The 82,495-nt window shown below is 67.7% G+C and carries 77 protein-coding genes, 2 tRNA genes and 2 pseudogenes; 48 read left to right on the top strand and 33 right to left on the bottom strand.

Annotation, left to right across the window (positions count from 1 at the left end; all coding sequences use genetic code 11):
* On the top strand, positions 1-483 hold a 483-nt coding region (locus ACTJK8_RS12860), incomplete at its 5' end, for a methyl-accepting chemotaxis protein (protein WP_440762010.1).
* A 5-nt stretch (positions 484-488) separates the two neighbouring features.
* On the opposite strand, the gene ACTJK8_RS12865 is transcribed toward ACTJK8_RS12860, so the two are convergent.
* Positions 489-1,178 carry a DUF2239 family protein gene (locus ACTJK8_RS12865; protein ID WP_029360003.1) on the bottom strand — a complete coding sequence of 230 codons (690 nt, stop codon included), beginning with the start codon at positions 1,176-1,178 and terminating at the stop codon, positions 489-491.
* Positions 1,179-1,250: 72 nt separating this feature from the next.
* Here ACTJK8_RS12865 and ACTJK8_RS12870 point away from each other — a divergent pair, with 72 nt between their 5' ends.
* Together ACTJK8_RS12870 and ACTJK8_RS12875 are read left to right on the top strand one after the other, a co-directional pair.
* Positions 1,251-1,586 (top strand): GIY-YIG nuclease family protein, encoded by a 336-nt coding sequence (locus ACTJK8_RS12870; RefSeq protein WP_440762011.1) that lies wholly within the window; start codon positions 1,251-1,253, stop codon positions 1,584-1,586.
* Positions 1,583-2,542, top strand: coding sequence for an alpha/beta fold hydrolase (locus ACTJK8_RS12875; protein WP_012320984.1), 960 nt, complete (start codon positions 1,583-1,585; stop codon positions 2,540-2,542). The genes ACTJK8_RS12870 and ACTJK8_RS12875 overlap by 4 nt, the downstream gene beginning before the upstream one ends.
* Before the next feature lie 28 nt (positions 2,543-2,570).
* Here the strand turns inward: ACTJK8_RS12875 and ACTJK8_RS12880 are convergent, their stop codons facing one another.
* Entirely contained in the window at positions 2,571-3,506 is a 936-nt protein-coding gene (locus ACTJK8_RS12880) for a helix-turn-helix domain-containing protein (RefSeq protein ID WP_029360002.1), read from the bottom strand.
* Positions 3,507-3,731: 225 nt separating this feature from the next.
* On the opposite strand from ACTJK8_RS12880, the gene ACTJK8_RS12885 reads away from it, so the two are divergent.
* Entirely contained in the window at positions 3,732-4,703 is a 972-nt protein-coding gene (locus ACTJK8_RS12885) for a bifunctional helix-turn-helix transcriptional regulator/GNAT family N-acetyltransferase (RefSeq protein WP_053621243.1), read from the top strand.
* Positions 4,704-4,827: 124 nt separating this feature from the next.
* On the opposite strand, the gene ACTJK8_RS12890 is transcribed toward ACTJK8_RS12885, so the two are convergent.
* On the bottom strand, positions 4,828-6,501 hold the full coding sequence (locus ACTJK8_RS12890; protein ID WP_440762012.1) for an ABC transporter ATP-binding protein: 1,674 nt from the start codon (positions 6,499-6,501) through the stop codon (positions 4,828-4,830).
* Positions 6,502-6,865: 364 nt separating this feature from the next.
* Positions 6,866-7,138: a hypothetical protein gene (locus tag ACTJK8_RS12895; RefSeq protein ID WP_012320980.1), complete on the bottom strand. Its 273-nt coding sequence runs from the start codon at positions 7,136-7,138 to the stop codon at positions 6,866-6,868.
* A gap of 314 nt (positions 7,139-7,452) precedes the next feature.
* On the opposite strand from ACTJK8_RS12895, the gene ACTJK8_RS12900 reads away from it, so the two are divergent.
* A complete protein-coding gene (locus ACTJK8_RS12900) occupies positions 7,453-9,270 on the top strand; it encodes an amidohydrolase (protein WP_440762013.1) in 1,818 nt (605 codons plus the stop codon).
* A 15-nt stretch (positions 9,271-9,285) separates the two neighbouring features.
* Here the strand turns inward: ACTJK8_RS12900 and ACTJK8_RS12905 are convergent, their stop codons facing one another.
* A complete protein-coding gene (locus ACTJK8_RS12905; protein WP_012320978.1) occupies positions 9,286-10,212 on the bottom strand; it encodes a LysR family transcriptional regulator in 927 nt (308 codons plus the stop codon).
* A gap of 117 nt (positions 10,213-10,329) precedes the next feature.
* Between ACTJK8_RS12905 and ACTJK8_RS12910 the strand changes: the two genes are divergently transcribed.
* From ACTJK8_RS12910 to ACTJK8_RS12935, 6 genes are all read left to right on the top strand, one after another.
* On the top strand, positions 10,330-11,646 hold the full coding sequence (locus ACTJK8_RS12910; protein WP_024829002.1) for a CitMHS family transporter: 1,317 nt from the start codon (positions 10,330-10,332) through the stop codon (positions 11,644-11,646).
* Between the two features lie 25 nt (positions 11,647-11,671).
* Positions 11,672-13,009, top strand: coding sequence for an acyclic terpene utilization AtuA family protein (locus ACTJK8_RS12915; protein ID WP_440762014.1), 1,338 nt, complete (start codon positions 11,672-11,674; stop codon positions 13,007-13,009).
* Positions 13,010-13,027: 18 nt separating this feature from the next.
* Positions 13,028-13,363 carry an AtuA-related protein gene (locus ACTJK8_RS12920; RefSeq protein ID WP_440762015.1) on the top strand — a complete coding sequence of 112 codons (336 nt, stop codon included), beginning with the start codon at positions 13,028-13,030 and terminating at the stop codon, positions 13,361-13,363.
* A 255-nt stretch (positions 13,364-13,618) separates the two neighbouring features.
* A complete protein-coding gene (locus tag ACTJK8_RS12925; protein ID WP_012320974.1) occupies positions 13,619-13,906 on the top strand; it encodes a hypothetical protein in 288 nt (95 codons plus the stop codon).
* A 915-nt stretch (positions 13,907-14,821) separates the two neighbouring features.
* Positions 14,822-16,258 carry a tyrosine-type recombinase/integrase gene (locus ACTJK8_RS12930; protein WP_440762016.1) on the top strand — a complete coding sequence of 479 codons (1,437 nt, stop codon included), beginning with the start codon at positions 14,822-14,824 and terminating at the stop codon, positions 16,256-16,258.
* A 140-nt stretch (positions 16,259-16,398) separates the two neighbouring features.
* Positions 16,399-17,754 (top strand): restriction endonuclease PLD domain-containing protein, encoded by a 1,356-nt coding sequence (locus tag ACTJK8_RS12935; protein ID WP_440762017.1) that lies wholly within the window; start codon positions 16,399-16,401, stop codon positions 17,752-17,754.
* A 4-nt stretch (positions 17,755-17,758) separates the two neighbouring features.
* Here the strand turns inward: ACTJK8_RS12935 and ACTJK8_RS12940 are convergent, their stop codons facing one another.
* Positions 17,759-18,241, bottom strand: coding sequence for a hypothetical protein (locus ACTJK8_RS12940; RefSeq protein ID WP_440762018.1), 483 nt, complete (start codon positions 18,239-18,241; stop codon positions 17,759-17,761).
* Between the two features lie 357 nt (positions 18,242-18,598).
* Here ACTJK8_RS12940 and ACTJK8_RS12945 point away from each other — a divergent pair, with 357 nt between their 5' ends.
* Together ACTJK8_RS12945 and ACTJK8_RS12950 are read left to right on the top strand one after the other, a co-directional pair.
* Positions 18,599-19,471: a metallophosphoesterase gene (locus tag ACTJK8_RS12945; RefSeq protein ID WP_440762019.1), complete on the top strand. Its 873-nt coding sequence runs from the start codon at positions 18,599-18,601 to the stop codon at positions 19,469-19,471.
* A 215-nt stretch (positions 19,472-19,686) separates the two neighbouring features.
* On the top strand, positions 19,687-19,917 hold the full coding sequence (locus ACTJK8_RS12950) for a DCL family protein (RefSeq protein WP_440762055.1): 231 nt from the start codon (positions 19,687-19,689) through the stop codon (positions 19,915-19,917).
* A 23-nt stretch (positions 19,918-19,940) separates the two neighbouring features.
* Here ACTJK8_RS12950 and ACTJK8_RS12955 read toward each other — a convergent pair whose 3' ends face one another.
* Both ACTJK8_RS12955 and ACTJK8_RS12960 read right to left on the bottom strand, forming a co-directional pair.
* A complete protein-coding gene (locus ACTJK8_RS12955; RefSeq protein WP_440762020.1) occupies positions 19,941-22,364 on the bottom strand; it encodes a DEAD/DEAH box helicase in 2,424 nt (807 codons plus the stop codon).
* 107 nt (positions 22,365-22,471) lie between these two features.
* On the bottom strand, positions 22,472-23,446 hold the full coding sequence (locus tag ACTJK8_RS12960) for a HamA C-terminal domain-containing protein (RefSeq protein ID WP_440762021.1): 975 nt from the start codon (positions 23,444-23,446) through the stop codon (positions 22,472-22,474).
* Between the two features lie 450 nt (positions 23,447-23,896).
* On the opposite strand from ACTJK8_RS12960, the gene ACTJK8_RS12965 reads away from it, so the two are divergent.
* The 11 genes from ACTJK8_RS12965 (at position 23,897) to ACTJK8_RS13015 (ending at position 35,101) form a co-directional block, all read left to right on the top strand.
* Complete coding sequence (locus ACTJK8_RS12965; RefSeq protein ID WP_440762022.1) at positions 23,897-25,066, top strand: SidA/IucD/PvdA family monooxygenase; 1,170 nt, start codon at positions 23,897-23,899, stop codon at positions 25,064-25,066.
* Between the two features lie 63 nt (positions 25,067-25,129).
* Complete coding sequence (locus tag ACTJK8_RS12970) at positions 25,130-25,480, top strand: hypothetical protein (RefSeq protein ID WP_440762023.1); 351 nt, start codon at positions 25,130-25,132, stop codon at positions 25,478-25,480.
* A 516-nt stretch (positions 25,481-25,996) separates the two neighbouring features.
* Positions 25,997-26,329: a hypothetical protein gene (locus tag ACTJK8_RS12975; protein ID WP_440762024.1), complete on the top strand. Its 333-nt coding sequence runs from the start codon at positions 25,997-25,999 to the stop codon at positions 26,327-26,329.
* 185 nt (positions 26,330-26,514) lie between these two features.
* Positions 26,515-28,572, top strand: coding sequence for an AAA family ATPase (locus tag ACTJK8_RS12980; RefSeq protein ID WP_440762025.1), 2,058 nt, complete (start codon positions 26,515-26,517; stop codon positions 28,570-28,572).
* Positions 28,565-28,801, top strand: a complete 237-nt coding sequence (locus tag ACTJK8_RS12985) for a hypothetical protein (RefSeq protein WP_440762026.1) — start codon at positions 28,565-28,567, stop codon at positions 28,799-28,801. The genes ACTJK8_RS12980 and ACTJK8_RS12985 overlap by 8 nt, the downstream gene beginning before the upstream one ends.
* Before the next feature lie 16 nt (positions 28,802-28,817).
* Entirely contained in the window at positions 28,818-28,949 is a 132-nt protein-coding gene (locus ACTJK8_RS12990; RefSeq protein WP_440762027.1) for a hypothetical protein, read from the top strand.
* Positions 28,950-29,297: 348 nt separating this feature from the next.
* A complete protein-coding gene (locus tag ACTJK8_RS12995) occupies positions 29,298-29,459 on the top strand; it encodes a hypothetical protein (RefSeq protein WP_440762028.1) in 162 nt (53 codons plus the stop codon).
* A 94-nt stretch (positions 29,460-29,553) separates the two neighbouring features.
* Positions 29,554-29,928: a helix-turn-helix domain-containing protein gene (locus ACTJK8_RS13000; RefSeq protein ID WP_440762029.1), complete on the top strand. Its 375-nt coding sequence runs from the start codon at positions 29,554-29,556 to the stop codon at positions 29,926-29,928.
* A gap of 149 nt (positions 29,929-30,077) precedes the next feature.
* Entirely contained in the window at positions 30,078-31,355 is a 1,278-nt protein-coding gene (locus ACTJK8_RS13005; protein WP_440762030.1) for a tyrosine-type recombinase/integrase, read from the top strand.
* 444 nt (positions 31,356-31,799) lie between these two features.
* Positions 31,800-33,818: a hypothetical protein gene (locus tag ACTJK8_RS13010; protein WP_440762031.1), complete on the top strand. Its 2,019-nt coding sequence runs from the start codon at positions 31,800-31,802 to the stop codon at positions 33,816-33,818.
* Positions 33,819-34,372: 554 nt separating this feature from the next.
* Entirely contained in the window at positions 34,373-35,101 is a 729-nt protein-coding gene (locus ACTJK8_RS13015) for a HEPN family nuclease (protein ID WP_440762032.1), read from the top strand.
* A gap of 24 nt (positions 35,102-35,125) precedes the next feature.
* Here ACTJK8_RS13015 and ACTJK8_RS13020 read toward each other — a convergent pair whose 3' ends face one another.
* The 9 genes from ACTJK8_RS13020 to ACTJK8_RS13060 all read right to left on the bottom strand — a co-directional run bounded on the left by ACTJK8_RS13020 (position 35,126) and on the right by ACTJK8_RS13060 (position 46,800).
* Positions 35,126-36,613, bottom strand: coding sequence for a hypothetical protein (locus tag ACTJK8_RS13020; protein ID WP_440762033.1), 1,488 nt, complete (start codon positions 36,611-36,613; stop codon positions 35,126-35,128).
* The gene (locus ACTJK8_RS13025; protein ID WP_440762034.1) at positions 36,610-41,367 is read right to left on the bottom strand and encodes an AAA domain-containing protein; all 4,758 of its coding nucleotides are present in this window, start codon (positions 41,365-41,367) and stop codon (positions 36,610-36,612) included. Before ACTJK8_RS13025 ends, ACTJK8_RS13020 begins: the two co-directional genes overlap by 4 nt.
* A 573-nt stretch (positions 41,368-41,940) precedes the next feature.
* Positions 41,941-42,032, bottom strand: a tRNA-Ser gene (locus tag ACTJK8_RS13030).
* A gap of 12 nt (positions 42,033-42,044) precedes the next feature.
* On the bottom strand, positions 42,045-42,902 hold the full coding sequence (locus ACTJK8_RS13035) for a glycosyltransferase family 2 protein (protein ID WP_440762035.1): 858 nt from the start codon (positions 42,900-42,902) through the stop codon (positions 42,045-42,047).
* Positions 42,899-44,167 carry a diaminopimelate decarboxylase gene (gene lysA / locus ACTJK8_RS13040; RefSeq protein ID WP_024829005.1) on the bottom strand — a complete coding sequence of 423 codons (1,269 nt, stop codon included), beginning with the start codon at positions 44,165-44,167 and terminating at the stop codon, positions 42,899-42,901. Before lysA ends, ACTJK8_RS13035 begins: the two co-directional genes overlap by 4 nt.
* A gap of 155 nt (positions 44,168-44,322) precedes the next feature.
* Entirely contained in the window at positions 44,323-44,679 is a 357-nt protein-coding gene (locus tag ACTJK8_RS13045) for a hypothetical protein (protein ID WP_012320971.1), read from the bottom strand.
* 156 nt (positions 44,680-44,835) lie between these two features.
* Positions 44,836-45,138, bottom strand: coding sequence for a hypothetical protein (locus ACTJK8_RS13050; protein ID WP_012320970.1), 303 nt, complete (start codon positions 45,136-45,138; stop codon positions 44,836-44,838).
* A 144-nt stretch (positions 45,139-45,282) separates the two neighbouring features.
* Positions 45,283-45,996, bottom strand: coding sequence for a hypothetical protein (locus ACTJK8_RS13055; RefSeq protein WP_043343910.1), 714 nt, complete (start codon positions 45,994-45,996; stop codon positions 45,283-45,285).
* Between the two features lie 147 nt (positions 45,997-46,143).
* The gene (locus ACTJK8_RS13060; protein WP_440762036.1) at positions 46,144-46,800 is read right to left on the bottom strand and encodes a DUF1134 domain-containing protein; all 657 of its coding nucleotides are present in this window, start codon (positions 46,798-46,800) and stop codon (positions 46,144-46,146) included.
* 124 nt (positions 46,801-46,924) lie between these two features.
* Between ACTJK8_RS13060 and ACTJK8_RS13065 the strand changes: the two genes are divergently transcribed.
* Complete coding sequence (locus ACTJK8_RS13065; RefSeq protein ID WP_012320967.1) at positions 46,925-47,509, top strand: YHS domain-containing (seleno)protein; 585 nt, start codon at positions 46,925-46,927, stop codon at positions 47,507-47,509.
* Here the strand turns inward: ACTJK8_RS13065 and ACTJK8_RS13070 are convergent.
* Together ACTJK8_RS13070 and ACTJK8_RS13075 are read right to left on the bottom strand one after the other, a co-directional pair.
* Positions 47,490-48,362, bottom strand: coding sequence for a 3'(2'),5'-bisphosphate nucleotidase CysQ family protein (locus ACTJK8_RS13070; protein WP_012320966.1), 873 nt, complete (start codon positions 48,360-48,362; stop codon positions 47,490-47,492). The genes ACTJK8_RS13065 and ACTJK8_RS13070 overlap by 20 nt on opposite strands.
* A 72-nt stretch (positions 48,363-48,434) precedes the next feature.
* Positions 48,435-51,440, bottom strand: coding sequence for a bifunctional [glutamine synthetase] adenylyltransferase/[glutamine synthetase]-adenylyl-L-tyrosine phosphorylase (locus ACTJK8_RS13075; protein WP_440762037.1), 3,006 nt, complete (start codon positions 51,438-51,440; stop codon positions 48,435-48,437).
* Between the two features lie 429 nt (positions 51,441-51,869).
* Here ACTJK8_RS13075 and chpT point away from each other — a divergent pair, with 429 nt between their 5' ends.
* From chpT to ACTJK8_RS13125, 10 genes and pseudogenes are all read left to right on the top strand, one after another.
* Positions 51,870-52,580: a histidine phosphotransferase ChpT gene (gene chpT, locus ACTJK8_RS13080; RefSeq protein WP_012320964.1), complete on the top strand. Its 711-nt coding sequence runs from the start codon at positions 51,870-51,872 to the stop codon at positions 52,578-52,580.
* Positions 52,581-52,684: 104 nt separating this feature from the next.
* Positions 52,685-55,450, top strand: a complete 2,766-nt coding sequence (locus ACTJK8_RS13085) for a hybrid sensor histidine kinase/response regulator (RefSeq protein ID WP_012320963.1) — start codon at positions 52,685-52,687, stop codon at positions 55,448-55,450.
* Positions 55,451-55,556: 106 nt separating this feature from the next.
* Positions 55,557-56,075: a chemotaxis protein CheW gene (locus tag ACTJK8_RS13090; RefSeq protein WP_012320962.1), complete on the top strand. Its 519-nt coding sequence runs from the start codon at positions 55,557-55,559 to the stop codon at positions 56,073-56,075.
* An 11-nt stretch (positions 56,076-56,086) separates the two neighbouring features.
* A complete protein-coding gene (locus ACTJK8_RS13095) occupies positions 56,087-56,479 on the top strand; it encodes a response regulator (protein WP_012320961.1) in 393 nt (130 codons plus the stop codon).
* Positions 56,480-56,537: 58 nt separating this feature from the next.
* Positions 56,538-57,755 carry a chemotaxis-specific protein-glutamate methyltransferase CheB gene (gene cheB / locus ACTJK8_RS13100; protein ID WP_012320960.1) on the top strand — a complete coding sequence of 406 codons (1,218 nt, stop codon included), beginning with the start codon at positions 56,538-56,540 and terminating at the stop codon, positions 57,753-57,755.
* Positions 57,752-58,615: a CheR family methyltransferase gene (locus ACTJK8_RS13105; RefSeq protein ID WP_012320959.1), complete on the top strand. Its 864-nt coding sequence runs from the start codon at positions 57,752-57,754 to the stop codon at positions 58,613-58,615. The genes cheB and ACTJK8_RS13105 overlap by 4 nt, the downstream gene beginning before the upstream one ends.
* Positions 58,616-58,786: 171 nt before the next feature.
* Positions 58,787-59,443, top strand: coding sequence for a hypothetical protein (locus ACTJK8_RS13110; protein WP_024829012.1), 657 nt, complete (start codon positions 58,787-58,789; stop codon positions 59,441-59,443).
* A gap of 154 nt (positions 59,444-59,597) precedes the next feature.
* Positions 59,598-60,606, top strand: a pseudogene (locus ACTJK8_RS13115) (asparaginase).
* A gap of 306 nt (positions 60,607-60,912) precedes the next feature.
* Entirely contained in the window at positions 60,913-61,818 is a 906-nt protein-coding gene (locus ACTJK8_RS13120; protein WP_012320956.1) for a tetratricopeptide repeat protein, read from the top strand.
* 143 nt (positions 61,819-61,961) lie between these two features.
* Complete coding sequence (locus ACTJK8_RS13125; RefSeq protein ID WP_076729757.1) at positions 61,962-62,495, top strand: isochorismatase family protein; 534 nt, start codon at positions 61,962-61,964, stop codon at positions 62,493-62,495.
* Between the two features lie 39 nt (positions 62,496-62,534).
* Here the strand turns inward: ACTJK8_RS13125 and ACTJK8_RS13130 are convergent, their stop codons facing one another.
* Both ACTJK8_RS13130 and ACTJK8_RS13135 read right to left on the bottom strand, forming a co-directional pair.
* Positions 62,535-63,131: a sigma-70 family RNA polymerase sigma factor gene (locus tag ACTJK8_RS13130; protein WP_012320954.1), complete on the bottom strand. Its 597-nt coding sequence runs from the start codon at positions 63,129-63,131 to the stop codon at positions 62,535-62,537.
* Entirely contained in the window at positions 63,128-63,424 is a 297-nt protein-coding gene (locus ACTJK8_RS13135) for a NepR family anti-sigma factor (protein WP_012320953.1), read from the bottom strand. The genes ACTJK8_RS13130 and ACTJK8_RS13135 overlap by 4 nt, the downstream gene beginning before the upstream one ends.
* Positions 63,425-63,791: 367 nt before the next feature.
* Between ACTJK8_RS13135 and ACTJK8_RS13140 the strand changes: the two genes are divergently transcribed.
* Positions 63,792-64,121 carry a hypothetical protein gene (locus tag ACTJK8_RS13140; protein ID WP_234740832.1) on the top strand — a complete coding sequence of 110 codons (330 nt, stop codon included), beginning with the start codon at positions 63,792-63,794 and terminating at the stop codon, positions 64,119-64,121.
* A 121-nt stretch (positions 64,122-64,242) separates the two neighbouring features.
* On the opposite strand, the gene ACTJK8_RS13145 is transcribed toward ACTJK8_RS13140, so the two are convergent.
* The 4 genes from ACTJK8_RS13145 to ACTJK8_RS13160 form a co-directional block, all read right to left on the bottom strand.
* The gene (locus ACTJK8_RS13145; RefSeq protein WP_012320951.1) at positions 64,243-65,001 is read right to left on the bottom strand and encodes an SDR family oxidoreductase; all 759 of its coding nucleotides are present in this window, start codon (positions 64,999-65,001) and stop codon (positions 64,243-64,245) included.
* A 17-nt stretch (positions 65,002-65,018) separates the two neighbouring features.
* A complete protein-coding gene (locus ACTJK8_RS13150; RefSeq protein ID WP_012320950.1) occupies positions 65,019-66,233 on the bottom strand; it encodes an ABC transporter substrate-binding protein in 1,215 nt (404 codons plus the stop codon).
* A 176-nt stretch (positions 66,234-66,409) separates the two neighbouring features.
* Positions 66,410-66,628 carry a hypothetical protein gene (locus ACTJK8_RS13155; RefSeq protein ID WP_012320949.1) on the bottom strand — a complete coding sequence of 73 codons (219 nt, stop codon included), beginning with the start codon at positions 66,626-66,628 and terminating at the stop codon, positions 66,410-66,412.
* Positions 66,629-67,224: 596 nt separating this feature from the next.
* Positions 67,225-67,299, bottom strand: a tRNA-Thr gene (locus tag ACTJK8_RS13160).
* A gap of 243 nt (positions 67,300-67,542) precedes the next feature.
* On the opposite strand from ACTJK8_RS13160, the gene ACTJK8_RS13165 reads away from it, so the two are divergent.
* The 3 genes from ACTJK8_RS13165 to ACTJK8_RS13175 are packed head-to-tail and all read left to right on the top strand — an operon-like array spanning position 67,543 to position 68,555.
* Positions 67,543-67,785: an acyl-homoserine-lactone synthase gene (locus ACTJK8_RS13165; RefSeq protein WP_440762038.1), complete on the top strand. Its 243-nt coding sequence runs from the start codon at positions 67,543-67,545 to the stop codon at positions 67,783-67,785.
* A gap of 24 nt (positions 67,786-67,809) precedes the next feature.
* Positions 67,810-68,124, top strand: a complete 315-nt coding sequence (locus tag ACTJK8_RS13170; protein WP_440762039.1) for a hypothetical protein — start codon at positions 67,810-67,812, stop codon at positions 68,122-68,124.
* 29 nt (positions 68,125-68,153) lie between these two features.
* The gene (locus ACTJK8_RS13175; RefSeq protein ID WP_440762040.1) at positions 68,154-68,555 is read left to right on the top strand and encodes a hypothetical protein; all 402 of its coding nucleotides are present in this window, start codon (positions 68,154-68,156) and stop codon (positions 68,553-68,555) included.
* Positions 68,556-68,757: 202 nt separating this feature from the next.
* Here ACTJK8_RS13175 and ACTJK8_RS13180 read toward each other — a convergent pair whose 3' ends face one another.
* The 4 genes from ACTJK8_RS13180 to ACTJK8_RS13195 all read right to left on the bottom strand — a co-directional run bounded on the left by ACTJK8_RS13180 (position 68,758) and on the right by ACTJK8_RS13195 (position 73,451).
* Positions 68,758-69,948, bottom strand: a complete 1,191-nt coding sequence (locus tag ACTJK8_RS13180) for an efflux RND transporter periplasmic adaptor subunit (protein ID WP_440762041.1) — start codon at positions 69,946-69,948, stop codon at positions 68,758-68,760.
* 122 nt (positions 69,949-70,070) lie between these two features.
* Positions 70,071-71,582 (bottom strand): TolC family protein, encoded by a 1,512-nt coding sequence (locus ACTJK8_RS13185; RefSeq protein WP_440762042.1) that lies wholly within the window; start codon positions 71,580-71,582, stop codon positions 70,071-70,073.
* A gap of 4 nt (positions 71,583-71,586) precedes the next feature.
* Positions 71,587-72,789: an ABC transporter permease gene (locus ACTJK8_RS13190; protein WP_440762043.1), complete on the bottom strand. Its 1,203-nt coding sequence runs from the start codon at positions 72,787-72,789 to the stop codon at positions 71,587-71,589.
* The gene (locus ACTJK8_RS13195; RefSeq protein WP_440762056.1) at positions 72,786-73,451 is read right to left on the bottom strand and encodes an ABC transporter ATP-binding protein; all 666 of its coding nucleotides are present in this window, start codon (positions 73,449-73,451) and stop codon (positions 72,786-72,788) included. The genes ACTJK8_RS13190 and ACTJK8_RS13195 overlap by 4 nt, the downstream gene beginning before the upstream one ends.
* 349 nt (positions 73,452-73,800) lie before the next feature.
* Between ACTJK8_RS13195 and ACTJK8_RS13200 the strand changes: the two genes are divergently transcribed.
* The 3 genes from ACTJK8_RS13200 (at position 73,801) to ACTJK8_RS13210 (ending at position 75,051) form a co-directional block, all read left to right on the top strand.
* The gene (locus ACTJK8_RS13200) at positions 73,801-74,082 is read left to right on the top strand and encodes a hypothetical protein (RefSeq protein WP_440762044.1); all 282 of its coding nucleotides are present in this window, start codon (positions 73,801-73,803) and stop codon (positions 74,080-74,082) included.
* Positions 74,079-74,270, top strand: a complete 192-nt coding sequence (locus tag ACTJK8_RS13205) for a flagellar protein FlhE (RefSeq protein WP_440762045.1) — start codon at positions 74,079-74,081, stop codon at positions 74,268-74,270. The genes ACTJK8_RS13200 and ACTJK8_RS13205 overlap by 4 nt, the downstream gene beginning before the upstream one ends.
* 121 nt (positions 74,271-74,391) lie before the next feature.
* Positions 74,392-75,051: a hypothetical protein gene (locus ACTJK8_RS13210; RefSeq protein ID WP_440762046.1), complete on the top strand. Its 660-nt coding sequence runs from the start codon at positions 74,392-74,394 to the stop codon at positions 75,049-75,051.
* Between the two features lie 382 nt (positions 75,052-75,433).
* Here ACTJK8_RS13210 and ACTJK8_RS13215 read toward each other — a convergent pair.
* The 3 genes and pseudogenes from ACTJK8_RS13215 to ACTJK8_RS13225 form a co-directional block, all read right to left on the bottom strand.
* Positions 75,434-76,767, bottom strand: a pseudogene (locus ACTJK8_RS13215) (Y-family DNA polymerase).
* Complete coding sequence (locus tag ACTJK8_RS13220; protein WP_440762047.1) at positions 76,764-77,216, bottom strand: LexA family protein; 453 nt, start codon at positions 77,214-77,216, stop codon at positions 76,764-76,766. The pseudogene ACTJK8_RS13215 and the gene ACTJK8_RS13220 overlap by 4 nt, the downstream one beginning before the upstream one ends.
* A 5-nt stretch (positions 77,217-77,221) precedes the next feature.
* Positions 77,222-77,416, bottom strand: coding sequence for a hypothetical protein (locus ACTJK8_RS13225; protein ID WP_440762048.1), 195 nt, complete (start codon positions 77,414-77,416; stop codon positions 77,222-77,224).
* A gap of 201 nt (positions 77,417-77,617) precedes the next feature.
* Between ACTJK8_RS13225 and ACTJK8_RS13230 the strand changes: the two genes are divergently transcribed.
* From ACTJK8_RS13230 to ACTJK8_RS13240, 3 genes are all read left to right on the top strand, one after another.
* Complete coding sequence (locus ACTJK8_RS13230; RefSeq protein ID WP_440762049.1) at positions 77,618-77,854, top strand: hypothetical protein; 237 nt, start codon at positions 77,618-77,620, stop codon at positions 77,852-77,854.
* A 171-nt stretch (positions 77,855-78,025) separates the two neighbouring features.
* A complete protein-coding gene (locus tag ACTJK8_RS13235) occupies positions 78,026-78,241 on the top strand; it encodes a hypothetical protein (protein ID WP_440762050.1) in 216 nt (71 codons plus the stop codon).
* A gap of 75 nt (positions 78,242-78,316) precedes the next feature.
* The gene (locus ACTJK8_RS13240; protein ID WP_440762051.1) at positions 78,317-79,747 is read left to right on the top strand and encodes an AIPR family protein; all 1,431 of its coding nucleotides are present in this window, start codon (positions 78,317-78,319) and stop codon (positions 79,745-79,747) included.
* Between the two features lie 228 nt (positions 79,748-79,975).
* Here ACTJK8_RS13240 and ACTJK8_RS13245 read toward each other — a convergent pair whose 3' ends face one another.
* Positions 79,976-80,218, bottom strand: coding sequence for a hypothetical protein (locus tag ACTJK8_RS13245; RefSeq protein ID WP_440762052.1), 243 nt, complete (start codon positions 80,216-80,218; stop codon positions 79,976-79,978).
* A gap of 110 nt (positions 80,219-80,328) precedes the next feature.
* Between ACTJK8_RS13245 and tnpA the strand changes: the two genes are divergently transcribed.
* From tnpA to tnpC, 3 genes are all read left to right on the top strand, one after another.
* Positions 80,329-80,736 carry an IS66-like element accessory protein TnpA gene (gene tnpA, locus ACTJK8_RS13250; RefSeq protein ID WP_209650095.1) on the top strand — a complete coding sequence of 136 codons (408 nt, stop codon included), beginning with the start codon at positions 80,329-80,331 and terminating at the stop codon, positions 80,734-80,736.
* Positions 80,733-81,089 carry an IS66 family insertion sequence element accessory protein TnpB gene (gene tnpB, locus ACTJK8_RS13255; RefSeq protein WP_043072964.1) on the top strand — a complete coding sequence of 119 codons (357 nt, stop codon included), beginning with the start codon at positions 80,733-80,735 and terminating at the stop codon, positions 81,087-81,089. Before tnpA ends, tnpB begins: the two co-directional genes overlap by 4 nt.
* Before the next feature lie 68 nt (positions 81,090-81,157).
* A partial coding sequence (tnpC, locus tag ACTJK8_RS13260; protein WP_440762053.1) for an IS66 family transposase occupies positions 81,158-82,495 on the top strand: 1,338 nt, incomplete at its 3' end.

The following is an 82,495-nucleotide window of genomic DNA, read 5'->3' on the forward strand; positions in this document are numbered from 1 at the left end:
AACATCGCCGGCCAGACCAACCTGCTGGCGCTCAACGCCACCATCGAGGCGGCCCGGGCCGGGGCCGCCGGCAAGGGCTTCGCGGTGGTGGCCTCCGAGGTCAAGGCGCTGGCCGAGCAGACCGCCAGGGCGACGCACGAGATCTCCGGCCAGATCGCGCAGATCCAGGCCTCGACCGGGCAGGCGGTCACGTCGATCGCCGGCATCACCGGCCGGATCCGCGAGATCAGCGGCGTGGCGACCTCGATCGCCGCCGCGGTCGAGCAGCAGGGTGCGGCGACCCAGGAGATCGTCCGCAACGTGGCGCAGGCCTCGACCGGCACCAGCGAGGTGACGGGCAACATGGCCGGGGTGGCGCAGGCGTCGGAGGAGACGGGGGCCGCGGCCGGCCAGGTCCTCGACGCGGCCTCGGAGCTGTCGCGGCAATCCGAGCATCTCGGCGCCGAGGTCGGCCGCTTCCTCGCGACCGTCCGCGCCGCCTGAGCGCGTCAGGGCCGGGTGCGCGACGACGCATCCGGACCCGCCGACGGGGCGGCCGGGGCCGCGAGCTTCAGCGCGTGGTCCCGGATGTCGGGGGGCCACGCCGCCATGCGGCCGGCGAAGCCCGCGCCGTCGCCGGCGAAGAGCGCCCGGATCACCTCCTCGAAACCGGGGCGATCGCCCGCCACGGCGGCGAGGAAGCGGTAGGCGGCCTCGCGGGCAGCCCGCACCCGGGCCTGTCCGTCATCCGTGCGCCGCGCCTCGTCGACGAGGCGCCGCAGCGCCTGCGAGGCGCCGCCGGGCTGCGCCGCGAGCCACTCCCACTGACGGGGGAGCAGCGTCACCTCGCGGGCGATCACGCCGAGCTTGGGGCGACCGCGGCCCCGCGCGGCGCCCTCGGAGTCGGGCCGGCTCACGCGACCGCTCGCGGCGGCGTCCGCCGTTTCGCGCCGGGCGAGCCGAGCGACGACGTCCGCCTCGGTGCCGCGCAGGTCGAGGTCGACGACGGAACCGGACCGATCGTCGAAGGTCAGGACCGGGTCGCCGCCCTCCGCCGCCAGCGCCTTCACGGCGAGCGCCACGTCGCGCAGGGCGCCGCTGGCGAGCCGCCGCGGGCCCACGAAGGCGGTGAAGGTCGGCCGTCCCTCGTCCGAAACGGCAGACCCGTCCGAGCCCTGCCCGAGCCTGTCCTGGTCCATTATTTTACCCGGGTAATATTGCCTGCGTCCGTGCTCTTCGATAGCATCGCTGCCGGAGTGAGAGGACGTCCGATGCCGAGAGAGGCCCGGAAGGCGGCCGTGAACGCCTACAAGGATCGCGCGGTCGAGGCCGGCATCTACGCGATCCGCTGCGCGGCCACCGGCGAGACCTGGGTCGGCGGAGCCCCCGACCTGCCGGCCATCAGGAATCGCCTCTGGTTCACCCTGCGCCTGGGCACGAACACGCATCGCACGCTCCAGGACGCCTGGAACCGACACGGCGCCGACGCCTTCGCGTTCGAGATCGTCGAGCGGCTGGACGAGGAGGCGAGCGGCTACGTCAGGGACCGGGCGATGAAGGAGCACCTGACCCAATGGGCGGACCGCCTGGGGGCGGTCCGGATATGAGCGCGCCGGACGCGTCGGGGCACCTGCCGGCCAACGGCGTCACCCTGGCCTATGACTGCTTCGGCGACGCGGCCGCCGAGACGATCCTCCTGATCGCCGGTCTCGGGACGCAGATGATCCGCTGGACCGAGGCCTTCTGCCGGGCGCTGGCGGAGCGCGGCTTCCGGGTCGTGCGGTTCGACAACCGCGATTCGGGGCGCTCGACCGCCTTCACCGCGCACGGCGCCACGGACTTCGCGGCCTTGTCGGCGGCGCTGGCCGAAGGTCGGCGGCCGGACCTCGCCTACACGCTGGCCGACATGGCGCAGGACGCGGTCGGGCTGCTCGATGCCCTGTCGGTCCGCCGCGCCCACGTCGTCGGCCGCTCCATGGGCGGCATGATCGCCCAGATCCTGGCGAGCGAGCATCCCGCGCGGGTTGGATCCCTCACCGCGATCATGTCGAGCACGGGCAACCCGGGCCTGCCCCCGGCCGCGCCCGACGCGATGGCCCTGATGATGCGGCCCGCCCCCGACCCGTCGCTGGACGAGGCGGGCTTCGTCGCGCAGGCCGTCGCCGTCGCCCGGCGGCTGGCCGGTCGGTCCGACCCTCTGGACGAGGCGGCGTACCGGGCACTCATCCGCGCGGAGCTGCGCCGCGGCTACGTCCCGGGCGGCTTCGGACGGCAGCTCGCCGCGCTGGTCCTCGCGGGCGACCGACGCGCCCGGTTGGCGGCGATCCGCGCGCCGACCCTCGTGGTGCACGGGACCGAGGACCCCCTGTTCCCGCTCGCCTGCGGGCAGGACATTGCCGACTCGATCCCCGGCGCGGCCTGGCTGCCCATCCAGGGGATGGGACACGACCTGCCGCCGTCGCTGCACGGTCCCATCGCCGAAGCGATCGCGCGAACCGCGCGCCGCGCGACCCCGTCGGTGCCGGGCGAACAGCCGGCCATCGATCCGGGGCGCGGCGCGTGACGGCTCGGCCGCGGCGGTCCCGGTCGCATCAGCCGCCGCTGCGCGAGGCGCGGTAGTCGCGCGGCGTCAGGCCGTAGGCCTCCCGGAAGGCACGGCTGAGCTGGGCGCTGCTCCCGAAGCCGTAGACCTCCCCGATCTCGCCGATCGACCGCGGCTCCAGCGGATTGTCGAGGGCGGCCCGCACGGCCGCGAGGCGCTGCCGCGCGCGGTAGCGTGCCACCCCGCCTTCCGGTTCGAACAGGCGGTAGAGCTGGGAGCGCGATATGCCGAGCGCCCGCGCCATCGCGTCGATCCGGGGCGGCGCGGCGAGCTGGCCGCGGATGAGCCGCTTCGCGGTCCTGAGCCGGGCGGCCTCGAGCGGTGCGGCCGCGCGGGCCGCCCCGTCCAGGCTCGGGCGCGCGCAGGCCGCGACCATGTGGAGCGTGGCCTGGGCGATATGGGCCGCGTCGGTCGCGGTGATCGCGTCGCTGTGCGCCGCCAGGCTCCGGATGTGGTCGGCGAGGAGGTGGCCCGCGCCGCCGGACAGGATCAGCCCGTGCATCGCGTCCTCGTCCGGCAGCACGGTCGCGATCGCGGCGCGCGAGACCGCCAGGATCAGCGAGTCCGTTTCCGGAACCCGGCTGCGGCGGTACGGCTGCGACAGGTCGTTGAGGCTGACCGCGCCCGCCGGAACCTCCACCACGCCCCGTTCGGTCTCGACGCTGTAGGCGTGCCGGCTCAGGTGCAGGACGAAGCCGTCCTGTCCGTCGCGCCGGATCTGGGACCGGGACCGCGCGGGCCCCTGCGGCGCGGCGTTCATGACGCGCAGGGCCATCGGGCCGATCAGCGTCGTCTCGATCCGGCCCGTGAAGCCGTGCGGATCGGCGTCGAGGTCGTGGGCCGAGAACAGCGCCCGCCACGCGGCGAACCGGTCGCGCTCCGGCAGGGCATCCGTGGTGAAGAGGGACCGGGGTACGAAGTTCACGGCGGGACCGACGACCGAGGGTTGGCGATTTTACCTTACGTTGCGCATCCGGCCAGTCCCTATCGGACACAATCTACGATCGCTTGCAGCCGGCCCCGGCGGGGCGGCCGCGGGGGCCCCTGATTTACCGCGCGACCGCGGTGGCGCGGGTGCGCGAAGGCCCCGGAGCCGCACGGGCTTGCATGAAACATAACGCGTTATATAAAACGGGCTCGGGAGGACCACATGCCCGCAGACATCCTCGACGATCTCGGACCGCTGTTCCTGGGCAGCCGTCTGAAGCGTCTCGCAGACCGCTTCCAGGCCGACGCCGCCCGGATCCTGCGGGACGAGGGGCTCGGTATCCAGCCGGCCCAGTTCCCGATGCTCGCCGCCATCGACCGTTACGGCCCGCTGACCATCGGCGACGCCGCCGCCGTCCTCGGCGTCAGCCAGCCGGCGGCCACGCGCACGGCGGCCAGCCTCGTCGAGCTCGGACTGCTCGACGAGACGCGGTCGGGTGCGGACCTTCGCCAGAAAGCCCTGTCGCTCAGCGGCGCGGGCGAGGCCCTGATGGCGCGCGCCAAGGGCGCGCTCTGGCCGCGCGTCGACAGGGCCGTCGCGGGCCTGTGCGCCGGGCTGTCGGGGCCCCTGCTGGATCAGATCGCCGCGCTGGAGCGCAGGCTCGACGCCGTCCCGTTCGCGGCCCGCATCCGTGAGGACGACGCGGCCGGCGACGCCGCGACGGGCCTGACGATCCGGGACTACACGGACGCGCTGGCGGGCCGCTTCCGCGACATCAACGCCGAGTGGATCGAGGCGATGTTCGCGCTGGAGGAGAACGACCGCCGGATCCTGTCCGATCCCCGCGGCCAGATCCTGGACCGCGGCGGGCTCATCCTCTTCGTGGAGTCGGCGGATCTCGGCATCGTCGGCACCTGCGCGCTGATGCGGACGGATGCGGGCTGCTACGAGCTGACCAAGATGGCCGTGTCCGCGCGGGCCCGGGGCCGCAAGGCCGGCGAGCACCTGCTGCGGGCGGTGCTGGCCCGCGCCGCGGCGATGGAGATCGAGACGCTCTACCTGCTCACCAACACCCGGTGCGAGGCCGCCGTGCACCTGTACGAGAAGGTCGGGTTCCGGCACGATCCGGAGATCATGGACCGGTTCGGCCGGCGCTATGCCCGCTGCAACGTGGCCATGCGCTACCCCCTGTGACACCGCCGGCCCGGGGCTACCATTCCCCGCGTCCCGGCTCGCGCCCTCGGCTCGGCGGCAGAGGATCCGCAGACGTCCTGGCCCGCGGACGGTGTCGCTCTGCCGTCGGCCGCGGGCCCCGGCGTCAGACGGCCGCCTCCGGGACCGGCGCGCGCCCCGCGCGGTCCGACGCCAGGCGGACGACCTGATCGCCGTCGCGGACCGAGGTCATCCGGTGGGTGACTGCCACGATCGTCAGCCGGTCGGCCTGCCCACGCAGGCCGTCCATGACCTGGCGCTCCGTCTCCGCGTCCAGCGCCGAGCTGGCCTCGTCCAGGACGAGGACGCTCGGATCCGCGTAGAGGGCGCGGGCGATCGCGATCCTCTGCCGCTCGCCGCCCGACAGCTTCAGGCCGCGCTCGCCCACCACCGTCTCGAAACCCTCCGGCATGGCCTCGACGCGCGCCAGGATCGACGCCCGCTCGGCGGCCGCCCGCAGGCGCGCGGCGTCGAACGGGCGCCCCAGCACGATGTTGACCGCCAGGGTGTCGTTGAGGAGCATCACGTCCTGGGGCACGACGCCGACATGGGCGAACCAGTCGCCGCTGCGCACCCGGGCGAGGTCGACGCCGTCGACCAGGATCCGCCCCTCGGTCGGGGCGAGCCCCTTGAGCAGCATCTTCAGGACGGTGGATTTGCCCGATCCGGTCTCGCCGACGAGGAAGGTGGGCCTGCCGCGGCGGGCGGTGAAGCTCAGGTCGGCGACGCCGCGCCCGTTCGGGTAGCGGAAGCCGACCGCCTCGAACGCGATCGTCCCCTCCGCCCCCCGGTAGGGGAGCGGATCGGACGGTTCGGCCTCCTCGGGCGCGGCCCACATCCGGGCCAGCGGGCGGAAACGGGCGGCGGCCTCCGCGGTCTCCTTGATCGCCATGCCGACGAGGTGGAACGGTTCGCTGAGCTGGATCAGCATCGTGTTGAACAGCACGATGTCGCCGACCGACAGCAGCCCGGCCTCGTAGCGCGGGAGGAGCATCAGGAACGTCACGGCCAGCTGCAGCGCGGCCGCGGCCCCGAGGGCGCCGCTGAACACGCCGCTCGCCAGCGCGAACCGGCGCCAGTTCGCGTACGCGTCCGCGGCCCCGGCTGCGAAGCGCGCGCTGATCCAGGCCTCGCCGCGGGTCTGGCGGAGCGTGTCGATGAGGGTGATGGCGTTGCCGACGAGCCGCGCGTTCTCCTGGCCGCGCTCCATGGCGGCGTCCAGAAAGGGCCGCACGCGCCCGATGCGGAGGTAGTCCAGGCCGATCACGACGGCCCCGTAGACGAGCACGATCGCAGCCGTCTCCCAGTTCAGGAGGCTGCCGAGGAGTGCGGCCCCGACGCCGATCTGCACGGCGCCCGGCAGGAGCCCGCCGATCGCGAGCTGCGTGACGACGTTGAGGGTCCGGGCGCCTTCCTGTCGGGCGCTGCCGACCTCCGCGGGGTTGTGGTCGAGGAAGAAGGCCGGGGTCTTGCGCAGAAGGCGGGCGAAGAAGGCAGCGTTGGCGATGACGCCGAGGCGCTCGGCGGACAGGAAGGCCATGAAGCGGGCGGCCTGACCGCACGCTCTCGCGACCCCGTAGAGGACCGCGTAGAGCAGCAGCAGATGCAGGGCCGCCGCGGTGTCCGGCCCGCGCGCGAGCGCGTCGACGGCGCGGGAGAACAGGTAGGGGGCCGACACCGCCGCCACGGCGCCCGCGAGGGTGGCGGCCAGGACCAGCAGGATCGTCCAGCGCGCCTCGTGCCAGTAGGCGCGGAGAAGGGAGCGGAGAATCGGCGCCATCGCTGCGGGGGTTCGTTTCCGGCGCCGGACAGGATCGTCGGTGCGCGCGGCCTCGTCTACCCGGGCGTCGCGCGGCTGCCCGGCCCGGCACGATCGGGAACGGCAGGATCCCGCGGCGGTGGGACCGCGGACCGCGGATCCGGTCGGACCGCAACAACGGGGACGAAGCCCGGGCGATGTGCAGCGAGCCGCTCCAGGCTGGGGAGGCTCACGGCACAGTAGACGTCAGATCCCGCACAAGAGTGGAGATGCGCGCCCAGACGAGACGCTGGACGCGATGTCCGGGACGAGGCCCGGGCCGCCGAGCGACCGGGCCGGGAGCGAGGGGCCCTGCCTCGGGCGTCGCGACCGGCCACGCCCGCGCTCAGTTGCAGCCGTCGCAGATGCTGCGCTCGATCTTGTTGAGCCGGGCGCGCTCGCGCTCCTGCACGGCGGGCGGCGGCACTTCGCCCGGGCCGAGGGACGTGCCGGGGGGCTTGGTCACACCGAGGCTGTTGGTGTTCGGCGCCGTGATCGTCGAGGCCGGGCCGCCGCCCGTGCCGGTCTGGTCGGGCGCCAGGCCCTGGGCCGCGAGCGTGGCGGGCACGGCCAGGCTCAGCAAGGCCAGGCCCGCGGAGCGGAAGAGGGTTCGGGTCATTGTACCTCCCGTCATCGAGCGCGCGTGAAGCAACCTGGCAGTATCCGTCGCCTGGCGGAACCGCCTTCGTCCGATCGTGAGCCGGACGGCTCCACTATCCCCCGTAATCCGACTGGCCGATAGAGTCCCCATGGCGATCGGCGTGATCGGATCTTTGCCCAGGCTGGCCGCCGACCCGGGCGACCTGAACTGGTCATCTCGATCATCCCGCGAGATCTGGGCGGACGGCTCTTAGCCAGTCTCTAATAAATTTTAGCGAAGTATTTACAAGAACAGGATCGGGTCTCGTCGGGACCGGGAGGCGGGAGGCGTTCATGTGCGTCGCGTGTGATTGGGCGCCCCACTTCCAGGCCTTCGGCGGACACGCCGTCAATCGGCGCGCGGTGCTGCGGTCGGGCGCTGCCATGACCGCGACGGCCCTGGCGCTGGACCGCGTCCCGACGGGCGCCCGCGCCGGACAGGGGAGCGGCCGCGCGGCCGCGGCGGAGCCGGCCGACGTCGTGTTCCACAACGGTCCCGTCTACACGGTGGCGGGACCGGCCCCCTGGGCCGAAGCGGTCGCGGTCCGCGGCAACACCATCGTCCATGTAGGGGACGCGGCCGGCGCGATGGCGCTGGCCGGCCCGGCCACGCAGGTGGTGGATCTCGAGGGCCGGCTGTTGATGCCCGGCTTCGTCGAGGGCCACACCCACCCGTTCCTCGGCGCGTTCCTGACGTCCGGGGTCGACCTGCAGCTCGACGACCTCGCCCAGGTCCTCGCGGCCATCGAGGCCCACGCGCGGGCGCATCCGACCGGACCGATCCGCGGCTTCGGGTGGCGCGTCGACATGTTCCCCCCGGAGGGCCCCAACCGGGCCGAACTCGACGCCATCCTGCCGGACCGGCCGGCCTTCTTCTTCGCCATCGACGGGCACAGCCTGTGGGCCAATTCCAGGGCGCTGGCGATGGCCGGCGTCGACCGGGACACGCCCGACCCGATCCCGCGCTTCAGCTACTACGCGCGCGACCAGAAGGGCGACCCCACCGGCTACGTGCTCGAGGTCAACGCGGTCCTCGAGCTGGTCAACGCCGTGGAGCCCATCAGCGTCGCCGCCATGGGCAGCCTGCTGGAGGGCTGGCTGCCCAAGGCCGCGGCCGCGGGCATCACCACGGTCTTCGACGCGGGCGTCCCGCCCGTCGGCAGCGATCAGGCCGCCATCATCGCGCTCTACGCGGTGGCCGAGAAGCGCGGCACGCTGCCGTTCCGCGTCTCCGCCTCCTACTCGGTGAAGTCGCTGCCGATCGACGACACGGTCGAGCAGTTCAACGCCGTGCGTCGGCAGGTCTCGAGCGAGTTCGTGCACGTCGACATCGTGAAGATCGTCGGCGACGGCTCGCAGGGCGGCTACACGGCGTGGCTGATCGAGCCCTACGCCGACCTGCCCGACTCGACCGGAGGGTCGCCCTTCACCGAGGCGCAGTGGCACGACCTCGTCGGCGCGGTCGACGCGGCGGGCTTCGACGTCCACGTCCACGCCTGCGGCGAGCGCACCGCCCGCGTCGCCCTCGACGCCATCGAGAAGGCCGTCGCGAACAACCCGGCCCGCGACCGGCGTCACGCCATCGCGCACCTGGTCTATGTCGAGGACAGCGACGCGCCCCGCTTCGCCCGGCTCGGCGTGACCGCGCAGTTCTCGGCCAACTGGTCGTCGGCCGATCCCGACACGCTGCAGAACATGATGGCGCGCTACGGCGCGCATCGGGCCAGCCGGATGTACCGGACCCGGACGATCCTGAGGCAGGGCGGGCGCGTCTCCTTCGGCACGGACTGGCCGGCGGCCGGCTACGTCTCGACCTACGAGCCCCTGAAGTCGATCCAGGTCGGCGTGACGCGCCAGCTGGTCGGCCGGCCGGACGCGCCCGTGCTGAGCCCGGCCGAGGAGCGCCTGACGGTCGCGGAGGCGATCCACGCCAACACGATGGGCGCCGCCTATCAGCTCCGCATGGACGACAGGATCGGGTCGGTCGAGGTGGGCAAGCGCGCCGACCTGATCGTCCTCGACCGCAACATCCTCGCGATCGATCCGCACGAGATCCACCGGACCGCGGTCGTCCTGACCATGATGGACGGCGTCGTGCGGCACCGGGCCTGAGGATCCGACCGCCGCTCAGGGGCTCGGCGCGGCGCCGGCGTCTGTCCCGCCCGGATCCGCGAGCCGGTCCGCCACCATCCGGCAGAACGCCTCGGCGGCCGGCGGCATCGTCCGCCCCGCCTTCTTGATCAGGCAGACCGGACGCTCGAACAGCGGGTCGTCGATCGCCCGCGAGCGGAGCAGGGGCTCGGCCCGGATCTCCCGCGCCGCGCCCGGGAGGATCGTCAGGCCGAGGCCGGCCCGGACCATGCTGACCGCGGTCATCATGTAGGTGGCCTCGCAGGCCACGCGGGGCAGCCGGCCCGAGCCGATGAAGGCGCGGTCGACGACCGCCCGCACGCTCGTGGCCGGATCCATCAGGATCAGGGGGTGCTCGGCGAGCGCCGCGATCGTGACCCGGGGCAGCGCGCCGATCGGGTGATCGGCGGGGTAGATCACGTGCAGGGCGTCGCGCGTCCTGTGCAGGACGCCGATCTCCGGATCGCGGACGTCGCCGCCGACGATGCCGAGATCCGCCTCCTCGCCGCGCACGAGGTCGAGCACCCGCTGCGCGATGACGTCCTTGATCCGGAAGGTCACGGCGGGGTGCTCGGCGCGGAAGCGGACGATCGCGTCGGACAGCACACTCGCCGCGAAGGACGGCAGCGTCGCGACGCGCACGACCCCGTGGCGCCTTGCCGCGAGGTCGCGGGTGTCGACCACCACCGCGTCGAGGTCGCGCAGCACACGCTGGAACACGGGCAGCAGGTCGCGGCCGAGCCGCGTCGGCGCGACGGTGCGGCTGGTCCGGTCGAGGAGCCGCGCGTCGAGCGTCTCCTCCAGGCGCCGGATCTGAACCGTCAGGGCGGGCTGCGACAGGTTCAGCAGGGCGGCGGCCCGGGTGAAGCTGCCGGCCTGGACGACCGACACGAAGGCCCGCACCTGCCGCAGGTTGAGATCCATAAACTCAGGCTATCGCTGCGATCCGATCTTTTCAATTGTGTCATGAAGTGTTCCGCCGTCTCCTGACCCGATACAGGCGCGGATCCGAACCGCGCCGGCGCCCAACGGGAGGAACGGATGCTGGCCCTGCTCGGCCTGTGCACGATCGCGCTGCTGCTCGCCGTCATCCTGACCAAGCGGATGTCGCCCCTCGTGGCGCTGATCGTCATCCCGGTCGCGGCCGCCCTGATCGGCGGGTTCGGGTTCGACACCGGCAAGTTCGTCCTCGCGGGCCTGCAGAGCCTCGCGGGCGTCGTCGGCATGTTCGTGTTCGCGATCCTGTTCTTCGGCATCGTCAGCGATGCCGGGATGCTCGACCCGATCATCGACCGGATCCTCGCCCGGGTCGGCACCCGCCCCACCCGGATCGTGCCCGGCACCACCCTGCTGGCGCTCCTGATCCACCTCGACGGGTCGGGTGCGGTGACGTTCCTGATCACCATCCCGGCGATGCTGCCGCTCTACGACCGCGTCGGCATCGACCGGCGCATCCTGGCCTGCGCCGCCTCGATGGCGGCCGGCGTGAACTTCCTGCCCTGGACCGGGCCGATGATCCGCGCCTCCGCCGCCCTGAAGCTGCCGATCCCCGAGATCTTCTCGCCCCTCGTGCCGGTTCAGGCGGTCGGCCTCGTCTTCATCTTCGCCGTCTCGTACTGGCTCGGCCTCCGGGAGGAGCGCCGTCTGGCCCACGTCCCCGGCGCCGCGGGGGCCGCCCCCGGCCCGGCCGCGACCGCCCGGATCCTGAGCGACGCGGAGCGGACCCTGCGCCGCCCCGACCGCTTCTGGATCAACCTCGTCCTCACGGCGGCGGTCCTGGGGACGATGGTCTTCCTGGCCGAGAAGGTGCCGCCGGCGCTGATGTTCATGCTCGGCACGGCGCTCGCGCTGGTCATCAACTACCCGCAGGTCGACGCCCAGCGGCAGCGGATCGACGCGCACGCCAGGGCCGCGATCCTGATGGCCTCGATCCTCCTCGCCGCCGGCGTGTTCACCGGGATCATGCAGGGCACCGGCATGCTCAGGGCCATGGCCCAGACGGCCGTCACCTTCGTGCCGCCGGAGATGGGGCGCCACATCCCGTTCGCGCTCGGCCTCGTGTCGATGCCCCTGTCGATGCTGTTCGACCCGGACTCGTTCTACTTCGGCGTCCTGCCGGTGGTGGCGGAGGTGGCCCACCAGCTCGGCGTCCCGCCGGTGCAGGTCGCCCAGGGGGCGCTGCTCGGCCAGATGACGACGGGCTTCCCCGTCAGCCCGCTGACGCCCGCGACCTTCCTGGTCTGCGGCCTGACCGGGATCGACCTCGCCGACCACCAGAAGTTCACCTTCCCGTTCCTGCTGGCGGCCTCGGTGGTGATGACCCTCACCTGCGTCGTCCTCGGGGTCTTCCCCCTCTGATCCCTCTGACAGCGGAGAGCGCGCCATGAGAATCGTCCGCCTCGGTGCCGGCGCGGGCTATGCCGGGGACCGCATCGAGCCCGCCGTCGAGCTCGCGGAGCGCGGCGACATCGACTACCTCGTGTTCGAGTGCCTCGCCGAGCGCACCATCGCGCTGGCGCAGCAGGCGAAGCTGCGCGACCCCGAGGGCGGCTACGACCCGCTGCTGGAGGCGCGGCTGCGGGCCGTGCTCGGGCCGTGCCGGGCTCGCGGCATCCGCGTCGTCACCAACATGGGCGCGGCCAACCCGGTCGCCGCCGCCCGGAAGGCCGGGGCGCTCGCGCGGGAGATGGGCCTCGCCGGCCTGCGGATCGCGGCGGTGACGGGCGACGACCTGCTCGACGCGGTGCGGGCCGGCGACTTCGTCCTGGAGGAGAGCGGCGAACCGGTCGCCAGCCTCGGCAACCGCATCGTCTCGGCGAACGCCTATCTCGGCGCGGCGCCGATCGTGGCCGCCCTCGCGGACGGCGCCGACGTGGTCATCACCGGCCGCGTCGGCGACCCGGCCCTGTTCCTGGCCCCCCTCGTGCACGCCTTCGGCTGGGCGATGGACGATTGGGAGCGCCTGGGCCGCGGCACCCTCGTGGGCCACCTCCTCGAATGCGCCGGCCAGATCACCGGCGGCTACTTCGCGGATCCCGGCTGCAAGGACGTCCCGGACCTCGCGCGCCTCGGCTTCCCCATCGGGATCGTGGCCGAGGACGGCACCGTCGAGATCGCGAAGGTCGCGGGCTCGGGCGGCCGGATCAGCCTCGCCACCTGCAAGGAGCAGCTGCTCTACGAGGTGCACGACCCGGCCCGCTACCTCCAGCCGGACGTGGTCGGCGACTTCTCCGGGGTCGAGATGGAGCAGGTCGGCCCCGACCGCGTCCGGGTGCGCGGCGCGACCGGCGCGCCCGCGACGGGCCTCCTGAAGGTCTCGGTCGGGTACGTCGATTCCTATATCGGCGAGGGGCAGATCTCCTACGCCGGACCCGGTGCCCTGGGCCGCGGCCGCCTCGCCCTGGCGGTGGTGCGCGAGCGCCTCGCCCTCACCGGCGTGGCGACGCGCGAGCTGCGCTGCGACCTGATCGGCGTCGACGCGCTCCACGGCGCGGCGCTGTCGGGCGGGCGCGAGCCCTACGAAGTCCGCCTGCGGGTCGCCGGGCGGACCGAGACCCACGCCGAGGCCGTGCGGATCGGCAACGAGGTCGAGACGCTCTACACCAACGGCCCGGCCGGCGGCGGCGGCGCCTGGAAATCGGCCCGCGAGGTGGTGGCGGTGCAGTCGGTCCTCGTCCCCGCCGCGCTCGCCCGGCCGCGCGTGCACGTCGTCGAAGCCTGAGAGCCGGGAGTCCCGAGGATGAAGCTGCGCGCGCTCGCCCATGCCCGCACGGGCGACAAGGGCAACACGTCGAACATCGCGCTGATCGCCTACGACGCGGCGGATTTCGAGCACCTCGCGGCGCACGTCACGGCCGAGCGGGTGCGGGAGCATTTCCGCGGGATCGTGACCGGCGGTGTGACCCGCTACGCGCTGCCGAAGATCGGGGCGCTGAACTTCGTGCTCACGGGCGCGCTCGGCGGCGGCGTCACCCGCTCCCTGGCCCTCGACGCGCACGGCAAGGGCCTCGGCTCCGCGCTCCTCGATCTGGACATCCCGGACCGGCCCGGAACCGGGGGCGCGCCGCTGCGGTGAGGCCGCCGGCCCGCCGCGCGATCCCGGGCCTCAGCGCCAGCCGAGCAGCACGAGGAAGCTCGAGAAGGTGAGGGCCGAGGCCATGAGGGTGAGAACGAGCGGATCCATCCCCATCGGCTAGCGGTCGGCCGCCGGCGCGGCCATCGGGCGTTCGGCCGCTGCGGCATGATCGCGGGCGGCCCGCGATCCGAGTTCGAACCACAGGCCGCCCACGACCGTTGACGGTCGTTCAGCGTGACCGTTCGAAGAGCCCAGATGGACCGCCCCCGCCGCGTCGGACTGCCCTGGTACGCCCCGGAGCAGTACCAAGCCCTGCGCACCAGCCTCGCGGACGGTGCCAAGCTGCCGCCCGACTACGAGACCTGGCGCATCGCCACGGAGCAGATGGAGCGGGAGGTGCAGCGCAGCGGCGTCGAGGTCGTGCGCGTGCCGATCGAGCCGGAGATCTTCGCGGCGTGGTGCGAGCGCGCCGGGCTCCCGCGGGATGCCGCGGCGCGCGCCCGGTACGCGGCCGCCGCGCTGGCGGCGGATTGGGCCGTCTGAGAGCGCCCCGAGCGGGGCGACGCGCGGAGGAGGCGGCCGCCGGGACTCCGCGCGGGCGCAGGTCCTCACCGACCGCACCGGCGCGCAACCGGATCGGACCGACGGCGCCTTGCGCGGGCGGCTCGGCCTGCTCCCTCGGCGCCCGTGGGCCGGCGTCGTGCGTGTCATCCAGCCGGGCCGTCCAGACCTTCGCGGCCGCCGACCGGAACGGCAACCCGTTCCTGCCGGCGCGGGACCACCCTGTTCGCCCGCGTCGCGCGCACCGGTTTCGGCGCCGCCGACCCGAGCCTCCAGGGGTGGCGCCCAGTTCAAGGGCCGCCCCGTCGGCGACCGTGTCTACTCTACAGTGCCTGCATCACGGTGAAGGGCTGCCGGTACGGCGAGCCGCGCACCGTGTCCGGAACGCCGACACACCGGTGGTGAGCGGTCCGCCGCACCCGCTCAGGGCGGCCGGTTGGGACAGAGCGGAAGCGCGGCCCGTCATGCCGCATGGGACGAAGGCCGCGCCGAATCCGGGGCCGGAGCCGCGTCGGGATCGGCGGAGGTACCATCCGGGAGGGCCCGCGCCCGGATCAGGCTTCGGCCATCGGGAAGGTCTCGGCGAGCGCGCATCGGAACGCGGTGCTCCAGAGGATGCTCCGTTGCGGCGCGCCTTGCATCGCGGACAATCAGCGCGCGGCACTCGGGCTTCATTCCCCCGCAGCGAAGGTGGCACCGAGTGACCAAGCCGGTCGGGCGAAGGAAGAAAATGCCGATTCATCAGCACCTTCGACGGTGCTGGCGGAGACGGAGGGATTCCATCGCCCAGCCGCCTAAGCCATTGTTAACCATCTAAGTCTTTGGATAGCTGCGGCTTCCGGGGTCAGGTCCCGGTGACATTTCGGGGTCATATGCCCCAGTCGCGGTAATCTCCACATGCCTCGCAAGCCGGATCCCAAGAACGCGTACCTGGAAGTCCATTGCGGGTACTACAGGGTGTCGATGGGCGTGCCGGCGCCGCTCCGGCGCCAGCTCGGAACCCGCCTCAAGAAGGCGCTCGGCACGAAGTCGCTGCTGTCGGCGAACGTCCTGAAGGTCCCCGTGGTCAAGGCGTTCCAAGCGAGGATCGCGAGGGCCTGGGAGATCCATGGCGGGGACAAGGGATCGGTCCTGCGGGAGGCTGCGGCCTGGGCCGAGACCCTGAGGGCCGCGGGCGGTACCGAGGCGTACGATGACTTCGCGAGGGAGATCGCCGAGCGCAAGGCCGAGATCGAGCTGACGAACGCCAGCAAGGTCCGGGTGTACGTCGAAGATGAGGGCTGGGTCGATCACGAGGTGCCGACCAGGGAAGCCAAGGAGGCAGCGAAGCTGTTCTCGGCGGTGGTGCATGGGTCCGCGACACCCATTGCGCTGCACCACGAGGACTTCATGAAGACCCTCAACATCAAGCCGAGGTCGAGGACCGACGACCCCCGGGCCCTCAAGGTTCTCCTCGACTGGTGCGTGGCGAAGAACGTGCCGCCTTACCTGGAGAACATCGACGAGCTCACGGCGCTGCGGTTCATGGACGGGTTGCCGCAATTCACGGGCGCCGCCTGGGCGACGAACAACAAGCACCTTGGACGCCTGAAGCTCTACTGGAAGTGGATGAAGCGTCGGCAGATGGTCAAGGTCAACTCGTTCTGGGACCTGAACCTTCCTAAGCCCGACACCGACCCGGAAACAGAGGAGAGGGCGTTCCTGGATGTCGAGGTCCAGAAGCTCCTGATGGGGACCAAGGACCCCGCCATGCTGGACGTCATGATGATCGCCGCGTTGACCGGGGCCCGCCTCGACGCGATCATCGACCTGAGGGTCGGGGACAGCATCGACGGCTGGTTCACCTTCAAGCCGCAGAAGAAGGAGAAGAAGGCGAGGGACGTGCCCATCCACCCGGCGCTCCGGGAAATCGTCCTTCGACGTGCGAAGGGGCGCGCTCCCGAAGACGAGTTCTTCCCGGAATGGCCGGGGCCGAAGTCGGGCACCTCGATGCGTGAGCGCTCCGCGGACTACTCCAAGCACTTCATGCGATATCGCATCAAGGTCGGGGTGCAGGACAACGTGCCGGGCAAGCGGCGCAGCTTGGTCAACTTCCATTCCTTCCGGCGCTGGTTCAGCACGAAGGCTGAGCGCAGCGGCACCTCCGGGGACATGATCGCCGCCATAGTCGGGCACAAGCGCTCCGGGCTCACGCTCGGCCGCTATAGCGAGGGACCCGAGATGGAGGCCGCGAAGGTCGCGGTGGCGAAGGTCCAGTTGCCCCCGCTCGACGGCAGCCCGGTGCGCGAGGCCCAGGCACTCACTCCCCGCCGAAGGAGGGTGGCCGGATCGTGAGGAGGTTGTGCCACATTAGCCCACGTGGCCGCTTTGCTTTGGTGCGGGCCGTGGCAGGCCCGTTGGCCTCCCCTGAGGCCGGGCCTAGTCTGGCTTTGCTGGCTTGGCGCGACGCGCCTGCGTACCGGGGTGCTTAGGCGATGAACGTCGACGAAGCCATCTATGTGCACCGTGAGGACCTGATCGGCCTAGCCGACCGGGAGATCCATTACGAGGAACTGATTGAAGCTATCCATGGCGATGCCAGGGGGGCAACGGAGATCTCCATCCTCGGAGGCTTTTACGCCGTAGATGCCTTGGTGAACGTGTGCCGGAAGGTGCCTCGCGATGCCAGGCGCGAATGCACCATCAGGATCGCCGTTGGACTGGAGGCCACTGCCCTCATCCCACGGACTTGGACGGACATGCGCGAAGTGGAGAAGAAGCTTCGGAGCACTGGGTTCAGGAACGTCACCGTCAAGGTCGTCATGAACTCGCCGGTCCACTTCCACACGAAGCTGTTTCGCATCCTGAGGACCACGCATCCGGTCTGGTACGTCGGGTCAGCCAATCCGGGCAGCAAGCGCCACGAGTTGATGCTGCGCCTGACGGGCCGGCACGATGCGTTGATGGCGTACATGGATGCCGTGTTCGAGGAGGCGCGGTCGGTCTCGGAGCCTCAGCCCGCCGTCGATATCCGCACGCTGCGGGATTTCTTTCTGGCCGGGGAGCTCTGCCACAAGCCGCCCACGCCCCGCCTCTTCACCTTCGATGCCTTCCGCTTCACGCCGGATAATCGAGAGCAGATTGGGGCGGTTCTCGCGGGCGAGGCCGGGGTCGAGCACGCCCGCCCGCGCACGGAAGGGTTCGGCTTCAGCCTTCGGAGTGCTCTGGGCCTCGACGACCTGCCGGTCATCGAAGGTGAGGAGGCGGTCGCTCAGCGTACCCAGTACCGCCGTTCGAGCGTCGACACCGTGCTCGGGCTGTGGATGCCGCGAAAGTACGCCAGGGAACTCAGGCTTCGCATCGCCGAGGATGAGGCGGACCGTTTCAGGAAGCTGACCGAGATAGCCGACGAGTTGAACGCCGGCCCGGGGCAGGAAAGGGTTCGTATCGCCTTTGGAGCGCACGTGACGTCACTGCAGGGACTGCTCGACAGGCACCGGATCGAGGTTCAGCCGGTCCCGAACCGGGAAGCCCTGTTCGAGCGCTTCCTGCGGTCGAGGACGACGACGTTGTCGGACGAGGATGCTCGCAGGCGCCTCGCTCGCACGCTCACCTTGGTCGACATGCCCGACATTTGGGAGGACGCGCATGCGGTCCGGGAGTTTGAGACCTCATTCTTCGAAGATCTGACCTACCGAGCCAGCGTCACCACCGGCGGTACCGGCCGGATCATAAGGTCGTTCGTCGAACGTTTGGGCTTCCTCGGAGCCCATGCGCCAAGCGACGTTCGTTCAGACTTGGAGGATAGCCTGGACGAGCTGGGATGGCGCGACCGCGACTGGCTCCCGTAGGCGGTCACGTCCCGTCCACGTACCAGCGCCTTTTCTCGAAGCGCAGCAGGCCCGCGGCTCGCAGCACGGTCTTTGCTGCCTCTTCAGCCCCCGATTTGATGCCGGCAGCTCGGGCAGCGGTACTCAAGCCGTCGCTTTCCACTCCAGCAGATCCTGCCGCCTTCGCACAGGCGAGCAAGACCTTCATCGCCTCGGCGGCTTTCGTCCCGCCGGGTTCCTGACCGTCCCGGCGCGGCGGGCCTGTTACGGCGGCGACGGCGGCATGAAGGTCCTCAATCCTCCTACCCTGCCTGTCGATGGCCTCGGCGAGTTCGGCCGTGGTCGCCGCCTGCACGGAATCTGCCCGCTCCCTCCCCTGGCCGACCTTCACCCCACGGCTCCCTAGATAGGCCCTCACGGCCTCGCCGTAGACGTCGCTTGCCGACCGGTCCTCATCCAGCGCGACCAGCTTCATCTCGCGATGGAGATCCGGCGCCACGTAGATCATGACCTTGCGGTTGCCGGTCTGGAGGTCCTCAACGGTACGACGGCGTGGAATAGGCATGGCTGCCGGCCCGGAAGCGGTGACAGCAAGCAGTCATGACAGAGGGCCGTTAACGGGCGCCCACCAGAAGGCGGCGCCCGAGGATTATCTGCCAGTACACTGGCAAGCTGTCATGCTGTTATCGAGTCGCCAGGGGATATCTGGCGGCCGCTACCCCGCCGTGCTTGCCTGCCCGCAGAGCCCAAGCGATCGTCCCGCCGACCAAGGATCCCGCATCATGAAAAGCGCGCCCAACCCCCATCCGTTTGCCTGAGGAGGATCTCGCCGCCTGCCGAGCCTCCGTAATCCCAGGAGGCTCAGATGACATCCCCCACGCCCATGCGCCTATGGGCCTTCAGCGACCTCCATCAGGAGCACGCCGCGAACGCCTGGGACCCGGCAGACCACGAGCCAAGCGGTGGCTTCGACGTCGTGGTGGTTGCCGGCGACATCCATATGCCTCTCACCCAAGCCCTGGACTGGCTGGGTGAGCGCCTGCGCGGATCGGAAGTCGTTATGGTGCCCGGGAACCACGAGGCGTGGTGGAACAGGGGCGAGGACCGCTACACGATCCATGACCAGTTCGAGCGCGGGAGGGATCGGGCGTCCGCACTCGGCATCCACCTGCTGCTCGACGACGCGGTCGTGATCGGTGGCACGCGCTTCCTGGGGAATGCCCTGTTCACGGACTTCGGGTGGGGAAGTTTCAGCCTGTCACACGCCTTCCGGAGCGCCCAGGGCCGCAACGGGATGATGGACTACCGCCGGATCAGGACGGGTCCCCGTTCCCGGGACAGGATCGAGCCGGGCGAGGTGCTCGCAATGCACCGGGTGACCCGAGCCTTCATCGAGGACGAACTCGCCCGCCCTCACGATGGCCCGACGGTGGTCGTGACACATCACGCCCCGCATCCGGCTAGCCTGCAAGACCCGCATGCGGACCTCGCCTGGTGCTATGCGTCGGATCTCACCGACATGATCATGGACAGGGGGCCGGACTTATGGATCCACGGGCACGTGCATCGGGCGGCCGACTATCGGATTGGTCGGACGAGGGTGGTGTGCAATCCAAGGGGGCATGCCGATGAGACGTCAGGCTTTGTGCCTTCACTAATTGTCGTCCCGAAGTGCCAGGTTCTGACTTCTGCCGGTTGTAGCTCCGGTTGGCCGGCACGAGTGAGATGCTCATCTTGAGCCCTTGCTCTCGGTCGTGTCCGACGCGAGCGCGAGCTTCAGCCCTACCAAACCTGTGGGAATGTTCCCCTTCGCTGGGTCCTTGAGCGTAACAGTGCGACGACTACATATTTCTCATTCACGTGGAGCACTCTGAGATGGCGCGCGGAAAGCCGGTTGTCCTGTCCTCGCGAACGTTCGCGAACCAGACTCTTGCAAACGAACATTTCGCATCAATGCTCAACCGCTACCAGCCTGGTGATCGGGTCTCAGATGAGGACGGCGCCGAACTTGCGGACCTCATAAAACGGCATCCGGAGTACGCCGAGAAGTCTGGGGTCGGGGTGGATCACTTCGAAGTTCAAAGCGCAGACTACGGAACGCAATGCTTCAGGGTAGTGCGATCGGATGGTACTTGGGAACGTTTCTCATATCTAACGTGCATCTCGCCTGCTCGGGCGGCTTAGTCTAAAACATCCTGCAAGCGCGATCACTCGATAGGTGCGTTCGCCAGTGCCCTATCGACGTCCGCGCGCATGAGCCTCGAACTAAGCACCGCGTCCAAGTCCTGTGCCCGAAGCCAAGCGAGCGCCCTCGTCTCGTCCATTCCTTTGTCTATCGTCAACTCGGTTAGTGCGCTGGCCACGTAACGTGACAAGCCGAGGCCCACAAAACTAATCATGGTGGGATCCGAGGCGCCCACCTCCAGATAGCTGGGTAGAGCCGTCAAGCTGCTGGCATATTCTGGATACCCATTTGATATCAGAATATGCTCAAAAACTGAGAGATAGCAGATAGATAGTCTAAAGTATTTAAACCTGATGTCTTCTTCTATGTCTTGAAGTGTTTCACGGATGACCGTGGCTATCGGTTTATCCTTTTCATACGTATGGTTTTTGTCAATTATTGCAGGTAGCTGCTCGCCTCTCATCCATTTAAGGGCAATAGCTGCCATTCTCAAATGCAGGCGAGGCACTTGGAGTGACATAAGTTGCTCATGACAAACGCGGAATACTTCACAAAGGCTTTTGTAGGCGTCTGGGTCCCGTGGATGTCGAGGCAGGAGCTCCTCTAGTCGCTTCACGCCTCCGTCTCTGACTTCGCTTTCAAGGTATGTGGCAAGTCGCTGTTGCCGGATCGGGGAGACCGTCGGCGATTTGGCGAGGACCGTAGTCGGCAGGTCGATTTGGCTCCTCGCCGTCTCCAGTGCGACGACGATGCGCGCCTGGTCTGGCTTAGGCACGTCACATCGATCTAGCGTCGTTTGGATGCGGCCCGTGCCCAAATCGGATAACAGCCGCCCGAACGCCGCTTCGATATTGATGGCCTTATTGGTTTCGCGAAGCGGGTTCGCCTCAAGCGCACAGTCTATGACTGCATCAAATTCGTTGGCGAGTGTTCTGCTGAGGGCACTTTGAACGTCGACCTCGTTCCCTTGGTTGGCCGGTTTGGTATCCCACTCGTCGTAATCGATCAGAAAGATGTTCCCCTGGAACTCCCGACCCAGGCGCCCTGCGCGTCCGGCGAGGTTCCAGAACTCGGCGGCCGTAAGCGGGTCCCGCTGCCCTTTCTTGGGCTTGCAGACGAAGAGGTTTGCCGCGGGAAAGTTCACGCCTTGAATGAGCGTGCTCGTCGTCACGAGGTACTGGATGTCGCCATCGGCGAACGCCGCCTCAACGTTCCGACGCACCAGGGCAGGGATGCGTCCGTAGTGGAAACCCACACGACGCTTGAGGCACTCGACGAGATCGTAGCGGTCGTGCACCGCTGACCTGACCAGGGAGATAAGCTCGACGATACGGGGGTCCTCGGACGCATCGGTCGTCGAGACTTCTTTGAGCCCCAGCGCCACCTTCTCCGCGTCCGCGGGGCCGTTGGCGTAGACGATCGATGGTTTCGACCGGCCGAACCGTTCGGCCACGCGGATCAGCCTCTCCTTCACGCTGGGAAGGTTCATCCCGATCTCGGTCTCACCGAGGGGGTGTCGCATGCCGTCCAACACCTTCTCGACGGCAAGCTTCCTCAGGGGTGAGCGGGTGTTCACAACGATGAGATTCTGAAGGACCGCGGGCGAACGCGTCGAAACCTGCCTCAGTTCGCCGACGTCGAAGATTTTCCCGAAGACGCCTGGATCCCGGATGTTCGGACCAGCGAATATGAACTGCGCCTTGGGGCGTTTAGCAATCAGCTGGTCGATAACGCCCTGCAGGAGGACCCCGCGCGAACCATCCTCAATGCCCTGCGCCTCGTCGGAGATGACGACGTCGGCGGCGAATCCCGGGTGGGCGCCCATGATAGCCTGGAGACGTTCCTGCGTGAGCACGTAGATCGCGCGCTCGGGAAGCGTCGTCTCCGCCGGCAGGGGGACGTTCACGATCTGGAAGCCGCGGAGCGCGTCGCTTCGACGCCACTTGGCGACGGCGTCGGTCACCTGCGCGATGAGCGCCCGGCTCGGCACGATGTAGCAGGCCACGGTGAGCCTGCCGCTCTGGGCAAGGCTCCGCAGGTGGGCCTGTAGAACGAACGACTTGCCTGCCGACGTGGGTGCCGACACGGACACGTTCTGCCCGTCGTCCAGGTCCTGCCAGAGGTGCCGCTGAAAGTCGGTGAGGTCTATGGGCTCTTTCCCGACAGTGATCCGATTGCCATCCCGCCGGATCTCCTCGGCAAGCGCAGGTAACGTCGGCAGACGACGAAATTCCTCGACGTGGGGCGCCGACGCGAGGGCCGGAAAATTCCCCATCCGGGTGAGAACGATGCGGAGGATACCAGCCAGCCCTGGTAGGTCCTGGCGATCCAGGTCCGCGGCACAGGCGGCGATGCCGTAGGCCGCGCCCTGTCGCTCCGGCACCGCCGAGCAGGCGAGAACTGTTGCCGCCTGGACGCAACGCAGAAGGTCGGCGTTGGAAAGCATGAGTGTCTCGTCGAGACCAAGCTCACGCTGAAGCCAGGCTCCTTCCAAATCCGCGCGGTGCGCGTGAAATTGGGCGTGCCCCCAGATCCGTTCCCCCAGTGCCTCGATCACGCGGCCCAACCGATCCTGTGCTGAAACCGCATGCGGAGGTCCTGCACGGAGGGGACCGGCAGAAAGAAGACGTCGATGGTGTGATGCTCGATTCCATTCTTCTTGAGTTGAGCGTCCAGACGCGTCGCGCACGAGTCGAGCTCGACGCGCAGAGCATCTTGGAAGGCGTTGTCGACGTCGGCCGGCTTGAGTCCGTTCATGTCTGCGAATCGCTCAAAATCGAACGCGACCAGGATGACCGATCCGTCGATGCGCTGGTTGTAATTTTCGGCGTAGGGATCGAGGAAGGACATGATCGCATCACGGCCAGCATCCGAAAAGGCCGAAAGGTCGCCGTGCTCCCGGACCAGGAAGATCTCCTGCTTCATCTTGTCGTCCTGCAGGTTCTCGGCAACGGACTTCACCGCCTCAGACAGGGCGTTGGCGACGGAGGCGTAGCACTTGGACTCGCCCCAGAGCAGGGTCAGTCCGCCCGTGGCGGGGTCGAAGCTGAAGTGGACGCCATCAGAGCCATGGACGGGCATCTCACGGCTCGTCTTGAGGCTCATCTTGGCGACGAGTTGAGGCGCCTTGAGCACATGCTCGATCAATAAGTATGTAATGACCTCACCGAACTCACCGTTTCGGTTCGTATTGCGCTGGGCCCGTTTGAAGAGATCGACTGCTTGATCGCGTAGCGCAGTCGCACGCTCGAACTGCTTCTGTGGTGATAGGTGTCGCAATTTCTCATGGGCGGCGTTGATTGACTTTCGCGACATACAGAACGAGATAAGCTTGGTCGATAGAAGCTCCACAAACTCGGCAACGGTTGGCTTGCCTTCTCGGAATGCAAAGTAGTGGCCATGCATCCGGATGTGGGGGTTCTGGCACTTTGCTTGATGTTCGAGCCTGCGAACTCTGACGCCTAGGTCGTCGTGATCCGTAGTTAGGGACAAGAGTATGCCCTGCAACTCCGCCGGATCGAAGGTCATCCCGTCCGACACGAGATTAGACCATGATTCGCCGCCCCGGCGTCCCGTCGAACGGGTTGCCTGGGCGCGCGCTATCTGAGTGGTGCTGCAGCGTTCCGAGGCGCATGTGCCGCCGAGTTATAATTCGACATACCTCTAACGGCTTAGCTAGGTTTCTGTTCCGACATCCAGGCGGCCAGGTGCGGGCCCACTGCCCTATGCCAACGCCCGCGTGGCAGCTCGGCGATCAGGTTGCGCAGCGACACCCGCCCGCCGGCCTGAAATTATGGTTGAAGCCATCGCGAACTGATTTCCGAATCTGGCTCGGATGCATATCCTAGGCTGAAAAGATCGGGGGCTCGCTTGGCACAGAGGAACATTGCGGTCGTGGGCTGCGGACCCAAGGCTGCCGCTATCGTAGCCCGGGCTCACTGCATTAACCGTTTCGAAGGAGCTGAGAACCAAATCAGCGTGACGGTGTTCGAAGAACGCGGGATCGCTGCCGCCTGGGATGGCTCTCATGGTTACACAGACGGTGATCAGAAGCTCTGCACGCCAGCGGAGCGGGACCTCGGGTTCCCGTACTATCCGGACAAGATTTTCCCTGAGCTTGCTTCCATCCTAAAGAAGGAGTTTTCCTGGGACGCCTTCCAGCTGAGCCCGCCCCATAACAAGGCGCGGTACGCCGAATGGGTCTCCCGTGGCAGAAGGCCAGAGACTCATCGAGAGTTCGCGGACTACATCCGGTTCGCGCTGCGCCAGGCAGACAACGAGCCTCTGATCGCAAAGGTAACCGGAATACGCAGATCCAGAGGCCGCTGGATAGTTGAATTTCACGACAAAAAGACCGACCAGCCTGACGCCCTGGAAGGGTTTGATGGGGTCGTTTTTACCGGGCCTGGGCCGTCCGTAAACAAGCTGGCAAAGACCCGCCTGAGGAATGTGTTCGGTGGTCAGAACTTCTGGAACCACCGCGTCGCTATCCTGAATACGCTGAAAAAACCTCGCGCTGAAGTGGTCATTATTGGCGGAGGGGGAACAACTGCAGCTATCGCTGCATGGCTAGTGCGAAATCTGCCAGAGGGCAGGAATATAAATCTTGTAAATACACAGGGTACGCTTTTCAATAGAACAGTAAATTTCTTCGAGAATCGGATATTCGATGATGAAGTGCCGTGGGAGGCCTTCTATAACGAGGAGCGTCGAAATTTCGTCAAACGGCTCAACAGGGGAGTAGTATGGGAGAATGTAACAGACATCCTTTCCGAGGCGGAGGGGCTGGTGTTCACGCCCGGACGGGCCATTGAGATAAAAGCTGGGACGCGCGGAAAAAAGCTCGTTGTATTTTGCCAGAACAATACGAGCCCTGATCCGGTTGAAGTACCCGCCGATGTCGTAATTGATGCCTCCGGCTTTGATGCTTGGTGGTTTACTTCTCTCCTGCCTAAGGCGCTGCAAACGCGCGTGTCCCGTAAGAACGCAGAACGATTGGAAGATCGGATGCTGGATGACCTATCGTTTGACCTTCGCGGGTGGCCTAAAATCCACGCACCCATGCACTCGCAGATCATTGGCCCCGGGTACAATTCCCTGATGGTTTTGGGGGGGATGGCGGAGCGCGTCCTGAGGCCCTACCGTTAGCAACCTCCTTGCGAAACGCATGGAAACCCGTACATATATATACCCATATGCATGGAGGTCCCGATGGCCGGAAAAACAGGATCTAACCTCGTCCTCCGAAGCGTCTACCTCCCTGACGATCTCGATCAGGAGCTCAAGGTAGTCGCATACCACGAGGATCGCAGTAAGAACGACATCATGCGCGAGGTGCTGCAAGCTGGCCTGCGCACCCTTCGGGCGGAAGGTGACAGACGCTTTGTGAAGCCGCAGCCGGCAAAGCTGCGTTTGCAACCGGTCAAGTTGGAGCCGATGAAGCGTCCGAAGGGCAAGGCTGCCTCTCAACCCGCTAAGGCGAAGCAGCCGGCTGCGCAGCCGCGGTCCCGCGCACAACCGCGCGCGGCCAAGGCGGTCGCGGCTTTAGAGCCTACTATCTAGTTACATACGATAGTCAGGTAACAATCAGAGCACATTGATGGGTCGGGAGCTTCCCGGCCCATTATTATTTGCTTACCAGGCCCAGTTCCTAGCTCGCCGCCCCCGTTCCGGGTGATCTTGCGTCCGTCCGCCCCCTGGTGTGGAGCCGAGTTTGATGCAGCGAGTCGTTAACTACGTCGTCGATGAGTTGTGTGCCCCGGCCTGGGACGGGTTGCGGCGCCTGGTCTTCACGTTTACTTAAGACCTCATGTTCTCGCAGACCAAATTCACGGCGCTCCGGGCGGGGATCCCCGCACCGGCCCACGCCGATTCCTCCCGAGGATAGCCTTGCGCGCCCGGGAGTCCCTTTAAAGGTTCGCTCCCGATGACGACCATGCTCCGGAAACCCGCTGCCTCCTAGGCCAGGCTTTTCGCCGGCCGCCCCCGTCCCGGGCGCACTAGCGTCCGTTCGACATTCCCCAGGGCTGACCCGCCGCCATCGAGTGCGGCCGGCTACCCCTGCGCGTGGGCAGCTCCATGAACGATACCCTCAAGCCGCCTGGCGGGCGGTGCGACGCCTGTGCGGGCTCCGACCTGACCGGGCCACCTCCGCCATTTGATGATCCCTCCCGCCTTGTCGGCGAGATCTTCCGCCGTCTGACACTCGCGACTGAGACCTACCCCGGCGCGCCGTTCACCCGCATCGTCAGGACAATGCTCGTCGCCATGGGGCGTGCCTGCCTCACGGAGGCCGAGGCGCAGGCGCGATGGCTCCGGGAGCGCGGCGAGCCGGCCCGACAAGGGGTCAGGGTCAGCGCGACCGCCCGCCGGGTCGACTTTGACGCCTGGGACCCTGGCGACCCCGACTAATCGGTCATCCTGAAAGATCAGCTCAATGGCCTACCGCCTTCGCCTCAAACCGAAAGCTGGCGCCGCCTGCCGGCGTCCGTGCCGCCGCCTGACCGCGGCTGGCACCATTCCAAACCCCTTCGAGACACCCCCCGGGGCCTGACCGACGCGCATCGGCGCGCGGCGGCCTCGCGATGGAGGCTGCCGTGAGCAAGAAGACCTTAGCACCCAAGACCCCAAGCCCACTCCAGCGCCTCAGAAAGACCGGGCGCCAGGCCGACGACCTCGACCACCTTGATCATGCGTTCGAGGATCTCAGCGCCAACCGCGGTAAGCACCGCCTGCCTCTGACCGACGTGGCGGCCGACCTATCCGTCTCGACGGTGCTCGCCGCGGCGATGCTGCACGAAGCCATGACGCCCCGGGACCGACGGCGGCTCGCCAGGGGCCGGGGGCTCGCCATGACCGTCGCGGTATCGACCGCTGACTGGATCGAGCCCGTCGCGGACGCCCTCCACCGGACAAACGAATGGCGAGAAATCATCAAGCGCCACGGCGGCAGTCGGACGACCGATAGGCCCGAGGTGGGCAATGAGACTTGCGCCAACGCCCTCGGTGCGGGACGCAGCGTCCTCGGCGTGTCGACCGCTCCCGAACGCTACCTGCCATCGACACTGATGGCGGCCGCCGACCTCCGGGTGGCCATCGGCATCCCTTCTCCGCTGGCGATCCGAAGAACGATCCAGATCGTCACGGGCCGCCTTCCCAAGCCCCTCGCCGATGGTGTGGCGCATGGGCTCACGCCGATGGAGATCGCATCCTGCATCCGGAAGGGCAGCACCGCCTCCGCCTGCGTCCGGCGTCTCAGGGCAGCCTCGGCCTCGAAGCGCACCGATGTGGAGGTCGGGCTCGAAGCCGTGCCGGCGCTCGCCAATTGCCTGGGCTACGGCGAGGCCCAGGAATGGGGGCTGCGGCTGGTCTCCGCCATCGAGGAGTACCGGCGGGGCGAACGGTCATGGTCGTCCATCGAGGACCGCAACATCGTCCTCGCAGGAGATGCCGGCGTCGGGAAGACCACCTTCGCCCGAAGCCTGGCCAAGTCCGCTGGCGTACCGTTGATCGCAACGAGCGTCTCGACGTGGTTCGCGAGCGGCGGCGGCTACCTCAACGAGATCGTGCGAGCCGTTGATGCCGTCTTCGCCAGAGCCGCTTCCATGGGCGGACCTGTCGTGATCCTCCTCGACGAGTGTGACAGCATTCCCAACAGGGCTACGGTCGATAGTCGTTACCGGGATTACTGGGTACCGATCATCTCCCACATCCTGCTGGCGCTCGATTCGGCGGTGTCCGGCGCGAACTCGCGCTTCGTTGTGATCGGGGCCACGAACTTTCCGGAGCGGCTGGACGAGGCCTTGGTGCGGCCCGGCAGGCTCAACAGGATTGTCCACATCCCGCGGCCGGACATCCCCGCAATCGCCGGCATCCTCCGGCAGCACCTCGGCGACGCGCTGCCCGGCGTCGACCTGATGCCGCTCGCCAACATCGGCGCGGGGGCCACCGGCGCCGAGATCGCCGGATGGGCCAAGGGCGCCAGGATGGTGGCGAGGCAGGCCGGCCGTGAGATGGTCCTCGGCGACCTTGTCGACCAGGTCGCCCCGCCGGAGACGCGCTCCCCCGCCCACCTTCTCGCGGTCGCCCGCCACGAGGCATCGCATTGCTACGCTACGGAAGCCTTGCTGGTCGGGACGGTCACGACCGTGTCGCTGGTCGCCAAGGGCGCCTTCGCCGGTCGTACGTCGGCCCGCCTTCGCGAGACCCAGATGATGTCCGCCGAGGACCTGGATGGTCTCGTGATCTCGATCCTGGCGGGGCGGGCGGCCGATGGGCATTGGGGGCAGGTCACGTCGGGATCCGCCGGCAGCCGAGGCTCGGACCTGGCGCATGCCACGTCGCTGGTCGCGGGGAAGCACGCGTCGTGGTGCTTGGGGCAGTCGATCCTGTACCGCTGCGACCAGACCGATGCCTTGTCGCTCGTGCGCGCCGACGCATCCTTGAGGGCCATCGTGGAGGCGGACCTGAACCGCCTCTACGCCCTCGCCGTCGACCTGATCCGCGCGAACGCACGCACCATCGACCGGCTCGCTCACCGCCTGCTGGAGCGCAGGGTGCTGGGTGGGGACGAGGTCCGCAGGATCATCGGGGTTCCCGATCCCGAGGTCGTCGTCGACGGACCCGTCTCCACCGTGGGAGGCCCCCATGAGTGACGCCCACGTCGACGATCAGGTGGCCCAGGTCATCGTCGGCCTGATCCGCGTCCGGCGCGCCCTGGACCCGCTCACCTTCGACAACCTCCTGGGGTCGGTGCTGGCCGAGATCCAGATCGGGCTGGACGTGGCCGAGGAGCAGGCGCTGGAGGAATTCCATACCCGGCCCATCGGCCCGAACGTGGTCCGGTTCCCCGGCCTGCGCCCAGAAAGGAATGGGCAACCATGATCCAAGGATGGAGTCGATGGTTCTTGAAACCGGTCGTTTCGTCCTGGGCGCCGAACGCCTTTTCTGGCATAAGGGAACCATGACGACCTTCTCGCAACACATGGCCGCCTTCGTGCGGGCCAACCGTCAGCCTGGCTCCAAAGCCTGAGGTCGTTGCGGACCTTCGGCCGGGAGCACCGGCCGACCTAAGCCCCCGACGGACGGCCGCCCAGCGGCCACAGACCGGCGCCACGCCGGACCGGGAGGCTTCCATGCATCGTCTTGTAAAACCCCCACGCCTCGCACGGTAATCGACGCTGGTTGGTGCATTTGCGCGCCGGCAGGTCCTTACCTCGCGAAAAGTCGCGGCCCTGGCGCCGCCTCATCACCCTTGCCTGGGAGTGATCAGCCATGCCCGCGGTCGTTTCGAAAGGCAGTTCCGCCGCCCACCCCCCTGTATCCCTTCCTCGCTCCGCGCGCTCATACGCGACGGGTCAGTCAACTGGAGGATGCCTCCATGACACCATCGAAGCCGTCGAGAAGCTACGCGTCCGACGCGTGCTTCTCGGAAACGCCCCCACTGGGCCGCAAGAACATTGAAGACCAGGCGGCTCACCTGAGCCGCCTCATGAACCCGGCCGGCTCCGGTCAGTCCGACTTCCGCAAAGCAGGCTTCTGAGCAGCCTGTCGGAACCCGACTGACCGAACCGGCGGCCCGCCTGCGGACCGCCTCCCAAGTCCCTGCCCTCGATGGGCAACCGGGAGTCTGTGCGATGAGCGGAGCGTTTAGGTACGCTGCCGATGAGGGCGGCGAAGAAGGCTTGCCTTGCGGCAAGGGCGGTGAAGTCGAGCTCCATTTCGAGCGCGTCTTCACCATTGCCGAGGTGTCGGAGAAGCTTGGCCTCTCGCCTCGGCAGGTGAAGGCTCACATCGACGACGGCAACCTCATCGCCGTCGACGTTGGGCGCGGCAAGGAACGTAGAGACCTTCGGATCCTCGATGAGGATCTGGAAGGCTTCGTGCGCCGTCGAAAGACAGGTGCCGTCCCGACGCTGGCCGTAAGGGAGCCTGCCACGCCGCCACCGTTGCCATCGGCACCGGTTGGCTATGCCGCCCGAAGGGAAGCACGCTTAGCCGCACGGCGCTGACTTCTACCATTCGCACTGACCGCCGTCGGTCAATCCGTCGGCGGTCAGTGAGCCCACCACTGCCCCAGCCAGAAAACTGCCTGTCTCAACCTACCGGCTCGATCCGGCGGGACAGGAGCCGCATGTCCAAAACAAGGAAGGACTGAAAGATGACCACGATCAGTGACAACGCCACGACCAGCACCGCAGTCGCCCTCGTTGTCCGGAAGGTCGCCGACAAGAAGAAGGTCGCCGACAAGAAGCGGAGGACTCCTGCGCTGGTCTGGAAGCCGGATAACAGCCCGTTTTACCAAATGGACTTCCGGGTGAAGAAGCAACGCGTCACAGGTTCGACCGAGCTGACAGACAAGCGTGCGGCGACCGCCTACGCGAAGGCTGAACGTGACAAGGTGATCGCCTTGCATGTCAAGCTTGGGCCGGCCAAGGGACGCGACATGACCATCTTGGCTGCGGCGCACCGCTACTTCCACGAGCGCGGTCAGTTCACGACAAACCCTGGCAAGATCGAGACGAACCTCGATTGGCTTGTTGATCGCATAGGCGAGAAGACGCGTATCTCGCAGATCGACGACGAGATGCTCGCTCGCTTGATGGCCGAACGGCGCGAGATGTTCCGCTGGGGCGATCCCAAGATGGGCTTGGTTTCGGCTACGACCGTAAACCAGAGTGTCCTGGATATGGTCCGACTTTTGCTGTCGCGGGCCAGGACTTGCTGGAAGGTGCCGCTGCCGGACGAGCCAAACTACAAGGAGCACCGCCTGGAAATCGACGAACGTGCCAGGGAGCTCAGTCTCAAGGAGGAGCTCGCCCTTAGTTCTCAGCGCCCGGATTACTGGGCACTTTGTGACTTCATCCTGACGACAGGGCTACGCAAGCGCGACGCCGCCCTTCTCATGTGGTCGCAGGTCGACTGGGATAATGGGGTGCTGAAGCTTAAGACCAAGAGCAAGAAGGCCAAGGGTAAGAACCACGAGGTCCAGATTACCCCAGAGGTTAAGCGCATGCTGCTCGCGCAGCGGGGGTTCGACCCGGTGTTCGTCTGGACCTACGTGGAAACCCGGACGTGGAAGCAGAAGAAGACGGGTCGGGAGTATCGAGCGGGGGAGCGATACCCCGTCACCTACAACCGCTTCAGTGCAGCCTTCCAGAGGATGTGCTTTCTGGCCGGATTGAAGGACGTCCGGATCCACGACCTTAGGAAGACGGCTGGAGCACGGATGCACCGTGCAACCGGTGATCTGGTGGCAGTGCAGTCACTTCTGGGTCATGCGAACATCTCGCTGACCCGGAAGCACTACGTCCACATCTCTGGGGCGGACGTCCGGAAGCGTATGGCGGCGACGGCCGCTTACTACGCAAGGAAGAAGGCACAGGCGTTGAAGGGCGGCATCGACCCATCCATCGACGACGAGCCGGCTCCGATGTAGTGAGGATCTCACGGATACAACAACAAAAGGGGCCCCCGATTGTGGGGCCCCTTTTCTTTTTCCAGTTCACACAGTCACTTATCGTGATTTTGGCCTGCCCGTTCTGCTCAGGTCGCAGATTTCCGTCAATCTCGCACTTGACGAAAGGTAAAGGCGCGAGCATTTTCAACCTGTCTGCGACGCAGGCGCGCGAACCCCAAACCCTCTGCCGCTGGGCAGTGGGGCGGCAACGCCGGGATACGACCTTCTTGGTCATATGCCCTGTACGCCTTGAGAAGGTGAGACGTGTTTGTGGCCGCCTTCGGTGACGCCGGGTTTGCCCGGTAAACGGAGGGAGGAGCGCACGGGCCCCAATGGGTCCTTGGCACCTCGGAACGACCCCCCAGTCGCGCCCGAGGCCCTGAAGAGCTTCGAGCCTTCGGTCGCATTGCCAAGGAAACCACCATGTCCAAGCCCAACGAGATCCATGCCCTTCCGCGCCCTGTTGAGGCGCTCCCGGATTATGCGGCGTCATCGTCGCGCAGTACCCTTGCCAGCAGGCTCACCGAAGCGACCGGCCTCTCCGAGGAAGCCGCTCGGTGCATCGGGAATACGGTCGTCGACCCTTCTTCGGTCCGTAAGACCATTGGCGAACCCAAGACCCCGAACTTCGAGCGGATCGCTGTCCCCGGCGGGACCTTGCTCGGTATCCGCACCACCGTGTGGGCACGCCGGGTTATGCCCGACCCCCGCAATCCGCGTATCCTCCCCTCGCGTCGGCACCCGTTCGCGATCGATCCCGGCACGGGTGGAGAAGACTCGAAGTTCCGGCCTGTGCCGGAGCCACGGTCTCCAGAGGGGGTTTCCGCGACGACCGCGGAGCTTACCGTCGATATCGAGAGCCGGCACCACCTCAACTGGGCGTCCCAGCAAGCCGCTGGCTACGTCAGCTTCAACAACGACTGGTCGGAGTCCATCAAGCATCACGGCGTGATGGAGGCCGTCTGGCTCGTGGCGACCACCTATCGGCACGATGACGGCTCCGACCCCGTCACCGTGCTGACCACGGCCGAAGGATCGTCCCGCATGACTGCGGTTCACTCGATCCTCGGGGAACGGTCTTCCGATGTTCCGTACGACGAGGCGGGTCCCAAGTTCCGCGCCCGCATCAAGCGCCTCAACGACGCGTTCGCTTCCGGGCCGAGCTCGGAGGACGTCATCGCGCTTCGCTGCGAGCGGGTGCCCGCGCTCATCATCGTCGGCTTCGAGCCGTTCGCCCAGAGCACGACGACCTTCCCGACCGCGCTCCGGTCCTTCGTGGCCTTGCGCCACGTCGATCCGCCTAGCCCCTGGGGTGACGGACCCGAGAACGAGGCCCTCGCCGACGAGGTCCTCGACGAGCTCGCCCGTCGTTCGCTCATCTCCGCGACGGAGGCAGCCTACTTCGCCGGCTCGTGCACCAAGGCCGAGGCGAAGGCCGCACACCTGTCTGATGACCCGGCCGTGCGCGCAGCGGCCATCGTCGGGCTTCTGACGAACCAGGATGGTCGCTTCCGCGACGCAATCCGCGTTGCTGTCACGAGCCAGTCGACCCGGAAGCGGATCAACCAGCGTCTGCTCAACGACTTGGCCACCGCACTCGTCCTTCGTGCTGTGGCGGGGGATCCGGGCAAGGTCGATCAAGCCCGGCGCTACTTGCGCCATGCCTTCGGCAAGTCCGTCCATAGCGGCAATTGGGCGCCGACGGGTCGGAGCACCGAGCAGTTGGTGCAGGACGCCATGGCCGAAGTGCGGGCCTCTATCGCAGCGGGAACCGTCGATGAGACGGGGCCGGCCTCGATGGAACTCGCGGTCCGTGCCGCCTATCCGTTGATCATCGACGGTAGGCTGAACGCTGACAGGGGGACCTCGGGGAACGATCAGCCTGATCGGCGGACCCCGGGTGAAGTCCTGGATGCGATGCGGCAGTCGCCACAGGGCATCTATCAGCTCGGGCAGGCCCTCAAGGACCATGCTGCCGGAGTGGCGATCCGCGCTGTCGACGAGGATGGCTCTACGCGTTCGATGGAGGACGGGATCGGAGAGATGTCGATCAACGACATCTTCCTGCGGGGGGAATTCCCGCCGCCCGGCAAGTCGAAGGCACGCCGTCCCGGGGACACTCCGACTGACCGGTATGAGAATGCCGTCGGGGTTCTCGGCGATGCGATGCATGCTGTCCAGGCTGCGTTCGAAGCTCTGGGCCGTGTGGTCGGGGACGACGGACGTCCTCTCGTCGAGACCAAGGGCGTCGATCAGCGTGCCTGCGGCGCCTGGCGTGAGATCCTATCGTCGGTGGAGGACGAACTCGTCCTTTGGTCCCGCATCCACAAGCGGGCGAACGGGGCCGCTGCCGTCGCTCGTCAAGACGAGGCTGCGGCCGACAAGCCCGACGATGACGCCGACCCGACCTCGGATTGGGACCATGAGGAAGAGGCAGCCTGATCGCCATTCCCCATGAAAAATGATGTGCCGGGTCGGCGATAAGACCCGGTACAGCCGACCCGCCAGCCTCGCCCGAGGTTGGCGGGTTTTCTCGTTTCAGGGGCTCCGCAACGCCCCGCTGCTGCGTGCTGTTGCAGGTCAGACCCTGAGTTCCAAATCAAGATCCGAACGCCAAACGAAAATTGGCGCTTATGCCATCCGGATCAGTGGCTTAGCCATTCGATAGCTACGCGTGACCCACTTCCTACTTCAGTTCAGAGGGTGAGCCGAAAAAGACCCTGATCTCGCTCGCCCAGAGACCGGTAAGTGACTGATATTGCTGGCTCCTGCCTTCTGCGGCAAGCGCGGGATTGGCATTTCAATCAAGGCATCCGCGATGCATGGAATTGCAGGCATTGCACCACTTCGGGCCGTAAATCACCAAACTCGTTCCAAACTCGAAGCGCCCGGTTTTTAGGTGGCTGATGAGGCGAAGTCGTCGTAGGCGCTCGCCCCGGACGCCTGAACGTGGAGCCTCTGCCGATCCTGCGGCCATACGATCAAGGAGTCCGAAAATGGGCTATCCGAGAGGTCCCCTCCTGAAGGCCCTCGCCGCGCGTATCCTGGCGAACCTCGATCATGTCGAGGAGCACGCCCCATTGTCCCCGGCGCCCCAAGACGACCCGCCCTTCGCGGACACGCAGCTCCTGATTTCCCTGCTTGGCGTTATCATCTTCCCGCACGAGCGCTCGGCTGAAGCCCTCGGGACGCTTCTGAGCGAGTACGGGCGCCTCGATCAGATCCTTGCCATCCGGCATCCGAAGAGCGCCCGGAACGGCAGCCTGATCGAACTCCCGGGGCCCGACGGGCAAGCCGAACGCGTCGATCCGAACTCCATCGCAAACTTGCCGCGCCTCCTCCGTCACAGCATCGCGCACTTTAATGTCTTGCCGCTCGAACAAGACGGTAGGTTCTCTGGGATCCGTGTCTGGAACGTGAACGAACAGGACGTCATCACCTTCGTGGCGGACATTGATTTCGATGCCTTCCGACCGCTTGCGAAACGGGTGTTGACGGAGTTGGCCGACCCCAGCCGGGACGACCTGAAGCTCGCGGACCCGGAGGACCCGCTGGAGGTACTCCGACGCGAGGTTCCGAAGCCGAAGGCGAAGGGCAAGGCGCCCAGGCCCGTCGACACTGCCTGGAATCCCCTCCTGGAAGCCTGCGGCGGCGACGAGGAGAAGGCTCGGAAAGAGATGACCGCGGCTCTGAAGCAACGCGCCGCCGAGCTCAGGTCGAGGTAGTAAACGACCGATACTGCTTGTCCCTCACTTTTCGAGCGTGTGCTCAAGGTCTGCCAGCACCGACGCTGCATCGCCGTGGTGGGAAGCCCAGGCGACGGCGGCTTCCTTCAAAGTCACCACGATCCCGCTTATTGCCCGGCAGATGGCCCCCACGACCTCGACGTTGCGCGTGGCGTACCCCACTGGGATGGGAAAGCCGTCTCGCGAAGGAATGTGCAGGAGCGCCACCGCCCACGAGCCCGGCTGGACGATGAGTTCGAGCGACAATGGAAAGAGGTTGGCCGGCACCACGACACAAGTGTCGAAGAGCGGCGCGTAACGCCCGTCGCGTCCTCCGCCATAGGCGCGTTGCAGGTCCCGCTTCGACCTCTCCTCATCATCGGAACGAGGCATCAGCACGATGCCAGCCTTGGGCGAGAGGCTTTCCTTGATGGTGCGCGAGACTTCTACAAGGTCGGCGCTTGCCCCCCACGCCGCGTGGGTGGCTGGCAGCCAGATCACAGGAACGCCTTCAGTCTCTGGACCGGGTACGCCATCGAGGAATGCAGAGAGACGCGAAAGGAACCCAGGCGAGGTTACGGAGCCGCCAAGTCGGACGGATGGCGCAATCTCTACCGGCAGTGGCATCGGCTCTGGCCTGGCTGCGAACTGCAGCCAGGAGAGTGGGTTCACAGTCGGCGTGCGGCCAGGGCCGACCAGCACGCCTCCGTCCCACGATGCCGCGAACGACGCGCCATTGGCATGGTCCCCGGGCGCGACCATCCGTTTGACGGCACCGTTCAGCGCCTCGATCAGGTCCCGCCTTGCGTCCCGCCGACCACGCTCTCGAAGGAACGTGAAATCAGGGTCGATGCCGTCTCCCTGCGAGGGAGTGTACATGATTGGGACCGACAACGGCACGGTCGAGCGGCCGAGGGGGACGGCGTCGCCGCTGATGGTATGCAGCCGGATCGGAGAGTTGCCGTTGCTCTTGAAACGGCGGTCGCGCCACTCACCGAAGTTGGACCGGAACCCTTGGGTCCCCTCCTTGCTGGCGGCGGCCGCCTTCTCCTTGTTCGGGATTTCGAGGTCGGCGATCCATGGCAGCCTGACGCTGCCCGCTTCATCGAGGGGAGCAAAGCTGACGAGGTCCAGCGTCACCCTCTCGGAGAAGGTCTCGATGTCGAGGAGACTAAGCTCGCCCGTCACCGGGTCGAATGCGCTCTCTCCCTTGCTAGCGAGCCTAATGCGGTCGTCGAAGGCGTCGAGATAACCGTCGAGCATAAGCTCTTGGACGAGGGTCCGCGTCTCACCGTCGGAAAATCCGAGGAAGGCGCCAAGTTCCCCGTGCGTGAGCTCGCCCGCGTCGCGCAGCAGCCTCATCGCGTATTCGGTGGCGAGGCTTACATAGCCGTTCTTCAGCAGCGTACCCTCGACCTGGAACCTTCGGGCGGGCACCAGGAAGGTCAGCCTGTCGACCGGGATGACCACGTCCTCGGGGACGAGGGTCAGGAGGGGGCGTCCCGTGGTCATGCCGCCTCCGTGCGCGCGGCGCCGGCACCCGAAAGGCGACCGGCCGCTTCCATGCGGGCTAGCACGTCGGGCAGCTTGCCGGCGGAGGACCTGAACAGGTGCGCGGCCCCGACGACGACGAGACGGTCCATCGCGCGCGACAGCGCGACGTTGATCCGGTTGTCGTGGTCGAGGAATCCGATCTGGCCCCGGTCGTTGCTCCGCACCAGCGACACGATCACGATGCGGTTCTCCTTGCCCTGGTAGCTGTCGACCGTCTCGATCTTGACCAGCGAGCGCATCTCCTTCGGGACGGTCGAGGTCGCGAGCATGTCCCGGATCAGTTCACGCTGCTGGGCGTACATGCAGATGACGCCGACCAGCGGCTCGCCGTCCTTCAGCTTGGCCCTGGCGCGGTCGAGGAAGTCTGTCTGGCCTGACAGGGTCTCCAGCATCTTGACGACGAGCTGCGCCTCCGCCGGGTTGGCGTAGCTGAAGCCCTTCCGCGTCTCCCCGAGGCGCGATCCGCTGTCCACCCAGGCGTACTCGGCGTCGAACGGAAACGGGAGGCCGTCGTAATGCGACTCGGGCGGCCCTCGCTCGGTGATCAGCCCCACATCAGGATAAAACACGTCGGAGACCAGGCTGCCGATCTCGGGCGCCATGCGGTACTGCCGCTTCAGGGCGGTGCCAACCGCCTTGCCGTAGCTCGACCCGAAGGCGCGCTCGAAGTCGCTGCGGAGCAGCTCGGGCTCTTCGGTGATCCCGGTTGCCACCGCGAGTTGCCTCACCAGATCCTTGTTCATGGTGGGAGGGAGTTGTTTGTGGTCGCCGACGAGCAGCACCCGGTGAGCCGACTGCATGGCGACCGCCAGTTCGCTCGACGTCGCGCGGGCCGCCTCGTCGACGATGACGAGATCGAAGGTCTTCTCGGTGATCCTGAGCTTCCCGTCGCCGACGCCCACACAGGTGCCGCAGACCAAACGGCGGCTCCCGGCCAGGAACTCTTCCAACGTCCTGCTCTTCGTGCGGAGGGTCCTCACCCACTCGCGGCCGGTTTCACGGACCGCCCGCCAGCGCCGAACGGCGCTCAGGTCCCTGACGTCATGGGTCGCGCAGATCGTGGACACCGTGGCGCCCTCGATGGCCCCCGGCTCGGCTTCCGGGTCGACCTGGATCCCGAACCGCCGCAGTTGGGCCGCAAGCGCGTCTTCGAGCCCACCGATCCTGGGAGCCAGGCTGTCGGCGTCGTCGTCCTCCGCCCCGTCCTCGATGGCGCGCAAGCGATCCAGCTGGCGGGCGATCTCGACCGGTCCCTCGTAGGCCTCGAACAGGTCCTCCGCGAAGGCGCGCGGCAAACCTAGGCGGCGCGCGATCATGCACATGCGCTCCTTGGCCTCCGCCTCGAACCGCGAGACATACAGGTCGTGGACGGCCTCGACGTGGGACCGGCGCAGCGCATGCGAGATCTTATCCGTGTTCTTGGCGACGCGAAGGAGGTCGAGGCCTCCCTCCGTATCCTGCATCAGCGTCTGGATGCGCTCGGCGGCCGTGTTCACCGCCTCATGCGATTGGGAGACGAGAAGGACGTTGCGGCACCCTCCCTTGGTGAGGGCGTAGTGCGCGAAGCCGGCGATGAACGTGGTCTTGCCCGTGCCCGGCGGTCCCTGAAGCAGGCCCACCGGTCCCTTGGTCCACAGGAGCTGGAATGCGGCGACCTGGTCCGGGTTGAGCCCGTACCGGTCGAGCTCGCTCGCCTTCGCCGGCTCGCCCACCGCGTAGGGCTCCGACTTCGAGCTCGGGTCAAAGTAGGCGACGAGGTCCTTGATCGGCGTACGGCCCTGGAGAATGCGGCGCACGGCGCGTGACCGGCGTTTAAGGCTCTCTGCGTCCTGGTTCGGTTGTATCAGGAGGACATCGCCCGCTTTCAGGTGGCGCGGCCTACCCGTCACGCGGAATGCGAGGCTCCCGGCCGTCGTGAACTCGGCCGCGACCGAGCCGATCCGGTTGCCGTTGAAGAAGATGGCGTCCCCGTTATCGACGTCTTCGAGCTCGGCATCGTTGTCATGAGAAGCGATCATTACGCCCTTGGTCAGGTCTGACACCACCTCGTCGAGGAGCGTTAGGCTCGGCCTCAGGCTTTCCTCCACTTGAATTTGCTCATGCCAGAAGAGAGCGGTTGGGAAGCGTGATGAGGTGCGGACTTCCGCCGGCCGGGGCTCTCCACCTTTCCGAACCGGGACCGGCACGCCTAAGGGCGCCTCGGCATCTAGCCACACGGATACCTCTTCCCGGGACAGCAAGGCGTCAAAGCCTTCGACGGTGACCTGGGCGGAGGAGAACAAGGAGACGTTGCCGGCGAAGCTCAGCACCTTGTTCTTGTTCGCCCAGGCATGCGTCTGTGTCGTCGCTTCGCCCTGCCTTATGCTCCTGATCGACCGTGTGGCGCGGTCGAGCCCAAGGGTCAGCTGGCAGTCGAAGCCGATGATGATGATTTCGTCGCGATCAGAGCTCAGCACCAGGTGAAACTGGCCATCGTCGGCAAGGACCGAGCCCGGGGTGTGGCATCGCGGGAAACCGATGATGATGGAGAGGTTCTCGCCGAAGGCCGACCGGTCCGCTTCGGCCAGGGCATTGGCAAGCGGCTCCAGCGTCGTCCACGGCGCCTGGGGATCGGCACAGGACTCGATGGCCTTGTGGAGCCTGGCGAGTTCGACAGCCTCGACTGCGGTGACCTTGGCGGCAATCTCGGAAACGATGGTGGCGACCGCATAGCGGTCGCGGACGAACGGATCCGCGCCACCTTCCGCTGGTACGTATGCCAGCGTGACGCGTTCGCCCGCCGCCTCGGTGCTGAAATCGAGGAAGTCGACGATGCGCGGTTCCGGTGCCTCGATGCCGGTGACAACGACATTACCCGGCTTAAGGTCGCCGTGTGGGACCCCCAGTTCGTGCGCTTCCTCGACCGCGTCGATCAAAAGTGCCGAGAAGCGCCGAAACGTCTCTGGTGACCAAGCCGCCACATCCACGCCTTCGAGGACTTCGCCGGGCACGTAGTCCTGCAACAGAAACAGACCGTCCTGGCTGAGGCAGGCCAGCCTGACCCGCGGAAGCCGGCCTGTGCCGGAGCCGCGCAGGCGATCCGCCCTAGCAAAGAACTGGATGAGCTTGGCCGCGCTCCTCGCTCGCTCACCGATCAAGCGCTCGGGCCAGTTCTTGACCAACATGGTCTCGCCTTCGACCGCGGTCGTGTAGACGCGGCAGCGCACCTTCTGGATCATCATGGCGGGCGGGTAATCGACCAGGGGATCGACGTCCGTCTCATAGGCGGCGAGGTCGACAGCGCCGAGCCGTGATCTTCCGGCCTGCAATGCCGCCATCAAGGCATCATGAGCCACGACACCGTCGGCATGCCGTGCTGCCGGATCCCAGTTCAGGCATCCACTGAACCAGTCGGCGAGGGCCGGTGGCACGATCTCCTTGGCGTCGTCGCTGAGCTTCGACCAGTCCGGGACTTTTGCGTCCTCCGGCGGTGCTTCACCTCCGAGGAGCCGCCAAGCCGTGATGCCGAGGAGAAAGACGTCCTGCCGGTACGGGGAGCCATGATCCACGACGCCAGTGTCCTCGGGCAGGACCAAGCCGGCGCCGAGCACCTTCGCCCGAAGCAGACCCAACGTGCGGCGCTCAGGGAACCAAGCCGCACCAAAACTCGAAAGCGACACTCGTGCGCGGGCGGGATCGACCCAGACGGAATGGAGCCCAATATCGCGGTGGGCCACCTCGGCGCGATGGAGGTTGGCGACATGGCCCGAGAGGACCTTCACCAGCTCTAGCCGTTCATCGAAGCCGAGCTCGGATCCGACCACGATGGCCCGCGACAGCCGCTGGAGGTGTCGATCTCGGTCGAACAGGTCCCAATGCCTCGGACCCAACTCGGGATCGCCGTCGCGGTGGCGCAGGGGTACCGAGGCCAGATCGGGATCGCGGTCGATCAGGTGATGGATCACAGACCGTTCGCGAACCAATAGGTCCTTACGCTCTGGCCCGTGCCGCAACTCGTCGTCGCTGTTGAAGTCCCAGATGCGGAGCAGGGCTGTGGCGGATGGGCTTTCTACGCTGCGGGCTAGGTACTCGGAAAAGAGGCCGGTCCCGAACTCTGGCTCGGGATCGACGACCTCATAGCCCCTGAAGCGCGTCTTCCTCGGTTCGAACAGGCGCCCCGGGGTGAAGAAGCGGAGCACGTGCTCCTTGTTCCTGGCATCGGTGAGAGGGTTGCGGGAGTGGTTGGTGGCGTTGCTGAAAAAGGTCGAGTAGCGCTTCGGATCCTTGAGCTTGAGGAATTCGTCGAGCTTCATGATCGCTGACAGATCCTGCCCGAGCAGAGAAGTGTCACAGTTCGGGTGGGTCAGAACAACGAGGCCGTCGACCCGCGGAATACCCAGCTTGAAGGACTCCGCGGAGAACACGTTCCTGAGCAGGATCGTGTTCTCCCGCATCTTCTCGACAGGCGACTTATCCTTGCGCTCGCCGTCTTGATGCCAGTAGCCGTCGACGAGTTCCAGACGGCCGCGCCAGTGCTTCAGGTCGACCATCACGACGCGGTCGTCTGTGACGAGGATCAGGTCGATCTCGCGTTCGTAACGCGCCCGGGTCGGGTGCCTAACGATGACGTTCGCGAACCCCATCCATTGGCTTGGGAAGAGCGCCTCAATTTCCTTGAGGGCGGGGATCTCCGTCGGCAGCGGTCCCTCGACCGTGAACGCCTTGATCTTCAACGGACGCCCTCGAACACGTTCTAGTCGGTGTGGGGGTAGGAAAGCAGGCAGTGGGGTCGGCTCGAAGACGCGCTTACGAATCCAAGCACAACCCCTGGTTAACAGTGCAACGGATCAACCATCAACGGTCAAGGCGTCCGCGGCCCAGGAATGATGGAGGGAGCCAAGAACAGGGCCCAACGGGACGATGGCCAGGCGCAACCTCGGCGATGCGGATCGCTCAGCACCGTGACGAACGATGGATCCAGCACCTATGAGAGGTCGGGCAGGAGCCAGTACCCCCGCAGGGCCGACCGCGTGTCGACGACAACCAGTTCAATCCGTGTGGCAGCCTCACGCCGTAGGGGTAGGCCCACGAGAAACGCTCGAAGTTTTTTCGATAGCGCCATGCTTCGAGCCATAGGCTGTCATGGCGACCAGCTCGGTGGGGGCTGGCGGTCATCCCGCTTCGGCAAGAGGCTCAGACGAGCCTCTGTCCACAGCCGGTTCTGCGGGGACAAATCGGGGTCATATCCTCATTCGACGCAAGTCGCCGCTGAGCGGTGACAAGGACTTACGACGGTATGAGGTAAATGGCGGAGACGGAGGGATTCGAACCCTCGATACCCATTTCTGGGTATGCTCATTTAGCAAACGAGTGCCTTCAGCCGCTCGGCCACGTCTCCGGCGCTCTGGCTCTAGAAGGTCGGATCCGGCGGGTCAACCCGATCCTGGCGGGCAGCGGCCACGCGGCGGCGCTCGACGTGCTTGGCGACGCGCAGATGCCGCGAGATCGCGTAGTTCATCGCCGTCAGGAAGCCGTAGGTGCCGCGCACGAAATGGCGGCGGCCGAGATAGGCCTTCAGGAAATTGCCCGGCAGCTCGACGAACACCCGCCAGGTCGGAATCACCACGCCCCGCGCTTCCAGGTCGTCCGCCTGCTGGTCGGAGTAACGGTTCAGCTTGTCGAGCTGGTCGCCGAGCGAGCGCACCGAGAAATGGTGGATCACGCCCCTGAGCCGCCCTGGACTCACACCCGGTTCCAGCGCCACCCGGTCGTGGACCGGCGAGGCGGCGTAGCGGCCCCGGTCCTTCCGGTAGAGCCGGACCGGCGTCAGCGTGTAGGCGAACGGGTGCGGCCGGCCCTCGCCGGGGAAGATCTCCGCGATGCCGATCCGCCACGCCGGCCGGCGCGGCTCGCCCGCAGCCCAGAGGCCCCGGATCTCCCGGACCAGTTCCGGCGGCACCACCTCGTCGGCGTCGAGGTTCAGGAGCCAGACGTGCCGGCACTGCTCCTCGGCGAAGCGCTTCTGCGGGCCGTAGCCCGGCCAGGGATTGTGCAGCACCCGCGCGCCCAGCGACGCCGCCAGCGCCTGCGTGCCGTCCGTGGAGCCCGAATCGACCACCACGAGGTCGTCGGTCAGGCCGCGCACCGCCCGGATCGTCGCGCCGATCCGGTCGACCTCGTTGTGGGCGATGATGAAGACCGACAGCGGCAGCGACCCGTCGGGTCCCGGGGCCGGCGCGGAGGCGGCGCCCGCCGGAGCGCGGCTCACGCCAGCCAGTCCGGCACCCGGTCGAGGGCGATCAGCGCGTCGACGTCGAGGCGCGGACGGACCACCGCCGCCCGGTCGCCCCGCACCAGAACCTCCGGCACCAGCGGCCGGGTGTTGTAGGTGCAGGACTGCACCGCCCCGTAGGCGCCGGCGCTCATCACGGCGATCAGGTCACCGGGCCTCACCTCCGGCATCTCGCGGTTGAGCGCGAGATAGTCGCCGCTCTCGCAGACCGGGCCGACCACGTCGGCGACGAGGCGCGGCGTCTCGGGGCCCGGCTCGATGACCGGTCGCAGGCCGTGATAGGCCTCGTACAGGGTCGGGCGGATCAGGTCGTTCATCGCCGCGTCGACGATCACGAAGGTCCGCCCCTCGCTGTGCTTCACGTAGAGCACCCGCGTCAGCAGGATCCCGGCATTGCCGACGATCATCCGGCCGATCTCGAAGACCGGCCGCAGGCCGAGGGGAGCGAAATGCGGCCGCAGGGTCGCGGCCAGCGCCGCCGGGTCCGGCGGCGGCGCGTTGTCGTCGCGGTAGGGGATCCCGAGCCCGCCGCCGAAGTCGATGTGGCGCAGGGGATGGCCGGCCGCCAGCAGCTCCCGGGCGAGGCCGGCCAGCAGCCGGGCCGCGTCGGCGAAGGGCGCCAGATCGGTGATCTGGCTGCCGATATGCATGTCGACGCCGTGCACCGCGATCCCCGGCAGGGCGGCCGCGGCGGCGTAGACCGCCGGAGCCCGGGTGATCGGGACGCCGAACTTGTTCTCGTACTTGCCGGTGGAGATCTTGGCGTGCGTGCCGGCATCCACGTCGGGGTTCACCCGGACCGAGACGGGCGCACGGAGGCCGAGACCCACGGCCACCTCGGACAGGACCGCGAGCTCCGGCTCGCTCTCGACGTTGAAGCAGAAGATGCCGGCCGTCAGCGCGGCCTCCATCTCGGCGCGGCTCTTGCCCACTCCCGAGAACACGATCTTCCCGGGATCCACGCCGGCGGCCAGCGCCCGCTGCAGCTCGCCGCCGGAGACGATATCCATCCCGGCGCCCCGGGCCGCGAGGGTCCGCAGGACGGCCTGGTTCGAGTTCGCCTTCATGGCGAAGCAGACCAGCGCGTCGTCGGCCGCGAACGCCTCCGCGAACACGCGGTAGTGCCGCTCCAGCGTGGCGGTGCTGTAGCAGTAGAACGGTGTGCCGACCTCCGCGGCGAGGCCGGTCAGGTCGACCTCCTCGGCGTGCAGGCGGCCGTCGCGATAGTGGAAGTGGTGCATCTCGGCCGTGTCTCGTCGCCGTGTATCGTCCGCGCCGGAGCGCGGGCTGTTTCCCGTGAAACACCCCGCCGCGGGCCGCGGCGGGCGCGCCGCCGACCGGGTCCGACCAGGTCACCGGGCGGGCGGCACCGCGACGAGGTGCCGGCCTCCGCCCTCTACAGCAGCGGATCCAGAATGAAAGGCTCCTTGGGCACGCGGTAGCCGCGGCGCGCCCCGCGGCTGGTCTCCACCGGCGCATCGGTGCCGCCCGGCGGCACCGCCGCCGCGGAGAGCTCGTCGCCGGCGCGCACCGAGGCCGGATCCGGCTCGGGGGCGCCGCCGCCGAGCCCGACCGAGACCGGCAGCGTCCGCCGTCCGGTCGGCGCGTCCGCACTCGGCTGTGCGCCGGCCGCTGCTGCCGCGGGGGCCGCCGTCTGCGGCGGCTCCAGCGCGCCCCGTCGCCCGCAGGCGGAAGCCGCCAGGGCCACGAGGCCGGACACGGCCAGAAGTTTCAGGGCGGGTTTCGACAACATCGCGCGAGGGTCCGGCGGGCTCGGCACCGGCACGCGAGGGCCGGCGGGAGCGCTACCTTAGCCGTTGCCGCGTCCCGGCGCGAGCGCCCGCCCGCCACAGCCCGGTCGCGGCGTGCGGCCGGGCGCCGGTTCCCGGGCCGCGACGGTCGGGAGGCGTCAGCCCCGCCGCTCCTTGCCGCCCTGCGAGCCCTGCCGGTTCTTGGCGGGGGCGTTCTGCTGCTGCTCAGCCTCGTAGGCGTCGATCGCCCGGCGGCAGTTCTCGCTGAGCTTCTTCCAGTTCTTCTGGAAGCAGGCATCGGTGGCCGGATCGTCGGGGGCCAGGTTGCCGCAGTAGGTCAGGTAGTCGCCGGTGCAGTACTTCTTCAGGGTCTCATTGCCGCGCTTCGTCTGCTGCGCCGCTGCCGGCAGCGTCAGGGCAAGGGCCGCCGCGACGGCGAGGGCGATCGGCTTCAGGCGCATGGGTATCCGTACCATCTGTCGAAGTTGTGAATGCAGGACGCGTCGGCGATGCGATGATGCCTTTGCGTGGTCGAAACAAGGCAGTCATCGCAGGTTTTCGGTTGCGTTCCGGTAGCCAAACCCCCGTTCCGGGGGCGGATCCGCTCAGACCCGCTCGGGTTGCGGCATCGCCGACGCGGTCCGGGGCATCCGGCCCGGGGCCGTGAGGGCGTCGGCGACCTCGACGATTCGCCGCCGGAGATCGGCGTTCTCGCGCTCGATGCCGGCCTGCCGGTCCGGCGGCGGGCTTCCGGCCCGGTCGCTCTGCCGGTCGGCCAGGGTCAGGGCCAGGGCCTCCTCGGCCGCCTTCAGGCTCGCGCGCAGGTCGTCGCGCTCGGCCGCCAGCGCGGCGGCGTCGGGCGCCGGGGCCGGGCCCTGCCGGAGTGCCAGGAGGCTGTCGAGCAGGTCGGCATGGGCGTCCTCGAGGGCCTGGAGGGTGGCGAGGCTCGCGCTCCCGTCGTCGCGGGCGAGCGCCAGCTCGGTCTCGAGTTCCCGGGTCTTGGCCTGGGCCTGGGCGATCTCGGCGTCGCGGGCCGCGACGTCGCGCGCGAGGGCGGCGACCCGCATCGTCCCGGCCCCGATCGCCGCCATGTCGGCCTGCCGCCGCGCCTCGACGGTCTCGACCCGGCGCTCCAGGCGGCGCTGCTGCACGGCGAACTGCGCGCGCAGGAAGTCGCGCTCCGCGGCGATCTCGGCCGGGGACAGGGGCAGGCGCGCCTCGGCCCGGCGCCGCTCCAGGCGCGCGGCGCGCGTGTTGAGGGCCGGCAGCAGCAGCAGGCCGCACAGGCTCGCCGCCAGGAAGCCCAGCGCGAAGATCATCACCGTTTCGATCACGAGGGTGCAGCCCGCGCATCCGGCCGGAAAACCCGACCCGCCTTCACTCTAGCCCAGGTTGGCCGCGAGGGTGAAATCCCGCGGCGCCGGTCAATCAGAACGCGTTCCGATCCCGTGCCCGATCAGGCCGGATCAGAAAGGGTTCCAAGTGGGCTCACGGGTGAACTTCAGATAGCCGACATTGATCCCGAGGCGGGCGCCGACGCCGCTGCGGATCGGCACGACGATGACCCGGTCGTTGACCACCGCGGTCATCCCGAAGCCGCCCACCAGGTAGGCCGAGCCGTCGACGCCGGCGAAGCGGCGGTACAGGTCGCGCACGTTGGGCAGGTTGTAGACCAGCATCATGGTGCGGGCGCCGTCGCCGCCGACATCGAAGCCGACGGACGGGCCCTGCCAGTAGATGCGCCGCTGGCCGGCGTTGCGGGTGTAGAGGGTGCCCTCGCCGTAGCGGACGCCCGCCACCACGGCGCCGCCGCCCTCCTGGCCGAGGATGTAGCCGTTGGGCTCGCCCCAGCGCCGGCCCGCCTCCTCGACGGTGAGCGCGAGGCCGCGCGACACCGTGCCGAAGAACCGGTGGCCGGATTCCACGATCTCGCCGGGGCGGAAGGTCTCGGGCGTGTCGAGATCCTCGCCGGCCGCCCGGGCCGCTCCCGCCGTGCCGAGCCCAGCGAGGGACGCGCCGAGGGGCGCACCCAGCGCCAGGCCGAGGCCCGCGCGCAGGAGGGTGCGGCGATCGGTGCCGCGATCGGTGCCGCGATCGGTGCCGCGATCGTCTCGTGCCGTCATCGTTGCCTCCTCGCCCGGTTCGATTAACCGTTCGTGCGACGGACCTGTGCCGCTCTGTCCCGCCGGGCCGGCAGAGGCCGCGCCGGGCGGATGAGTCGGACCAGCTTCTGAGGGAATCCGCAAGATGTGGTTAACGCGTCCTGACCCCGCAGCCCGTGCGCTCCCCGCGTTCGGACGGTCGGGCGCGATCATCCCGAAGGCGGCGCTCACGCTCGCGCGGGCGGCCGGGCTGTCCGCCGCGCTGGCGGCCCTGCCGGGGCTCGCCCCCGGCCGCGCCGCGGCGGAGGAGGGCCTGCCGGCCCGGACCCGGATCGAGCTGCTGACGCTCAACGGCTTCGATCCGGTCAGCTACTTCCTGGAGGGCGGGCCGCAGGCCGGTCTGGCCCGGTTCGAGCTGTCCTGGGGCGGCCAGGTCTGGCGCTTCTCCAGCGGCGCCAACCGCGCGGCCTTCCGGGACGATCCGCCCGCCTACGCCCCGCGCCTCGGGGGCTACGACGCCGCCGGGATCCTGGAGGGCCGGCTGGTGGACGCCGATCCCCTGGTCTTCGCGGTGATCGGCGAGCGCCTGTACCTGTTCCGGGATGCCGGGCGCCGCGCCCGGTTCCTGGCGGAGCCCGACCTGGCCCGCCAGGCGGAGGCGGCCTGGCCGGCCGTGAGCCGTCTGCAGGATGTCCCGCCCGACGCCCCGCCTACGGACGCGCCGCGCTGAGCGGCGCCGCCGGCCGGCCGGCCGCGCGGGCCGGCAGGGCGAGCCGCGGGGCCAGGGTCGGGTCCCCGAGGGCCGCGAAGGGACCGTTGCGGTGATCGGGCCCGTGCTGGCCGTAGCGGATCGGGCCGCCGCCCGGCACCACCACCCGGCCCCCCGCCGCCGCGACGATGTGGTCGCCCGCGGCCGTATCCCATTCCATGGTCGGGCCGCAGCGGACGTAGATGTCCGCCTCGCCGGCGGCGATCAGCGCGAACTTCAGGGCGGACCCGACCTGGCGCGTCTCCGCGACCGGCAGCGCGGCGAGGCAGGTGGCGGTCTCGGGATCGCCGTGCCGCCGGCTGCCCAGGGCGACGAGGCCCGCCACCGGCACCGGCCGCGCGCGGACCGGCCGCCCGGCCCCCGGCCGGCCCGCGACCACGGGACCCTCCAGGGTCGCGGGGCCGGCCCACCAGACCCGGCCGAGGCCGGGGGCCGCGAGGGCGGCCGCCACCGGGCGGGCGCCGGACACGAGCGCGATGTTGACCGAGTAGTCTGGCGTCCCGGCGAGGAAGTCGCGGGTGCCGTCCAGGGGGTCGACGAGGAAGAAGAGGTCGGCCGGGCGGGTCGCGTCGCCCTGGGCGCGCTCCTCGGCCACGACCGCGATTCCCGGGAAGCGCCCGGCGAGGGCCTCGACGATCAGGTCCTCGGCCTCGACGTCGGCGGCGCTGGAGGGGGAGCCGTCCGGCTTCAGGGCGTGAGGGCAGGGGCCCCGGTGGTAGCGGCGCAGGATCTCCCCCGCCGCGCAGGCGATCTCGGCGAGCGCCGCGGCGATCCGCTCACGCTCCGGCCCCGAGATCGTCGCCGCGCCCGTCATGGTGCCTCCCAAGACCGCCCTGAATGCCCGACCGGCGGGGGATTGTCGACGGCCTCCGGCCGGAGCGCCACCTCATGGGCGCTCCGGGGGCTCCCGCGCGGCGGCCGGCATCCGCGACGGCAGCCGCACCGTCCGCCGGATCCGCGCCAGCAGGGCCTGGCTCCGGCGGCGGTGGCGGCGCAGCTCCGCCGCGAGGCCGCGCGCGTCGGGGAGGCCCACGGCCTTAGCGATCTGCCGGGACGCGGTCTCGGACGGCTCGGCGGCGGGATCGGCCATCACGAGCCGCTGCCACTGGTAGACGGCGTCGAGGAACCCGTAGGTCTCGGCGAGGGCCTCGCCCGCCGCCGCGGGCAGGAGGCCGCGCGCCGTCGCCGCCCGGAACAGCGCCTCCGCGCCGAGGCCGATGCAGCCGGGCCAGTCATGGGCCTGGCTCAGCACGATGGCCTGGGCGAGGAAGTCGAGGTCGAACAGCGCGCCGGGGGCGAGCTTCAGGTCGTAGGGGCCGGCATGGCCCCGCTCCCGCGCGACCAGGGCCCGCATCGCGCCCGCCTCGGCGCAGACGGCGGCGGTCTCGCGCGGCTGCCGGAGGATCCCGGCGATCGCGGCCGTGACGTCGGCCGCCAGGGTGGCGTCGCCGGCGACGACCCGGGCGCGGGCGAGCGCCATGTGCTCCCAGAGCTCCGCCTCGCCGCCGTGATAGGCCGCGAAGCCGCTGAGCTGCACGGCCGGCGGGCTGTGGCTGCCGTAGGGCCGCAGCCGCAGGTCGACGGCGTAGAGCCGGCCGCGCCGCGTGGCCGTGGTGAGCGCCGCGAAGACGCGCTGCGCCAGCCGGTTGTAGGCGACCACGGCGTCGAGGGGGCGCCGTCCGTCGCTGGTGCGGTTCTCCGGGTCGAAATCGTACAGGAACACGAGGTCGAGGTCGGATTCGGCGCTGAGCTGCCGGGATCCGAGGCGGCCCAGCGCCAGGACGCAGCAGCGCCCCGCCGGCACCGCGCCGTGGTCCAGGGCGAACCGGCGCTCCTCCGCCTCCAGGCTCAGCGCCACCGTGGCCTCGGCGATCGCCGCGTAGGCTTCCCCGGCCTGGCGCGGGGTGAGGATGCCCGACAGCAGGCGGGCGCCGGTGACGAAGGCCATCTGCCGCGTGGCGTCCCGGCAGCGGTCGAGGCTCTCCTCGTGGCTCGCCGGCTGGCCCAGGAGCGCCCGGTACTGCGCGCGGACCTCTCCCGGATCCGTGGTCGGCGTCACGAAATCGGCGTCGAGCACGGTGTCGAGGACGTGCGGGCTCAGGCCGACCGTGTCGGCGAGGCGCGGCGCCGTCCCCAGGATGTCGGCGAACAGCAGGCGCAGGCGCTCGTGCGAGCGCAGGATGGCGAGGAGTTCGGCCACCGCGGGCATGCGCGCGAAGGCCCGGTCGAGGGCGAGGAGCGCCGCGTCGGGGTCGGCGGTCCCGCCGAGCGCGCGCAGCAGCGCCGGGAGCATCTCGGCGAGGATCTCCCGGGCCCGGCCGGTCCGCAGGGCCGGGCGGCGGCCGAGATGCCAGCCCTGCACGGTCTCCCAGGCCAGGCGCGGGTCCCGGAACCCGAAGGCGCCGAGCCGCGCCAGGGTCTCGGGATCCGGCTCGCTCTCGCCGAAGACCAGGGCGGCCCCGTCCGCGCCGGCCTCCGGCTCCGCCTCGAACAGCAGGGCGTAGTGCGCCTGGACCCGCCCGGCATGGTGGAGCAGGGCTGCCTCGAAGGCCGGCAGGTCGGGGAAGCCCGCGAACAGGGCGAGCGCGGTCAGCGCCTCGGTCCCGGTGGGCAGGCGCTGGGTCTGCTCGTCCCGGATCATCTGGATCCGGTGCTCGAGGGTGCGCAGGAAGGCGTAGGCCGCGGCGAGCTCGTCCCGGGCCCGCCCGTCGATCCAGCCCTCGGCGACGAGCTCGCCGAGCATCGCGACGGTCCGGCGGCCCCGCAGGGCGGGCTTGCGGCCGCCGAAGACGAGCTGCTGCGTCTGGACGAAGAATTCGATCTCCCGGATGCCGCCGCGGCCGATCTTGATGTCGTGGCCGCCGACCGCGACGGTCTCGTGGCCGCGGACCATGTGGATCTGCCGCTTCAGGGCGTGGATCTCGGCGATGGCCGGGAAGTCGAAGTGCCGGCGCCAGATGAACGGCGCGAGCTCCGCCAGGAAGGCCTCGCCGGCCGGGATGTCGCCGGCGATCGGCCGGGCCTTGATGAAGGCCGCGCGCTCCCAGTTCTGGCCGAGCGTCTGGTAGTAGTCGAAGGCGAAGCCGGTGGAGAGCGCCACCGCGGTCGAGCCCGGATCCGGCCGCAGCCGGTAGTCGATGCGGTGGACGTAGCCGTCGGCGGTCCGGTCGGCCAGGAGCTTCACCAGCCCCTGCGCCAGCTTCACCAGGAAGGGCTTCGGGTCGCCGCCGGTCGCCGCGGCGGCGGGCTCCGCCTCGTAGAAGACGACGAGGTCGATGTCGCTCGAGTAGTTCAGCTCGCAGCCGCCGAGCTTGCCCAGGCCCAGGACGATCAGGCCCGATCCGTCCTGCGGCGCCTCCGGATCCCTGGGCCGGTACCGCCCGGCCGCCATCCCCTGCCGGAGGAGCGCCTCCACCGCCGCGCTCACCGAGGCGTCGGCGAAGGCCGACAGGGCGCCGGTCACCGCGTCGAGGTCCCAGCAGCCGCCGAGATCCGCCAGGGCGACCAGGAGGGCGTGCGCCTCCCGGTTGGCGCGCAGCCGCCGGCCGACCTCGGCGAGGTCGGGATTCGCCCCGCAGGCGGCGCCGACCCCGCGCTGCCGCGCGATGATGTCCCGGCTCGCCGCGTCCGGCGACTGCTCCAGCAGGGCGACGAGGCGCTCGGGCGACCGGGTGGCCGCCCGCCAGAGGAAGGGGGAGTGGTCCGCGAGGCCCAGGAGCAGGTCCCGGCAGGCCGGCGTCAGGAAGCCGGCCGGCAGCGCCGGCGCGAGCTCGGCGAGCCGGGCCCGCGCGGCGTCCGGGTCGGCGAGCCCGAGCCGGGGGCGCAGGCCCGCGCGCAGCGTCGTGGCCGATCCGCTCGCCGATCCGTTCCGGGGATCGGTCTCGTCTCTCATGCCGCATCCTCCCTGGCGCGACGGGGCCGGCATCGTAGCCGACCGGGCCGCCCGTGTCCGGCCCCGCGCGCGGCGCCGGGCGGGCGCCGCGCGTTCACGATGCGGCCAGGGATGGGTCCGGCTTCGCGGCCGTTCCAGGGCCGCGGCGGCGGCTTCGCGGCCGCGCGGGCCCGGAATCGGGGCGCGGCCCGGCCTTCCGTCCGATCCGGTAACGCTTTTCAAAGCCGACCGTGGCGTCTATCCGTGCGGACCGGTCGTCGCCCCCGGTCCGGCCCGCGGGCCGCGCGGGATCCCTTCGGGCGACTCGATCGCCGCAGGGGCGGCCGAGGACCGGGCGGCCGAGAACCGGGCGGCCGGGAACCGGCAGCCCCACTCGGGGCCCCGGCCCGCAGACGTCCGCACCTCAGATCCGCCCGCCCGGAGCGCACCATGTCCTCCCCGACCTCGCCGACCCTGAATCTCGACGGCCTCGACCTCGCCGCCCTGCTCTGCTCCCGCGTCTGCCACGACGTGATCAGCCCCGTCGGCGCGATCGTGAACGGGCTGGAGGTCCTGGAGGACGATCAGGACGAATCGATGCGCACCTTCGCCCTGGAGCTGATCGGCAAGAGCGCCCGGCAGGCCTCGGCGCGGCTGAAATTCGCCCGGATCGCCTTCGGGGCGGCCGGGTCCGCCGGCGCCTCGATCGACCTCGCCGACGCCGAGAGCGTGGCCAAGGGCATGTTCGCCGACGACAAGACCAAGCTGACCTGGAGCGCCCCGCAGGCGCTGTTCCCGAAGAACAAGGTCAAGCTCCTGCTCAATCTCGTGATGATCGCCACCTCGGCGATTCCCCGGGGCGGCGTGATCGACGTCGTCGTCTCCGGCGACGGCGAGGCGCCCACGCTGGTGCTCAAGGCCAAGGGCTCCCACGCCCGCATCCCGCCCCACGTCGAGGAGCTGATGGCCGGCCGGCCCGAGAGCGGCACCGTCGACGCCCACGGCATCCTGCCGTTCTACGCCGGCCTCGTGGCGCGGGCCGCCGCCATGGACGTGCGCTTCGCCATCGAGGGCGATGAAGTGACTATCACCGCCACGCCCGCAGTGATCGACGCGTCCGAAGACCCCGATGGAGAGGCTTCGGACACGGCGCTGGCGTGAAACTCTGAAAAAGGCGCCGCGCGGGGCCGGGATGGAAACGCTTCCCTAACCCCGCGCGAGTAAGTAGGTTGCGCGAGACCTTCTCCGCGTAACGAGTAGCGCCTATGGACGACCTGCTTCGCGAGTTTTTGACCGAGAGCGGGGAGCATCTCGACACGGTCGATGCAGAATTGGTTCGATTCGAGCAGGATCCGAACAACGAGACTATTCTGCGGAATATTTTCAGACTCGTCCACACGATCAAGGGAACCTGCGGGTTTCTCGGCCTCCCGCGGCTCGAAGCCCTGGCGCACGCCGCCGAGACCTTGATGGGTCGATTCCGCGACGGGCTGCCCGCCACGTCCGATTCCGTGACCCTGATCCTGCTGACGCTGGACCGGCTGAAGGCCATCCTGGCCGATCTGGAGGCCACCGGCACCGAGCCCGCGGGCTCGGACGATGACCTCATCTCCGCCCTCGAGCGCATGGCCGAGGGCTCGCCCGAGCCGGCGGCCGCCGCCCCGCCGCCGCCGCCCGAGCCGGTCCTGCCCGATCCGGTGGTCCGCGAGCTGAAGCCCGGTGAGGTCTCCCTGGACGATCTGGAGGCCGCCTTCCTGGCCGCCCCCGGTCCGGACGAATCGGATTTCCTCCCGCCGCCGCCGGCCGCCCCGGCTCCGGTGCCCGCGCCTGCGGCCGCCGTCGCCCCCGCTCCGGCGCCCGCCGCCAGCGCGGCGCCGAAGGCCGAGAAGAGGCCCGAACCGGCCCGGGCCGAGCCCGTCGAGGCCGAGAAGGCCGAGCCGGCGCGCGCCGAGAAGGCCGAGGCCGTCGAGGGCGAGGCGACCGCCGCCGCCAAGAACCAGACGATCCGGGTGAACGTCGACACGCTCGAGCACCTGATGACGATGGTCTCGGAGCTGGTGCTGACCCGCAACCAGCTCCTCGAGATCGCCCGCCGGCACGAGGATTCGAGCTACAAGGTCCCGCTGCAGCGCCTGTCGCACGTCACCGCCGAGCTGCAGGAAGGCGTCATGAAGACGCGCATGCAGCCGATCGGCAACGCGTGGCAGAAGCTGCCGCGCGTGGTGCGCGACCTCTCGGCCGAGCTCGGCAAGCAGATCGACCTCGTGATGGTCGGCAACGAGACCGAGCTCGACCGGCAGGTCCTCGAGGTCATCAAGGACCCGCTGACCCACATGGTCCGCAACTCGGCGGATCACGGCCTCGAATCGACCGCCGAGCGCGTGGCGGCGGGCAAGCCCGCCCGCGGCACGATCCGGCTCGCCGCCTACCACGAGGGCGGCACGATCACGATCGAGATCGCCGACGACGGCAAGGGCCTGAACCTCGCGGCCATCCGCAAGAAGGCGGTGGAGCGCGGCCTCGCCTCCCAGGCCGATGTCGAGCGGATGACCGACGCCCAGGTCGCCAAGTTCATCTTCCACGCCGGCTTCTCGACGGCGGCGGCGGTGACCTCGGTCTCGGGCCGCGGCGTCGGTATGGACGTGGTCAAGACCAACATCGAGACCATCGGCGGCCTGATCGACATCGCCACCACGGCGGGCCGCGGCACCACCTTCACCATCAAGATCCCGCTGACGCTGGCCATCGTGGCCGCCCTGATCGTGCGGGCCGGCGAGCACCGCTTCGCCCTGCCGCAGGTGGCGGTTCTGGAGCTGGTCCGGGTCGATGCCGGGGCGCAGCGGGTCGAGCACATCAACGGCGCGCCGGTGCTGCGCCTGCGCGAGCGACTCCTGCCGATCGTCTCGCTCACCGGCCTGCTCGGGCAGTCGAGCCCGGGCGGCGAGGCGGAGCAGGCCGGCTTCGTGGTGGTCGCCCAGGTCGGGCGCGAGCGCTTCGGCATCCTCGTCGACGAGGTCTTCCACACGGAGGAGATCGTCGTGAAGCCGATGTCGGTGAAGCTGCGGCACATCCCGATGTTTGCCGGCAACACGATCCTCGGCGACGGTGCCGTGGTGCTGATCGTCGATCCGAACGGCGTGGCCCGCCAGGTGGCGCAGGGCGTCCAGGGCAGCGGCGGCCACATCGACGCCGACGCCGACGAGGCGGTCGAGATGGCCGACACCAAGACCACGCTCCTGGTGTTCAAGGGCGGCCAGGGCAGCTTCAAGGCGGTGCCGCTGTCGCTGGTCACCCGCCTCGAGGAGATCGAGTGCGCCAAGGTCGAGTGGCTGGGCGGCCGCGCGCTGATCCAGTACCGCGGGCGCCTGATGCCCCTGGTCCCGGCCGACGCGGCGATCACCATCAAGTCGGAGGGCACGCAGGCCCTGGTGGTGTTCTCCGACGGCGAGCGCGCCATGGGCCTCGTGGTCGACGAGATCGTCGACATCGTCGAGGAGCGCCTCGACATCGAGATCGCCGCGGACCGGTCGGACCTGATCGGCTCGGCGGTGCTGCGGGGCCGGGCGACCGACATCATCAACATCGCCCACTTCCTGCCGCTGGCCTACGACGACTGGGCGCGCGGCCTGAAGCGGCCCGAGCAGATCTCCACGATCCTGCTGGTCGACGACTCGGCCTTCTTCCGCGACATGCTGAGCCCGGTGCTGAAGGCCGCGGGCTACCAGGTGGTCACGGCGTCGAGCGCCGAGACGGCCCTGTCGACCCTCCAGTCCGATCCGCAGATCGAGGTGGTGGTCACCGACCTGGAGATGCCGGGCCGCAGCGGCTTCGACCTCGTCGCCGCCATGCGGCGGGCCGAGCCGCGCCTCGCCGGGCTCCCGGTGATCGGGCTCACCGGCGCGATCGGCGCCGACGCGGTGGAGAAGGCGCGGGCGCTCGCGATCAGCGACCTCGTGGCGAAGTTCGACCGCAGCGGCCTGATCTCGGCGCTGGCCGAGATCGGCGCCGCCACGGTGTCGAAAGCCGCCTGAGCCTCCGCGCCGACCGCCCCAGGGCGATCGACCCGCGCCGATCGACCCAGGCCGATCGCCCCATGCCGATCGCGACGATCGCGACGAACGAATCCGGAGAGTTCCGATGCAGGCTGCCAACGCCAACACCAGCGGCGCCACCACCAACGGGGTCGAGACCGGCGCCACCGACGACTTCGTCACGGTCTATGTCGGCGAGACGCTGTTCGGCCTGGCGATCGAGCGGGTCCACGACGTCTTCGTCCCGTCGGGCGTCACGCCGGTGCCCCTGGCGCCGGCCGAGATCGTCGGCCTCCTGAACCTGCGCGGCCGGGTCGTGACGGCTATGAGCCTGCGCCGGCGCCTGGGCCTGCCCGACGCGGAGGCCGAGGCGGACGGCACCAAGGCCAGCCCCAAGATGGCGATCGGCCTGGAGCAGGCCGGCGAGACCTTCGCGCTGGTGGTCGACGGCGTCGGCGAGGTGCTCAAGCTCGGCGCCGACAGCCGCGAGGCGGTGCCGATCAACCTGGATCCGCGCTTCCGCGACCTCGCCACCTGCGTCCACCGCCTCGACGGGCGGCTCCTGGTGATCCTCGACGTGGACGCGCTCCTCGGCTTCACGCCCGCCGGCGCCAAGGCGGCTTGAGGGAGAGGTCGATGAAGGCGCCCCACGAGACCACCTGCCTGGTGGTGGACGATTCCGCGGTGATCCGGAAGGTCGCCCGGCGGATCATCGAGGATCTCGGCATGAACGTCAGCGAGGCCGAGGACGGCAGCGCCGCCCTCGAAGCCTGCGCGGCCAGCATGCCCGACGCCATCCTGCTCGACTGGAACATGCCGAACATGGACGGCTACGCGTTCCTCCAGGCCCTGCGCCAGAGCGAGGGCGGGGGCGCGCCGAAGGTCCTGTTCTGCACGACCGAGAACGACGTCGGGGCGATCGCCCGCGCCCTCCGGGCGGGGGCCGACGAGTACATCATGAAGCCCTTCGACCGCGACATCCTGACGGCCAAGCTCGAACAGGTCGGTCTCGTCGCCGACGCGGCCTGATCGCCCGCTCCCTGACCCGCGGCCCGAGCCCCGCGACCCTGCACCCGAGGCAATCATCATGGCCCTGAGTCCCGCGGTCGCCCCGCTGCGCACGCCGCCAACCCAGAGCACGACCTCATCGGCCACGGCGATCCGTGTCCTGGTGGCCGACGATTCGGCCGTGGTGCGCGGCCTCGTCGCCCGCTGGATCGGCGAGGCCGGATTCGAGCTCGTCGGCACGGCCTCGAACGGCCGGATCGCCCTCGAGCTGATGGCCAAGCACGACCCGGACGTGGTCCTGCTCGACATCGAGATGCCGGAACTCGACGGCACGACCGCGCTGCCGCGCATGCTCGCCATGAGCCCGAGCGTGCAGGTCGTGATGATGTCGACGCTGACGACGCGCAACGCCGACATCTCGCTGAAATGCCTCGCCCTCGGCGCGGTGGACTACATCGCCAAGCCGGAGAGCAGCCGCGGCGTCACCACCTCGGACACGTTCCGGGTCGAGCTGATCGAGCGCGTCCGCGTGTTCGGCTCCGCCCGCGCGCGGAACCGGCGCCCGGCCGCCGCGCCCGCCGGCCACGCCCCGGGGCACCACGCCGCGCCCGCACCCGTGGCCGTGCCGGCCGCGGCGCATCCGGCGCCGGCCGCCGCGGCGCGCCCGGCGACCCCCTTCACCCTGCGGCCCAAGGTCCGCAACCGGACCCAGCCCCGGGCCCTGCTGATCGGCTCGTCCACGGGCGGGCCGCGGGCCGTGGGCGAGATGCTGGAGGGCATCGGCGCGGCCGCCCTGCGGCGCCTGCCGGTCCTGATCGTCCAGCACATGCCGCCGATCTTCACGGCGGTCTTCGCCGAGCACCTGTCCACCCGCACCGGGCTCCCGGCGGCCGAGGGCAAGGCCGAGGAGCGGGTCGAGCCGGGCCGCATCTACGTGGCCCCGGGCGGCCGCCACATGGGGCTGGCCGCCGGGGCCGGCGGCCCGATCATCAAGCTCACCGACGGCCCGCCGGTGAATTTCTGCCGCCCCGCGGTCGACGTGCTGTTCAAGGACGCGGCGGTCGTGTTCGGCGCCGCCACCGCGACGGTGATCCTCACCGGCATGGGCTCGGACGGGACCAACGGCGCCCGGGCGCTCACCGAGGCCGGCGGCCCGGTCCTCGCCCAGGACGAGGCCACCAGCACGGTCTGGGGCATGCCGGGCAGCGTCGCGCGGGCCGGGCTCGCCGAGGCCGTGCTGCCGCTGCCCGAGCTCGCGACGGCGCTGCGCGCCCTGATCACGGGGCAGCCGGCATGACCGAACTCGAGTTCGAATTCCTGCGCACCTTCCTGAAGCAGCGCTCCGGCCTCGCGCTGACGCCGGAGAAGCGCTACCTCGTGGAGAGCCGGCTGACCCCGGTCTGCCGCCGCTTCGGCCTCGCCAGCCTCGGCGACCTGATCGGCACCCTCAAGCTCGCCCAGAACAGCACGATCGAGCGGGCCGTGGTCGAGGCCATGACCACGAACGAGACCTTCTTCTTCCGCGACCGGATCCCCTTCGACCTGTTCCGCGACACGCTCCTGCCGGACGTGCTGGCGCGCAATGCCGGCCGCCGCCGGCTGCGGATCTGGTGCGCGGCGGCCTCCACCGGGCAGGAGCCGTACTCGCTGGCCATGCTCCTCCAGGAGGCGGCGCCGCGGCTCGCCGGCTGGCAGGTGGAGATCGTCGCCACCGACCTGTCGACCGAGGTGATCGAGAAGGCCAAGCTCGGGCTGTACAGCCATTTCGAGGTCCAGCGCGGCCTGCCGGTGCAGTGGCTGATCAAGTACTTCACCCAGGTCGGCGAGCAGTGGCAGATCGCCCAGAGCCTGCGCAGCATGGTGGATTACCGGCAGCTCAACCTGCTGCACAGCTTCGCCTCGCTGGGCCAGTTCGACGTGATCTACTGCCGCAACGTGCTGATCTACTTCGACGCGCCGACCAAGTCGGACGTCCTGGCGCGGCTCGCGGCGCAGCTCGCCCCGGAGGGCGCGCTCCTGCTCGGCGCCGCCGAGACGGTGATCGGCCTGACCGACCGGCTGTCGCCGAACCCGAAGCACCGCGGCCTCTACGGCCACGCCGAGGCCGCGCTGCGCCCGGCCGAGGCGGCGCCGCTGCGCATGGCCGCGAGCCTCTGAGCGGCGCGATCGGGGTTCCCGGTCGCGCCCCGGCTCCGAGCCGTCGGCGCACCCGACCCCGCGGCAGGGATCCGGGCGATCCCGGAAACGCGGCTTTAAGAACCGCGTGGGTAATTTGCACACGGACCCGCCGCCGGGCGAATCCGGCTCATCCGTGACCCGAGCCCCGTCATGAGTACCCTCACGTCCACCGCGGCAGCACAGCTCGCCGCGCAGCGATGGTCGCCGCCTCCGTCGCCCCAGACCCGGATGTCCGACACGATCAGCGGCGCGCTGTCGGCCGGCACGATCAGCAGCACCGACGCGACGGCGCTCACGAGCGCCCTGAGCAGCATCGATTCGAGCCTGTCGTCGGCCAGCTCCGCCTCGGGCAGCACCGCGACAGGGTCGAAGCTCGACCCGTCCTCGATGAAGGACCGGATCGACGGTCTGATCGCCGATCAGGTCAGCAGCGGCAGCCTCACCGCCGACCAGGCCGCGGAACTGAAGAACCTGTTCGCCAGCCACGGCCGGAGCACCCAGAGCGGCGACGCCGCCGGCGACGGCATCGGCGACGTCGCCGGTCCGGCCGGCCCGCCGCCCGGGCCCCCGCCCGGCCCGCCGCCGGCGGACGCCGCGGGCAGCGCCGGGAGCGGGACGTCGGCCTCCGCGTCGGCCTCCGCGGCGGCCTCGACGTCGACCACCTCCGCGGCGCGGACGACGAACGACCTGCTGTCCACCTTCATCCAGCAGCTCCAGAGCAGCCAGTCGGTCAGCGCCGGCTACGGGGCGAGCGGCACCGCCAACGGCGGCACCGCCTCGGCGCTTCTGGTCGACTTCCGCAGCTGAGGCCGCGGCCCGTCCCGGCGAGGGGCCGGGGCGCGGGGCCGGGGCGCGCTCGGCGGGCCTCCCGCCCGGCGCATCGCCCGCCTGCGCGCGGCCGGGGTCGACCGCGGCCGCGCGACGCGGCATCACGGCGTCGGACAGGATCGGGAGAGACGGCATGGCGGCAGGATCGGGGACCGGATTGCCCAAGGTCGCGTTCATCGGCACGGGCGGGACGATCTCGTCCCTCGGCCGCGACGCCCTCGACATCCTCGACTACACCGCCACCGACCGGCGCCTCGAGGCCGGCGCGATCCTGGACGCCGTCCCGGAACTCGCGACGGTCGCCACGGTGGTGCCGGTGCCGTTCCGGGCGGTCCCGAGCCCGGCGATCGGATTCGCCGAGTGGCGCGACCTCGTCCGCCTGTGCGAGCGCCTCGCGGCCGAGCACCCGGATCTCGCCGGCATCGTCATCGGGCACGGCACCGCCACCCTGGAGGAGACCGCCTACGCCCTCAGCCTGACCCTGACGGTGGATCTGCCGGTGGTGCTGGTGGGCTCGCAGCGGCCGATGAGCGCCCTCTCCACGGATGCCAAGCTGAACCTCGTGGCGGCCGNNNNCGGCGCCGGCCTCCCGCGGGCGCGGCGTGCTGGTGGTGCTCAACGACGAGATCCAGGCGGCCCGCGAGGTGACCAAGACCTCGGTGGCGCGGCTCCAGACCTTCCGGACCCCGGATTTCGGCGTGCTCGGCCACGTCGACGGCGAGTCCGTCCGCTACTACCGCCGCTCCGAGCGGGCGCACGCGCCGGGCACGCCGTTCGACATCCGGACGCTGTCGGCGCTGCCGCGGGTCGACGTCGCCTACGGATACGCCGACGCCGACGGCACCGCGGTCCGAGCCTTCCTGGCCGCCGGCGCGCGCGGCCTCGTCGCGGCCGGTCTCGCCCCCGGCATGACCCCGCCCGCCGAGGCCGAGGCCCTGGAGGCGGCGGCCGCCGCCGGGATCGTGGTGGTGATGTCGACCCGGGCCGGCAGCGGGGTGGTCCCGCTCACCACCCGGCTGCGCAGCCGCGGCATCCTCAGCGCCGACAACCTCACCCCGCAGAAGGCCCGGATCCTGCTCGCCCTGGCGCTGACCGTCACGGCGGAGCCCGAGGCGGTGGCGCGGCTGTTCGCGACCTACTAGGCGCCGCGCCCGCCGGGCCCCGGACGCTCCCCGACGCGCGTGGGCTGCCAGGCGCGAGCCCGTCGCGCGCCTGCGGAACGCGCCGGCGCGGCGGGCCGCATGTGCGATTTGGTCCAGAAAGTCCTGCCGGACCCGGATAGCTCACGGATCAGTTCGGTGCAGTCCAGCTGAAGGGGCCTCGTCCCGGAAGACTGTCATCGGACGGAACAAGGTTCTGAAAGACGCCATCAGCATTGCGGAAGATGCTCAGGATCGGCTTCCGCGCAGGGCATGACGGTTCGCGTGCCCGCACAGGGATTCACGGCCATGCGCGCGACATCCATCGTTTCCATGACGCTGGCGCTCTCGGTCCTGTCCGGACTGGGCGCCCGGGCGGAGACCGCCCGGAGCGCCTCCGCGACGCTGGCCACCGGCGCCAGCGCTGCCGCGATGTACAATCTCGGGATCCTCTACATCAACGGCCAGGGCGTGAAGCAGGATTTCGGCACGGCCGGACGCTGGTTCGAGAAGTCCGCCGCCGGTGGCGACGTCGATGCCATGCTCAACCTCGGCAGCCTGTACTACAACGGGCAGGGCGTGAAGCAGGATTACGCCGCCGCGGCCGCGTGGTTCGAGAAGGCCGCCCGCGCCGGCAACGCCGAGGCCATGAACAACCTCGGCAGCCTCTACGATGCCGGCCAGGGCGTGGCGCAGGACTACGCCGCCGCCCGCAGCTGGTACGAGAAGGCCGCGGCCGCCGGTGCCGCGTCGGCCATGTACAATCTCGGGCTTCTCTACACCAACGGTCAGGGTGTCGGGCAGGATTACGGCGCGGCCGCCTCCTGGTTCGGGAAGGCCGCCGCCGGCGGCAACGTCGACGCGATGAACGCCCTCGGCAGCCTGCACCTCAACGGTCTGGGCGTGAAGCCGGACGCCCCCGCGGCCCGCCGCTGGTTCGAGAAGGCGGTCGCCGGCGGCAACGTGGACGCGATGAACAACCTCGGCAGCCTCTACCTGAACGGCCAGGGCGTGAAGCCGGACGACGCCGCGGCCCGCCGCTGGTTCGAGAAGGCGGCCGCCGCCGGCCACGCGGAGGCGATGAACAATCTCGGCTTCCTCTACCTCAACGGTCGCGGGGTGAAGCAGGATTTCGACGCCGCCCGGCGGTGGTTCGAGAAGGCCGCCGGCGGGGCCGCGGCCGCGGGCGTCCCCGGAGACATCGCGCTCCGCTAGGGCAATGCGACGGCGGGGTCGCGGTCGAGACGCGCACCTGTCATGCCGGCGGGCGCGGTCCCAAGCGGGCCCGATGGGGCGAGGATGCGGCGCGGGTGGCCCGCCCGTCCCCGTCGGGACCCGTCCGGAGGGATCACAGACCCATGCCGCTGATCGACCCCACCCGCTCGCTCCTCCTCGTCATCGACGTTCAGACCCGGCTGATGCCGGCGATCGCCGACGGGGCCGGAGTCATCGCCAATACGGGCCGCCTCACCGCCGCCGCGAAGCTGCTCGACGTCCCGGTCCTGGTCACCGAGCAGAATGCCGGCGGCCTCGGGCCGACCGTGCCGGCCCTGGCGCCCGAGCCCGGGACGGCCTTCGCCAAGATGAGCTTCGGCGCGACCCGGACGCCCGGCTTCCTGGAACGCCTGCCCGCGGACCGCGACCTCGTGGTCAGCGGCTGCGAGGCCCATGTCTGCGTGCTGCAGACGGTTCTCGGCCTGCGCGAGGCCGGCCGCGGGGTCGCCGTGGTGGCCGACGCCGTGGGCTCGCGGCGGGTCGAGAACCGGGAGGCCGCGCTCGCCCGGATGGCGGCCCACGGCGCCGAGATCGTCACCGCCGAGATGGTGGTGTTCGAGTGGCTCGGCACGGCGCGACACAGGCGGTTCCGCGACGTGGTGAGGCTCATCAAGTAGGCGCCGGGGCGGCGTCCGGGTCCCGCTGCGGAGCGCGCCTCAGGGGCCGTCGAGGGCCGCGCGGGTCTGCGGGTCGGGCCCGATATCGTCGGTGCCGGTCATGCCCAGCACCTCGATCAGGCGGGTCCGGGCGCGGCTGACCCGGCTCTTGATCGTGCCCACCGCCACGCCGCAGATGGCCGCGGCCTCCTCGTAGGTGAAGCTCTGGGCGCCGACCAGGACCAGCGCCTCGCGCTGGGCCGGCGGCAGCTGGTTCAGCGCGCTCTGGAACTGCGCCATCTCCATCCGGATCTCCTGCTCGGGGAGGGCGGTCAGGCGCCCGGCATGGACGCCGTCGGCATCCTCGACCTCGCGCTTGCGCTTGCGCTGCTCCGAGTAGAACAGGTTCCGCAGGATCGTGAACAGCCACGCGGTCAGGTTGGTCCCGCGGCGGAAGCTGGCGGCGTTGACCCAGGCGCGCACGAGCGTGTCCTGCACGAGATCGTCCGAGCGGTCGAGGTCGTAGGTCAGCGAGAACGCGAAGGCCCGCAGCGCCGGGATCGCTCCCAGCAGGAGGTCGCGCATCTCGGCGTCGGCGCCCCGGGGCACCGGACCGGACCCGCTCCCCGCGGGAGCGGCTTGCAGCATCAGGGTCATCGCGAGGCCTCCGTGTCGGAGTGGGCGGCGAGCTCGTCGAGCAGCGTCCGGAGCCGGTCCGGAATCGGCAGGGCCAGGACGCCGGCGTAGTGCAGGCGCAGGCCGCGCCCGATCCGGTCCCGCGCCCCGTCGTCGATCGGCCGGCCGGGCCCGCCGTCCCGCCGTGCCGGACGAAGCGCCGGATCCGGCGTCCGGCCCGGCACCGCGCGTGACGAGGCCGCGGCGACCGGTCCGGCCGCGTCCGCCGCGCCGGCGGCGTCCGGAATCCCTGGATCGTCCTCGGTCCCTGACATGGTCGCGCCCCCTGGCGTGCGCGATGCGGCCCCGCGGGGCCCGGCGGTCCGCCGGACCGTTGTCCCCATCGGTTCGGCGAAGACGCGTCTCATCGCCTTCGGGCAGCGCTGGTAGGCGCGGTGGATTTAATCGGTTCTGAACTCGGCATTCATCAAATCTTAATCTTGAAACAGCCCAGCTTGTGCCGAGATTAATCCGTATAATCTCAGATACAGATCAGAAATACTTATCTTTAGCTTGGCCGTGGCGACACTCGCCCGGCCTGCATGAACGGGGGGTGAGCGGGTCGCGGCGCGCCGCGGGGCAAGGGGCGTTCCGGCATTCGCGCCGGCCGACCGGCGTACGGCGACCGGGCGGACCCGGGGCATGAGCGGCGATGCGCGCGCGGGTGGCCCGAAAATTCGAGCGCCCGCGCCCGGGATTCTAACCTACCTTGTAGGACGGGCGCGCCGATTGCTGTCTGTTTGCCCAATGACACATGCTGGTTCTCAGTATCTGCAGTATGTCATCACTGCCAAGGCGCCGAACGGCGTCATTCAGCAGACCAGGGCCCGGGCGGCCAGCGCGGTCGTACTCGCGAAAGCTTGGCTCGCGGCGGGTCACACCGACGTCCGGATCGTGGATCCCCTCGGCAAGGCGCTTCATCCCGAGGGCTACCGTATGGCGATCATGAAGGGCGGAAAGCCCTACCGCTGACACGGGCCGGCCGCTCGGCGGGGCGACCCGCCTCGACGCGGGGTTCGTGATCCGCGTCCTCCGCGCCGGCGGCTCCCGCGCGCGGATCGCGCGCCGTCCGAGCGCGCCGGGACGGCACCGCTCAGAGCTTCACGCCCTCGAGATAGCCGCGGTTCCAGGTGGGGCTGATCAGGATCTCGTTGACGCAGACGGAGGCCGGCAGGCGGGCGACGAACAGGATCGTCTCGGCGAGATCCTCCGCCTGCAGCATGCGCCCGCGGTCCTCCGCGGTGACCGGAACCGGCCGCTTGTCGAGGAGGGGCGTCGCGACCTCGCCCGGGCAGATGCAGCAGGACCGGATGCCGTGCCCGCACTCCTCCTGGTTCAGGCTCTCCGAGAGCGCCACGAGCCCGTGCTTGGCGGCGGAATAGGCCGGCCCCGTCAGCTTGGAGACGTAGCGGCCGGCCCAGGAGGAGACGTGGATGATCAGGCCGCCCCGCTGCGCCCGCATGGTCGGCAGCACCGCCCGCGCCGCGTAGAAGGGGCCGTTGAGATTGACGCCGACCACGGCGTCGATGCCGGCCGGCGTGATCTCGCTCCAGCCGCGCTGAGGCACGTTGAGGCCCGCCGCGTTCACCAGCAGATCGCAGCGCCGCCACGCGGCGTGAACCGTCTCCCAGGCGCGCTGCACGTCGCCGGCCACGCCCATGTCGGCCGGGACGACCAGCGCCTCGCCGCCCGCCGCGCGGACGAGCTCCGCGGTGCGCGCGAGGGCCTCCCGCCCCCGTCCCGTGAGCGCGAGCCGCATCCCGGCCCGCGCCAGCGCCAGGGCGGCCGCCTGCCCGATGCCGGATCCGGCCCCCGTCACCCAGGCGACCTGCCCTTCGAGCGCGCGCATCATGGCTTTCGGCCCCGTCCCTACGGCTTGGCGACGAGCGGGCAGCCACCCTCGGCCAGAGGGCGGAAGGCCTGCTCGGCGGGGATCGTGTCGAGGAGCTCGTAGAGGTCCCACGGACCCTTCGACTCGGACGGCGCCTTCACGGCGAACAGGTACATCGGGTGGATCTTGCGCCCGTCCGCCCGGACGACGCCCTTGCCGAACAGCGGGTCGTCGGTCGGGTTGGCCTTCATCCACGCCATGGTCTTCTGCGGGTCCGTGGACTTCGTGGCCGCCACGGCCTTCAGGTAGTGCAGGAGCCCGGCATAGACGCCCGCATGGTTCATCGTCGGCATGGTGTTGCCGTTGCGCGGGTAGAAGCGCTCCGAGAAGGCCCGCGTCTCCGGGTTGAGATCCCAGTAGAACGACTCGGTCAGCACCAGCCCCTGCGCGGTCTGCAGGCCGATCGCGTGGACGTCCACGGCGTAGATCAGCAGGGCGGCGAGCTTTTGGCCGCCGTCGGTCAGCCCGAACTCGTGCGCCTGCTTGACCGCGTTGACCGTGTCGCCACCCGCGTTGGCCAGACCCACCACCTTCGCGCCCGAGGCCTGCGCCTGCAGCAGGAACGAGGAGAAGTCCGTGGCGGGGAACGGGACTCGGGCGGCGCCCAGCACCCGCCCGCCGCCCGCGTCGATCACGGCCTTCGCCTCGTTCTGCAGGGAGAGGCCGAACGCGTAGTCGGCGGTGAGGAAGTACCACGTGTCGCCGCCGCGCTTGAGCATGGCGCCGGCCGTGCCGTGCGCGAGGGCGTAGGTGTCGTAGGTCCACTGGATCGTGTTCGGCGAGCATTGCTTGCCGGTCAGCTCCGTGGTGCCGGCCCCCGAGTCGATGAAGATCTTGTTCTTCTCGCGGGTGACCTGGCTCACCGCCAGCGCCACCGAGGAGGTCGGCACGTCGAGGATCGCGTCCACGCCGTCGCGGTCGTACCACTGGCGGGCGACGGCGGCGCCGACGTCGGGCTTGTTCTGGTGGTCGGCCGAGACGATCTCGACCTGCACGTCCGGGCTGGTCTTGGCGAAATCCTCGACCGCCATCTGCGCGGCGACGACGGAGCCCTTGCCGCCGGTATCGGCGTAGACGCCCGACATGTCGTTGAGGACGCCGACCTTGACGCGGATCGGCTCGGCGGCGGCCGGTCCGGCGAGCACGGCGATGCCGATCGCGACCGAGAGGACGCAGCTCCGGATCAACGCCATCGTGGGCCGTCCTCCGCGAATGGTTCTGTCTTTCGGCCAGGAGGGCACGCTGGCATCCCAGCGTCAAGCGCCGGTCCGCGACCGGATCCGGGGCCGGCGAGACAGGCCGCGGCCGGATGTGTCGCGCCGGCGGTGCCGAAGACCTCGGGCCGGGCGCGCGGTCGGGCCTCGCGCGCTCAGCGGTACACGGTACAGCTGTTGACGTCCCCGCTCGGCAGGAACTCGCAGTTGGTGACCGGCGGGATGATCCCGTCGTCCGTCAAGGTCGAGATGGCCGCCTCGCTGATCGGCGGCGAGGTCAGCATCACCGTGCCGAACACCAGGCTGGCGGCGGCGAACGCCAGAACGGACAGCAGCACGGTGCGCCGGAGCGCGGGGAGCAGGGCGGTGGCCATGGATGTCCTCCCGAGCGGCGCAGCGTCGGCGCCAGCGGAGAGATTGGACTCCCAGGGCTCGGGGCGCGTCCCGCGTATGGGGGAGGGACCCGTGATTTCACGCGCGCCGACCGAAGGGTCGCCGGGCTGGCGACCGCCGTCGCGCTCAGGGCCGTCGCCCGGAACGCTCGCCGGCGGCTCCGCGCCCGCTCACCGCGACCTCGAGGGGGTTCCAGGGCCCAGGCGTGGCGGTCGAGCGGCGTCCACCGCTCAGCTGTGGCGCCGATCCGACGCGCTCGGTGCATCCTCTCGCACCATCGGCGGCCGCTCACGCATTCGTGGAGTCCGCAACGCCGGCGGCGATCCACGCCCGCCCGCTCCGGTCGGAGATGCTGCCAAGCGGGCGTGGACGGCCGGCGGGGGCTTAGGCCACCGACAAGCTCGGCCGTAGCCGACGCACTTTGCCGGATGATGTCCGCGCCGCGCGGGCGCCGCGTGCAGGGCCGGAGCTGCCGGCAGACGGCCAGCGGGACGCATCCGCCGCTATCCCCCGTCACACCGGCTGGGGCGCGAGGGTCTTGGCAGAGGCGAGAACAGGCCTCAGCGCTCGAATTTCATGGTGCCGGCGGAGGGGATCGAACCCCCGACCTTCGGTTTACAAAACCGCTGCACTACCGCTGTGCTACACCGGCAGGCGCCCTGAAACCATTGAGGAAATTGGCGGTTTCGGTGCGTCAGGAGCGTCTTTGACTACGATTGTAGGCGTTTCGTCAAGGCACAGAACTCGGCACACTCCGTTCACTGCTCGTTCGCGTTGCCCTTCGAGCGAGCCCAACAGGCCGGCTCCCGAGGAAATCGGGGGTCGGCACAAGAGTCGGCACACTTTACGGCACAGGATCGAATGGCCAAGGACCCTGCGCCCGTCTCCGAGCTGTTTGAGGCGAAGGAGATCACCGACCAGGAGTTGGGAGGCTTGCCGAAGACCCGACGGGCGTGAACGGGACCTGTTTGACGGCCCGGCCGCGTTCCACCTCCTCGGCGAGGAAGATGACGAGATCGTCGCCTACGCCAGGTTCCTGCCGACGACGAGGCCACACCTTCTCTCGCACCTGTACCCTGAGATCATGCAAGGCGGCTCCGCTCCGAAGGGACCGGCGATCTACGAATGGACACGCTAAGCGATCGTCGCGAGGAGACGTGAGATGCCGGATGCCGACCTATTCGCCGCGGCTGTTTCTGGTGCCATAGCGCTGGTGGTCCATGCTCTGAATCTCGACGGCTTGCTCATCGAGTTCCATCCCGCGCATATCCCGCGGCTGCTCGACACCGGCTGGGATGTCCGACCGCTCGCCCTTCCGACCTCCTACGAAGGCTCCAAGATCGTCCCGGTCTACGCCCAGGCGACCGGCCGCACCCTGAATGCTGCGCAGGCGGCCTTCGCGGCTTGGCCAAGCGCTCAGCTTCGCCTGCCGCACGGCCTCGTGAGGCGCGGGCAGCTCGAAGCCACAATTCAGTAACGTTCGGACCGCCGAGAGGAGCACGACCGATGTCACTCGCCGCGCAAAGCGTGCTGTTCTTCCGGGTGTACCGCGAGGTCACCTTGGCCCTTTACACCACTCTCGTGGAAGAGCTCTGTAGCTCGCCAGGCTTGCCGTATCAGTTCGCCGCCACGCTTGAGGATATCGGGCAGGGCTTCATGAAGCTCGCCGACAGGGTCAACGGCGAACTCGAACGCCGTAGCCTCCTCGACCGCGAAGTCGAAGCCGAGCATACCGTCGAGGCCAAGATTGAAGCGTTTCTGGCCCGCACGTTCGTCACTCACCGGGATCCGTTGAGCAACATGCCAGGCGAGGCGGCGAACGCGGGGCTGGATTGGGCGCTCGTTGAGCAAGCGCTGAAGATCGCCCTCACGATGACCCACGATCTACCGGTTGTTCAGCCTAGCTGAACAGCGGATCTGTCGCTTCGCCTTCTCCGTGGGATGACACGGCGCAAGGCGGGCCGACGCCACGCCGAAGATCCTACCGCCTCAGGGCATCCGCCCGCGCTCGGATTTGCATAGGCACTCGCTAACGCGGCCGACCGAGCTTCGACCGCCACCACGATCGCCGAGCGTGCCGAGCTGCCCGGTCGGGAGTGAGCCGCATAATCTATCTTTGGATGGCGATCTCGTCGCCAGGCTGAATGCCAGAAAGAATTTCAATGCCATTCTGCTGTGTGGAGCCAAGCCTGACTTGTTGAGGGCGGGCTTGACCGCTCTGCCGATCGCGCACTTGGACGGTCGGGTTCGTGGCGGCATCCCTCACTGCCTCGATCGGCACGACGAGCGCCTGCGGGTTGCTGGCGATCTGGATGCGCATCAGAGCGGACATACCCAACCGAATCTGATCGCGTGTGGCCTCCCTCGAGAAAGCGGCCCGCACCTGGAATGAGGGCGATCGGCCCCCTCCATGCTCGCCATCCGCTTCGGCGCTAATCCCAATGAGGCGGGCTTGGATTGGTTCTCCTGGGAAGGCGTCGCTGCTGATCTGGGCCACCTGACCGATTCGGATGCGGTTGACGTCGACCTCGTCGACTTGGCCGGTCACCACCAGGGTCGTCGTGTCGGCGATCGCGAACATCGCTTGGCCCCGACTGACATGGGCGCCGCTCTCGATCTCCACTGCTGGCAGCCCACCCTGGCGGCCGACCGGAGGGCGGGCGAGGATGCCGTCGATTGGAGCGCGGACAGCCTGTCCCGCAGCCTGGGCCTTCAGGTCGTCGAGGCGGGCTCGCGCGTTCTGCAGTTCCAGCTCGGCCAGCCGCCGGTTGTCCGCGTTTCCGCGCTCAAGCGTCGTGTGCAGATCCAGGCTGGCACCGGCAGCACTATTGCGCAGCATATCGCGCTGCTGCACCAGACCATCATACTCGTTGCGCGAGACGATGCCGCGGTCGAGCAGCTTCTTGATCTCCGGTACCTGCCGCTCGATCACCGTCAGGCTCGCCTCCGCGGCTTCCAACACGCGCCTAGCCCGGATCACGTCCGGGCTGTCGGCCCAACGGTCGAGCAGCGCGACCGCTATCGAACTCTTCAGGAAGGCGGCCTCCGCCTCACGCAATCGGGTCTGGATCTCACCGTCATCCAGAACCGCGAGCACCTCGCCGGCCCGAACCGGATCGCCGATCTGAGTGCGCCGCTCGCGGATCACGCCGTCGAACGGCGCCACGACTGCGACGGACCGGCCCGCCGCCACCGTACCGGCCAGAGCCACGAAGGACGCCGTGGCAACCGGCACGACCGTGAAGATGCGCTCTTCGCCCGGCTGACTGAACGTCGTCGCGCTCGGGTTGGGTGCCGGCACGCCTCCGAGCCGGGTCAAGATGGCGAGCCCGACGACCGCGCCGGAGAACGCGGCAACGACGCCCCAGCGTACGTGCCGCGGTGCGAAGGCGCATGCGTGCCGTCCTGAGACGACCGCCCGGCTCAGTCCCGCAAGGCGATATGCCATGTTTCGAGCGTCGTCCCCAGCTGCAGGTCGAGCAGCGTCAGTGCGTTGAGGTAGCCAATCCGCGCGTCCAGCTGCTGGCTCTCGGCCGCGCGGAGATAGGCCTCTAGTGCGCGCACCTGATAGTTCGCTGAGCGCTCGGCTTTGAGCTTTTCCCGCTCGATCTCGACCGAGCGAGCTGCCAGATCGCGGGCGCGGCGGGCGCCCTCGAGCTGACGCCAACGTATCGCGATGTCACTGGCAGAGCCACGGACCTGCAACTCGATGCCCTGCCGGATGGTCTCGAGCTGCAGCTCGGCACTCTTCAGGCCGGTGGTCGCCTGGATGTAGGGCTGGTCGCGCCGGAGATCATTGAGGGGCGCGTTGAATACGAGTCCGACCGTGACGTCCGACAGACTCGTGCCGCTGGCGCGCGGGCCCTCATTCGTCGTGCGACCGAATGAGCGGGCGGCGAACACCGACAGATCCCAGAGCCGCTCGTTCTCCGCGACGACCAGGCCGAGTTTGCCCTGCTCGATAACCAGAAGCTGACCGAGGTAGTCGGGCCGCTGAGCCAGGGCTACCCGCATCAGGTGCGGCACATGCGCAGTCACCTGCACTGGCTCGGTGCTCTCTCGCGCATTGATGCGCGTGCCGAGGTCAAGGGCGAGCAGATCCAGCAGATGTAGGCGGGCGCCGTCATGGGCGCGCGTCGCCTCCAGGACGCGCAGGCGCTGGTTCTCGAGGTCCGCCTCGGTCTGGACGATGTCGACCTCGGGCATGCGTCCGGCCGCTATGAGGCTGCGGTTGATGTCGCGGAGTTCCTCGGCTCGTTCGACAGCAGCCTGGGCAAGCCTCGCGTCCTCTTGCGCGCGCAGCAGGTCCCGGTAGGCGTAGATCACCTGCCCGATGGTCTCCGAAACGGTGGCTTTGAGCCGCAGTTGGTTGATGCGCTCGCCGAGCCGTGCGGAGCGAACGGGGGCGAGGGTGACGTCGACGCCGCCGCCGCGCAGGAGCGGCTGGGTGAGCGACAGGACGCCCGCCGTGCTGCGGGTCCGGAGGCCGGGGCTTTCAGCAGTGCGGTTGGCCCAGGAGAAGCCGAGTGTGGCGCCGGTGGGCAGCAGCGCGGCGATCCCAGGGCTGACTTCGAGAGCGGTGGTGTTGATTCCGGCGATGCGTTGGCGCACCGCGCCTCCGGAGAGGCCAAGATGGGGAGCGAAGCCGTCCTCGGCGACGCGCAGGTCGAATTTCTGAATGATGCGATCGAGGTAGGCGCCGCGGATTGTGCGGTTATCACGCAGCGCTAGGGACACCGCGTCAGTCAACGTTAATGGAACATTGACCTCGGCCCGTTCCGTCTTTTCTGCGCCCTGATTCGGGAGAGATGACGTGGGCTTAAAGGTATGACGCGGCGTCTTGTGCGACTGCCGAGCAGCAACCGAGGACGTTGCCAGAATTGCCGCCGCCACGACGCTGACCGCCAAACCCTTGAAATGCCGCAGCCTCGCCATGCGCCTACTCGGAGCGCAAAGCAGATATGGGGTTGAGACGCGCGGCGCGATCTGCCGGGTAGAAGCCGAAAAACAATCCGACTGCCACCGCCATGCCGGCTCCGAGGGGAAGTGCCATGGGGGCAGGTAGGAACGGCCAGTTCGACGACCGGGCGAAGATCCAGCCAGCGAGGGTGCCAAGCCCGGTCCCGAGTAACGAACCGAGCGCAGACAAGACGAGTGCCTCGGCCAAGAACATGATGCCGATATCCCGGCGGCGCGCTCCAATCGCGAGGCGCAAGCCGATCTCGCGTCGGCGCTTCATGACGCTCATCAGCATCACGTTCATAACCCCTGCGCCACTTACCACCAGCGAGACAGCACCGATACCGAACAGCAATAGATCGTAAATGCGCATCTGATTTTGTAGGCCGTTGATCAGCTGTCTCGCGGTCTCGACTCGCACGCTGCCGGCTCGCATAAATGGATAGAGGTAATCAGTAACGTGACGAGCAGTCTTTTGATCGTCTGCCCCTCGGACCAAACGCGCGGCCACTCTAGTGATTCCAGGCTTCGCGATCAGTCGGTGCGCGGCCTCAAAAGGAATCACAGCGGCTCGGTTTAGATCGAGGCCGAGCAATGGACTATAGGATGTCCGCCCGAGGATTCCGATAACGACCAAAACCTGATCGCTCAACATCACAGTATTGCCGATCCGCAAAGGTCTGCCGGAGTCATTTTCGACAGTTCGCGCCAGATCAGCACCCAGAACCACAAATGGCGCATTTTTGTCGAGTTGGGAGGTTTGTCGTCCTGATACGACGGTGGCATTCATTAATCCGTACAGTGCTTCATCAGCAGCGACGAGGTTCGCATAAAGCGAAGCACGTCCGAAACGCAGCAGTGTTCCGCTCGTTATGACCGGGACGGCTATTGACAAACCTAAACCACGACAGGGCAGACTTCGAACTACATCGGCCGGAAATGTAGTGAGTTTTTTGGCATCGCTTTGAAGAAAAATACTTATAATATCGGTACCGAGTGCTTCAAATTGCCTCATCGCTTCAGCCCGCGCGTTGTGACCGACATGAAGAATCGCAATTACAGCAGCGGTGCCAATGATAATGCCGAAAATCGCCAAAAATGCTTCGCTTCCGAGCGCTCGAAGATTCCCTATTGCATCAAGAATGATTTGATTTAATCGCGCACCGCGTGCCGGCTCAATCACAACGATTGACCGGGATGATTCGGTTCGCCGTCGTCTTCATGGACGCGGCCATCCCGCATGATAATCCGGCGTGGACAGCACGCTGCGACTGCGGGATCGTGGGTGACGATCAGGATAGTGACTCCGAGATCCCGGTTGATGGCGAGGAACAGCGCCATGATGTCTTCGGCACCTCGGCTATCTAAGTTGCCCGTCGGTTCGTCGGCGAGCAAAAGAGAGGGCTGACCCACGAGAGCACGAGCGATCGCCAAGCGCTGACGCTGGCCGCCCGACATCTCGTCCGGTCGGTGGGATGCACGCTCTGCCAAGCCGACATGCTGGAGCATCGCAGCGGCGCGCGATCTACGGATGGGCCGCCTAAGCCCACGGTAGACGAGGGGTAAAGAGACGTTGTCCAGTGCCGATAGGCGAGGCAACAGGTGAAATGCTTGAAATACGAACCCGATCCGCTGGTTGCGGAGCGTGGCCATCTCGTCATCAGAGAGATTTTCTGTCGGCAGGCCGTCGATCTGAATCTGACCGTGGTCGGGTCGATCGAGTAACCCGACAAGGTTCATCAGCGTCGTCTTACCCGATCCAGAGGAACCCATGAGGGCGCATACTTCTCGGCTATGAATTCGAAGATTGACTTGCGATAGTACCGAAATAAAGTCATTACCTATTTTTTACCCCTTAGTCGCGTCTTTAATGTTCAGCATTGGTCATTCGCACAATGAGAAAATGCAGGCGGCCAATTAAATGGCATCGTCTAGCAAGCTTAAAATAGTCTTATGGATATAGATCTCACATAATATCACAAAAGTCAACAAGATATACATGCTAAATATCCGGGGATGTCTACAATATGGCATCTGATCGCAATCTCATATCGGCAGTCAAGTAATTACAGCAATTGTTTTCGAACCGGCGAAAGACCATTACTTACTTGTAAGAATTTTTTCTTGACAGAGCCAGCCAAAAGAAAAAATATCGTCCGACTCAAGTAAGAGTCGGCAACGAAACGAGATAGCGATGTCTTTCAAGCGCAACTTCGGTGCTGTATTTGCAATAATGAACTTCTTCGCCTTGAATTGTCACGGCGCATATGCTGTCGAACCAACAGGTGCTGGTTACGACGATCAGAACAGGGTCAACTATTATTATGGATATCTGTATCTTCCAAGCATCGATTATACAAATAGGTATTATTCAAATAGCGACAACAAAATCGGCCCGTCTTCTTTTAAATTAGCGCCGGGCGCAAAATCAAAGATGTCTCATACAAATTTGATTATAAATCCGACTACAAGGTGACAGTAAGACTTTGCCTTGGAAATCGATGTGCGCAAAGCGAAGGCGGTTTTGTTAAAGATACATACTTCGCCGGCGATGACGCCTCACAGTCATTCGAAATATCTTATATCATCTACGATAAAGACAATAAACTTGTAAACGTCAGCAGCCATGATCAGGCGTCGCTTGACGTTCATATCTCGTATTAGCAGGCTGCTAATGTTGAGGCGTCGCGATTATTGTCATATCGCGGCGCCACATTGCAGAATTGTCGTTCGAAAGATAACTCGCAATCCAAAATCAAGGCCAAAGATCCAGGAGGCTCTCACTATGTCAAAGGTGGAGTTGGGCAAAATCCCCTTCAAGCATTCAAAGTTGGAAAAAAACGTCACGGCAAGCAACACGGTTGAAAAAAAATCCGCTTATAGCTCTAGTGTTGACGCGAGCTCCACCAACAATGTAATGATTACTGATGATGCAACCAAAAGCTTGCGCACAAAGATCGCCGTGCTTGATCTGCAGAGGGCAGTCGGTGATCCTGAGAAGATAGTTCCACCTCCAATCGGTCCCGGACAGCCGAGCGCTGAATTATCCGCAGCATTACGGAAAGGTCTTGTGGGTCCAGAAAATTGGTTAAGCCAATCAGACTTGGAATTATTTCGGAAAGTGACCGGGAAAAGTTTGAGAAATGGATCTTTTATCGACAATAACGGTGAAAAATCTCAACTTTCTGAACCTGAAAGCGACTTGTTGAATGATCTATATCAAGCAAGGAACTATGGAATACTGGGAGAGCATGGCTTCGTGCTTATGTCCGGCAAAGATTTAAGCAGTGAAGATATTGGACATATCCTTAGATACGTCAAATCGCAAGAACCGAAAAGGAATTTAGCCTTATTAGAGCGGGCAATGGAAATAAGTTCGAGAGAAGAAAAGAATAAGGCCAAGGAGTCTACGGCACACAAAACGATAGAGTCATCCCAGATCTGAGAATAAGAACGACTTCCTTGAACAGTTTTTATCAAGATAAAAGCGAGGCTGGTTAAACCTTCGAAGCTTTCTTGCCTCGCTCGCACCACACCGACAGCTGCCGTAGTGCGTCTATCCAAGTGCGCTCGGGCTTACCCACGTCAACTGCCGCCCCCAAAGCTCGTTGTTATCAATACCGCGGCACGCGATCTATGTAGGCAGTGTCGCGGCAGGCCTTTCTGACCGTCGTGTAAAGGCGCGATGGTTCGGAAGCGCAATGGAAAAACTTTCAACTTCACAAATCAATTCTACCATCGGAAACTAACCTACTGGCAATCAAGATTTGCAAGCAGATGCTCGGCTTTCCAAACCGAAGGAGTGAGCCGCGCAGTCAGGCCCCGGTTTAAGCGTAGGCGATTGGCAGCTCATTCACTCGCGTCGTGTAGCGCGGCGTGCGCATCTCGAACTTCGTATTCCAGTCGCGCCGGCTCACCAGCCCGGCGCGCGCCGGGACCACCGCGCCGCGGCCCCAGCGCGCGTTGCACGCGTCCATCGCCGCCATCAGCGGGCCCGACCGCGCCCGGTCGAGCGCGCCGATCAGCGCTCGCGGGCTGTGCGACAGCGGTACGACGTCGTTCGTGACGATCCCGGCCTTGCTGTACCGCCACGGCCGCTCGCCGGGATCGCGCCACGTCCGCGCCCCCCCGTGCCGCGCCGCCTTGATCAGCGCCAGCGTGTCCGAGCTGTGCTCCGGCAGCTGCACCGTCGTCGAGACCGAGCGCATCGGCTCGCCCCGATCGTGCTCGCTCGTGTGGTAGAAGACCGTGACGTGATCGGTGCCCAGCCCCTCGCGCCGCAGTTTCTCGCCGAGCCGCGTGGCGTGCGCCGCCACCGCCTCCTCCAGCACCGCCCGCTCGGTGATCCGGCTCGAGAACGAGCGCGTCACCGCGCAGCCCTTCCGCCGCGCCGGCACCATCTCCAGCGGCAGGCAGGCCGCGCCGCGCCGCGCAGCTCGTAGATGATCCGCTCGCCCACCACGGTCAGGCCCTTGCGCACCGGCCGCGGGTCGAGGTCGCGCAGGTCCGCCACGCTCTCGACGCCCATCGCCTGGAGCTTGGCGAGCGAGGCCCGGCCGATGCCCCAGACCTCGGCGACGTCGATCCGGCACAGCCAGTGCGCGTAGGCCGCCGGGTCGGTCAGGTCGCACACGCCGCCGAGAACCGGAACGGTCTTGGCGATGTGGTTGGCGAGCTTGGCCAGCGTCTTGGTCGGGCCGATGCCGACGCAGGTCGGGATTCCGGTCCAGGCCCGAACCGTGGCGCGCAGGTCCCGAGCGAGCTCGACCCGCAAGCCCGGCACCACGTCCGACAGGTTCAGGAAGCTCTCGTCGATCGAGTAGATCTCCACCTGCGGGCTGAATTGCCGGTAGACCGTGTTGGTCCGGCCCGACATGTCGCCGTAGAGGGTGTAGTTCGACGAGAACACCCGCACGCCCTGGACCCGGCACAGGTCGCGGATCTTGAAGTACGGGTCGCCCATCTTGATGCCGAGCGCCTTGGCCTCGGCCGTGCGGGCGATGGCGCAGCCGTCGTTGTTCGAGAGCACGATCACCGGGACAGTGGCGAGCCTCGGGTCGAACACGCGCTCGCACGCGCAGTAGAAGCTGTTGCCGTCGATCAGCGCCACGGCGCGGCCGCGGTCGATCCGGTCGCGCTGCCGGGCCTCCGGCATGCTCACGCGCGCTGCCCGCGGGCGACATGCCAGCGGATCGAGAAGCGCACCACGCCCCAGATCACACCCTCGCCGAGCTCGTCGACCGCGAAGGCGGGCAGGTCCGGGTTGCAGAAGGCGAGCCGGGCGACGTTGCCGTCGATCACGAGGCGCTTGCAGCTCATCTGGCCGTCGACCGCCGCGACGACGATGCTGCCGTGGCCCGCCTTGAGGCTGCGATCGACGCAGGCGAGGTCGCGGTCGTAGATGCCGGCGCCCTCCATGGACGAGCCACTGATCCGCCACAGGAAGGTGGCGGGCGGGTTCGGCACGAGCCAGCGGGGCAGTTCGAGCGCGCCCTCGAGGAAGTCATCGGCGGGCGACGGGAAGCCGGCGCACAGGGCCTGCCCGATCAACGGGATGCGGACGGCGTCCGGGCTGTGGATCAGCAGCTCATCGATCTGGTGAATTGACATGTGGTTCAGGCTGCGCAGACGCGGCCGCGCGCATAACCGTAGGAGACCAGCCGCCCATGATATGTGATGTGGCGTTCCGCAGCATCGATGTCGGCAAGGGCGTCGGCGATCGCCTGCACCAGAGCTGCCCAGCCATCTCGATGCGCGGCTTGGTAGTAGTGGAGCGCGATCGCCTCGGCCTCAGTGAGACGAAACTCCACAGGTGGCTCGTGCGGCAGAGCGTGCATCGCGTCCCAATTCCCTTACAGAACATAAAGAGAACAAAGCGCAGGGATTATCGCGGTTCAACAGTCGGCTCGGAGTTGGCTCGGATAGTGGTGGATCGCTGTGGAAGGATCCCAGAAACGGCAATGTCGATCGGGCCTTAGCACTACCGAGACCGCTCGGCGGACAAGACGACGATGGCAATGAAGACGGTGTTCGCGGTGCAGTCCTTCGAGCTGCACCGTAAGCGGCTGCGGCCGATGCGACAGGAGCCCGCGCAGTCCGAGAGTGGCGCAGTGAAGAACGCCAAGAACCTAGCCAAGCGGATGCCGGGCGCGGCTACGCTGAAGTTAGCAATCGATGAGAAGACCGGCGGCTCGGAGATCGTGAGGATCTTTGGGCCGTCGGCGAGGTTCATGGCAAATTGCAAATGAGCGCCAAAGTACGTGACAACCCACCGCTTATGGGCGTAGGAGGCAGGCCAACTTAGAACTTAGGGTTGGTACGGCACGGACATGACAAGCGCCAATTCCGACGCAAACGGCCCTTCTTGGTCGACTGCGTATGCAGAAAGAGCAGATCTAAAAGCATTCGGGAGCGCTGGATTGGCGCTCTTTGCTATGGCCCTAAAATTTGGTTATGATGATCTAGAAACAATCGGGGCCGATGCCGTAGTAGATGGGCCTGATGATCGGGGATGCGATGTCATTTTTGTCGATCGAGAACAAGGCATAGCTATCGTAGCTCAGTCCTATGTTTCAACGACTTCAAAAGCCGCTGCTAATGCCGGCAAGGCTGCCACCTTACGTCAAGCTGTTTAATTTCTCGTAGAGGTCGGAATAGAGAGCGTTCCAGACCGTTTAAAAGCCAGTGCTTCACTCCTCCGTGAAGCTCTATTGGCCGGAGATATTCGAACCGTTTATGTTTGGTTCGTCCATAATTGTCCCGGATCAGAAAATGTCAAGAGCGAGCTGGCTGCTGTTGCAGAGACTGCAAACGCTATAATCCGGACAAAAACTGGAAGTAAAGATATATCAATATCTGTCTCAGAAATCTCTAGTGAGTTGCTTGAAACTCTTTATACCGACACCAGCACACCAATTCTGGTTAACGAGCCGATTAATTTTAGTGTTCCAAGCGGATTTACATTCGAAGAGGGCGACTGGAACTGCTTTGTCGCGCCCATACCACTAAAAATGCTCAAAGATCTATACGACAAGCATAGCACAAACCTCTTCTCTGCGAATGTTCGTGACTTTCTGGGCATGAAGTCCGGGGAATCGAATATCAACTTCCAAATGCGTAGGTCATTAACGGAAAAGCCACAAAATTTCTTCGTTTACAATAATGGACTGACCGTTCTTACTCACAAGATTGAGGCAGAACAGCTAGATGGGAGACTTGAAGTTTCCGTGAAGGGCTTCTCTATTGTCAATGGAGCTCAGACAACCGGCACAATTGGAACTTCGAAAGACACTTCTCCTACGGGATTTGTGCTCGCTCGGTTTATTTCTACTAGCAATGAGGATCTAGTTGCCGATGTAGTTCGATATAATAATTCACAGAATGCAGTAACCGCTTCTGATTTCAGAAGCACAGACCCTATACAGCGCAGGCTTGTTCAAGAAATGCGCGAAATTCCAGATGCTGAGTATGACGGAGGGCGGCGCGGAGGCGTCTCTGCTGCAATCAAGAGGCGGCCAAAGCTACTACCGTCATATTCTGTCGGGCAGGCTTTGGCTGCTGTTCACGGTGATCCTACTGTTGCATATAATGAGAAGTCGGCGCTTTGGTCAAAGGATGCGCTATATAGTCGATATTTTTGTGAAGAACTAAACGCCAAGCACATTGTGTTTTGCTATGGTCTTCTTCGTGCCATTGAGAATGAGAAGAGTCAGCTAAGATCGCGGGAGACCGCTGGCAGTCCAGCGCTATCTAGCGCGGAAGTTGCGAAATTGGATTTTTATAGAAAGCGAGGCTCTGTCTTTCTGTTGGCCGCAGCAATAGGCCATTGCCTTGAGACAATCACTGATCGAGTGGTGCCGAGCCGATTTCTGCTATCATTCGGAAGCAAGATCTCGCCAGACCAGTCTGTCCAATTATGGACACCTCCAGTCGTGGCTTTGTCGAGCCTCCATGCCCAACTCGCGGGGGCTTTCAGCGACGGTCTAAAGAACGCTGAGAAGGTTAAGGATGTTCTTTCTCAATATTCACAGTTTGTTGCCGGCTTGAAAGAGCTATACGCTCCCATGTTTGCAGCGATCAGAGAGGGGATTACCTTTCATAATGCGACGGTCAAGGCGGATTTTATAAATAAATCGAAATAAAAATTGGAATAATTGTTTTTCTCGTGCGCGTTAGGCCGGACGGGCGTCAACATTTTGCGCTGTTGGCGCCCCCGGCTCGCGTGAATGAGGTCTTAGCGGTGATACAAGATTCGTCGTGCCGAATTTTAAAGCGCGACGCTTTCCGCCGAGCAAACTAATATGCCAACCTTGTGGTTTTGGTTGTGACGGAAAAATCTTGCGCATCATCGGACAGTTAAGGCTATCATCTCACCGCCCCGCCAAACCGACCTTAGCCAGCACGATCCCCCCGAAGGCCAGCAGCGCCGCCGAGGCCAGCCCCCAGCCGATCTTGCGCAGGTCCCGGACCTGCCCGGTGACCTCGGCCAGCCCCTTGGCCGCCTCAGCCTTGGCGCCGTCCACCGCCTTGTCGATCCGCCGCTCAATCTCGTCGCGGGCCACGAAGTGCTCGATGTCGCGCCGGTAGGCCACGCCTTCGAGCTTCTCGTCCATCCGGTCGAGCGTAAGCGCTGTCTGGGCGGCACCTTCCGGCAGTCGGTGTGAAGGCGACATACGGAGCGGAATGGGAGCTCCGTCACATGTCGATGTCAGGGCGTATGGCTATGTCGGAGCCGATCCGGCGCCTGGAGCTGTTCACCGGGGCCGGCCGGCGGCGCACGTGGTCTGATAAAGAAAAGGCCGCCATCGTCGCCGAGAGCGATGGGCAGGGCACCTCGATCAGCGCCGTGGCGCGCCGGCATGGATTGAGCGCCTCGCAGCTGTTCACGTGGCGACGCCTGATGCGTCAGGTTGGGAGACACGACGGCGAGCGCCCACTGCAGTTCGTGCCGGCCGTGATGAGTGTGGGACCACAGGAGCCGACGACTGCCGAGATGAGCCCCGGGGTGGGGGAGCGATGCGGCTGCCACGGCATCGAAGTCGAGATCGCAGGTGCCACGGTCCGCATCGCTCAGGACGCGAGCGCGGCTCAGATCGCCGCGGTGATCCGGGCGCTGAAGGCTCCCCTATGATCGGGCCCTCCGGCGCGGTGCGCGTGATGCTGGCCACACGGCCTGTGGACTTCCGCAAGGGCATGGACGGGCTGGCCGCTCTGGTCCGGGACGCAATGGGCGCGGACCCATTCTCCGGCACGGTCTACGTGTTCCGGTCAAAACGCGCTGATCGGGTGAAGCTCCTGGTCTGGGATGGAAGCGGGCTGGTCCTCGCGACCAAGCGTCTGGAGGCGGGTCAGTTCTGTTGGCCGAAGATCGAGGACGGCGTGATCCGGCTGAGTGCGGCGCAGCTCGCGGCGCTCGTCGAAGGCTTGGACTGGAAGCGCGTCCATGCAGCGCGTGCCGTGAGCGTGCCGGCGGTTGCCGGCTGAGCAAAAAGGCTGGCCAGCGGGCTTCATCGCAGTGGTAAGTCACTGGCGGATCTGCTCTCATCTGCTTCGTGGCCGCGCCTGCTTCGCCCTCGTCCGACGATCCCGAGACGCTCAAGGCGCTGCTCGCCGAGGAGCGCGCCGAGAACGAGCGGCTGCGCCAGATCATCCTGGCGATGCAGCGCCACCGCTTCGGCCGCCGCGCCGAGAGCCTGCCGGAGGATCAGCTCCTGCTCGGGCTGGAGGAGGCCGAGCAGGTCGAGGCCGCGGGCTTTGCCGCCGAGGAGAATGAACCGACCAAGCAGGAGGCGCGGAGGGCCAAGCGGCGCACGAAACGTGGGGCGCTGCCCGCCCACTTGCCGCGAGTCGAGCACGTGATCGATGTCGACAGCCTCGTCTGCCCGTGCTGCTCGGGTGCCCTGCATCGGATCGGCGAGGACGTATCCGAGCGCCTCGACGTGGTGCCGGTGCAGTTCCGGGTGCTGGTGATCCGCCGCCCACGCTACGCTTGCCGCGCCTGCGGGGACGCAATCGTGCAGGCACCCGCGCCGGCGCGGCTGATCGAGGGCGGCCTACCGACCGACGCTCTGGTCGCGCAGGTGCTCGTCTCCAAATACGCCGACCACCTGCCGCTGTATCGACAGGCGCAGATCTTCGCCCGCCAGGGCGTCAGCCTCGACCGCTCGACGCTGGCCGACTGGGTCGGGCGCGCCGCCTTCCTCCTCCGGCCCGTGCACGCGCGGCTCCTGGAGACGCTCAAACGCTCTGGCAAGCTGTTTGCCGACGAGACCACGGCACCGGTGCTCGATCCGGGCCGCGGCCGCACCAAGACCGGCCAGCTCTGGGCGTATGCGCGCGACGACCGGCCCTGGGGTGGGACGGATCCGCCCGGCGTCGCCTACGTGTACGCGCCCGACCGCACGGCTGGACGACCGATCGCGCATCTCTCCGGATTTGCAGGCGTGCTGCAGGTCGACGGCTACGCGGCCTACGAGAGCTTAGCCAAGGGCGGCGCAGTGCGGCTGGCCCACTGCTGGAGCCATGTGCGTCGGCAATTCTATGACCTTGCCGCGGCCTCGCCGATCGCCACAGAGGCGCTGTCGCGCATCTCCGTGCTCTACCGGATCGAGGCCGAGATCCGCGGGCGTCCGGCCGAGGAGCGACGGGCGGCCCGTCAGGAGCGAAGCCGGCCGGTGATCGAAGCGCTGGAGCCGTGGCTGCGGGAGAAGCTCGACCTCCTGAGCCGCAAGAGCAACCTCGCGGAGGCGATCCGCTACGCCCTGAGCCGCTGGGCGGGGCTGAGCCTGTTCCTCGCCGACGGGCGCGTCGAGATCGACTCCAACACCGTCGAGCGCGCGATCCGGCCGCTGGCTTTGAACCGGAAGAATGCCCTGTTTGCTGGTTCGGAC

It is taken from the genome of Methylobacterium sp. 22177 (genome assembly GCF_052045615.1).
Lineage (GTDB): Bacteria > Pseudomonadota > Alphaproteobacteria > Rhizobiales > Beijerinckiaceae > Methylobacterium > Methylobacterium radiotolerans.

What these genes read in the sequence shown, in the direction of transcription:
- ACTJK8_RS12865 (WP_029360003.1), bottom strand. Translation starts at nt 1,178, where the DNA reads ATGGACCAGGACAGGCTCGGGCAGGGCTCGGACGGGTCTGCCGTTTCG.
- ACTJK8_RS12870 (WP_440762011.1), top strand. Translation starts at nt 1,251, where the DNA reads ATGCCGAGAGAGGCCCGGAAGGCGGCCGTGAACGCCTACAAGGATCGC.
- ACTJK8_RS12875 (WP_012320984.1), top strand. Translation starts at nt 1,583, where the DNA reads ATGAGCGCGCCGGACGCGTCGGGGCACCTGCCGGCCAACGGCGTCACC.
- ACTJK8_RS12885 (WP_053621243.1), top strand. Translation starts at nt 3,732, where the DNA reads ATGCCCGCAGACATCCTCGACGATCTCGGACCGCTGTTCCTGGGCAGC.
- ACTJK8_RS12890 (WP_440762012.1), bottom strand. Translation starts at nt 6,501, where the DNA reads ATGGCGCCGATTCTCCGCTCCCTTCTCCGCGCCTACTGGCACGAGGCG.
- ACTJK8_RS12895 (WP_012320980.1), bottom strand. Translation starts at nt 7,138, where the DNA reads ATGACCCGAACCCTCTTCCGCTCCGCGGGCCTGGCCTTGCTGAGCCTG.
- ACTJK8_RS12900 (WP_440762013.1), top strand. Translation starts at nt 7,453, where the DNA reads ATGTGCGTCGCGTGTGATTGGGCGCCCCACTTCCAGGCCTTCGGCGGA.
- ACTJK8_RS12905 (WP_012320978.1), bottom strand. Translation starts at nt 10,212, where the DNA reads ATGGATCTCAACCTGCGGCAGGTGCGGGCCTTCGTGTCGGTCGTCCAG.
- ACTJK8_RS12910 (WP_024829002.1), top strand. Translation starts at nt 10,330, where the DNA reads ATGCTGGCCCTGCTCGGCCTGTGCACGATCGCGCTGCTGCTCGCCGTC.
- ACTJK8_RS12915 (WP_440762014.1), top strand. Translation starts at nt 11,672, where the DNA reads ATGAGAATCGTCCGCCTCGGTGCCGGCGCGGGCTATGCCGGGGACCGC.
- ACTJK8_RS12920 (WP_440762015.1), top strand. Translation starts at nt 13,028, where the DNA reads ATGAAGCTGCGCGCGCTCGCCCATGCCCGCACGGGCGACAAGGGCAAC.
- ACTJK8_RS12925 (WP_012320974.1), top strand. Translation starts at nt 13,619, where the DNA reads ATGGACCGCCCCCGCCGCGTCGGACTGCCCTGGTACGCCCCGGAGCAG.
- ACTJK8_RS12930 (WP_440762016.1), top strand. Translation starts at nt 14,822, where the DNA reads ATGCCTCGCAAGCCGGATCCCAAGAACGCGTACCTGGAAGTCCATTGC.
- ACTJK8_RS12935 (WP_440762017.1), top strand. Translation starts at nt 16,399, where the DNA reads ATGAACGTCGACGAAGCCATCTATGTGCACCGTGAGGACCTGATCGGC.
- ACTJK8_RS12940 (WP_440762018.1), bottom strand. Translation starts at nt 18,241, where the DNA reads ATGATCTACGTGGCGCCGGATCTCCATCGCGAGATGAAGCTGGTCGCG.
- ACTJK8_RS12945 (WP_440762019.1), top strand. Translation starts at nt 18,599, where the DNA reads ATGACATCCCCCACGCCCATGCGCCTATGGGCCTTCAGCGACCTCCAT.
- ACTJK8_RS12950 (WP_440762055.1), top strand. Translation starts at nt 19,687, where the DNA reads ATGCTCAACCGCTACCAGCCTGGTGATCGGGTCTCAGATGAGGACGGC.
- ACTJK8_RS12955 (WP_440762020.1), bottom strand. Translation starts at nt 22,364, where the DNA reads ATGCTTTCCAACGCCGACCTTCTGCGTTGCGTCCAGGCGGCAACAGTT.
- ACTJK8_RS12960 (WP_440762021.1), bottom strand. Translation starts at nt 23,446, where the DNA reads ATGACCTTCGATCCGGCGGAGTTGCAGGGCATACTCTTGTCCCTAACT.
- ACTJK8_RS12970 (WP_440762023.1), top strand. Translation starts at nt 25,130, where the DNA reads ATGGCCGGAAAAACAGGATCTAACCTCGTCCTCCGAAGCGTCTACCTC.
- ACTJK8_RS12975 (WP_440762024.1), top strand. Translation starts at nt 25,997, where the DNA reads ATGAACGATACCCTCAAGCCGCCTGGCGGGCGGTGCGACGCCTGTGCG.
- ACTJK8_RS12985 (WP_440762026.1), top strand. Translation starts at nt 28,565, where the DNA reads ATGAGTGACGCCCACGTCGACGATCAGGTGGCCCAGGTCATCGTCGGC.
- ACTJK8_RS12990 (WP_440762027.1), top strand. Translation starts at nt 28,818, where the DNA reads ATGGTTCTTGAAACCGGTCGTTTCGTCCTGGGCGCCGAACGCCTTTTC.
- ACTJK8_RS12995 (WP_440762028.1), top strand. Translation starts at nt 29,298, where the DNA reads ATGACACCATCGAAGCCGTCGAGAAGCTACGCGTCCGACGCGTGCTTC.
- ACTJK8_RS13000 (WP_440762029.1), top strand. Translation starts at nt 29,554, where the DNA reads ATGAGCGGAGCGTTTAGGTACGCTGCCGATGAGGGCGGCGAAGAAGGC.
- ACTJK8_RS13005 (WP_440762030.1), top strand. Translation starts at nt 30,078, where the DNA reads ATGACCACGATCAGTGACAACGCCACGACCAGCACCGCAGTCGCCCTC.
- ACTJK8_RS13010 (WP_440762031.1), top strand. Translation starts at nt 31,800, where the DNA reads ATGTCCAAGCCCAACGAGATCCATGCCCTTCCGCGCCCTGTTGAGGCG.
- ACTJK8_RS13015 (WP_440762032.1), top strand. Translation starts at nt 34,373, where the DNA reads ATGGGCTATCCGAGAGGTCCCCTCCTGAAGGCCCTCGCCGCGCGTATC.
- ACTJK8_RS13020 (WP_440762033.1), bottom strand. Translation starts at nt 36,613, where the DNA reads ATGACCACGGGACGCCCCCTCCTGACCCTCGTCCCCGAGGACGTGGTC.
- lysA (WP_024829005.1), bottom strand. Translation starts at nt 44,167, where the DNA reads ATGCACCACTTCCACTATCGCGACGGCCGCCTGCACGCCGAGGAGGTC.
- ACTJK8_RS13045 (WP_012320971.1), bottom strand. Translation starts at nt 44,679, where the DNA reads ATGTTGTCGAAACCCGCCCTGAAACTTCTGGCCGTGTCCGGCCTCGTG.
- ACTJK8_RS13050 (WP_012320970.1), bottom strand. Translation starts at nt 45,138, where the DNA reads ATGCGCCTGAAGCCGATCGCCCTCGCCGTCGCGGCGGCCCTTGCCCTG.
- ACTJK8_RS13055 (WP_043343910.1), bottom strand. Translation starts at nt 45,996, where the DNA reads ATGATCTTCGCGCTGGGCTTCCTGGCGGCGAGCCTGTGCGGCCTGCTG.
- ACTJK8_RS13060 (WP_440762036.1), bottom strand. Translation starts at nt 46,800, where the DNA reads ATGACGGCACGAGACGATCGCGGCACCGATCGCGGCACCGATCGCGGC.
- ACTJK8_RS13065 (WP_012320967.1), top strand. Translation starts at nt 46,925, where the DNA reads ATGTGGTTAACGCGTCCTGACCCCGCAGCCCGTGCGCTCCCCGCGTTC.
- ACTJK8_RS13070 (WP_012320966.1), bottom strand. Translation starts at nt 48,362, where the DNA reads ATGACGGGCGCGGCGACGATCTCGGGGCCGGAGCGTGAGCGGATCGCC.
- ACTJK8_RS13075 (WP_440762037.1), bottom strand. Translation starts at nt 51,440, where the DNA reads ATGAGAGACGAGACCGATCCCCGGAACGGATCGGCGAGCGGATCGGCC.
- chpT (WP_012320964.1), top strand. Translation starts at nt 51,870, where the DNA reads ATGTCCTCCCCGACCTCGCCGACCCTGAATCTCGACGGCCTCGACCTC.
- ACTJK8_RS13085 (WP_012320963.1), top strand. Translation starts at nt 52,685, where the DNA reads ATGGACGACCTGCTTCGCGAGTTTTTGACCGAGAGCGGGGAGCATCTC.
- ACTJK8_RS13090 (WP_012320962.1), top strand. Translation starts at nt 55,557, where the DNA reads ATGCAGGCTGCCAACGCCAACACCAGCGGCGCCACCACCAACGGGGTC.
- ACTJK8_RS13095 (WP_012320961.1), top strand. Translation starts at nt 56,087, where the DNA reads ATGAAGGCGCCCCACGAGACCACCTGCCTGGTGGTGGACGATTCCGCG.
- cheB (WP_012320960.1), top strand. Translation starts at nt 56,538, where the DNA reads ATGGCCCTGAGTCCCGCGGTCGCCCCGCTGCGCACGCCGCCAACCCAG.
- ACTJK8_RS13105 (WP_012320959.1), top strand. Translation starts at nt 57,752, where the DNA reads ATGACCGAACTCGAGTTCGAATTCCTGCGCACCTTCCTGAAGCAGCGC.
- ACTJK8_RS13110 (WP_024829012.1), top strand. Translation starts at nt 58,787, where the DNA reads ATGAGTACCCTCACGTCCACCGCGGCAGCACAGCTCGCCGCGCAGCGA.
- ACTJK8_RS13120 (WP_012320956.1), top strand. Translation starts at nt 60,913, where the DNA reads ATGCGCGCGACATCCATCGTTTCCATGACGCTGGCGCTCTCGGTCCTG.
- ACTJK8_RS13125 (WP_076729757.1), top strand. Translation starts at nt 61,962, where the DNA reads ATGCCGCTGATCGACCCCACCCGCTCGCTCCTCCTCGTCATCGACGTT.
- ACTJK8_RS13130 (WP_012320954.1), bottom strand. Translation starts at nt 63,131, where the DNA reads ATGACCCTGATGCTGCAAGCCGCTCCCGCGGGGAGCGGGTCCGGTCCG.
- ACTJK8_RS13135 (WP_012320953.1), bottom strand. Translation starts at nt 63,424, where the DNA reads ATGTCAGGGACCGAGGACGATCCAGGGATTCCGGACGCCGCCGGCGCG.
- ACTJK8_RS13140 (WP_234740832.1), top strand. Translation starts at nt 63,792, where the DNA reads ATGAGCGGCGATGCGCGCGCGGGTGGCCCGAAAATTCGAGCGCCCGCG.
- ACTJK8_RS13145 (WP_012320951.1), bottom strand. Translation starts at nt 65,001, where the DNA reads ATGATGCGCGCGCTCGAAGGGCAGGTCGCCTGGGTGACGGGGGCCGGA.
- ACTJK8_RS13150 (WP_012320950.1), bottom strand. Translation starts at nt 66,233, where the DNA reads ATGGCGTTGATCCGGAGCTGCGTCCTCTCGGTCGCGATCGGCATCGCC.
- ACTJK8_RS13155 (WP_012320949.1), bottom strand. Translation starts at nt 66,628, where the DNA reads ATGGCCACCGCCCTGCTCCCCGCGCTCCGGCGCACCGTGCTGCTGTCC.
- ACTJK8_RS13170 (WP_440762039.1), top strand. Translation starts at nt 67,810, where the DNA reads ATGCCGGATGCCGACCTATTCGCCGCGGCTGTTTCTGGTGCCATAGCG.
- ACTJK8_RS13175 (WP_440762040.1), top strand. Translation starts at nt 68,154, where the DNA reads ATGTCACTCGCCGCGCAAAGCGTGCTGTTCTTCCGGGTGTACCGCGAG.
- ACTJK8_RS13185 (WP_440762042.1), bottom strand. Translation starts at nt 71,582, where the DNA reads ATGGCGAGGCTGCGGCATTTCAAGGGTTTGGCGGTCAGCGTCGTGGCG.
- ACTJK8_RS13200 (WP_440762044.1), top strand. Translation starts at nt 73,801, where the DNA reads ATGTCTTTCAAGCGCAACTTCGGTGCTGTATTTGCAATAATGAACTTC.
- ACTJK8_RS13210 (WP_440762046.1), top strand. Translation starts at nt 74,392, where the DNA reads ATGTCAAAGGTGGAGTTGGGCAAAATCCCCTTCAAGCATTCAAAGTTG.
- ACTJK8_RS13220 (WP_440762047.1), bottom strand. Translation starts at nt 77,216, where the DNA reads ATGTCAATTCACCAGATCGATGAGCTGCTGATCCACAGCCCGGACGCC.
- ACTJK8_RS13230 (WP_440762049.1), top strand. Translation starts at nt 77,618, where the DNA reads ATGGCAATGAAGACGGTGTTCGCGGTGCAGTCCTTCGAGCTGCACCGT.
- ACTJK8_RS13245 (WP_440762052.1), bottom strand. Translation starts at nt 80,218, where the DNA reads ATGGACGAGAAGCTCGAAGGCGTGGCCTACCGGCGCGACATCGAGCAC.
- tnpA (WP_209650095.1), top strand. Translation starts at nt 80,329, where the DNA reads ATGTCGGAGCCGATCCGGCGCCTGGAGCTGTTCACCGGGGCCGGCCGG.
- tnpB (WP_043072964.1), top strand. Translation starts at nt 80,733, where the DNA reads ATGATCGGGCCCTCCGGCGCGGTGCGCGTGATGCTGGCCACACGGCCT.